The organism is Bacillus sp. FAU20, assembly GCF_056033865.1.
Map to the genome: position 1 here is coordinate 748,790 of NZ_JBVYHY010000021.1, position 115,343 is coordinate 864,132.

Annotated in this window: 122 protein-coding genes, 1 tRNA gene, 4 pseudogenes and 2 riboswitches (2 of these 129 running past the window's edge); of the genes and pseudogenes, 42 read left to right on the plus strand and 85 right to left on the minus strand. The window is 35.0% G+C overall.

The window, feature by feature from the left end; all coding sequences use genetic code 11:
- Positions 1-328: the 5' portion of a GerW family sporulation protein gene (ytfJ, locus tag AC0OM3_RS17625; RefSeq protein ID WP_000204241.1), read on the minus strand. It extends 140 nt beyond the left edge of the window; the window shows 328 of its 468 coding nt (coding positions 1-328); the start codon lies at positions 326-328; the stop codon falls past the left edge of the window.
- Positions 329-609: 281 nt separating this feature from the next.
- On the opposite strand from ytfJ, the gene AC0OM3_RS17630 reads away from it, so the two are divergent.
- Entirely contained in the window at positions 610-975 is a 366-nt protein-coding gene (locus tag AC0OM3_RS17630) for a hypothetical protein (protein WP_000136544.1), read from the plus strand.
- A gap of 36 nt (positions 976-1,011) precedes the next feature.
- Here AC0OM3_RS17630 and AC0OM3_RS17635 read toward each other — a convergent pair whose 3' ends face one another.
- Positions 1,012-2,355 carry a TrkH family potassium uptake protein gene (locus AC0OM3_RS17635; protein ID WP_000355549.1) on the minus strand — a complete coding sequence of 448 codons (1,344 nt, stop codon included), beginning with the start codon at positions 2,353-2,355 and terminating at the stop codon, positions 1,012-1,014.
- A gap of 1,267 nt (positions 2,356-3,622) precedes the next feature.
- On the opposite strand from AC0OM3_RS17635, the gene AC0OM3_RS17640 reads away from it, so the two are divergent.
- On the plus strand, positions 3,623-4,858 hold the full coding sequence (locus tag AC0OM3_RS17640; protein ID WP_000814805.1) for a dicarboxylate/amino acid:cation symporter: 1,236 nt from the start codon (positions 3,623-3,625) through the stop codon (positions 4,856-4,858).
- A gap of 22 nt (positions 4,859-4,880) precedes the next feature.
- On the opposite strand, the gene AC0OM3_RS17645 is transcribed toward AC0OM3_RS17640, so the two are convergent.
- Both AC0OM3_RS17645 and AC0OM3_RS17650 read right to left on the minus strand, forming a co-directional pair.
- Positions 4,881-5,036 (minus strand): hypothetical protein, encoded by a 156-nt coding sequence (locus tag AC0OM3_RS17645; protein WP_000184928.1) that lies wholly within the window; start codon positions 5,034-5,036, stop codon positions 4,881-4,883.
- A 154-nt stretch (positions 5,037-5,190) separates the two neighbouring features.
- Positions 5,191-5,610 (minus strand): MarR family winged helix-turn-helix transcriptional regulator, encoded by a 420-nt coding sequence (locus tag AC0OM3_RS17650; RefSeq protein WP_000081444.1) that lies wholly within the window; start codon positions 5,608-5,610, stop codon positions 5,191-5,193.
- Positions 5,611-5,771: 161 nt separating this feature from the next.
- Between AC0OM3_RS17650 and AC0OM3_RS17655 the strand changes: the two are divergent.
- Together AC0OM3_RS17655 and AC0OM3_RS17660 are read left to right on the plus strand one after the other, a co-directional pair.
- Positions 5,772-6,202 (plus strand): annotated as a pseudogene (locus AC0OM3_RS17655) (YrvL family regulatory protein).
- Between the two features lie 33 nt (positions 6,203-6,235).
- Positions 6,236-6,823 carry a thioredoxin family protein gene (locus AC0OM3_RS17660; protein ID WP_003300531.1) on the plus strand — a complete coding sequence of 196 codons (588 nt, stop codon included), beginning with the start codon at positions 6,236-6,238 and terminating at the stop codon, positions 6,821-6,823.
- A 38-nt stretch (positions 6,824-6,861) separates the two neighbouring features.
- Here the strand turns inward: AC0OM3_RS17660 and AC0OM3_RS17665 are convergent, their stop codons facing one another.
- The gene (locus AC0OM3_RS17665; protein WP_000006434.1) at positions 6,862-7,326 is read right to left on the minus strand and encodes an SRPBCC family protein; all 465 of its coding nucleotides are present in this window, start codon (positions 7,324-7,326) and stop codon (positions 6,862-6,864) included.
- 287 nt (positions 7,327-7,613) lie between these two features.
- Positions 7,614-8,405: a bacitracin resistance undecaprenyl-diphosphatase gene (uppP, locus tag AC0OM3_RS17670; RefSeq protein WP_000796266.1), complete on the minus strand. Its 792-nt coding sequence runs from the start codon at positions 8,403-8,405 to the stop codon at positions 7,614-7,616.
- Positions 8,406-8,591: 186 nt separating this feature from the next.
- On the opposite strand from uppP, the gene AC0OM3_RS17675 reads away from it, so the two are divergent.
- The 3 genes from AC0OM3_RS17675 to AC0OM3_RS17685 all read left to right on the plus strand — a co-directional run bounded on the left by AC0OM3_RS17675 (position 8,592) and on the right by AC0OM3_RS17685 (position 10,368).
- Entirely contained in the window at positions 8,592-9,950 is a 1,359-nt protein-coding gene (locus tag AC0OM3_RS17675) for an MATE family efflux transporter (protein WP_074594821.1), read from the plus strand.
- 76 nt (positions 9,951-10,026) lie between these two features.
- The gene (locus tag AC0OM3_RS17680) at positions 10,027-10,200 is read left to right on the plus strand and encodes a hypothetical protein (protein ID WP_000343558.1); all 174 of its coding nucleotides are present in this window, start codon (positions 10,027-10,029) and stop codon (positions 10,198-10,200) included.
- Between the two features lie 18 nt (positions 10,201-10,218).
- On the plus strand, positions 10,219-10,368 hold the full coding sequence (locus AC0OM3_RS17685) for a hypothetical protein (RefSeq protein WP_000743735.1): 150 nt from the start codon (positions 10,219-10,221) through the stop codon (positions 10,366-10,368).
- A gap of 81 nt (positions 10,369-10,449) precedes the next feature.
- On the opposite strand, the gene AC0OM3_RS17690 is transcribed toward AC0OM3_RS17685, so the two are convergent.
- The gene (locus AC0OM3_RS17690) at positions 10,450-10,968 is read right to left on the minus strand and encodes a biotin transporter BioY (RefSeq protein ID WP_089149032.1); all 519 of its coding nucleotides are present in this window, start codon (positions 10,966-10,968) and stop codon (positions 10,450-10,452) included.
- 83 nt (positions 10,969-11,051) lie between these two features.
- Between AC0OM3_RS17690 and AC0OM3_RS17695 the strand changes: the two genes are divergently transcribed.
- Complete coding sequence (locus AC0OM3_RS17695; RefSeq protein ID WP_000378987.1) at positions 11,052-11,954, plus strand: aminoglycoside phosphotransferase family protein; 903 nt, start codon at positions 11,052-11,054, stop codon at positions 11,952-11,954.
- 2 nt (positions 11,955-11,956) lie between these two features.
- Here the strand turns inward: AC0OM3_RS17695 and AC0OM3_RS17700 are convergent, their stop codons facing one another.
- From AC0OM3_RS17700 to amaA, 5 genes are all read right to left on the minus strand, one after another.
- A complete protein-coding gene (locus AC0OM3_RS17700; RefSeq protein WP_000651086.1) occupies positions 11,957-12,118 on the minus strand; it encodes a hypothetical protein in 162 nt (53 codons plus the stop codon).
- A 184-nt stretch (positions 12,119-12,302) separates the two neighbouring features.
- Positions 12,303-13,076 carry a hypothetical protein gene (locus tag AC0OM3_RS17705; protein ID WP_474212522.1) on the minus strand — a complete coding sequence of 258 codons (774 nt, stop codon included), beginning with the start codon at positions 13,074-13,076 and terminating at the stop codon, positions 12,303-12,305.
- Between the two features lie 24 nt (positions 13,077-13,100).
- Positions 13,101-13,547, minus strand: a complete 447-nt coding sequence (locus tag AC0OM3_RS17710) for a flavodoxin (protein WP_000041153.1) — start codon at positions 13,545-13,547, stop codon at positions 13,101-13,103.
- A complete protein-coding gene (locus tag AC0OM3_RS17715; protein WP_474212607.1) occupies positions 13,540-13,776 on the minus strand; it encodes a hypothetical protein in 237 nt (78 codons plus the stop codon). Before AC0OM3_RS17715 ends, AC0OM3_RS17710 begins: the two co-directional genes overlap by 8 nt.
- Positions 13,777-13,940: 164 nt before the next feature.
- Entirely contained in the window at positions 13,941-15,110 is a 1,170-nt protein-coding gene (gene amaA / locus AC0OM3_RS17720; protein ID WP_001082782.1) for an N-acyl-aliphatic-L-amino acid amidohydrolase, read from the minus strand.
- 337 nt (positions 15,111-15,447) lie between these two features.
- On the opposite strand from amaA, the gene AC0OM3_RS17725 reads away from it, so the two are divergent.
- The 5 genes from AC0OM3_RS17725 (at position 15,448) to dltD (ending at position 19,772) form a co-directional block, all read left to right on the plus strand.
- Positions 15,448-15,594 carry a teichoic acid D-Ala incorporation-associated protein DltX gene (locus tag AC0OM3_RS17725; protein ID WP_000440293.1) on the plus strand — a complete coding sequence of 49 codons (147 nt, stop codon included), beginning with the start codon at positions 15,448-15,450 and terminating at the stop codon, positions 15,592-15,594.
- A gap of 12 nt (positions 15,595-15,606) precedes the next feature.
- On the plus strand, positions 15,607-17,121 hold the full coding sequence (dltA, locus tag AC0OM3_RS17730) for a D-alanine--poly(phosphoribitol) ligase subunit DltA (protein WP_000770505.1): 1,515 nt from the start codon (positions 15,607-15,609) through the stop codon (positions 17,119-17,121).
- Positions 17,118-18,293 (plus strand): D-alanyl-lipoteichoic acid biosynthesis protein DltB, encoded by a 1,176-nt coding sequence (gene dltB / locus AC0OM3_RS17735; RefSeq protein ID WP_000127930.1) that lies wholly within the window; start codon positions 17,118-17,120, stop codon positions 18,291-18,293. The genes dltA and dltB overlap by 4 nt, the downstream gene beginning before the upstream one ends.
- Positions 18,294-18,360: 67 nt before the next feature.
- Positions 18,361-18,600: a D-alanine--poly(phosphoribitol) ligase subunit DltC gene (gene dltC, locus AC0OM3_RS17740; protein ID WP_000807310.1), complete on the plus strand. Its 240-nt coding sequence runs from the start codon at positions 18,361-18,363 to the stop codon at positions 18,598-18,600.
- Positions 18,597-19,772 (plus strand): D-alanyl-lipoteichoic acid biosynthesis protein DltD, encoded by a 1,176-nt coding sequence (dltD, locus tag AC0OM3_RS17745; RefSeq protein WP_001030268.1) that lies wholly within the window; start codon positions 18,597-18,599, stop codon positions 19,770-19,772. Before dltC ends, dltD begins: the two co-directional genes overlap by 4 nt.
- 21 nt (positions 19,773-19,793) lie before the next feature.
- On the opposite strand, the gene AC0OM3_RS17750 is transcribed toward dltD, so the two are convergent.
- Complete coding sequence (locus AC0OM3_RS17750) at positions 19,794-20,882, minus strand: NAD(P)H-dependent flavin oxidoreductase (RefSeq protein WP_000495284.1); 1,089 nt, start codon at positions 20,880-20,882, stop codon at positions 19,794-19,796.
- 115 nt (positions 20,883-20,997) lie between these two features.
- On the opposite strand from AC0OM3_RS17750, the gene AC0OM3_RS17755 reads away from it, so the two are divergent.
- Positions 20,998-21,918: a S66 peptidase family protein gene (locus AC0OM3_RS17755; protein WP_000640069.1), complete on the plus strand. Its 921-nt coding sequence runs from the start codon at positions 20,998-21,000 to the stop codon at positions 21,916-21,918.
- Between the two features lie 27 nt (positions 21,919-21,945).
- Here the strand turns inward: AC0OM3_RS17755 and AC0OM3_RS17760 are convergent, their stop codons facing one another.
- The 3 genes from AC0OM3_RS17760 to AC0OM3_RS17770 all read right to left on the minus strand — a co-directional run bounded on the left by AC0OM3_RS17760 (position 21,946) and on the right by AC0OM3_RS17770 (position 23,405).
- The gene (locus AC0OM3_RS17760) at positions 21,946-22,344 is read right to left on the minus strand and encodes an SseB family protein (protein ID WP_474212526.1); all 399 of its coding nucleotides are present in this window, start codon (positions 22,342-22,344) and stop codon (positions 21,946-21,948) included.
- 86 nt (positions 22,345-22,430) lie between these two features.
- Positions 22,431-22,985: a cysteine hydrolase family protein gene (locus AC0OM3_RS17765; RefSeq protein WP_474212528.1), complete on the minus strand. Its 555-nt coding sequence runs from the start codon at positions 22,983-22,985 to the stop codon at positions 22,431-22,433.
- Positions 22,986-22,994: 9 nt separating this feature from the next.
- Complete coding sequence (locus AC0OM3_RS17770) at positions 22,995-23,405, minus strand: carboxymuconolactone decarboxylase family protein (RefSeq protein ID WP_000439757.1); 411 nt, start codon at positions 23,403-23,405, stop codon at positions 22,995-22,997.
- Between the two features lie 126 nt (positions 23,406-23,531).
- Here AC0OM3_RS17770 and AC0OM3_RS17775 point away from each other — a divergent pair, with 126 nt between their 5' ends.
- Both AC0OM3_RS17775 and AC0OM3_RS17780 read left to right on the plus strand, forming a co-directional pair.
- Complete coding sequence (locus tag AC0OM3_RS17775) at positions 23,532-23,984, plus strand: Lrp/AsnC family transcriptional regulator (protein WP_001175505.1); 453 nt, start codon at positions 23,532-23,534, stop codon at positions 23,982-23,984.
- 100 nt (positions 23,985-24,084) lie between these two features.
- Positions 24,085-24,267 (plus strand): DUF3913 family protein, encoded by a 183-nt coding sequence (locus AC0OM3_RS17780; protein ID WP_000707107.1) that lies wholly within the window; start codon positions 24,085-24,087, stop codon positions 24,265-24,267.
- A gap of 29 nt (positions 24,268-24,296) precedes the next feature.
- Here the strand turns inward: AC0OM3_RS17780 and AC0OM3_RS17785 are convergent, their stop codons facing one another.
- The 11 genes from AC0OM3_RS17785 to AC0OM3_RS17835 all read right to left on the minus strand — a co-directional run bounded on the left by AC0OM3_RS17785 (position 24,297) and on the right by AC0OM3_RS17835 (position 33,890).
- Entirely contained in the window at positions 24,297-25,310 is a 1,014-nt protein-coding gene (locus tag AC0OM3_RS17785; protein WP_000558820.1) for a CPBP family intramembrane glutamic endopeptidase, read from the minus strand.
- A gap of 247 nt (positions 25,311-25,557) precedes the next feature.
- Positions 25,558-26,334 (minus strand): ABC transporter permease, encoded by a 777-nt coding sequence (locus AC0OM3_RS17790; protein WP_000475437.1) that lies wholly within the window; start codon positions 26,332-26,334, stop codon positions 25,558-25,560.
- Positions 26,334-27,236 carry an ABC transporter ATP-binding protein gene (locus AC0OM3_RS17795; protein WP_000528786.1) on the minus strand — a complete coding sequence of 301 codons (903 nt, stop codon included), beginning with the start codon at positions 27,234-27,236 and terminating at the stop codon, positions 26,334-26,336. The genes AC0OM3_RS17790 and AC0OM3_RS17795 overlap by 1 nt, the downstream gene beginning before the upstream one ends.
- A 14-nt stretch (positions 27,237-27,250) precedes the next feature.
- Positions 27,251-28,033, minus strand: coding sequence for an ABC transporter permease (locus tag AC0OM3_RS17800; RefSeq protein WP_474212533.1), 783 nt, complete (start codon positions 28,031-28,033; stop codon positions 27,251-27,253).
- Complete coding sequence (locus AC0OM3_RS17805; RefSeq protein ID WP_000163898.1) at positions 28,030-28,728, minus strand: ABC transporter ATP-binding protein; 699 nt, start codon at positions 28,726-28,728, stop codon at positions 28,030-28,032. The genes AC0OM3_RS17800 and AC0OM3_RS17805 overlap by 4 nt, the downstream gene beginning before the upstream one ends.
- Entirely contained in the window at positions 28,725-29,105 is a 381-nt protein-coding gene (locus AC0OM3_RS17810; RefSeq protein ID WP_000687512.1) for a GntR family transcriptional regulator, read from the minus strand. Before AC0OM3_RS17810 ends, AC0OM3_RS17805 begins: the two co-directional genes overlap by 4 nt.
- Before the next feature lie 214 nt (positions 29,106-29,319).
- Positions 29,320-30,288 carry a class 1b ribonucleoside-diphosphate reductase subunit beta gene (gene nrdF / locus AC0OM3_RS17815; RefSeq protein ID WP_001203025.1) on the minus strand — a complete coding sequence of 323 codons (969 nt, stop codon included), beginning with the start codon at positions 30,286-30,288 and terminating at the stop codon, positions 29,320-29,322.
- A gap of 81 nt (positions 30,289-30,369) precedes the next feature.
- Entirely contained in the window at positions 30,370-32,454 is a 2,085-nt protein-coding gene (gene nrdE / locus AC0OM3_RS17820) for a class 1b ribonucleoside-diphosphate reductase subunit alpha (protein ID WP_001215839.1), read from the minus strand.
- Entirely contained in the window at positions 32,441-32,800 is a 360-nt protein-coding gene (nrdI, locus tag AC0OM3_RS17825; protein WP_000959447.1) for a class Ib ribonucleoside-diphosphate reductase assembly flavoprotein NrdI, read from the minus strand. Before nrdI ends, nrdE begins: the two co-directional genes overlap by 14 nt.
- 478 nt (positions 32,801-33,278) lie before the next feature.
- Entirely contained in the window at positions 33,279-33,596 is a 318-nt protein-coding gene (locus AC0OM3_RS17830; protein ID WP_000502202.1) for a hypothetical protein, read from the minus strand.
- Between the two features lie 99 nt (positions 33,597-33,695).
- Positions 33,696-33,890 (minus strand): hypothetical protein, encoded by a 195-nt coding sequence (locus AC0OM3_RS17835; RefSeq protein ID WP_000356683.1) that lies wholly within the window; start codon positions 33,888-33,890, stop codon positions 33,696-33,698.
- Between the two features lie 245 nt (positions 33,891-34,135).
- On the opposite strand from AC0OM3_RS17835, the gene AC0OM3_RS17840 reads away from it, so the two are divergent.
- A complete protein-coding gene (locus tag AC0OM3_RS17840; protein WP_000619539.1) occupies positions 34,136-34,714 on the plus strand; it encodes a GNAT family N-acetyltransferase in 579 nt (192 codons plus the stop codon).
- A 35-nt stretch (positions 34,715-34,749) separates the two neighbouring features.
- On the opposite strand, the gene AC0OM3_RS17845 is transcribed toward AC0OM3_RS17840, so the two are convergent.
- On the minus strand, positions 34,750-35,352 hold the full coding sequence (locus AC0OM3_RS17845) for a histidine phosphatase family protein (protein ID WP_000703095.1): 603 nt from the start codon (positions 35,350-35,352) through the stop codon (positions 34,750-34,752).
- An 88-nt stretch (positions 35,353-35,440) separates the two neighbouring features.
- The gene (locus tag AC0OM3_RS17850; protein WP_002004691.1) at positions 35,441-35,623 is read right to left on the minus strand and encodes a hypothetical protein; all 183 of its coding nucleotides are present in this window, start codon (positions 35,621-35,623) and stop codon (positions 35,441-35,443) included.
- A gap of 233 nt (positions 35,624-35,856) precedes the next feature.
- On the opposite strand from AC0OM3_RS17850, the gene AC0OM3_RS17855 reads away from it, so the two are divergent.
- Positions 35,857-36,042 carry a YkvS family protein gene (locus tag AC0OM3_RS17855; protein WP_001165082.1) on the plus strand — a complete coding sequence of 62 codons (186 nt, stop codon included), beginning with the start codon at positions 35,857-35,859 and terminating at the stop codon, positions 36,040-36,042.
- Between the two features lie 48 nt (positions 36,043-36,090).
- Here the strand turns inward: AC0OM3_RS17855 and queF are convergent, their stop codons facing one another.
- Genes queF through queC form a run of 4 tightly spaced genes read right to left on the minus strand, consistent with a single transcriptional unit; the run spans position 36,091 to position 38,470 of the window.
- The gene (gene queF / locus AC0OM3_RS17860; RefSeq protein ID WP_002163902.1) at positions 36,091-36,588 is read right to left on the minus strand and encodes a preQ(1) synthase; all 498 of its coding nucleotides are present in this window, start codon (positions 36,586-36,588) and stop codon (positions 36,091-36,093) included.
- 19 nt (positions 36,589-36,607) lie between these two features.
- On the minus strand, positions 36,608-37,324 hold the full coding sequence (gene queE / locus AC0OM3_RS17865; protein ID WP_000036275.1) for a 7-carboxy-7-deazaguanine synthase QueE: 717 nt from the start codon (positions 37,322-37,324) through the stop codon (positions 36,608-36,610).
- Positions 37,317-37,808, minus strand: a complete 492-nt coding sequence (gene queD, locus AC0OM3_RS17870; RefSeq protein ID WP_000368409.1) for a 6-carboxytetrahydropterin synthase QueD — start codon at positions 37,806-37,808, stop codon at positions 37,317-37,319. Before queD ends, queE begins: the two co-directional genes overlap by 8 nt.
- A complete protein-coding gene (gene queC, locus AC0OM3_RS17875) occupies positions 37,808-38,470 on the minus strand; it encodes a 7-cyano-7-deazaguanine synthase QueC (RefSeq protein ID WP_000711595.1) in 663 nt (220 codons plus the stop codon). The genes queD and queC overlap by 1 nt, the downstream gene beginning before the upstream one ends.
- A gap of 93 nt (positions 38,471-38,563) precedes the next feature.
- Positions 38,564-38,607, minus strand: a riboswitch (PreQ1 riboswitch).
- 206 nt (positions 38,608-38,813) lie between these two features.
- On the opposite strand from queC, the gene kinB reads away from it, so the two are divergent.
- The gene (kinB, locus tag AC0OM3_RS17880) at positions 38,814-40,022 is read left to right on the plus strand and encodes a sporulation sensor histidine kinase KinB (protein ID WP_002163901.1); all 1,209 of its coding nucleotides are present in this window, start codon (positions 38,814-38,816) and stop codon (positions 40,020-40,022) included.
- An 11-nt stretch (positions 40,023-40,033) separates the two neighbouring features.
- Here kinB and AC0OM3_RS17885 read toward each other — a convergent pair whose 3' ends face one another.
- The 4 genes from AC0OM3_RS17885 to AC0OM3_RS17900 form a co-directional block, all read right to left on the minus strand.
- Complete coding sequence (locus AC0OM3_RS17885) at positions 40,034-40,150, minus strand: DUF6254 family protein (RefSeq protein WP_000038355.1); 117 nt, start codon at positions 40,148-40,150, stop codon at positions 40,034-40,036.
- Positions 40,151-40,251: 101 nt separating this feature from the next.
- Positions 40,252-40,785 carry a DinB family protein gene (locus AC0OM3_RS17890; RefSeq protein ID WP_000941971.1) on the minus strand — a complete coding sequence of 178 codons (534 nt, stop codon included), beginning with the start codon at positions 40,783-40,785 and terminating at the stop codon, positions 40,252-40,254.
- A gap of 137 nt (positions 40,786-40,922) precedes the next feature.
- Entirely contained in the window at positions 40,923-42,617 is a 1,695-nt protein-coding gene (locus AC0OM3_RS17895; protein WP_000008580.1) for a M3 family oligoendopeptidase, read from the minus strand.
- 156 nt (positions 42,618-42,773) lie between these two features.
- Positions 42,774-43,220 (minus strand): MarR family winged helix-turn-helix transcriptional regulator, encoded by a 447-nt coding sequence (locus tag AC0OM3_RS17900; protein WP_000203347.1) that lies wholly within the window; start codon positions 43,218-43,220, stop codon positions 42,774-42,776.
- A gap of 195 nt (positions 43,221-43,415) precedes the next feature.
- Between AC0OM3_RS17900 and AC0OM3_RS17905 the strand changes: the two genes are divergently transcribed.
- On the plus strand, positions 43,416-44,912 hold the full coding sequence (locus AC0OM3_RS17905) for a DUF3149 domain-containing protein (RefSeq protein ID WP_000865055.1): 1,497 nt from the start codon (positions 43,416-43,418) through the stop codon (positions 44,910-44,912).
- A gap of 29 nt (positions 44,913-44,941) precedes the next feature.
- Here AC0OM3_RS17905 and AC0OM3_RS17910 read toward each other — a convergent pair whose 3' ends face one another.
- Positions 44,942-45,223 (minus strand): aspartyl-phosphate phosphatase Spo0E family protein, encoded by a 282-nt coding sequence (locus AC0OM3_RS17910; RefSeq protein ID WP_000495534.1) that lies wholly within the window; start codon positions 45,221-45,223, stop codon positions 44,942-44,944.
- A 474-nt stretch (positions 45,224-45,697) separates the two neighbouring features.
- On the opposite strand from AC0OM3_RS17910, the gene AC0OM3_RS17915 reads away from it, so the two are divergent.
- Positions 45,698-46,468, plus strand: coding sequence for a divergent polysaccharide deacetylase family protein (locus AC0OM3_RS17915; RefSeq protein WP_001234108.1), 771 nt, complete (start codon positions 45,698-45,700; stop codon positions 46,466-46,468).
- A gap of 184 nt (positions 46,469-46,652) precedes the next feature.
- Here the strand turns inward: AC0OM3_RS17915 and cbpA are convergent, their stop codons facing one another.
- From cbpA to AC0OM3_RS17970, 11 genes are all read right to left on the minus strand, one after another.
- Positions 46,653-47,276 (minus strand): cyclic di-AMP binding protein CbpA, encoded by a 624-nt coding sequence (gene cbpA, locus AC0OM3_RS17920; RefSeq protein ID WP_001264205.1) that lies wholly within the window; start codon positions 47,274-47,276, stop codon positions 46,653-46,655.
- Between the two features lie 125 nt (positions 47,277-47,401).
- The gene (locus AC0OM3_RS17925; RefSeq protein WP_000896006.1) at positions 47,402-48,031 is read right to left on the minus strand and encodes a class II aldolase/adducin family protein; all 630 of its coding nucleotides are present in this window, start codon (positions 48,029-48,031) and stop codon (positions 47,402-47,404) included.
- 246 nt (positions 48,032-48,277) lie between these two features.
- The gene (locus tag AC0OM3_RS17930; protein WP_474212548.1) at positions 48,278-50,560 is read right to left on the minus strand and encodes an NEAT domain-containing leucine-rich repeat protein; all 2,283 of its coding nucleotides are present in this window, start codon (positions 50,558-50,560) and stop codon (positions 48,278-48,280) included.
- A gap of 439 nt (positions 50,561-50,999) precedes the next feature.
- Positions 51,000-51,782 (minus strand): DeoR/GlpR family DNA-binding transcription regulator, encoded by a 783-nt coding sequence (locus tag AC0OM3_RS17935; RefSeq protein WP_000117668.1) that lies wholly within the window; start codon positions 51,780-51,782, stop codon positions 51,000-51,002.
- 40 nt (positions 51,783-51,822) lie between these two features.
- Complete coding sequence (locus AC0OM3_RS17940) at positions 51,823-53,007, minus strand: saccharopine dehydrogenase family protein (RefSeq protein ID WP_000862177.1); 1,185 nt, start codon at positions 53,005-53,007, stop codon at positions 51,823-51,825.
- A complete protein-coding gene (gene phnW / locus AC0OM3_RS17945; protein ID WP_001004777.1) occupies positions 53,004-54,101 on the minus strand; it encodes a 2-aminoethylphosphonate--pyruvate transaminase in 1,098 nt (365 codons plus the stop codon). The genes AC0OM3_RS17940 and phnW overlap by 4 nt, the downstream gene beginning before the upstream one ends.
- A 15-nt stretch (positions 54,102-54,116) precedes the next feature.
- The gene (gene phnX / locus AC0OM3_RS17950; protein WP_000687400.1) at positions 54,117-54,911 is read right to left on the minus strand and encodes a phosphonoacetaldehyde hydrolase; all 795 of its coding nucleotides are present in this window, start codon (positions 54,909-54,911) and stop codon (positions 54,117-54,119) included.
- Between the two features lie 21 nt (positions 54,912-54,932).
- A complete protein-coding gene (locus AC0OM3_RS17955) occupies positions 54,933-56,690 on the minus strand; it encodes a putative 2-aminoethylphosphonate ABC transporter permease subunit (protein WP_163050915.1) in 1,758 nt (585 codons plus the stop codon).
- Complete coding sequence (locus AC0OM3_RS17960) at positions 56,691-57,692, minus strand: putative 2-aminoethylphosphonate ABC transporter ATP-binding protein (protein ID WP_074593923.1); 1,002 nt, start codon at positions 57,690-57,692, stop codon at positions 56,691-56,693.
- Between the two features lie 20 nt (positions 57,693-57,712).
- Positions 57,713-58,789 (minus strand): putative 2-aminoethylphosphonate ABC transporter substrate-binding protein, encoded by a 1,077-nt coding sequence (locus AC0OM3_RS17965; RefSeq protein WP_474212551.1) that lies wholly within the window; start codon positions 58,787-58,789, stop codon positions 57,713-57,715.
- Positions 58,790-59,023: 234 nt separating this feature from the next.
- Positions 59,024-59,155, minus strand: a complete 132-nt coding sequence (locus AC0OM3_RS17970; RefSeq protein WP_474212610.1) for a hypothetical protein — start codon at positions 59,153-59,155, stop codon at positions 59,024-59,026.
- A gap of 163 nt (positions 59,156-59,318) precedes the next feature.
- Here AC0OM3_RS17970 and AC0OM3_RS17975 point away from each other — a divergent pair, with 163 nt between their 5' ends.
- Positions 59,319-59,654: a DUF3905 domain-containing protein gene (locus AC0OM3_RS17975; RefSeq protein WP_000743724.1), complete on the plus strand. Its 336-nt coding sequence runs from the start codon at positions 59,319-59,321 to the stop codon at positions 59,652-59,654.
- A 38-nt stretch (positions 59,655-59,692) separates the two neighbouring features.
- On the opposite strand, the gene AC0OM3_RS17980 is transcribed toward AC0OM3_RS17975, so the two are convergent.
- The 5 genes from AC0OM3_RS17980 to phaR all read right to left on the minus strand — a co-directional run bounded on the left by AC0OM3_RS17980 (position 59,693) and on the right by phaR (position 64,900).
- A complete protein-coding gene (locus tag AC0OM3_RS17980) occupies positions 59,693-61,042 on the minus strand; it encodes a TrkH family potassium uptake protein (RefSeq protein ID WP_001204713.1) in 1,350 nt (449 codons plus the stop codon).
- A gap of 23 nt (positions 61,043-61,065) precedes the next feature.
- Complete coding sequence (locus tag AC0OM3_RS17985) at positions 61,066-62,259, minus strand: NAD(P)/FAD-dependent oxidoreductase (protein ID WP_000772561.1); 1,194 nt, start codon at positions 62,257-62,259, stop codon at positions 61,066-61,068.
- Positions 62,260-62,354: 95 nt separating this feature from the next.
- Positions 62,355-63,440, minus strand: coding sequence for a class III poly(R)-hydroxyalkanoic acid synthase subunit PhaC (phaC, locus tag AC0OM3_RS17990; RefSeq protein WP_000206336.1), 1,086 nt, complete (start codon positions 63,438-63,440; stop codon positions 62,355-62,357).
- Between the two features lie 83 nt (positions 63,441-63,523).
- Positions 63,524-64,267, minus strand: a complete 744-nt coding sequence (locus tag AC0OM3_RS17995) for an acetoacetyl-CoA reductase (RefSeq protein ID WP_000250407.1) — start codon at positions 64,265-64,267, stop codon at positions 63,524-63,526.
- 150 nt (positions 64,268-64,417) lie between these two features.
- The gene (phaR, locus tag AC0OM3_RS18000; RefSeq protein ID WP_000566944.1) at positions 64,418-64,900 is read right to left on the minus strand and encodes a polyhydroxyalkanoic acid synthase subunit PhaR; all 483 of its coding nucleotides are present in this window, start codon (positions 64,898-64,900) and stop codon (positions 64,418-64,420) included.
- A gap of 197 nt (positions 64,901-65,097) precedes the next feature.
- On the opposite strand from phaR, the gene phaQ reads away from it, so the two are divergent.
- The 7 genes from phaQ (at position 65,098) to AC0OM3_RS18035 (ending at position 70,573) form a co-directional block, all read left to right on the plus strand.
- The gene (gene phaQ / locus AC0OM3_RS18005; protein WP_000939955.1) at positions 65,098-65,550 is read left to right on the plus strand and encodes a poly-beta-hydroxybutyrate-responsive repressor; all 453 of its coding nucleotides are present in this window, start codon (positions 65,098-65,100) and stop codon (positions 65,548-65,550) included.
- Positions 65,551-65,592: 42 nt separating this feature from the next.
- Positions 65,593-66,117: a polyhydroxyalkanoic acid inclusion protein PhaP gene (gene phaP / locus AC0OM3_RS18010; protein ID WP_000448594.1), complete on the plus strand. Its 525-nt coding sequence runs from the start codon at positions 65,593-65,595 to the stop codon at positions 66,115-66,117.
- 101 nt (positions 66,118-66,218) lie between these two features.
- Complete coding sequence (locus AC0OM3_RS18015; protein WP_001067916.1) at positions 66,219-66,662, plus strand: MaoC family dehydratase; 444 nt, start codon at positions 66,219-66,221, stop codon at positions 66,660-66,662.
- Positions 66,663-66,809: 147 nt separating this feature from the next.
- The gene (locus tag AC0OM3_RS18020; protein WP_000241212.1) at positions 66,810-66,995 is read left to right on the plus strand and encodes an alpha/beta-type small acid-soluble spore protein; all 186 of its coding nucleotides are present in this window, start codon (positions 66,810-66,812) and stop codon (positions 66,993-66,995) included.
- A 114-nt stretch (positions 66,996-67,109) separates the two neighbouring features.
- A complete protein-coding gene (locus AC0OM3_RS18025; RefSeq protein WP_000822325.1) occupies positions 67,110-68,429 on the plus strand; it encodes a TrkH family potassium uptake protein in 1,320 nt (439 codons plus the stop codon).
- Positions 68,430-68,467: 38 nt separating this feature from the next.
- Positions 68,468-68,642, plus strand: a riboswitch (yybP-ykoY riboswitch).
- Positions 68,643-68,724: 82 nt separating this feature from the next.
- Positions 68,725-69,519, plus strand: a complete 795-nt coding sequence (locus AC0OM3_RS18030; protein ID WP_000383326.1) for a TerC family protein — start codon at positions 68,725-68,727, stop codon at positions 69,517-69,519.
- A 202-nt stretch (positions 69,520-69,721) separates the two neighbouring features.
- Positions 69,722-70,573, plus strand: coding sequence for a formate/nitrite transporter family protein (locus AC0OM3_RS18035; RefSeq protein WP_000893022.1), 852 nt, complete (start codon positions 69,722-69,724; stop codon positions 70,571-70,573).
- A 27-nt stretch (positions 70,574-70,600) separates the two neighbouring features.
- Here the strand turns inward: AC0OM3_RS18035 and AC0OM3_RS18040 are convergent, their stop codons facing one another.
- From AC0OM3_RS18040 to AC0OM3_RS18080, 9 genes and pseudogenes are all read right to left on the minus strand, one after another.
- Positions 70,601-70,912 carry a cyclic-phosphate processing receiver domain-containing protein gene (locus tag AC0OM3_RS18040; protein ID WP_001103769.1) on the minus strand — a complete coding sequence of 104 codons (312 nt, stop codon included), beginning with the start codon at positions 70,910-70,912 and terminating at the stop codon, positions 70,601-70,603.
- A 14-nt stretch (positions 70,913-70,926) separates the two neighbouring features.
- Positions 70,927-71,649 (minus strand): annotated as a pseudogene (locus AC0OM3_RS18045) (prepilin peptidase).
- 113 nt (positions 71,650-71,762) lie between these two features.
- Entirely contained in the window at positions 71,763-72,473 is a 711-nt protein-coding gene (locus AC0OM3_RS18050; protein WP_000147193.1) for a LutC/YkgG family protein, read from the minus strand.
- Positions 72,473-73,894 carry a LutB/LldF family L-lactate oxidation iron-sulfur protein gene (locus tag AC0OM3_RS18055; RefSeq protein WP_000061927.1) on the minus strand — a complete coding sequence of 474 codons (1,422 nt, stop codon included), beginning with the start codon at positions 73,892-73,894 and terminating at the stop codon, positions 72,473-72,475. The genes AC0OM3_RS18050 and AC0OM3_RS18055 overlap by 1 nt, the downstream gene beginning before the upstream one ends.
- Before the next feature lie 16 nt (positions 73,895-73,910).
- A complete protein-coding gene (locus AC0OM3_RS18060; protein WP_000869148.1) occupies positions 73,911-74,630 on the minus strand; it encodes a (Fe-S)-binding protein in 720 nt (239 codons plus the stop codon).
- A gap of 168 nt (positions 74,631-74,798) precedes the next feature.
- Complete coding sequence (locus AC0OM3_RS18065) at positions 74,799-75,488, minus strand: FadR/GntR family transcriptional regulator (RefSeq protein WP_254904515.1); 690 nt, start codon at positions 75,486-75,488, stop codon at positions 74,799-74,801.
- Positions 75,489-75,715: 227 nt separating this feature from the next.
- Entirely contained in the window at positions 75,716-77,116 is a 1,401-nt protein-coding gene (locus AC0OM3_RS18070; RefSeq protein ID WP_474212558.1) for a sensor histidine kinase, read from the minus strand.
- Positions 77,117-77,119: 3 nt separating this feature from the next.
- Positions 77,120-77,791 carry a response regulator transcription factor gene (locus AC0OM3_RS18075; RefSeq protein ID WP_001046395.1) on the minus strand — a complete coding sequence of 224 codons (672 nt, stop codon included), beginning with the start codon at positions 77,789-77,791 and terminating at the stop codon, positions 77,120-77,122.
- Positions 77,784-78,758, minus strand: a complete 975-nt coding sequence (locus AC0OM3_RS18080) for a YncE family protein (protein WP_001234149.1) — start codon at positions 78,756-78,758, stop codon at positions 77,784-77,786. Before AC0OM3_RS18080 ends, AC0OM3_RS18075 begins: the two co-directional genes overlap by 8 nt.
- Positions 78,759-78,894: 136 nt before the next feature.
- Here AC0OM3_RS18080 and AC0OM3_RS18085 point away from each other — a divergent pair, with 136 nt between their 5' ends.
- From AC0OM3_RS18085 to AC0OM3_RS18100, 4 genes are all read left to right on the plus strand, one after another.
- Positions 78,895-80,010 (plus strand): CdaR family transcriptional regulator, encoded by a 1,116-nt coding sequence (locus tag AC0OM3_RS18085; protein ID WP_089149015.1) that lies wholly within the window; start codon positions 78,895-78,897, stop codon positions 80,008-80,010.
- Between the two features lie 117 nt (positions 80,011-80,127).
- Positions 80,128-81,540, plus strand: coding sequence for a glycolate oxidase subunit GlcD (glcD, locus tag AC0OM3_RS18090; RefSeq protein WP_474212561.1), 1,413 nt, complete (start codon positions 80,128-80,130; stop codon positions 81,538-81,540).
- A complete protein-coding gene (locus AC0OM3_RS18095; RefSeq protein WP_046945120.1) occupies positions 81,537-82,865 on the plus strand; it encodes a (Fe-S)-binding protein in 1,329 nt (442 codons plus the stop codon). The genes glcD and AC0OM3_RS18095 overlap by 4 nt, the downstream gene beginning before the upstream one ends.
- A gap of 465 nt (positions 82,866-83,330) precedes the next feature.
- A complete protein-coding gene (locus tag AC0OM3_RS18100; RefSeq protein ID WP_474212563.1) occupies positions 83,331-84,158 on the plus strand; it encodes a CAP domain-containing protein in 828 nt (275 codons plus the stop codon).
- Between the two features lie 40 nt (positions 84,159-84,198).
- On the opposite strand, the gene AC0OM3_RS18105 is transcribed toward AC0OM3_RS18100, so the two are convergent.
- The 11 genes from AC0OM3_RS18105 to inhA1 form a co-directional block, all read right to left on the minus strand.
- Positions 84,199-84,804, minus strand: a complete 606-nt coding sequence (locus AC0OM3_RS18105; protein ID WP_474212564.1) for a DUF1648 domain-containing protein — start codon at positions 84,802-84,804, stop codon at positions 84,199-84,201.
- Between the two features lie 91 nt (positions 84,805-84,895).
- A complete protein-coding gene (locus tag AC0OM3_RS18110; RefSeq protein WP_046945121.1) occupies positions 84,896-85,819 on the minus strand; it encodes an RluA family pseudouridine synthase in 924 nt (307 codons plus the stop codon).
- A 100-nt stretch (positions 85,820-85,919) separates the two neighbouring features.
- Complete coding sequence (locus AC0OM3_RS18115; protein WP_474212566.1) at positions 85,920-86,336, minus strand: histidinol dehydrogenase; 417 nt, start codon at positions 86,334-86,336, stop codon at positions 85,920-85,922.
- Positions 86,337-86,437: 101 nt separating this feature from the next.
- Positions 86,438-88,630, minus strand: a complete 2,193-nt coding sequence (locus tag AC0OM3_RS18120; protein WP_046945122.1) for an MMPL family transporter — start codon at positions 88,628-88,630, stop codon at positions 86,438-86,440.
- Positions 88,631-88,740: 110 nt separating this feature from the next.
- Positions 88,741-89,358 (minus strand): phosphatase PAP2 family protein, encoded by a 618-nt coding sequence (locus tag AC0OM3_RS18125; RefSeq protein WP_474212606.1) that lies wholly within the window; start codon positions 89,356-89,358, stop codon positions 88,741-88,743.
- Between the two features lie 86 nt (positions 89,359-89,444).
- Positions 89,445-90,494 carry a spermidine/putrescine ABC transporter substrate-binding protein PotD gene (gene potD / locus AC0OM3_RS18130; RefSeq protein ID WP_000772487.1) on the minus strand — a complete coding sequence of 350 codons (1,050 nt, stop codon included), beginning with the start codon at positions 90,492-90,494 and terminating at the stop codon, positions 89,445-89,447.
- A 38-nt stretch (positions 90,495-90,532) separates the two neighbouring features.
- Positions 90,533-91,333 carry a spermidine/putrescine ABC transporter permease PotC gene (gene potC / locus AC0OM3_RS18135; protein WP_000714192.1) on the minus strand — a complete coding sequence of 267 codons (801 nt, stop codon included), beginning with the start codon at positions 91,331-91,333 and terminating at the stop codon, positions 90,533-90,535.
- 6 nt (positions 91,334-91,339) lie between these two features.
- Positions 91,340-92,188: a spermidine/putrescine ABC transporter permease PotB gene (gene potB / locus AC0OM3_RS18140; protein ID WP_000715490.1), complete on the minus strand. Its 849-nt coding sequence runs from the start codon at positions 92,186-92,188 to the stop codon at positions 91,340-91,342.
- A complete protein-coding gene (potA, locus tag AC0OM3_RS18145) occupies positions 92,185-93,168 on the minus strand; it encodes a spermidine/putrescine ABC transporter ATP-binding protein PotA (protein ID WP_000720333.1) in 984 nt (327 codons plus the stop codon). The genes potB and potA overlap by 4 nt, the downstream gene beginning before the upstream one ends.
- A gap of 239 nt (positions 93,169-93,407) precedes the next feature.
- Positions 93,408-94,775 carry an aldehyde dehydrogenase gene (locus AC0OM3_RS18150; protein ID WP_000028374.1) on the minus strand — a complete coding sequence of 456 codons (1,368 nt, stop codon included), beginning with the start codon at positions 94,773-94,775 and terminating at the stop codon, positions 93,408-93,410.
- A gap of 171 nt (positions 94,776-94,946) precedes the next feature.
- A complete protein-coding gene (inhA1, locus tag AC0OM3_RS18155) occupies positions 94,947-97,337 on the minus strand; it encodes a M6 family metalloprotease immune inhibitor InhA1 (RefSeq protein ID WP_046945123.1) in 2,391 nt (796 codons plus the stop codon).
- Between the two features lie 342 nt (positions 97,338-97,679).
- Here inhA1 and AC0OM3_RS18160 point away from each other — a divergent pair, with 342 nt between their 5' ends.
- Positions 97,680-97,814, plus strand: coding sequence for an anti-repressor SinI family protein (locus AC0OM3_RS18160; RefSeq protein ID WP_000276219.1), 135 nt, complete (start codon positions 97,680-97,682; stop codon positions 97,812-97,814).
- A 79-nt stretch (positions 97,815-97,893) separates the two neighbouring features.
- Positions 97,894-98,217 (plus strand): helix-turn-helix domain-containing protein, encoded by a 324-nt coding sequence (locus tag AC0OM3_RS18165; protein WP_000578885.1) that lies wholly within the window; start codon positions 97,894-97,896, stop codon positions 98,215-98,217.
- 74 nt (positions 98,218-98,291) lie between these two features.
- Here the strand turns inward: AC0OM3_RS18165 and calY are convergent, their stop codons facing one another.
- From calY to AC0OM3_RS18195, 6 genes are all read right to left on the minus strand, one after another.
- A complete protein-coding gene (gene calY / locus AC0OM3_RS18170; protein WP_000053710.1) occupies positions 98,292-98,885 on the minus strand; it encodes a biofilm matrix protein CalY in 594 nt (197 codons plus the stop codon).
- A gap of 386 nt (positions 98,886-99,271) precedes the next feature.
- Entirely contained in the window at positions 99,272-100,096 is an 825-nt protein-coding gene (locus tag AC0OM3_RS18175; RefSeq protein ID WP_474212570.1) for a DUF4047 domain-containing protein, read from the minus strand.
- Between the two features lie 134 nt (positions 100,097-100,230).
- Complete coding sequence (locus AC0OM3_RS18180) at positions 100,231-100,818, minus strand: CalY family protein (RefSeq protein WP_000172854.1); 588 nt, start codon at positions 100,816-100,818, stop codon at positions 100,231-100,233.
- 60 nt (positions 100,819-100,878) lie between these two features.
- Positions 100,879-101,448, minus strand: a complete 570-nt coding sequence (gene sipW / locus AC0OM3_RS18185; protein WP_474212571.1) for a signal peptidase I SipW — start codon at positions 101,446-101,448, stop codon at positions 100,879-100,881.
- Between the two features lie 190 nt (positions 101,449-101,638).
- Positions 101,639-102,925: a D-alanyl-D-alanine carboxypeptidase family protein gene (locus tag AC0OM3_RS18190; protein ID WP_061883906.1), complete on the minus strand. Its 1,287-nt coding sequence runs from the start codon at positions 102,923-102,925 to the stop codon at positions 101,639-101,641.
- Positions 102,926-103,076: 151 nt separating this feature from the next.
- A complete protein-coding gene (locus AC0OM3_RS18195) occupies positions 103,077-103,304 on the minus strand; it encodes a hypothetical protein (protein ID WP_000251856.1) in 228 nt (75 codons plus the stop codon).
- 407 nt (positions 103,305-103,711) lie between these two features.
- Between AC0OM3_RS18195 and AC0OM3_RS18200 the strand changes: the two genes are divergently transcribed.
- The 3 genes from AC0OM3_RS18200 (at position 103,712) to AC0OM3_RS18210 (ending at position 105,327) form a co-directional block, all read left to right on the plus strand.
- Entirely contained in the window at positions 103,712-103,933 is a 222-nt protein-coding gene (locus tag AC0OM3_RS18200; protein WP_000196288.1) for a hypothetical protein, read from the plus strand.
- Between the two features lie 589 nt (positions 103,934-104,522).
- Positions 104,523-104,987 carry a hypothetical protein gene (locus AC0OM3_RS18205; protein ID WP_000846650.1) on the plus strand — a complete coding sequence of 155 codons (465 nt, stop codon included), beginning with the start codon at positions 104,523-104,525 and terminating at the stop codon, positions 104,985-104,987.
- A 267-nt stretch (positions 104,988-105,254) separates the two neighbouring features.
- Positions 105,255-105,327, plus strand: a tRNA-Val gene (locus AC0OM3_RS18210).
- 64 nt (positions 105,328-105,391) lie between these two features.
- On the opposite strand, the gene AC0OM3_RS18215 is transcribed toward AC0OM3_RS18210, so the two are convergent.
- From AC0OM3_RS18215 to AC0OM3_RS18235, 5 genes and pseudogenes are all read right to left on the minus strand, one after another.
- Positions 105,392-105,994, minus strand: a complete 603-nt coding sequence (locus AC0OM3_RS18215) for a DUF4878 domain-containing protein (RefSeq protein WP_000116030.1) — start codon at positions 105,992-105,994, stop codon at positions 105,392-105,394.
- Positions 105,995-106,146: 152 nt separating this feature from the next.
- Positions 106,147-106,402: pseudogene (locus AC0OM3_RS18220) on the minus strand (hypothetical protein).
- A 16-nt stretch (positions 106,403-106,418) separates the two neighbouring features.
- Positions 106,419-106,781, minus strand: coding sequence for a hypothetical protein (locus AC0OM3_RS18225; RefSeq protein ID WP_001036573.1), 363 nt, complete (start codon positions 106,779-106,781; stop codon positions 106,419-106,421).
- Positions 106,782-106,912: 131 nt separating this feature from the next.
- Entirely contained in the window at positions 106,913-107,095 is a 183-nt protein-coding gene (locus tag AC0OM3_RS18230) for a DUF3976 domain-containing protein (protein ID WP_001178296.1), read from the minus strand.
- A gap of 28 nt (positions 107,096-107,123) precedes the next feature.
- Positions 107,124-107,201: pseudogene (locus AC0OM3_RS18235) on the minus strand (permease); the annotation flags it as partial.
- Positions 107,202-107,922: 721 nt separating this feature from the next.
- Here AC0OM3_RS18235 and odhA point away from each other — a divergent pair.
- The 4 genes from odhA to AC0OM3_RS18255 all read left to right on the plus strand — a co-directional run.
- The gene (odhA, locus tag AC0OM3_RS18240; protein ID WP_046945129.1) at positions 107,923-110,790 is read left to right on the plus strand and encodes a 2-oxoglutarate dehydrogenase E1 component; all 2,868 of its coding nucleotides are present in this window, start codon (positions 107,923-107,925) and stop codon (positions 110,788-110,790) included.
- Positions 110,791-110,923: 133 nt separating this feature from the next.
- Positions 110,924-112,183: a 2-oxoglutarate dehydrogenase complex dihydrolipoyllysine-residue succinyltransferase gene (odhB, locus tag AC0OM3_RS18245; protein ID WP_000569894.1), complete on the plus strand. Its 1,260-nt coding sequence runs from the start codon at positions 110,924-110,926 to the stop codon at positions 112,181-112,183.
- Between the two features lie 124 nt (positions 112,184-112,307).
- Positions 112,308-114,227 (plus strand): putative thiazole-containing bacteriocin maturation protein, encoded by a 1,920-nt coding sequence (locus AC0OM3_RS18250; protein ID WP_001061558.1) that lies wholly within the window; start codon positions 112,308-112,310, stop codon positions 114,225-114,227.
- Positions 114,224-115,343, plus strand: partial view of a TOMM precursor leader peptide-binding protein gene (locus AC0OM3_RS18255; protein WP_000192987.1) — the 5' portion only. The gene runs 830 nt beyond the window's last position; the window shows 1,120 of its 1,950 coding nt (coding positions 1-1,120); its start codon is at positions 114,224-114,226; the stop codon falls past the right edge of the window. Before AC0OM3_RS18250 ends, AC0OM3_RS18255 begins: the two co-directional genes overlap by 4 nt.

Here is a 115,343-nt window from a genome sequence, read left to right on the forward strand (position 1 = left end):
TGGAAACCCCAGCCCCGCTTCCTCCTCCAAATGGATGCCCTTGCTTGTTCTCTTTATGCTGATTTTGCCCACCGTTATGTTTTTCAGTAATGAAATCCCCTTTAAAATCACTTCCACCAGCTCCAAAACCAAAAGCCACTTGAGATACTGTTAATACTACATTTCCGTCAGCTGTTGAAACCGGACTCCCAACAATCGTATTTACATCTACCATCTCTTTTAAATTTGTCATTGCCGTTTTCATTAAATTTTCAATTGGATGTTCCATTATGTATTGCACCCTTTCCTCATTATTCCTTTTTATACTTTCCAAAATAGAGGAAGTCATACTAACTTTTCCTATTTCAAGAAAACATTTTCCTCCTTTTAAAAGATACTACTCCCTGTACATGCTCCGGTATAGTGAAACTTTAATCAGTGGGGGGGTGTTTATCCCCCACTGATTATTAGCCCTAACCAATCGGGCTTTTACGGGCACCCCAATCCCCACCTAACTTTTTTTGCTTTCGCTGAATTTTGAGATGGGGTCTTACTACCCGTTAATGCGGGATAAAAAAGAAAAAGAGATACATACTACTATTGAACCTTGTTATGAAAGGAGTCATGACTTTGACTGAGAAATTTGATGATTATAAAAGAAGAGATAGAATAGATAGTGATTATAAGGAAGAGTACGCCGCTGAAGTTGCACCACAACGCATTGATTATAATTACGATGATAAAGACGATAAAGATGCTGTAAAATCTTCCGCTGCTGGATCAACTGCTGGTTTTATTGCTCTTGCGCTATCTATCTTATCACTATTTACATTCCCAACACTATTTGGTCTTGTTTCTGTTTTACTCGGTATTTACGCTTATAACCGCGGAGCTACTGTAACTGGGGGTATCGCTGCAGTTGTTGGTGGGATTGCTGCACTTATTGCAATTTTATTCCGAGTAGCACTAATTGGTTTACTGTTCTCTCTGTTCTAAAAAAAGAAAAAGGTATCTCGCTTAACGTGGGATACCTTATCCTGTAAACACATCTTCCGATGGATATTTTATTTTTTGTTTTGCTGGTCGCGCTAAAGAGAACACAAGTGTTAATGGTCCAATCAATCCGCAAAACATAACAAACATAATAATACATTTTCCGAATGCCGATAGCTTTGCAGTAATTCCCATCGTTAATCCGACTGTGCCAAACGCTGATATCGTCTCAAATAATAATTGAATAAAGCTGAAGTTTTCTGTCAGCATTAATATAAATACCGCTGCAAAAATAAGTATTTGACTGGCAACAGCAATGGCTAATGCTCTCGTTACTGTTGACATTTTTATCGTACGCTGAAATAATACGATTTCCTCTTTTTTTCTAAAGAAAGAAAGGACAGATGTAATTAAGATAACAAACGTCGTTAATTTAATTCCTCCACCTGTCGATACACTTCCTGCACCAATAAACATCAAAATCATCGTAAATAATATAGATGATTCTTCCATTCCCCCGTAGTCAACTGTATTAAATCCAGCAGTACGAGGAGTTATACCTTGGAAGAAAGAAGCCCATAACTTTTCATTTAAAGGTAAATTCCCTAACGTCTTCACATTATTATATTCCAATACAAAAATAACAATCATCGCTATAACATTTAGCACTACTGTTCCAATAATCATGATTTTCGAATGAAGCGATAATTTTCGAAAACTACGGCTATACCACATATCAATTAATACGGTAAAACCGAGTCCCCCTATTACAATTAAAGAGCAAATCCCAATATTAATAATGGGATCCCCTACATATCTTGTTAAATTATCTGGCCATAAAGCAAAGCCTGCATTATTATAAGATGCAATTACATGAAAAATACTATAGTATAAACCTTTTCCAAAACCAAACTCTGGAATAAAGCGAAACGATAAAAAGATGACCCCAATAAGTTCAATACAAATCGAAAATATAAAGACACGCTTTACTAATTTTACAAGACCACCTATATTTGTTTGATTAAATGCTTCTCCAATTAACAAACGATGACGTAATCCGATTTTTTTACCTAGTACCCAAACAATTAAAATGGCAATTGTCATAAGACCTAGACCACCTGTTTGAATTAAAAACATAATAACAATTTCGCCAAACATCGTAAATGTACTTGCTGTATCCACTACTCCTAAACCAGTTACGGTCGCTGCTGACGTTGCTGTAAAGAAAGCATCTACCCAACTAATATGTACTTTCGTTGCGAATGGTAATTTTAATAACAAACCGCCAACCACAATTAAGCAGAAAAAACCTAATGCTAATATTTGTGGTGGGTTTAATCGTATAAGACGATTATAAAGTCCTTGTTTTTTTGTTATGTCCATATCACTAACTCCCTTATTAAAGTGAAGCTTTCCCCTCATAAATAAAAAGCTTTTTAAAAGCCCTTAAATAACTGGGACAAACCTTATATTCTCATAATATAGTTGAGCATAATCCTTTTTTTTATAGATTACAACTTTTATTTATATTCAGATTCCTTTTTCGTTTTATGCTGGAAAACTATATCCTAGCTCAATATTGCTAGCAATAACAATTTCATATGTACTATTTTTCAAATCCCCATATCTTTCACTCTATGTTCACGCAGAGATCACATCCACCTTTTATAGTATATGTATCGAAGCTGTTCCTCCCTAATTTATAAGACATTCCCCAGTGTCTTTGAATAGCTTCCATCCCTAATTAAATTAACATAAATTGTCCCCTTCCTTGACCATCTTATATGTGATGGTCTTATTTTTTGTTTGCTCTATCTTTTATTCCGCTATTTGTGGGCAATAAACGCCCGATTGGTTAAGGCTAATAATTAACAGGGGATGAACAAAAAACACTCATTAAATTTTCATTTTATTTAAAACTCCCTCTCTCTTTCACCCTATGTTCACACAGAGGTCACATCTACCTTTTATAGTATATGTATCGAAGTTGTTCCTCCCTAATTTATAAGACATTCCCCAGTGTCTTTGAACAGCTTCCATCCCTAATTAAATTGACATAAATTGTCCCCTTCCTTGACCATCTTATAAATGATGGTCTTATTTTTTTGTCTTTCTATCTTTTATTTAAAACTCCCTCTCTCTTTCACCCTATGTTCACACAGAGGTCACATCTACCTTTTATAGTATATGTATCGAAGTTGTTCCTCCCTAATTTATAAGACATTCCCCAGTGTCTTTGAACAGCTTCCATCCCTAATTAAATTGACATAAATTGTCCCCTTCCTTGACCATCTTATAAATGATGGTCTTATTTTTTGTCTTTCTATCTTTTATTTAAAACTCCCTCTCTCTTTCACCCTATGTTCACATGAGAGTCACACCTATCTTTTATAGTATATGTATCGAAGTTGTTCCTCCCTAATTTATAAGACATTCCCCAGTGTCTTAAAGCAACTTCCATCCCTAATTAAATTGACATAAATTGTCCCCTTCCCTTGACCATCCTATGTGATGGTCTATTTTATTTTCCAAACACAAAATAAGTCTATCTACACTTAAACAAAAAATTCAGAAAATATTGTAAAATTAAGTATTTTTTCGGTATAATTACTTTAGAAAGAAATTTCGCAAAAACAAAAGGGGGATTTTATTGAAACAAACAAAAGCAATCTTAATCGCATTATTTCTAGGTCTAGTTGTTGGACTCACTCTAAATTTAGCTGCTCCATCTATCTTTGAGCCACTAAATCAATATGTGTTCAACCCAATTGGTCAATTGTTTATTCGACTTATTAAAATGCTAGTTGTTCCCGTTGTGTTCATTTCTATCGTACTTGGTGCTGCCGGTCTTGGAGATCCGAAACAACTTGGAAGAATCGGTTTAAAATCAATTTCATTCTTCCTCGTAACAACTGCGGTTGCCATCTCTATAGCGGTTACATTTGCACTTATTATAAAACCAGGAGCTGGCGGTAATTTTAAAACAGAAGGTCTTAAGTATGAAGGTGCAAAAACTGAAACATCTTTCGTCGACACATTGCTAAATATCGTACCAGATAACCCAGCAAAAGCGATGGCTGACGGAAACATGTTACAAATCATTGCCTTTGCCGTATTGATTGGACTCGGTATAGCTATTTTAGGAAAACGAGTTCAAGGTATCCATTCATTACTTGAACAGGGCAACGAATTAATGATGTATCTTGTTAATATCGTTATGAAATTAGCCCCAATTGGAACATTCGGTTTGCTCGCTTCATCCGTTGGTAAAATGGGTCTTACAGGCGTCGCTGCGATGTTCAAGTATATGATTGTCGTTATGTTAGTACTCATTATTCACGGGGTCTTTGTATATGGCGGCTTATTAAAGGTATTAGCAAAAGAAAGTATTGTTCGTTTCTTTAAACATTTCGGACCAGTAATGGCAATTGGATTTAGTACATCTAGCTCTAATGCATCGCTTCCATTTGCAATGAAAACAGCACAAGATAAACTTGGCGTTCCAAAAGCGATAAGCTCATTTGTACAACCACTAGGGGCAACTATTAATATGGATGGTACTGCCATTATGCAAGGGGTAGCCACTGTATTTATCGCTCAAGTATACGGTGTTGAACTTACATTACCCCAATTAGCTATGGTTGTATTAACTGCTGTACTAGCTAGTATCGGTACTGCTGGTGTACCTGGTGTTGGACTTGTAATGCTTACAATGGTTTTAAATCAAGTAAATCTGCCAGTAGAAGGCATCGCTTTAATTATCGGTATTGACCGTATTCTAGATATGTCTAGAACAGCTGTAAACATTTCTGGCGATGCAATTTGCGCAATGATTGTCGCAAAATCAGAAGAAAAATATAATACGGATCAATCGGCAGCATCTTAAATCAAAAAAGGAGTGAATTATTTCACTCCTTTTTTGATTTACTCCCTTTTTTAGAACGATATTCTTTTCCTTTATTATCATTACCAGTTTCAAATTCAGTGCTAAATTCCTGATTAAATTGGCCGGACTTTGGTGACCCTTGATTACCGCTCCCTTTACTACCGTTACGATTCGTCATACTTCTCCCTCCTTCCTTGTATTAGTAGTATGGCGCTCTATCTTTTTTCATACACATTTTATTTATTAACATCTATTACACACGAAAGAAGATCTCCCATATATAAGGAAGATCTTCTATTTCATCACGTAAACGTTTTCTTGTTTATAATCACTTAAATAAGTTTTTGGGAAATTGAAATCATTACATTCATTTCATCTTCTGAAAGTGCAGAGAATCTTTCTTGTAAATATTGTTTTTTCGCATCTTCCATTTTCGAAACTAAATCTTTCCCTTGTTCTGTAATCTCTAAATACACAACTCGGCGATCTGATGTAGAACGTGAACGAGTTACAAAACCTTTATTAATTAATTTTTCTGTAACAGCTGTAATATGACTATTCGACACATTTAATTCATTTGCTACACGCGATACCATTTCTTTATTCGTACGATTTAATATTCTCAGAACGATGAATTCATTCCACGGTATGTAACCACCGAATATTTTTCCAATATCATTACGCAACGTGCGAAACATAGCAAACACATTTGTCGATAGTTCTTCCATTAATTGCTCTCGATTTTGAGACAACTTTGACAGCTCCTTTTATTTCATTTAGTTAAATAAAAACCTTATTAATAATTTTACATGAAATCTTACTTTTTGTCACCTTATTTTCCCATAATTCGTAGTTTTTTAATATGTATTTCATGATAAAACGAAGTCACCTTTCAGAAAAAGGGGGTATTTTAATGCATGAGAAGGAGAGGTTCTCAAATCTCAGCCTAAAAGATAAAACAATTATCATTAGTATTATTGCTCTTTTTCTTATTATAGTTTTTGCATTTATATTTTTTGTATATGTAGGAATCTTTCAAATTACAGGTATAGCGTATAGTTCACGTACTACTTTACTTCTCTTTTTTTATTAATCACTTTCTTAGATAGTATTACATTATTTATTTTCAGTTTCTTCAAAGCGCTGCTATATCCATTGACTCAAAACATGCCAAATTTGATTTCTATCACTCTTTTCTCATTCATTGAAATTACACTAGATTGGTTCGTCATTCATACTGCTGATGATTGGATAGAAAGCGTACAAATGTCTAACTTAACTGAATTATGTGTCGTACTATTCTTTTTTCTATTAAATAAATTATTAAGTGACAAGAAAGAGTAAGAATACAAGCTTTTCTATATAAAAATTGGTACAATGAAAGCAAATCTTACTAAAGAGGTGTTAATTATGAACTTACAACAATGGGCTGATAAAGGTATGTCCTTTGATACATATGTGAATGAAATGAAAGTAAACCAATACGAACTACTACACATTTACAATAACTTTTTAATTCCAAATGAATTACTTCCTGTATTAGAAGAACGTCAAAATGATGGCTGGCGTGTTATCGTATTAACTGCTGATTGGTGTGGCGATGCTCTTTTATGCGTACCTGTTATGAAACGCATTTCTGAAGTTGCAAATATTGATATGAGTTTATTAATTCGCGATGAAAACTTAGAATTAATGGATCAATATTTAACAAATGGAACAGCACGTGCGATTCCAATCTTTATTTTCATTGATAAAGACGGAAATGAACAAGCTGTTTGGGGACCACGCGCTCCAAAAGTACAAGAATTAGTAACTTCAATGCGCGCTACATTACCTGAAAAAGAAGATCCAACATTCGAAGAAAAACAAAAAGAAATGTATGCTAATTTCCGTGCTACATTAGCTGATGATACTTCTCTTTGGGAACATGTAATGGAAAACATGATGGAAAAAGTAGTAAAATAAAAACCTGCCGAGCTCGGCAGGTTTTTTATTTTACAAAATTATAATCCTTTTTTCTGAGAATATGCGGCATCTACGCACTCTGCTAGACGCTCTATCTCCCCCATATAGACTCCACGAGTCATCCACCCAGTCAACTTATACATAATCTTATATAAAAAATTATTCGGTTCAAATTCTATAATTAAAGTAAGTGATGTGCCTTCTTCATCCTCTTCTAACATATAAGTTGCGACTGTATAGCCTTGCTTCATTTCACATCCAATTGATACGATATAAGGTGCTTCACACTCTAAAATTTCTGCCTCAAACTCATATATTTTCTTACCCATCTTTTGCACAGATATATATTTATCCCCTTCACGAGGATTGTTTATATCTACATTTGGAGGATACCTGTTTTCTACCATAAAGGTACTCCATTCCAATATCTTCTCATCATTATTTACATAATCAAAAACGACATCAATTGGTGCTGGAATTACTATTTCTATTGCAAAACTCACTAAACTGCTCCTCTCAAATACCCTATAAATTTTATTTATCCCGCTATTTGCCGGGCAGTAAGACCCCCACCTCAAAATTCAGCGTAAGCAAAGAAGTTAGGTGGGGGGCGGGCTGCCCGTAAAAGCCCGATTGGTTTAACTAATAAAATCATTATGTCATATTTTACATAGTGAAATACAAGTAAATGAGAGCGAAAATTTTATTTTCTCCTCCTATAAAAGAAATCCCCTATAGAATAGACTTTTTTCAAGTGTCTATTCTATAGGGGATTACCGATAATTTATTCTTACATAATGAAGAAATAGAATACCGCAGCTAAAATGAAACGATAATAAGCGAACGGTGTTAGTTTTACACGAGATAATAATTTCAAGAATGAAACAATTGCAAGCATCGCAACAACGAATGCAGTTACAAATCCTGTTACAAATAGCGTTATATCTGCTGAGCTTAATACATCCCAGCTTTTAATTAAATCTAAGCCACTTGCAGCTACCATCATCGGTACCGCTAAAATGAACGTATATTCAGCTGCCGCTGTATGCGACACGCGAGCTAATAAACCACCACTTATTGTAGAACCAGAACGAGAAAATCCTGGCCAAAGAGCTAAACATTGGAACATTCCAATTGTAAATGCCTGTTTATATGTGATTTCATCTAACGTTCTTGCTGTACTTGGTTTCGAAAACTTCTCAGCAACAATCATTAAAATACCACCGGCTACTAAGCTAATAACAACTGGTCCTGGACCAAATAAAACCTCTTTAATAGTGCTATGGAATAATACGCCAAGTACCCCGGCAGGAATCATCCCGATAATAATATGTAATAAATTTAACGATGGTCCGTCTGTTACTTTACCTATTCCAACTAACGACCATAGACGCTTCCAAAATATAACAACAACTGCTAAAATCGATCCCAATTGGATAACAACTTCAAAAACTTTCGCTCTCTCATCGTTAAATCCAATTAAATGTCCTGTTAAAATCATATGTCCTGTTGATGATACTGGTAGAAACTCTGTTAACCCTTCAACAGCACCCATGATTAAACCAATTAACCAATCAGCCACAAGTAGTGCCTCCTTAATAACAAATAATATGTAATTTTTTCACACCTTATCATAATACCTTATCCCTTTTCAAAGTGCATCCTTTTTTTATTGGCTTCATATGTTGTAGGCGCGTATTTCTTTTCTAATCTTTGATTAAATTGTATGATAGTAAGAGTTTGTTTTTTTATACGGAAAGGGGATTTTATGAAAGAAACTACTTCATTCTCACAAAAGTTAAAGCAATTTGTATTACTATTTTTTCCGATTTTCGTAACGCAAATGTCATTATTTGCGATGAGTTTTTTTGATACAACAATGTCAGGACATGCAAGTCCAACTGATTTAGCAGGTGTTGCAATTGGAACAAGTATATGGATTCCAGTTAGTACGGGGTTAACAGGAATTTTAATGGCTACTACTCCCATTGTTGCACAGCTCGTTGGATCCAAGAAAAAAGAGGACGTTCCCCACGTTGTCATACAAGCAGTTTATTTAGCAATTTGTGCTAGCTTCGTTGTTATCCTCATCGGTTTCTTCGTCGTTTCACCTATTTTAAATGGCATGCGCTTAGAAGAACCTGTGGAACGTATTGCAGCGCAATTTTTAAGTATTATCGCAATAGGAATTATACCTTTATTCACTTACACTGTTTTACGTGGATTTATTGATGCATTAGGAAATACTCGAACAACGATGATTATTACATTACTATCATTACCAATTAACGTAATATTGAATTACCTATTAATTTTTGGTAACTTCGGTTTCCCAAAGCTTGGTGGTGTCGGAGCAGCAATTGCTTCCACTGCAACATATTGGTGCATTTTAATTATTACAGTCATTATTATTCAGACGAAAGAGCCTTTTGCCTCTTTCAACATTTTCAAACAATTATACCGACCTTCTCTTTCGAGTTGGACAGCATTCTTAAAACTTGGCGTCCCTATCGGATTTGCTATCTTTTTTGAAACAAGTATTTTCGCTGCGGTAACGCTCATGATGAGTAATTTTAGTACGACAACTATTGCAGCTCACCAAGCAGCTATGAACTTTGCTTCCTTGTTATATATGACTCCGCTAAGTTTAGCAATGGCAATGACTATTGCGGTTGGATTCGAAGTTGGAGCAAAACGTTACAATAATGCAAAACAATACGGACTGATTGGAATTGGATTAGCCCTTGCCTTTGCTTTATTATATTCGATTCTTCTCTACTTTTTTGATGATCAAATTGCTTCTATTTATACGACAGATGCAAAAGTTCATCATTTAGCAAAAGAATTTCTTATCTTTGCAATTTTATTTCAAATTTCAGATGCAATTGCAACCCCTGTACAAGGAGCTTTGCGTGGTTATAAAGATGTAAATGTTGCTCTAATTATGACTTTAATTGCTTATTGGATAATTGGTCTACCACTAGGTTACATATTAGCAACGTATACAGAATGGGCCGCGAAAGGCTATTGGATCGGTCTTATTATCGGTCTAGCATTTGGCGCTGCCTTCCTACTTATCCGTCTTTTTCAAGTACAACGAAAATATATAACACAAAACAGCCGCTAATAATAAAGCGGCTGTTTTCTTTATGCATATTTTTTCTTGTAACGTATACGATAATGAAAAAGAAAGGTGGATACATATGGACGAAAAAGAAAAAAAGCAATCATTCGATGAAGAATTTGCCCCTGAAATTTCACCTGGGTATCGGCAAGATGTACATAAGCCACCTAAATATAAAAACACTTCGTTTTTAATGGGCATTACCATTTTCGCTGCTGTATTACTCATACTTATCATTTTCGTTTATTTTTGATGAAAGGTGGCTTATTATATGAAGAAACAAGATTCCAATCGTTCAAAAAGAACTGTTAAAGCACAAAAAGAATATGCAGGAGATTCTGTTCATACCCTTAAACAAGTCGAGCAAGGAAATTTATATATTGCTCAAAAAGAACTTGGTCAACAAAATGAAAATCTTTAAAGGCCCTTGATTCCTTGAGGGCTTTTTTATTCCGCATTAAGTAGTACATCTCCAAATGTTCTATTCAGCAATGAATTTCCTTTATTGTATGCGCTGCTTTTGTTCTAGCACCATAAATATATTATTAACCTTTACAATTTTCACTTCATAATTCAATTTCATTTCGCTTCTCTTACCATTTTCAGTACCCACAACATACGCTACAGCTTGATAGAGAAAACTCTCATCTGTCTCTTCACGTATCTCCTCGTTTGTAAATTTATACTCTAAATCTTGAAAACGATTTGGATCATAATTTCCCATTAATTGTTCATACCCTCTATTTAAAAATATTTCTTCACCTTTTCGTTTTACATCTTCTTTATTAGTAAACTCAAATACTGATAGTTGCTCGGTCACAAAATACTCTCCTACCTTTTGCATTTCATTATGAGTTAAATTTTCTATACTTTTGTTCTTTAACTCCTTATTTAATTCGTACTGATCAATCGGTTTAAAGGTAGCAAAAACCTCCTCTTTATATGACCAAAACAATACAAAAGCGATACATAGAGAAATGATTAACAGTCTTTTTTTCGTAATACTCCCGCCCTTCTTCATAATGATAGCTATATTTTAACATATAGAAAGAAAATTCTGATATCATAAAGTAGAATAACTTAACTCAGAAACGAGGAACAATTATGGACTCTTACAAACATTATATAAAAGAAGCTTTGCCTAATCTTTCTATACATTCATATAAACAAAATGAAGAAGGATGGGATAATGTAGCAGTTATAGTAAATGATGAGCTACTGTTTCGTTTCCCGCGAAAACAGGAATATGCAATGCGAATTCCACTAGAAAAAGAACTATGCACAATTCTCACTCAATCACTACAAGAAATCGAAGTTCCACAATATCAGCTAATTTATAAAAATGAATCTGATGAGGTTCCTCTTTGTAGTTACTATACTCTCATTCATGGTGAACCATTAAAAACAGAAACCGTTGCCAAACTGGAGGATACGGAGCTTCAAGCAATTATTACACAATTAGCTACTTTCCTTGCGGTACTACATAGTATTCCTTCACACCAAGTTACAACGCTATGTTTCTCTATTGAAAAAACATGTACCTACTGGAAAGAGCTACAAACAAAATTAAACCAATATCTCACTACTAACCTTACTTCATTACAGAAACTAGCCTTAAATCGCTTATTTGAAAATTTCTTTGCATGTTTAGATACGTCCACTTTTCAAAACACAATCATTCACGCTGATTTTACACATCATCACATTTTATTTAACAAGCAGAACAAAAGCATTTCAGGTGTTATCGATTTTGGTGATGCGCAAATTGGCGATCCTGCTTTTGATTTCGCAGGACTATATTATGATTTCGGACATGAATTTACTACATCTGTATATGAACAGTACAGTACACTTATTTCTCATCATGACCCATTACTCATTCATCGCATTACTATCTTTTATCAATACAGTCCTTTACTACATAATATTATTTATAACTTTGAGTCAGAGAATGAACTCGAATTCATTACAGGTACAGAACAGCTAAAAACGATATTACAGGGATGAGATTACATTCTCTCCCTATATACTCTCTCCTCATACATCATTAACTTTTTATCCATTTCAACAATAACTTTATACAATTGAAATGCCTGTAAAATTTGCAGTTGAATTTCAAAAGGAGCATTTTGTTCTTTTAACCATTGAAATACTTTTGTTTCATCTTTCATTGATTATTCCTCCCTTTATCCCGCTATTTGTGGGTAGCCCGATTAGTGAGGACTGATAATCAGTGGGTGATGGACACCCCCCCACTGATTAAAGTTTCACTTTATTAAAGTCTGCTACAAATATACCGTAAATGATGAAAAGCTTTTCATGTCAATAACAAAAAAGGATGCAAAGTTGCATCCTTTAATGAACTATATTTTTCTTCTGTTTCGCTTCTTTCTTTACTTCTTCGCCTTGACATTCACTACGAAACGCACAACTTATACACTCAGAACGAAAATGACGCTCTGTATAATGCTCCGGTTGTTGCAACATTTCTTTCATTCTAGATAAATCAGCCATTCCAGATATAATATCTTCCTGTTTCGGAATGTACTCATACTTAGTTCCTTCTATTAAATTAATAACTTCAATTTTTCCTGGAAGAACGCCGAAAGCTTTATAACTGAATACTGTCATTAGCTTCTGACAAAGAGCAAGCATTTCCTCATCTGCATCGACAACATACTTTTTAATTACAAACGACTCAGCACTCCACTCACCAACTTCAAATGTCAATGACATGTGGACACCTAACTCTTCCATATATGTTTGAAACTTCTCGTATAAAAACAATGGTGGTGTCTGACTATCATCCTTTTCAACAAACTGTAATAAGTGATCCGTTAGCTTCGCTAATACAATATAGTAATCCGTCTTCGAAGCAAACATAGTAATCCTTACTTTTTTCCAATACTTTTCTATTAATATTAAAAGTACAATTTTCGTTTGTTGACCCGCAGGTAGCGTGTAATACTCGTTAATAATTTGATTGACAATCATTTGTGCTATTTGTTGCCATTCAAATGAAGAAGGTTCTCTTCTTTTTATATGACGAAAATAAAATTTATGCGGACAACGCATAAATTCATACAAATGATAATCTGTCATCGTTTTGATTGAGATTTTCTCATGCACTTGCTCTTCATCTCCCTTCTGCCATTAAGAAAGGTGTTTTACAAATTCAGCTCCAAACTGTAAACATTTTTCTACATCTTCATCTTCTGGCGTTAATTCTACTTTTAGTCCTTCTAACACAACTGCTGCCCCGCGCTCTTGTAGCTTTTCTATTAAAATGTCAACTGCCACTCCGTATTTCGGATAAGCCGAATCACACGATCCGAATACTGCTGCTTTTTTCCCAGTTAAATCAATAGAATCCATTGCATCATAAAAATCTAAGAAATCATCAGGAAGATCACCATCTCCCCAAGTGTATGCACCTAAAATAATTCCATCATACTGTTCTAATATAGAAGCTTCTGGTGAATCCATAATATCAATAACTTCAATTTCATTTTCTGTTTCACGAATTACGCCGGCAATATGGTCAGCCATTTCCTCTGTATTTCCACTCATACTTGCAAAAATCATTACTAACTTACTCAACTGAACCTCTCCCTTTACTTTGTATCTCTTTTTCTGTTTGAATGCTCTTCTTCTCATCTACATATTCAGACCAAATTACATTTCTTTGCCATTCCATATGCTGATCAACATCTTTATTTTTATCTTTTAATCCCCTCCGCAGAAGGTGAAAATTTTTTCTCATTAACATGTCGCATCCATCCCATTGATAATAATTATCAATTTCAACTACATTTAGATTAATTGACATTGATTATCAATGTCAACAACTATTTTTAAAAAAATGATTAAAATGTACAAGCTTGTCCGTTAGCTATTCATATACTATGAATGAGCATAGTTCTTTCTCAGCCCTCTCTGACGGAAAGAAATAAAAGCAACTGCAATAGAGTGCAGTTGCCTTTTTTTGTTTTTCTATGATTTTAGTAATCTTATAGTCGTCTCTAAAAATAGCTCCACTCCACAAATTAATGCTGATTCATCCACGTCAAATTTCGGATGATGATGTGGATAACAAGTATATATATTTTCATTACCTGTTCCTAATTTAATGAAACAACCGGGTGCTTTTCTTAAATATGCTGAAAAATCTTCCCCACCCATAGAAGGTTCAAGCTTCACAACACGCTCATTCCCAAACAAATGTAGTGCACTTTCTTCTACTATTTTCGTAATATATTCATCATTAATAACCGGATCATATCCATATCGATACGTATATGTATACGATCCTCCATGTGCTTCTGTAATTCCTTTCACAATTTTCTCGATTTTCCCTTCTGCTTCCCCCCTCAATGCTTGATTAAATGAACGAACGGTTCCCATTAAAGTTGCTGTACTAGGAATAATATTGTCAGCCGTTCCCCCATGAAATTGTGTAACTGAAATAACCCTTTGCATAAAAGCACTCGTATTTCTTGATACGATATGTTGTAAATTTGTAATAATCTGTGCTCCGATAGCAATAGGGTCTATCGTTTCTTCTGGCCGCGCCGCATGTCCTCCTTTGCCTTGAATTTCAACTGTAAATACGTCTGGTGCCGCCATCATCGGCCCATACGCAATTCCTATCTTTCCGCTTTCTAATCCAGACATAACATGTAAACCTATTACATAATCAACACCGTCCATTACACCTGCCTCAACCATTTCTTGTCCCCCACCGGGATACACCTCTTCTGCGTGCTGAAAGAATAGACGAATCTCACCTGCAAAATCTTCCTTTATATTTGATAGCACCTCTGCTGTGCTTAATAAAATAGCTGCGTGAGCATCGTGCCCACATGCATGCATCATTCCTTTATTCACAGATGTATAAGATTTACTTGTCTCCTCTTGAATTGGCAAAGCATCTATATCAGCTCGAATCGCAATTACTTTCCCTTGCTTCACACCTCTTTTAATTGCTAGTACACTATACTTCGTCGGTCTCGTTACTTCAAAAGAAGAAAATGAGCATAATGTATCATATATAAATTGCGAAGTTTCTTTTTCATGAAATGATAATTCCGGATACTTATGGAAGTGCCTTCTCCATTTCACGATATTTTCTTCCGAAATTAGATTCTTCCACACTCTATTCATGATAATTTCCTCCTTTTCAAAATAACTAGAAATTTAAAAGTTTACTCCATCTTGAATGATTAATAAAAACAAATACTGTATTTTTACGTATTCTTATAGTCCACTTTTATGTATTCACAAAATCTCCTTTCTATTTACATGTCAAACCCATTACAAATTCATGCTGAATGTAATATAATTGCTAAGTTAGGGATTTTCTTTTTTAGTATTTAGTGCTAATATCAAAAAAGAGCCTTTTGACTTATTTTTACCTAAAATGTGGGATTTTGTTTTTTTCACAATAATGTAGGACATGATACCTACAAAGAGCTATTATTTCATTAAGAGAGGGAAAGACATGGAAAGATTAAAAGAGATATGGTCTCGACCACTCACACAATGGGTTGCAAAGACGGTTTATTATCTTGCAATTTTATTTGCATTACTTTGGTTGTATGGATTCCATGATACAAACACAAGTACATTTATTTACAATGAATTCTAGGGTGGGAACGTTATGAAGTTATTAGAACAAATTGAAAAGTGGGCTGCAGAAACGCCTGATCAAACCGCTTTTGTTTGGCGAGATGCGAAAATTACGTACAAACAATTAAAGGAAGATTCTGATGCGTTAGCACATTGGATTTCTTCTGAGTATCCAGACGATCGTTCACCAATTATGGTGTATGGCCATATGCAACCTGAAATGATTATTAACTTTTTAGGATGTGTAAAAGCTGGACATGCTTACATTCCTGTAGATTTATCTATCCCAGCTGATCGTGTACAACGTATTGCTGAAAATTCTGGTGCGAAATTACTTTTATCGGCAACAGCAGTAACTGTAACTGATTTACCAGTTCGCATCGTAAGTGAAGACAACTTAAAAGATATTTTCTTTACTCATAAAGGGAACACTCCAAATCCTGAACATGCGGTAAAAGGTGATGAGAACTTCTACATTATTTACACATCAGGAAGCACAGGTAATCCGAAAGGGGTTCAGATTACTTATAACTGCCTTGTTAGCTTTACAAAATGGGCTGTAGAAGATTTCAACTTACAAACAGGGCAGGTATTCTTAAATCAAGCACCTTTCTCATTCGATTTATCTGTAATGGATATTTACCCATCATTAGTAACAGGTGGTACACTTTGGGCAATCGATAAAGATATGATTGCGCGTCCAAAAGACTTGTTTGCTTCTTTAGAGCAATCGGATATTCAAGTATGGACTTCCACACCTTCTTTCGCTGAAATGTGTTTAATGGAAGCATCTTTCTCTGAGAGTATGCTACCGAACATGAAAACATTCTTATTCTGCGGTGAAGTGTTACCAAATGAAGTGGCTAGAAAATTAATTGAGCGTTTCCCAAAAGCAACAATTATGAATACTTACGGTCCAACAGAAGCTACTGTCGCTGTAACAGGTATTCACGTTACAGAAGAAGTGCTTGATCAATACAAATCACTTCCAGTTGGCTACTGTAAATCAGACTGCCGCCTTCTTATTATGAAAGAAGATGGAACGATTGCACCTGATGGTGAAAAAGGTGAAATCGTAATTGTCGGTCCAAGCGTAAGCGTTGGATATTTAGGAAGCCCTGAATTAACAGAAAAAGCATTTACTATGATTGACGGTGAGCGCGCCTATAAAACAGGCGATGCTGGCTATGTTGAAAATGGTCTTCTATTCTATAATGGTCGTCTTGATTTCCAAATTAAGCTGCATGGTTATCGAATGGAATTAGAAGAAATTGAGCATCACCTTCGTGCGTGTTCTTACGTAGAAGGTGCAGTTATCGTTCCAATTAAAAAAGGTGAAAAATACGATTATTTATTAGCGGTTGTTGTTCCTGGAGAACATTCATTTGAAAAAGAATTCAAATTAACATCTGCAATCAAAAAAGAACTCAATGAGCGATTACCAAACTACATGATTCCACGTAAATTCATGTATCAATCTTCTATTCCAATGACACCAAATGGAAAGGTAGATCGCAAAAAATTATTGAGTGAGGTTACAGCATGACCGCATATGGATCATTTTATTTTTTCGCTATAGTGGGCATTTTATTAATACCTACTATCATAGCTGGATTAAAAGGTAAAATGTTGCGTAAATATAATGCAGTATTAACATTAGTCATGATTGCTATTATCTTCTCAGATAAACCGAAGCAAGCGATTATGTTAGCCGCATTTATTATTTGGCAATATGCCCTAATTAAAGGCTATTTACTTTTAAGAAAACAAAATAATAGTACATTCACATTTTGCATAGCTGTTATTTTATCGATTTTGCCTCTTATTTTGGCAAAAATCGCACCGTTTGCATCGTTTTTACCTGAGTTAAAACTTGTTGTTTTTCTAGGTATATCTTACGTAACATTCAGAGCAGTTCAGATGGTATTTGAAGTTCGTGATGGTTTAATTAAAGAGCTTTCTTTCTTTAACTTCTGGGAATTCGTTTTATTCTTCCCTGCGATTTCAACAGGACCTATCGATCGTTACCGAAGATTCCAAAAAGATATTCAAAAGCCACCTAGCGCTGAAGAATATCAAAATTTACTATATACAGGACTAAATCGTATTTTCCAAGGTTTCTTGTATAAATTTATTATTGCTTACTTAATAAAGCAATATTGTATGGACCCAGCATTCGCTCAACACGATACAATATTTTCAAATATGATTTACATGTATAGCTATAGCTTATATCTATTCTTTGATTTTGCTGGTTATAGCTCTTTTGTAATTGGTGTAAGTTATATGATGGGAATTAAAACGCCAGAAAACTTCAATAAGCCATTCCTTAGTCGTAATATTAAAGACTTCTGGAACCGCTGGCACATGAGTTTATCATTCTGGTTCCGTGATTTTATTTACATGCGTTTCGTCTTTTTTGCAACGAAGAAAAAGTTAATTAAGAACCGTTACACAATTTCGTATATCGGTGCATTTTTAAACTTCTTCATTATGGGAATTTGGCATATCCAAGGAAGCGCTGTTGCGCAGTATATTATTTATGGTCTATACCATGCCGCACTGTTTATTTTATTCGATATTTTCGAACGAAAAAACAAAAAGCATAAGTTTTGGCCAAACAATAAATTTACACGCATCCTTGCGATTGTAATTACGTTCCACGTTGTATGTTTCGGTTTCCTAATCTTCTCTGGACACCTTAACAGATACTTTTAATGCACCCTTCTTATTCCATTAAGAAGTTGCACATATAATAATTTCGGATATAAAGGAGATTTTAAAAATGGCAGAATTCAAAGAGCAAGTCTTAGATATTTTAGAAGAAGTATGTGAAAACGATATTGTGAAAGAAAACTTAGATGTTCAATTATTTGAAGAAGGTATCCTTGATTCTTTCGCTGTAGTATCTTTATTAGTTGAATTCCAAGAGCGTTTAGATATTGAAGTTTCTATTTCTGATTTTGACCGTGACGAGTGGGCTACACCAAACATGGTTATTAAAAAGTTGGAAGAAATCCGATGAACAAAGCAAAATTTGGTCCGATGCTTTTAGCATTGGCCCTTTTTGCTGTATTCTTACTTATTCCAACGCGCTTCCTACTTCCACTTTTAAGTGATGAAAAAGTAGAACAAGCTGCTACTTCTTTAAAAGAAGAAAAAATTCAAAGTATGATTTTACAGCAAAAGATGTTAGCAGATCCAAAATATCTTCCGATGTACGGTTCATCGGAATTCGCACGTATGGATGCTTTCCATCCATCTAATTATTTTAAAGTAAAGCCTGAAGGATTTACGCCATTCCTTCTTGGACGCGGCGGAACACAAGACCTTGTACATGTGTTAAACTTCGCATCTACAATGGATCAATTGAAAGATAAGAAAATGGTATTCGTTCTTTCTCCGCAATGGTTTGTACCACAAGGTATTGACGAAACGCACTTTGCACCTAACTTTTCAAAACAACAAGGTTACCACTTCATTTTCAACAATGATTTAAAACCTGAAATGAAAAAACAAATTGCAAAGCGTTTATTAAACTTTGAGATTGTAAAAAAAGAAACTTTATTAAAAATTTCGCTTGAAGGTATCGCTTATGATGATACGAAGTATAAAGTAAAAGCACTTGCTGCTAAACCTTTCGCTTATATTTACCGTAACATTTTAGATCGTAAAGATTTATTTACAGCTATGTTTAATATTAAACCGCACAAAGAGAAGCTTGACCCTTCATTAAAACAAATGAACTGGGAAGAGGCTCGTAAACATGCAGATCAAACAGGTGCAGCAGAATCTGGATCTAATGAATATGGTATCGAAGATGGTTACTTCAATAGCAAAATTAAGAAAAAATTAAAACAACGTGAAGGTTACTTAAAAAATGATGCTTATGACCAATCGCCAGAATATGAAGATTTACAAATTGTACTTGATTTATTAAAACAATCTGGTGCAAAACCACTCTTCATTTCTGTTCCTGTCAAAGGTCCTTGGTACGACTACGCTGGCTTCCCAAAAGAACGCCGCGAAGCATACTATAAGAAAGTTCATGAGCAAATTGAAAAAGCTGGGTATCCAATTGCCGACTTCTCAAATCATGAATACGATAAATACTTCTTAAAAGATCATATGCACTTAGGTTGGAAAGGCTGGGTTTACATCGACGAAGCCATCCAACAGTTTTATAAAGCAAACTAATGAAAAGACCGCTTGAATTACTCAAGTGGTCTTTTTGTATATATTTTGTAATTGTTCGATTGCATTCTCTGCTTCTTTCATAACTCGCTCCACTACATGCTGAGCTGATTCGATTCGAGCTAATGATGCTGCCTGTCCTGCCCAAAGCGACATATATCCTTCCTTATTTTGCTTCGCTGCCTCTTTGCGTATTTTAGAAGTTAATACGTTTTGCACTGGATACATGGGAAGCCCTTCTTCTTTTCCTTCATGTCTCTCTATAAATTCATTCCGAATACCGCGTGCATATTTCCCGGAAAACGCACGAGTTACAGTTGTGCTCGTATCTGTACTATGTAAAACCGCTTCTTTATACACATCGTGCGTAATACTCTCTTCACTTGTTAAAAAGGCTGATCCCATTTGAACACCTTCTGCTCCTAGTGCCAATGCCGCAACAAGCCCTTGTCCGTTCATTACACCACCTGCTGCGACAATTGGGGTATGCGGAACAGCCCCTACTAACTGAGGTATTAACGCAAACGTACCAATCATAGCATCTCGTTCTTTCCCAATAAACGTTCCTCTATGCCCTCCTGCTTCGCTACCTTGCCCAATAATAATATCTACTCCTAGCTCAGCAAGTACTTTCGCTTCCTTCACATGGGTAGCTGTTCCGATGACTTTTATTCCACTTCTTTTTAAATCATTTATTTCTTCTTTTTCTAACGTTTGAAATGCAAAGCTAACGACCGGTACTTTTTCATCTAATAGCACTTGTAATTGTTCCTTATAGCTTTTTGGAAGCTTTAACGTTCCTTCTACTTCTATACCTAATTCTCTATTCACTCCGCTTAGTAATACTTTCGCCTCATTTACCTTCTCTTCTTCTATTTGTATCTCTTTCGTTACAAGTAAATTAACACCGAAAGGCTTATCTGTTAGTTCTCTTATTCTATAAATCGCTTCACGAATTTGTTCTGGGCTCATATAGCCCGCTCCAAGCGTCCCTAATCCTCCGCTATTACTTACTGCTGCAACAAGTTCTGGCGTCGTAATCGCGCCTGCCATACCGGCTTGAACAACGGGATACTCAATTTTTAATATGTCTGTTACTCGACTTGTAAACATCATTTTCCCTCCTATTTCCCTTATATCTTCTTTATTTGATAAGCTTTCCCCTGCTTTTGCAAGGGTTGAACTTCATATGAAGCGAATATATTGAAAGAGAAGGAGGCTGAGCTTAATGATTTATCCAAATGCATTAAAACAAGGTGATACAGTAATGATCATTGCACCATCTGGTCCACCTACAATCGAAAATGTATTAAAAGGTGTGAATGTATTACAAGAGATGGGGTTATCCGTAATAATCGGGAAGAGCGTTTACGAGAAATATGGATTTTTAGCCGGAAGTGATCAAGTTCGGCTTGACGATATACATGAAGCATTTACAAATAATGAAGTGAAGGCCGTTTTCTGTGCACGAGGTGGTTACGGAAGTGCTCGTCTCCTCCCTCACATTCAATATGAAATCATTCGGCAAAACCCTAAAATCTTTTGGGGATATAGCGATATTACAGCTTTACATACTGCTGTTTCACGTTATGCAAAGCTTATAACATTTCATGGTCCGATGATTGAAGAACTAGGAAAAGGTATTGATTCCCTATCTTTATCCTCTTTCAATCAGCTATTCCATCCGTATTCAACCATTTTATCTGCATCAGAATGTATCGTACCTAGCTCTCACAGTACAGTTACAGGTACGTTAGTTGGAGGAAATTTAGCTGTGTTAACAAGTATAATTGGCTCGCCCTACGAGATAAATACGGACAATACACTTTTATTACTTGAAGACATTGGTGAAGAACCGTACCGCATTGACCGTATGTTAAATCAGCTACTTTTATCTGGAAAGTTTAATGAATGCAGGGGCGTTATTTTTACAAGTTGTCACGACTGCACTCCTTCAAAGCCATCTCAATCATTGCAAGCAATATTATATGAATATTTCGCACCATATCATATACCGGTCCTATTCGGTTTACCAATTGGACATATAAGTCCAAACATTGGGATTCCTCTTGGAGCTACAGCTACAATAAGTACACATAATAAAACACTCTCTATTGCTTCCGGCGTAGCCACCCCGTGTTCAAATTAAAAAGGAAAAGCGATTACGCTTTTCCTTTTATTTATAATAGTTAAAAATTCGTCCAGATGCGATATCTGCAATTTCTTCTGGAATAAATGTTTTACTTATATCAGTGCCAACATTTAATACAGCTGTAGCATCTTTCTCAATGCTACCAAATAACTCTTTCCCACGTATCTTAATAAGGGGCGTTCCTTCTGGCAACACATCTTTTACAAATTCCATTTGTGTAAAGAACGGAACGATCCATCTACCTTCTCCTTGGAAATAACGCAAACGAAGTATTCCTTCTGTTGCCCCGTCCTCTGCTTCTAGTGAACCAGCAACATAAAACTCAGTAGATAAGAGCAATTCATAAAATTCCTTTTGCTTCTGTTTATCATCACCTGCTACAACAAGTACCTCTTCTAATTTCTTTACTGAAATTTGCTCCATATGATGCCACCCCTATTTTCAAAATGATTGTACTTAGATTATACGAAATATTCTTATTTTTTTCTACATAATTCGCAATTATTTTCTTAAAATAATTTTAATACTTCTTTTGTCGTCACAATCGTAGCAAACTCTTCATGTAAATTTACAAGTGTCATATTGTAAATATCTTCTGCACTATACTCCTTACCATCTAAACCTTTACGGTTAAAAGTAGCCGTTGCATCACTCACTAAATACGTTGTAAATCCTAAATTCCCTGCCATTCGTGTCGTAGTTTCCACGCAATGATTTGTCGTTAATCCTACAACCACTACTGCATTACATTTGTTCTTTCTTAATTGCTCTTCTAAATTTGTCCCAATGAACGCGCTGTTAACGAATTTCTGAATAACCACTTCACCAAGTAGTGGTTGCACTTCTTCTTTAAAGTTTACCGTTTCCGCTCTCTCATAAAACATTGACTGAGCATTTTCTTTATTTACATGTTGAATATGAAAAACTGGTCGTTTCCTTTTTCTCCATTCTTCTAATAAAATTCTCATGTTTTCTTCAGCAAAAATATTATTTCTCTCGCCCCAATCTGGTAATTGAAACGCCTTTTGTACATCGATTATGATAAGTGCTATTTGATTTGTCATCATTTCCCCTTAATTTGGCTGTAATTGAAATAGAAAACCAAGTTGTTGTGACGCAGTAATAAAGCAAACATAGGCGCAAAGCTCTACAATTTCTTTTTCTGTCCAATATTGTTTTAATACGTGAAACATAGTATCATCTATTGCTTTTCGGTCATGAACAAATGTATGCGCAAAAGTAACGGCTACGCCAATCTCCTCTGCCTTTTGCACATCATCAGGTCTTCCCTTTGCCATACAGTACGGACATTCATTCCCATACGCTAATGTTCTTCTCACTTGCTCCTTCAACTCTGCTGAAAGAGTTCCTTTATTGTACAGTGTATCTTCTAACGTACTCCACGAATGTAATATATCCGAATTATGCCCTAATAACTTTTGAAACTTTGTATCTCCTACATTTGATAATGAAATTCTCTCCATCATTTCCCCTCCTATTTCCTTCTGTTTTATTGTAAAATAAATAACGTTCACTTTACATTTCATATGAATCTTAATTTATATTTTTCCTTTACAAAAATCATTATTTTACTGGAGGTATATTTACAAATGCAATTAGACCGTGTTGATCGAAAAATTTTAAATGAATTATATAATGATAGTCGCCTTTCGATGCGTGAATTGGCGAAACGAGTAAACTTATCTGCTCCGTCTACTTCAGAACGTGTTCGTAAGCTCGAAAGCGAAGGTGTTATTCAAAAATACACAATCGATATTGATTATAAAAAGGCTGGACTCGTTTTAGATTGTATTTTAGAAATTACTTTAAAAAATGGTGATACAACACGTATGCAACAATTTATTCAGTCTTATCCATCTGCAAGTTTTTGTTACCGAGTAACAGGAAGCTTATGCTACATTGTAAAAATTTCTGTTCCTTCACTCGTTGAACTTGAAGAATTTATCAATGATGTTTCTTCATATGCAACGACCGTTTCTCATATCGTATTATCAGAAGTATCTCTTACTCCTGATATTGAACATATCTTCCCAGAAGATTAATTTATTTTTATTCATAAAATATAAAAAAACCCCTTACAATAAGAATAAAAATAATATATTATGTATTAAAATACATAAAGTTCGAGAAAGGGGCTTTACATTGAAAATCTGGTTTTATGAAAAAACGGCACAATTAGATGACTTGCTTGGTATTTGGGACAATGTTCCAACCATCCCGCGAATTGGTGAAAAAGTGGAGATTTTAAAGACGGTCCGCACTGTTACAGATATTAAATATGTAAAGAACGGTAATAATTTTCGAGTGGAAATTATTACAAATTAAAAAGTAGCTCCTTAGGAGCTACTTTTTAATTATCTACTATGTGCTTTCTTTATAACGATTTTATCTTCTTCTACAGATACTGTTACATAATCATTTTCTTCTAACCTAAGCTTATTTACAGCCTCATCTGGTAACTCTATGGCCATCAATCTATCGGTTACGATCACTTGACTATACACTTCATTCTCTTGTGATGCATTCACTACTTTTTGCTCATTTATAAAACGTACTGGTGGCACGCCAACTTCTTTTACTGTACGCCATTGTTTCCCAATATAAGGAATTAACCAAAGTAATCCGACAAGCGTAAGACCGATACCAATCCATAAATTACTTTGCGCTTGTAATTCAGTAATTGAGATTGTACCACTTTCTTCTCCACTGAAAAATTGTATACTTGTTGCAATCAAATTATTTAGAGCGTGCACAGCTATATTCGTCCATATATTTTTTGTCTTTATGTATAAAAGACACATAACCATACCAAACATGAACGCACCAATAACATCAAAATGTCCTAGGCCAAAAATAATTGAAGATATAATTACAGCTTTTTTAATTCCCCATTTATAAGCCATTCGCTGTAAGAAAAATCCCCTAAAAATAACCTCTTCCATAATAGGTGCTAACACACATGCTGAAATGAAAGTAAATATCGTCATATATACGTTACTCGTATTAATAACATTTCCGTCTTCTAGCATAGTAACTAAGAAATTCGGTAACGTATGTGCTAATATGTAAAATTGAATCTGAGATATGCCAACTGAAAAAATCATCCCCATTATCGTTGCTAATACAATTAATCCCCAAGGTAAACGTCCTGGCTTATCAAAAAAACTGTTGAATACAACATTATTTTTATTTGTTTTTACGTATAGCCAAAGTAACGGAAATACAAAAAATACAGTTATTTGTGAAATAACCTCCATCGTATTCTCAGAAACATTTGCTAGACCTAATGGGATCATTATAAGGAGCACCCCTATAATCATCCATCCAAAAAAGCTACGTAGCCTTATACGTGAAAATGCATAGTGCATATAAAACACCCCCAAAGATAGTAAAAATACAATAAAACTTTAATCAGTACTTTATAGGCAATCCTTTCCCTATAAATAGCAGGATAACTAAATTATAATATGAATATAGTTGAAACTCTTCCTATTTTTCTCAAATCATTTCAAACAGCATATCTCTTAAAATACCATATCGCTGTTCTTCAAGTTTCAATCTAAGTGAATTTTATGTAATAAAAATCCCCGTTTTTACAAGCGGGGATTTCTTTTATTATAATACGTCACGTTTTTGGAATAATGCACTTGATGCTACAAGTAATACAACAAAGTATGCAGCTATAAGTAATAATGAAGTTGTAAATGTAAATTCTGTAAATGTAGGTTCTACTCCCCCACTAATTAATTTATTGCTGTCGTAAGCTCTTAAATCCAAATGGCTGAATACTACAAACTTCGCTACACCTTTTGCAAACATCATTAATACCATGTTAATTGTACCTTGTAAGAATAATAGAAACATCGTAATAATTATTGGTAATACAGACTTTCTAAACACATTTGCTAAGAAAAATGCAAGTGTTGCAAAGAAAAATGGTGATAGCAGCTGATATAATATTGTTTTTAAAACAATTCCTAACGTTAATTCAGTTTTACTACCGTCCATTACAATTACACCAATAATCAAAGCAATTAACGTACTAGCAAATACGATAAATAACATCGTTAATAATACTGTAATATATTTAGAAAATAAAATTGTCATTCGTTTTCTTGGACGAATTAATAATTGCTTAATCGTTCCTTTTTGGAATTCATCTGTAATTGTACGAGAAGCTATTGTAATTCCAAAGATCGTTGTGAATATCATAATTAAGCCGATATTTGAACTCGCAAAATCTAAGTAAGATCCACTTAAGCTACCAGCGTCGCCCCATTTCGCCAATACTACTGTTCCTAAAATCTCCAATAAAGCAATTACACCTATTAAAATATACATACCTTTTTTCGCATGCAACTTTAAAAATTCATTTTGAATTAATTTAAACATTACGCTTTCACTCCCCCAGTAATCGCTAAGAACTCATCCTCTAACGTTTTATTTTGAACAGTAACTCCGTATACAAGCACATCAGCATGAACAAGTTTTTTTACAAGTTGCGGAATGTTGTCTTTTGTTACAGATGCTACAATTACATTCCCTTTTGCTTTGCCTTTAATGATTTCATTCGCTTTCTGAACTTCATCTACTTCAAACGCTACAACGACTGCCTCATCATGTTTCACTTTTTCATGTAAGTTGTACTCTTGAACAAACTCACCTTGTTTAATAATAACGACGCGATCACACATTAATTCAATTTCACTCAATAAGTGACTTGATACGATTACAGCAATATTCTCTTCTTTCGCTAAACGTTGTAAATAATCACGAATTTGGCGAATACCAGCTGGATCTAATCCATTTGTCGGCTCATCTAAAATTAAGATTTTCGGCTGATGAAGTAATGCTTGTGCAATTCCTAAACGTTGTTTCATACCAAGTGAATATGTTTTCACCTTTTTATGAATCGCATGCTCTAATTCAACAAGCTTTATAATCTCAGCAATGCGCTCTTTACTAATTGGTGTAATGGCCATGTTCGCAAAATGCTTTAAGTTTTGCATTCCTGTCATATAATCATATAGTTCAGGATTTTCTACAATCGCTCCAATTTGCTCTAGCGCCTTTTCACGCTCCGAGCGAATACTATGTCCACAAATTGTAATATCGCCCTCTGTCATTGAAATAAGACCTGTCATCATACGGATCGTCGTCGTCTTACCGCTACCGTTCGGCCCAAGGAATCCGTATACTTCTCCTTCACGAACCTCAAATGATAAACCACGAATAATTTCCGTTCCACCAATCTTTTTTCGAACATTCTCTAACTTTACTACTACGTTTCCCAATGCTGATTCCTCCTTTAGACTTCTAGTTTTTTATCGATAATATAAGCAATTACATATATTATTAGAGCACTAACCATTACCATGAAACTTATATTAAAAATGTTAAATCCATTTTCTTGAAACATATTAATAAACAGACTCTTGCTTTCACTATGATATTCTACTCTTCGTAATACTTGGAAAGCTGGAGCTAATTTTCCTAGCAAGGTTGTCGCTAAAGTAATCGCTATATTTATTACTAGAAAAATAATAACAATTAGTATATTTTGCGCCTTTTTCTTTTTCGTAAGTGACTTAACTAGAGTAATTACTAATATAATTTGTAACACACTAAACAAAAACTCAAATAAATCACTTATCATATATATTAAATTATTAATTATGCCTACTTGCATAATCTCTTTTGCCTCTACATATACAGAAGTCGTAGGAAAAGCTAATACATAACTTACGTAGAAAAGAATTCCACATATCCCATACCATATAGCCATTGCAATAAATGAGAAAATAAGCATAGAAATTACATATTGTTTCCCAGATATTGCTGTAAGTCGTAACATTGGATTAGTCAGTAAGCGTGAATATGATTTCATTGTTTGTATAAACATATAAACAATATAAAAGAAAAATATAATCATAATGATTCCAAATATGCCCTCTTGTCTACTGACAGCCGCATCACTTTTTCTTACAATCATTTGTGAAAATAACACAGCTTCAATTAGCACAAAGAGTAAAAAAGTAACAATATATCTTTTCTTATTTACATTCCATAAATAGGAAAGTACTGACTTCACTTACTAAACACCTCCTTAAAAAATTCATGAACTGCTTTTCCTCTCTGAAAACGAATTTCTTCTACATTTTCATATAGAACCATTTCTCCATCTTTTAAAAAGATCACTTCATCAAAAATATTTTCAATTTCATTTATTAAGTGAGTGGAAATTAATATCGTACAATCTTCCCTATAGAACTGTAGAATTAGATCCAATACATGTTCTCTAGAAAGAGGATCAATCCCGCCCAATGGCTCATCCAGTACATATAGCTTCGCTTCTCGAGAAAACGTTAAAATAATCTGCAGCTTCTCAACCATACCTTTTGACAATGCTGTAATTTTTTCTTCTAACGGTATTTTAAATTCTGCAATCGTATCTACTGCTTTTTGAATATCGAAGTCTTTATAAAAATCTCGGTAAAAAAATAAAGCATCTTTTACAGTCATCCAATCATCAAAGACTGGCTTATCGGACATAAATGAAACGATTTCTTTCGACTGTAACCCTACCTTTTTACCATCTATTGTAATCCTACCTTCAGAAGGATATTGCAAGCCTGCAATCATTTTCAATAACGTCGTTTTCCCGCTCCCGTTATCTCCAACAAGCCCAACGATTTTCCCTTCCGTAATCTCTATGTTTAATTCACGGATCACTGCTTTTAATCCATATCTCTTCCATAAGTTTTCTATTTTTAATAGCTTTGTCATTGGCTCTCCTCCCTCTTATCATGTAATGAAGAACGAAGAATTGTAAGAATTTCTTCTTCTGAAAAACCTAAATTGTCCATTCCATCTATAAAAGAATGAAGTAATTCTTTCGCCATCTCTTTTCGCAGCTCCATAATTTTCTCCCCTTCATTCGTTACATACCGTCCCATTCCTCTACGTGTTACAACAACTCCATCCCGTTCTAGCTCTTGAAATGTACGCTGAATCGTATTTGGATTCACTTGTAATTCACTCGCTAATTCACGGACAGAGGGAATTTTATCACCAGGCAATAAATGTCCTGTTACGATCTCTTTTTTTATGTATTCCATTACCTGAATGTAAATTGGTGTATTTGGAGAAAACTCTATTTTCATTTCTTCCCTCCTTTCGTATCGGTGTACTAGTTAAATAATACACCGATACAAAAGGTTTGTAAATACCCATTTAATTACAAAAAAGTTCTATCCGTTAAACGAATAGAACTTCCCAATATAAATCGCTATACAAAATAATAGTGTTATGTAAACAAAATTATAAAGAAAAACTGTCTTATCAATGAATAAGACAGTTTTTCTTTATAATCCTATATTAAAAGTTAAACACGAAGTCATCGTCAGCTAACTTTTCAACGTTCGTTGCTTTTACGTAACCATTTCCTTTTACAGAGAAGAAATCATGGTTTTTCGTATCTGTACGTAAACCATTTAAAACGATTGGGTTAATTTCTTCTTCTTCAAACTTCGGCTCAAGTCCTAAGTTCATAAGCCCTTTATTTGCATTGTAACGAACGAAACGATTTACATCTTCTACAAGACCGATAGAAGTGTAAATTTCTTCTGTATAGGCCATTTCAATTTCATATAGTTCCATTAATAACTCTTGTGTTTCTTTTTGCACTTCTTGTTGCTCTTCTGCAGAAAGTTCTGCGAAGATTTGTTGTGCTAAAATACCGACGAATACGCCGTGAATTGACTCATCACGAATTATCAAGTTGATAATCTCACCACTTGCTGTTAGTTTTCCTTGACCAGCTAAGTAAAGTGGATAGAAGAATCCGCTATAGAATAAGTAACTTTCTAAGAACACACTTGCTACCATTGCCATGTATAACTCTTTTTTTGTTACTTCAGGCTTTAATAAACGACGATAGTAACCAGTAATAATACCAGCTTTTTTCTCAAGTAACGGATGATTGTCTACCCAGTCAAAAATATCATCAATCTCTTCTTCTGTAGCTAACGTTGTGAAAATGTGACTATAACTTTTCGCATGTACTTCTTCCATAGCTCCCATGAAAGCTAATACACTTTTCGCTTGTAAATTTTCAAGATGAACAAGTACAAGTGGCATTCCTTCGCCACCTTGTTTCGTATCTAAAAGTGTTAAACCACCTAATACACGCTTATAAGCAATTTGCTCTTCTTTCGATAATTGCACCCAAGTATTTTTGTCAGACGAAACCGCAATTTCTTCTTCTGTCCAAAACTGAGCGATGTTTTGCTTCCAAAACATTAAACTAAAATCATCTTCTTTTTTGTTCCAGTTTACCGCACGCATTAAATCGCCCCTTCTCTAAATATGATAACTAAGCATGAGCAGGGTTCAGAAAACCCTGCTCATCATGTCTCACTTTTTATATTAAACGGTACAAGCCACACACTCTTCCACGCTTAATTTACGTGTTCTCGTATAATACAGACTCTTTAAGCCTTTTTTATGTGCATAGATGTAGTAACGTGCTAATTCACGTGTTGAAATATCACTATTAACGTAAAGAATTGTACTAATTCCTTGGTCAATATGTTCTTGAATTTCTGCGATTAAATCAATTAATTTAAACTGATTCATATCGTAAGAAGATTTATAGTACCAGAACGTATCTTTTGATAAATACGGCATTGGATAATATGTTGTCGCGTTCGCATATGTTCTTGATTCGATTTGACTTACGATCGGCATTACGCTTGAAGTTGCATTTTGAACGTAACTGATTGATTGTGTTGGAGCAATGGCAAGACGATATGAGTTGTATAAACCATTCTTTTGCACTTGCTCTTTTAAACTTGTCCAATCTTCTTTTGTTGGAATATGAATTCCTTCAAATAGTTGCTGAACTTTTTCAGTTACTGGGCTGTAATCTGTCGTTTCATACTTTTCAAAGTATGTGCCATTCGCATAATCAGATTTATCGAAGTCTTTAAATGTCTCGCCTTTTTCTGTAGCGATTTCCATACTTTTCTCAATAGAATAGTAATTTAACATCATAAAGAATGTACGAGCGAATTCTTTCGCTTCTGCACTTTCATAAGCGATTTTATTTTTTGCTAAATATCCGTGTAAGTTCATTGCTCCAAGTCCAACTGAATGAAGCTCGTCATTCGCTTTTTTCACAGTTGGTGCATTCGGAATAATCGTCATATCAGAAACAGCTGTTAAAGCTTCCATTCCCGCATGAACTGCTTCACGAATTTCTTTATTTTCCATTACGTTTACGATATTTAACGATCCTAAGTTACAGTTAATATCACGACGGATAATGTCATCTGTACCGTAATCATTTATTTCTGAAGTTTCTTGAAGCTGGAAGATTTCTGTACATAAGTTCGACATCTTCACAGTTCCAATATCCTTCAATGGATGTTGATTATTTGCATTTGATTTAAACATTAAGTATGGGTAACCAGACTCAAGCTGAATCATGGCGATTTTAATAAGCATATCACGTGCACTAATATCTAGTGGCTTCTTCTTCACTTTCGGATTGCTCATTAATTCATCGTACATTTCATCAATGTCAATATCATCTAAATGCTTGCCATATTCTTTATAAACCGTATAAGGCGCGAAAACGTGGAAAGGTTCGTTTTTCTCAGCAAGCTCAAAGAACTTACTTGGAACGATAATTCCGATTGATAGAGACTGAATACGGCTCTTCTCATCGGCATTTATTTTTTTTGTATCAAGGAATTCAATAATATCCCAATGGAAAATGTTTAAATATACTGCACCGGCACCTTTTCGTTGGCCAAGCTGATTCGCATATGAAAACGAATCTTCAAGCAATTTCATAACAGGTACTACACCACTTGCAGCGTTGTCGATACCTTTAATTTGCTCACCACGTGCGCGTAGCTTAGATAAGTTTAAAGCTACTCCCCCGCCGATTTTTGATAATTGCATCGCAGTATTAATGTTAAAGCCGATTGAATTTAAGCTATCGTCCATCTCTAACAAGAAACAAGACACCATTTCTCCTCTTCTGCTTCTTCCCGCATTTAAAAAGGTTGGTGTCGCTGGTTGGTAGTTTTGTTTTACAATCATGCTTGCGAATTGTCTTGCTTTCGAAACATCACCGCGTCCTAAGTATAATGAAACAATTGCTACACGATCTTCATAGCTTTCTAAGTATTGTTTTTGATCATTCGTTTTTAACGCATAATCTTTGTAGAACTTAGATGCTGCCATATAAGATTGGAACTCGAAGTTTTCACCATAAGCGATGTTATATACTTCCTCTACTTCCTCCAAGCTATACTCGTCCAGAACGTTGTAATAGTAATCATGTTCTTTCATATACTCCATTCGCTCTGCCACGCTATTAAAAGGAACGGTATTCTCTCTAGCTTCTTCCATAAAGACTTCTAATGCCTCTTTATCTTTATGAAGCTGATAAAAACCGTCCTGCATTTGCGTGATTTCATTATTCAGTTCAATGTGTCGCAATCTCCCGCACCCTTTCCTTAAAATATTCTACATCGTTATTTGTTCCAGATAACTCAAATTTTGATACAATAGGCACTTCATATTTAGTAGAAATCTTGTCAGCACTTGCACCGAACATGTCTCCCCAGTTACGATTGCCGCTTGCAGATACGCCTTTTAATTTTTCATTATTGCGCTCTAAAAAGTCTAAAACACGTTCTGGTACATTGCCAAAACCTGTTGTATACGTAATAAGAATAAAGTCTTCATCTATTACTAGATCTTCATCAATTTGAACGGCCGGCATATTTAATTTGTGAATGAAACGCTTCACGTTTCCTGTCATAGAATCATATGCAACTAACATTTCCGACCCTCCCTCTCAAATCTATATTCTCTATATGTTGTTCTTGATTTCTCTATATATTGTATTACGTTTCAAAATAAGACACAAGATATATGTATAAATTCTTTCTTTTTTTAACTTTTACTTTTCGACATGATAGCCGTTTTTTTTCAATACAATGACTATGAAACAACATTCTAAAACTCATGTCAATAAAGTGCTTTTCAAAAAAGTTGTCAACGAATTTAACCTTATTTTTAAAAAAGTTAACAATATATTTTGTCATAAAACGGTAGATGCTGAAGAAATATATTTCTCCAGCATCACGCAAAAAAGAACAGATATGAAACTATAATCTGCTCTAAAAAAAAGATTACATTTATCAAATTTACCTTATTAAATATATTATACATATACTTTCGTTTCTCGTTACATACTAAAAGATAACTATTATAGAAAAAGATTATTATTATGGAACTTCAATTTATTTATGAAAAGTTTATTCAGATTGCTCAATGCGCAAAATATCTTTTACAAATATATGATGCGGATTTTCATCTTTATCAATCATTGTACATACAGGAGCCTCTTCATCAAAGTATACAATCATTCCTTCTACGTACTGATATGTATGTTGAACTTGTACAGTTACTTTAATTTCTACTGCTTCTTCATATGCTCTTTTTATTTTCTGAAGCATTTTTGCTGAACATTTTCTTTTCTCTGGATACATAACCATTCCCATAAATCGATTGCCGGCTCTATCTTTCCACATATAATCCCAATGTGGTAAAATGCCTTGTTTAAAATCGCCCATAATTCCCCTCTCCTTTATCTTTTATTTATCCCGCATTAAACGTCCGATTGGTGAAGGCTACTAATCAGTGAGAGATGCCCTGCTGATCAAAATTCCTCTTTATGAACGTGGCGTTTCTGAATATGTATAAATCACTTGCCCGCCTCGCTGTGCGTTACCAATGAAATGTTTAAAGTCTTCTCGATTTACTAAAACTTCTCTGAACGTATAAAATACATCTTTCGTAACAACATACTCCTTTATTTCACCATTTTTCAGCTGATCCAAAATTGTATTTGCTAATTCTTTATCCATGTATTTCACCTCTATGCAATATTTTATTTTATCTTATATTCTATAGGTCAACAACTGTAAAATTATCCAGATGCTATACCTTCATTTCATTTTCATTATTTTTCAAAAGATATCTCTTTAGTATATGTCCACTAAATATCATATACTAACATAGCTACTTCTCTATATCAAACATTTCGACATTCAATTATGCAAAGTTTCACACCGCTATGCTACAATATATGAATAGAACTAGGAGGGATACTATGATTCGGAAAGCAAAAAAGACAGATGCGAAACTGGTAGCACCTTTATTGTATAACGCTCTGCACGAAATTGCTGAAAAAATCACAGGTAGCACAGTTGAGACAGAAGTATTACTAGGACTTGAAACATGGTTCTCAAAAAAGAAAAATCGACTGAGCTATGAAAACTGTTTTGTATATGAGCAAGACGGGGGTGCAGTTGGAGTTATTGTCGCTTATCACGGTAGTGAAGCAACACAGCTTGACGCACCAATTGTACATCACTTAAGAGAATTACATAAAGATGAATCAATTACGTTAGAAAAAGAAGCTGAGCTTGATGAGTATTACATTGATACATTATCAGTTTCAAGTGCACACGGCGGAAAAGGTATCGGTTCTAAATTAATTGAAGCTGCCGAAATCTATGCAACTGAAAAAGGGCATGAAAAAATCGCTTTACTTGTTAATTTAGAAAACACACGCGCCTATTCATTATACGAAAAGTTAGGTTATAAAAAAGATGAAATTGTTATGCTAGTAGGCGAACCTTATGCTCATCTCGTAAAACCATTAAACGTCAAAATTTCTATATCTTAAAAAGAAAGCACACGATTTATATAAATCGTGTGCTTTTATGTTAAATTCGTATTTAATATATTTCCATCCATCGCCTCGTGAAACGTATATGTTGTACATCCCCATGGCTTTCTATGCAAAATAGGAGAACCAGACCATCCCATTGCCCTCAGCTCCGCTCCAATCATCGAATTAAAATAATTATGACCTACAAGAGCAATACTTCCATGTACGAGAGCATAACGATGTAACAGGTAAGCCGCTTGCCTTGCCCTCTCTCTTACTTCCTTATAGGACTCAACACCTTTATGGTAGCCAAGTATCCATAATGTTCGTCCAATGAACATCCATACCTTAATTTTGCATTTCAACCACTTCGGAGCAAAAAAGCATGAAGGGACTTCAGCTTCTCTAAAAAGAGAATTTTGCATAAAAGATAAAGAATCCGTTAATTCAGCTGCTGATTGTACAGCACGCCTTTGATCACTTGTTAAGACAAATTTCGCTGCTTCAATTGCCTCTATTGTTTCTATCGGCATTTTAGCTTTTTGTATCATTGACTCGGAATCATACTGTTTCATCCATTCGTGAAATGAAGTAATTGTCATCGGTTCTCTTATACGACCTAAACAACCATGACGAATAAAAGAAATCTTCATTCTCTTCACTCTCCATTCATCACTTACGAACTTTATTATGCACTAGTTCTAAACATCATACCACGCAAGAAAATAAAGTTATATACCTTTACATCTCCCCACCACTATCATGTGTTATCGAAGCATGGATACCATCCATCCCATCAAAATATGTACTCGTATCATATTGACGAATCTTTTTTAAATGCATATAAGAAAATAAAAATAAAATTAAAGCTATAACACTCCCCACAAATTCAAACATCATTTTACCGCCTCTAATTTCTCCCACTTCAGTAGGTTATTCTACTTTTTCATTATACCTCGATATAAAGATTCCCGCATTTTCGCTATTTTTTTCAAATAGCATGGATTTTTTACATATTTTCTTACAAAAAGTGAATATTTTTCGATTTTTTACTTTGGAAACATTTACAAAGTAGGAAATATGGTTCAAAATAGGAGGAAATAAAAAAACCCAAATTTATTCTTTTTTTGGGAAAACTGTAACAAGGAGAGTTGCTTATGCAGATCGCAGAAACTGGAGATATAATCGAATTTAAAGGTGGAATGCAAGGCCGTGTTCAAAAAGTAAATCAAAACTCTGTTATTGTTGATATAACAATTATGAAGAATTTTAGAGAACTAGATATGGAACCTCTTACAGTTGTAAGTCATAAAAACTATACTGTCATTAATCAAAATGCATAATATAATAGAAAGAAAGGGCCTGTATAGTATACAGGCCCTTTCTTTCTATTAACGATTATCAATTGTTTCCGGATATAGATCGTGGTTCATCATGCGGTAGTCAGCCATTTGTTCATACTTCGTCCCTGGGCGACCGTAGTTGCAGTATGGATCAATTGAAATGCCACCACGTGGTGTAAATTTCCCCCATACCTCAATGTAACGTGGATCCATTAATTTAATTAAGTCGTTCATAATAACGTTCATGCAATCTTCGTGGAAATCACCATGATTGCGGAAACTAAATAAATACAACTTTAAAGATTTACTCTCTACCATTTTTTGCTCTGGAATATAGCTAATATAAATTGTTGCAAAATCTGGTTGTCCTGTTTTCGGGCATAAACTTGTAAATTCAGGACAATTGAATTTTACAAAATAATCACGATTTGGATGATTATTATCAAATACCTCTAATATTTCTGGGCTATATTCAAATAAATATTTTGTATTTTGATTTCCTAATAATGTTACATCTTTTAAATCTTCATCTAATCTTCCTGCCATTTTTAAACATCCCTTCTCATTATACACCGCGTTTATTTCCCCATACTAACGCATGAAGCTGAGGCAATACTTTTGCATCATTCATCTCTTTACAATTTACAGCTTTATCAATCAGCCACTCATACTTATCTAATAATTTTTTAATAAGCATCGCATCATCCACTGTTTTTGTATCATCGTTTCCTACTTGCAAGAAAAATGGTACCTTTGGATAACGTTCGTGCATCTTAACTGCATATTCAAAATCATAATCATCGAATACTACTACTTTTAAACTAATATCTTTTCCTGCTAGTTTCTGAATCATAGCATCTAACTTCTGAAAATCTGTTTTCATCGTCGAACTTGGTGGTTTTGGCGAAATTGTTACCTCATCAATTTCAAGTAACCAATCTTGCCACTTACTCCCTTGTGTTTCAATTGCCGTTCGCATTCCATTTTCTTTTAATATAGAAAGAAGAAACTCAATATTTTTCAGTAATGCCGGATTTCCACCTGAAATCGTAACATGAGAAAAATTTTCTCCTCCAATTGCAACAAGCTCACTCCAAATATCTTCTGCTGTCATCTGTCTAATTTGATCTTTAGCTGATCCATCCCACGTAAAAGCAGAATCACACCAAGCGCAGCTATAATCACAACCAGCTGTACGGATAAACATTGTCTTTTGCCCTACAACCATTCCTTCACCTTGAATAGTCGGACCGAATATTTCTAAGACAGGGATTTTACTCATCGAGCATCCACTCCCGTCTTACTTCCGCATAACTAGTCGGTGTCTCAAATAGACGAACGAATTCAACGCGAGCTCCCTTATATTCGTTCACACGATTCTCTTTTGTTAGTGCTTCTGCCATCTTTTCATAAATCCAAACGACCATATTTTCAGCAGTCGTATTCATTGCTGGTAACGTTTCGTTTAAATAACGATGATCTAAATGAATTTCTATTTCATTTTTCCAAATTTCTTTTATATCTCCAAAGTCAATTGCAAGACCTATTTCATTTACATATCCACTAATTCCAAATACAACTTTATATGTGTGACCATGTAAGTTTTTACATTTCCCTTCATAACAGTGTAAATGGTGTGCTGCATCAAATGTAAATTCCTTACTGACCATTACTCTTTTATTATGATATTTGAGTTGTTTACGCTGAATATCCTTGTCCATTTTTTGCAAATTCTCTACGATGCGAAATCCAAAAAAGTTATCCATTAGTTGTTCGCTCCTTCGCGTTCTTGCAGATACGTATCTAATCCTGCTTTACGAAGTTGACATGCTGGACATTCACCGCAACCATCACCAATGATTCCGTTATAACATGTTAATGTTTTTTCTCGAACAAACTCAAATGCTCCAAGTTCATCTGATAATTTCCATGTTTCAGCTTTATCAATCCACATAAGTGGCGTGTGAATGACAAACGGATAATCCATAGATAAATTTAATGTAACATTTAACGATTTCACAAACACGTCACGGCAGTCTGGATAACCGCTGAAATCAGTTTCACATACACCCGTTACAATATGACGTGCTCCCACTTGTTTTGCTAATACAGCAGCAAATGATAAGAAGAGTAAATTTCGTCCATCTACAAATGTCGATGGCAATTCACCTTCTTCATGTGTAATCTCCATATCCGTTCTCGTTAACGCATTTGGAGCAAGTTGATTTAATAGACTCATATCTAGTACCGTATGCTTTATTCCTAGCTCTTTCGCAATTTCCGCTGCACAATCAATTTCTAGCTTATGACGTTGATTGTAATTAAACGTTACAGCTTCTACCTCTGCAAACTGCTCTATTGCCCAAAATAAACATGTTGTACTATCTTGTCCTCCACTAAAAACAACAACTGCTTTTTCTTTTTTCATTACACTCATTCTCCTTCTCTACTATAAATAAGAAGAAAGAACGTTCTTGAACTGTCACAATAAAAAAACAAAACAATACCTAAGGATATTGTTGTTTCCATAGTTTTTTATAGAGGGAGTTCGCGAACCTCTCCCGCGCGGTGCACGGAATTTCTTCTTTCATTGACACAGCTTATTGTAACATATTGTATACTAGCGTAAAAATTTCTGATTTTTCGGTTATTTTTCATTTCATTTCTTTCATTTTATAGTATGATTAATTTAATATAAGAAGAGAGGGGGCATCCCACTGAAATCCTTTATTATTTATCTCTTTTTAAATATATTATTCATCCTGATTACAATGCTCGTATATCATTTATTTTGGAATCAAAAAGGGAAACGCTCTCCTAAATTAAATTCAGCTATATTTATTGTACTCTGTTGCCTCGCTACCGTACTCTGTATTACATTTGCAGCAAAAATAAATAATGGTTTTCAATTTGATATGCGCCATATTGTATTAATTGTCGGTACATTAACGGGAGGGCCTATTGCTGGTGGTTCTATCTTAGTTGTATTAAACATATATCGCTTATTATTAGGTGGGGTAGGTGTTTTCCCATCTCTTATCGGTTCTGTTCTTCTATTTATTGTTCTACTATTAACATATAAATTTTTCAATCGAACTTCTAATCGTATAAAAATAACACTTGCTATTATCTACAGTCTCACATACGGATTTAGTTGGATACCCTTCTTCCTTTCCAAGGTTACAAATAAGACTGATTATATACCGCATATTATTGTGTATGAGTTATGTTCAATGCTTGGTACAATCCTAATTTTATATTTACTACACATATTACAAACTCAAGTTCGTCTCCAAAACGAACTTATAAATGCTGAAAAGTTTCATTTAATTGGTGAAATGGCAGCATCTATCTCTCATGAAATTCGCAATCCATTAACTTCAACGAAAGGGTTTTTACAACTGTTACAATCAGATACATGCACTGAGCAGGAACGAAAATTATATATTGACATTGCCATTAACGGCATCGAACAAGCAAATCATGTTCTTACAGATTATTTAACCTTTGCCAAACCTAGCATTGAAAAAGAGCAAACATTACAGTTAGAAGAAGAATTACTACATGCATTGTCGTTAATTACACCGCTTGCTAATTTAACAAATGTACGTACTCATTATATAAAGCAAAGCACTTCTTTTTTTATCGCTGGAGAAAAGCAAAAACTAAATCAATGTTTATTAAATATTTTAAAAAATTGCATTGAGGCTATGCCAAAAGGCGGTGATCTTTATTTCACATTAGTTCCTGATCATAAGCATATTCAGTTATATATAAAAGATACAGGAGTCGGTATGGATTCGGAACAAGTAAAACGTCTTGGCTCTCCTTTTTATTCAACGAAAGAAAAAGGCACTGGACTTGGAATGATGGTCGTATTCAGTGTTGTTCAAGCTATGAATGGAAAAATTGATATTATAAGTGAAAAAGGAATCGGTACAACCTTTTTATTAACGTTTCCACTCATACAAAAAACGTGATGAAATACTCATCACGTTTTTTCTGTTCCTTCAACTAATTCAGCAAAAGCTTTCACTTTTCCGTGTGGTTGTTGATTTTCTTTACGTGCTTTCCAGGCGCGCTCTTCTTCTCGCTTCTTCTTAGACATGTTTTTTCAACTCCTTCTTTTCTTTCTCCATGTAGTATTCCAAAATAAGAAAGAAAACTATGCACGTATCAAAAAAGAAGTGGTTTCCCACTTCTTCCACTTTAGCGCTGCAAAATTGCATGTTTCGCCTCTTTTAACTGCGTAAGATGTCTTTGTTCATGCAAATCAAGAAATTGAACCCATTGATACAAATTCAGATCATTAAAAACAGGATGCTTTAATCCATTTTCAAATAGATCTTTTTCATCTATAACACTATGAAGTGCGTGTAATAGTTCTTGTCGTGAATGTTCTAGCAATTGAATTCCTTGCTGTTTTTTCATTAAAGTTTCTGTTGGTTGCATTTGCTGAGGAGCTTCTCGTTTATGTGTGCGATCAAGCGTAAGTTGGAGGTCTTTAAATGGAGTCATGTTTCTTTCATTTTTTTGTAAAGCATATACAAGGGCAGACGTGACAGATTGTTCAACTAAATGCAAGTGGTGTAAAATTTGAATAATACTCCATTTATCACGGCGTGGCTTTACATTCACTTCGGTGTCATTTAACATTTCAATTTCTGATAATAGCGTGCTTCGAGTAGACTGTAATGAGTTTACTAAACTTTCTAAACTTACATCCATATTAGATTGAAGCATACTTGTTCCCCCCTTTTGTTGGTCAAAAGAGGTGCTCCTTATTAGAAACACCTCTTTAGTATTCTGAATTTTCTTTTATTATCTCATCATTTTCCCATTATGTCGATGTTAAACATGTGAAAAAAAGTGCATGTTTTTTACAATTTTGTGTCGTCAATCGCATGTAACCATGCTTCAATTTCTGTAATAACACTTTTCACACAGCCTTCGGCAAATGGTGATGTTAAATTTGCAACTTCTACTAATTCTAAGAACGATTTACTTCCACCTTGTTGGCACAGATTCACATAATCTTCCCACGCCTCTTGTCTATTATCTCTTGCACGTTTCCAAAATTGTAGCGCACAAATTTGAGCAAGCGTGTAATCAATATAATAGAACGGTGAGCTATAAATATGCCCTTGACGTTGCCAAAAACCACCGCGCTCTAAATAATCATTATCCTCATAATCACGATGTGGTAAATATTTCTTCTCTATGTTACGCCATGCTGTCTTACGCTCTTCAGGTGATGCTTCAGGATTTTCATATACATAATGTTGATATTCATCAACAGATACACCATAAGGTAAAAACAGAAGTGCTGAACTTAAGTGAGAGAAGTAATATTTATCTGCATCTTCTTCAAAGAATAGCTTCATCCATGGCCATGTAAAGAATTCCATACTCATAGAGTGAATTTCACATGCCTCATATGTTGGCCAATTATATTCTGGAATTTCAAATTTACGACTTTCATATACTTGAAAAGCATGACCCGCTTCATGTGTTAATACATCAATGTCACCAGATGTTCCATTGAAGTTTGAGAAAATAAATGGCGCTTTATAATTCTCAATATATGTACAATATCCGCCACCAGCTTTTCCTTTTTTCGCAACTAAATCTAATAAATCATTATCTAGCATGAAATTGAAAAATTCATCTGTTTCAGCCGATAACTCTTTATACATTGTCTTTCCATGATCAACAATCCAATCCGCATCTCCTTTTGGAGTTGGGTTACCTGTAGCAAACTCATAGTTTTCGTCGTAATAAGCTAACTTCTCTACACCGATACGTGCTTGTTGTCGCTTTCTTAATTCCGTTGTAACGGGAACGATATAATCCAGCACTTGCTGACGGTAATTAGCCACCATCTCCGCATTATAATCTGTACGGTACATTCTTGCATATCCAAGTTCAACAAAGTTTTTGAAACCTAAAGATTTTGCGATTTTCGTTCTCACTTTAACAAGTTCATCATAAATACGATCTAGTTCTTCCTCATTTCCAGCTAAAAATCCGTAGTATGCTTCACTTGCTGCTTTACGTTCGCTTCTTTCTTTTCCTTGCATAAACGGAATCAGTTGCGATAACGTTCTTTCTTCTCCAGCAAAGTCAATTTTTGCAGATGCTAATAACTGTGTATATTGCGATGATAATTTATTTTCTAATTGTAAATCTTTCACGACTTCATCTGAATATGTTTTTAAATCACATTCTGCTAGAGCAAATAATTGTTTTCCATAATACGCCTCTAATTCTTCACGAAATGGAGAATTAATGAGTGCCTTATAATATTTTGTACCATATCCTTGTACAACTGGAGAGAATTCATCAAAGAAATCCTGCTCCTCCTTATAAAAAGTATCCGTCGTATCAACAGAATGGCGAATGTAACAAAGGTTTCCCATTGTACCGAAATCGTTGCGAATTTCATTAATTGAATGAATGACTTGTTTTTGTTCTTCTACAGTTTTTGCGTTATCAAACTTCTCTAAAGCAACAGTAAATTTCTCTTTTAACTCTTCAATATTTGGGCGTTTATATTCATAGTCTTTAAATGACATGAACGAGCCTCCTCTCCATTACATACCTTTATTATAATTCAATACGTATTCTCGAATTCCCTCTTAATTTTCAACAAAATTCGGCAGTGACTGCCCTGAGTTCATTGCAAATAAAAAAGCCTTGGATTTACTTATCCAAAGCTCCTTTGGAACATATTATTTTTCATACTTCCCAATTTTTTTTAATAAATCAAGTAATTCATCTTTTTCATCTTTCGTTAACATTTCAAAAGACTGATGTATAACTTTCTCATGCCCCGGAAAAATAGAAGCAATAAAGGTCTCGCCAGACTCAGTTAATTGCGCGTAAATAACACGTCTGTCATTCGGACATGGGATTCTCTTTACTAATCCCTTTTTCTCCAGCTTATCTACAACATATGTAATGCTGCCACTAGCTATTAAAATGCGCTCACCAATTTGCTGAAGTGGTTGACCGCCTTTATGATATAGCAGTTCTAATACAGCAAATTCAGTTGGATTTAACCCGTTACTTTGTATAGATTTATTTGTAGTATCCATAACAGAACGATGTACACGAGATAATGCAATAAATACTTTTAAAGATTGAGAAATATCTTCTCGTTCATTATTTGATGTCATACAACTTTCAACCCTTCACTTAAATTCTCAGCAATAAAAAGAAAATGCCACTTCATACTTCATGTGAATTCCGAATGAACATTCACTCATTCATTTCCTCTCCCCTAATATATTAAGAATCATTCTTGAATAAAAACATGACAATTTTAACATAGTTTATATATAATGATAATAAAAAAAGAAGGAGTACCACATTTGAAAGTCAAATTCCAAAGCATAATTATATATATATTGCTTGTTATCCTACCGACAATAGGGATTGGTGCTACATTTTATTCGTATCATACATATAAAATGAAACAGGAAAACAAATTATCCGCTCATACAGTTCTCTTTTTATATAGAGATTATTTGGATCATCATCTTGGTGAAGCAATTTCTGCTTTAGACATGCTTGCAAAAGTTGTAGGCACCGAGACTGGTAATATAAATGGCATTAAACAAATTGTACATGATACAGATGGAAACGATGCACGCTTTTCTGGTCTATATTACGCTACACCAGAAGGAGTCATTACAATCGCATCTGAAGATGAATCAAAGCCTATAGATGTTTCAGACCGTAAATATATTCAAGACGTGCTCCAAACTAAAAAAACCACTGTATCATCAGTCATTACTGATCGCGTTCTTGGACATAAAGCTATTATGATTGCTGCTCCCATATTTAATAAACAGAAGGAGCTCTCAGGATTATTATTAGCTAGTTTACGCTTTGATTACATTTCATCTTCTTTAAATGCCATTAAACCACAATACCATTTTGAGGTAACTGATAAACATGATGTAGTTTTTCTAACCGATGATAATAACGACACAAGTGATACGCATTCTAATATGCTTACTACCCCACTCCAAAGATTAAATTGGAAGGTCTCTGTTTCTCCATTACCTATTCATCAAAAAACCTTATACCAGTGGGTTACAATAGAGTGTATCGCTACTTTATTTTTAATGTCTATTTTATTTTTACTTGTTCAATACATGTTGTTAAAACGTCAAACAAAACTTGAAAGACAACAAAATGAACTACAGAAAATTGAATTAGTTGGAACTTTTGCAGCGAGTACAGCACACGAAATCCGTAATCCTCTTACTGGAATTAAAGGACTCGTCGCTCTATTAAAAGAGAAATATAAAGATGAGCAAGATCAGTTCTACTTTTCCGTAATTGAACAAGAAATAGAGCGAATCAATGAAATTGTAAGTGAATTTCTTATTCTCGGAAAGCCAACCGCCATCATCGAACAAACATATGATGTAAGAACAATTCTAAATGAGATAGCATTAATTATTCAATCTGAGGCGAATTTACATAACATTGTATTCCATTTACATTTGCCAGACCATCCTGTTCATATCCGTTGTTCGAAAGACCATATGAAACAAGTGGTTTTAAACATTACAAAAAATGCAATTGAGGCCATGACTTCTAGTGATACACTAACCATTGTAGTAAAAAACAATGAAACACACGCACAATTGCAGATTACAGATACTGGAAAAGGGATTCCGCAACATATTCAAAAACACCTCTTTCATCCGTTCTTTACTAATAAAGATACTGGAACAGGTCTTGGACTTGTCATATGTAAACGAATTGTAGAGATGTATAATGGGCATATTTTTATTGACAGTACAGAAAACGAAGGAACGACAGTTCATATCGAAATTCCGTTACACATAGTATAATTATCCTTATCCTATAAGGGTAATTATACTTATTTCATAAAACCAGCCACAAGCATTCGCCAAAAATTATTTGATTTTCCTTCATACCCGATTTGGAAAATAGGTATTTTTATAATTGAAAACCATTTCGGTGTTTGTTTGTCTTTATAACATTGATATTGTAAAATAAGCTTGTCCAATTCTTGACTAACTTGAATTGTCTCCCTACTATTTAACCCACTTGTTAATCCTAGTTGAATCATTTCTTCACGTTTCATATGAATATCACGTGAAAGCTTTTCTAATGTGTACTTCCTTTTTACAGTAAACATCCATATCCCCCTTATTATACTTCCATGCTCTTAACTTCACTTCTCCATTGACTTTTTTAACTACTTAATCATATGCAAATTTGAAGAATCAGAAATTTTAACATTTTCTCCCTGTAATTTACAAATCTTTACCCTCACTTTGAGAATTATTACAAATTATTCTATCTTTGTAAATACATTCGCAATAATAGACATTTTTTTCATCTTGTTTTTTTATAAATTCTACGTAAACCGGGGATTCTTAATTTTCCACCTACTTTTCTTCGACATTTTTTGTTTAATTTATATAAAAAAGCAAAACATAATGATGATTGATAAAGTGAAACTTTAATCAGTGTTTTTTGTTCAGCCCCCACTGATTATTAGCATTCACCAATCGGGTAGGCAGTGAATCTCCCACCTATCCAGCCCAATGTTGAGGTGGGAGTCTTACTACCACAAATAGCGGGATAACAATAGAAAGGAAATATTTATATGCGAAAATATACGATTGCATTATTCATCATTGTTTTGTTTTTACCGTCCTTCTTATTTCCTATTCAAGCAAATGCTCATACGAATAAAGTTGCTATTGTCATTGATGATTTCGGTAATAATATGAAGGGGACTAATCAAATGTTATCACTTCCCATTCCACTCACTGTTGCTGTTATGCCTTTTCTTCCTTCCACAAAAGAAGATGCAATAGCTGCCCATAAGAAAGGCCATGAAGTTATTATACATATGCCAATGGAACCTATAAAAGGCAAAAAAGAATGGCTTGGGCCGAAAGCAATTACAACTGATTTAAGTGATGAAGAAATAAACAACCGACTTGAACAAGCGATTCAAGAAGTACCGCATGCAATTGGAATGAACAATCATATGGGCTCAAAAGTAACAGCGGATGAAAGAATTGTTCGCCTTATACTTGCTGCTTGTAAAAAACACGGTTTATTTTACTTAGATAGTAAAACTAACCCTAATAGTGTCGTCCCAAAAATCGGAAAAGAATTAGGAGTTCCTATTATTGAAAACCAACTATTTTTTGATGATGTGTATACAGCAAGGCATATTTCAAAACAAGCCCAATTACTCATCAAAAAAATTCAAGAAAAACCTATTATGGTAGCTATCGGGCATGTGGGTCCTCCAGGTGAAATTACATCACGCGTTATTGAAACTTCTATCCCTAAAATTCGTGAGCATGCAGACTTTATTTTCTTATCTGATCTAGCATTATCCCCGCCTCCTGTTTCAAAATAAAGTTCATTACTCACATAAAGTGAAACTTTAATTAGCCCTCACCAATCGGGCTTTTACGGGCAACACCCGCCCACCTAACTTCTTTGCTTTCACCAAATTTTGAGACATGGATTTTACTGCCCACAAATAGCGGGACAAAAAAGTACCTATCTATATATAACAGATAGGTACTTTTCTTTTTAACTTAAATATAATCTACGTGACTCACTCTGAATCCTTTTTTCTCTATTTTTCCGATTAATTGCTTTAATTTTGTTTCATCTAACTCATCTGATATATTTACAATAACGCGGCGGATATATTGATCACCGTTATCTAGCGTAAATAGGCCACCAATATTATATGCTTTTAACAATGTACCAAGCTCTTTAATCGTTCCTTTACAATCTTGTGTTGCAATTGTTAATATATAACCACCTGTTCGCATACCAAATGAATCTTCAATAACATCAAATATATTCGAATGCGTTAACATACCAACAAATTCATTATAATCATTTAGCACGGCTAAAAACGGAAGCCGACGAATTACATAAAAAGCTCTGAAGAAGGAATCCTTTTCAAAAATAAATGCATTAGAATCAGCGAGCATATCTCCTGCACTTACATGCTCTAATCCGCTATTGCATTTTTTTTCTAATAAATCTACTTTATAAATAATCCCCGTGAATTTCTTCTCATCTTCTGCTAATACTGGGATGGCTCGAAATCCCGTTTCGTTCATCATTTGCAGTGCCTCTTCACCAGAATCATTTATCTTGCAAAATGTTACTTGCTGTTTTGGCAGAAAATGATATTTAACTCGCAAAATATGTTCCTCCTTACATGTCAACATGTAATCTATATATAATAAGGAGACCTATATTTTATGAGTGAAATTATTTTTAAAACGCTTTCATTTATTATTAACTTGTAGCCATGTCACATCCATTTTTATATAACAGAGCTCCTTGCACCCTTAATCATTAATAACTTTACATGATAGTTCATTAAATATTCTATACCCTCTAACCATTTTTTCGCTTCTTCTGGCGTTTTTCCCCACACAATCATGCCATAATTATGAACAAGAACTACCCCTCCACCTTCAATGAAATTCGGAACATTGCTTTCTAATAAATCAGCGAATTTTTTTTCATCTTCTACAATTGGAATTGTCATTTCTGTTATACCTTCTTTTCCGAAAACACGCTCCACACTGCGTTTATCGAACGTTACTTCTCCTTCTTCCCCATATAACTCTGATATTAAATGACTATCTACAGTCTGCACTTGTAAAATACATCCTGCACTACTTTTTTTATAAATATCCGCATGCATAAATGACTCTGCAGCTGGTTTTTCTTCATTTTCAAATACTGACTCGCACATGCAATTTACGACAATAAAATCTTCTTCCGAAAATAGCCCTTTATCTCTTCCCTCAACGTTTACTAAAAATGTTAACGGCTCTTTTGACGTACATAGCGATAAGCTAATTTTGGTACCATAAAACCAATCACGAAGTGCCAATTCAGATTTCACATCTTTTAATTCATTCCATTTCTTCAGAAAAAATAACATTTCGTCACCCCCGGCATAATATTCATATAAGGTTCGAATCCTTTCTATGTAAAAGGAGTATTTTTTGATTATTCTAAAAATTTAATTGAATTATCACATGAGAACGCTTTTTTGTCAATATAGTTTCGTCGTTCTTCTTTAAAATAGGCTATTCATATGTCTATACTCCTATCTATTTCCTATTTCATTTTGTACATAAAAAATGCGCTATTCTTTAATTAAAGAATAGCGCATTCTCCTCATTTTTTATTTCTTTATTGCATTATATAAAAATTGCGCATATTGTTCACGTGTTACGAAATTATCTCCTAAAAAATTCCCTTCCCCGTCACCTTTTGATATTTTATTATCTACTAAAGCTTTCACATACCCTTTCGCCCAATGGTCATTTGGTATATCTTGAAAATTCTCTGTACTATTTTCATTTTCTTTTAACTGAAATACTCTTTGTAGTACTACTGACATTTCATATCGAGTTAATACTCCATCCGGACGGAACATACCATTTCCATATCCTGTCATAATTCCAGCTTGAACCACTGCATCAATAGCCGTTTCATACATATTTCCTTTCGTATCTGTAAATGCCGTTTTTGGTTCTAGATTATTTTCTAATTTTAAATACCTTTGTATTAGAAGTGCTACTTGTCCACGAGTAATGTTATCACCAAATCCAAATTCACCATTTCCATAGCCTATAAATAATTTTTCTTTCGCTAAGTAATTAATTGCTTCTTCTGACCAATGTCCCTTTGGTACATCTTTAAATTCTACCACTTCTGTTTTCTCATCTTCTTTAGATGTATTACCGTCTTTACTTTCTACTACATTTTGAATAACAGATCCTGTAAAGAAGATTCCTGTATCCGCGAATGGATCTTTCACACCAAATTCATATACTTTCTCACCTGGTGTACTCCATTTCACTACACCATTACTATACGTACCATTATCGCTCTTCAGACGGATTTTCGTAGAAACCTCACCATCTTTTTCATATACAGGTACTTTTACTTCTTTATTTACTTCTGTTTCCTCTAAAAATACTTTTTGATTTTGGACATTAATATAAGCCGTCTTACTTAGTTCTATAACTGGTCGGACATCACGGATTTCATTTGCAACAAAACTTAGAAATATTAATTTTTTCAAATTGCTAACTGGTGATAAGTCTGAAATATAATTCGCTTCTAAATCAAGCTTTTGTAAGTTTACTAAACTTGATAATGGAGTAATATCTTTTAATTCATTATTAGGTAAATCTAATTCTGTAAGCTGAGTCATTTTAGTAAGTGGTGTCACATCTTTAATTTGATTTTTCCCGACAAATAATTTATTTAATTGCTTCATTTCATCAATACCCGATAAATCTTTAACATTATTACGCGTTAATACTAAGTCTTTTAAAGGTAATGAATATAACGGTTTAATATCTTCAATTTGATTACCTGCTAAAGTTAAGTATGTTACATTTTTCAAAGCGCTTAATGGAGCAACGTTCTTAATTTTATTATTTGCTAAATTCAAGTAATCTAGTTGTTCCATTTTCGCTAATGCTGTTACATTTTCTATTTGGTTGCCTGATAGATATAAACTTTTTACATTTTTCATTTCAGTTAGTGGTGCAACGTTTGTAATTTTATTATTACTTAAATCAAGGGATTCTAAATTATCCATCTTAACAAGTGGCGTTACATCTGCAAATTCATTACCACGCAAAGCTAAATGATTTAATTGCTTTAAGTTCGCAAAGAACGACGGATCTTTTATCTTCGCATTCGCAACTGTTAAAGATTTTAAATTTGGCATATATTTTAATGCACTATAATCAAGTATCTCATTTGTATTTAAAAACAAATCCTTTACTTGTAATAACTCATCTTTCGTAATTGGTGTATTTAAATCTTTTCTATTAAATACTTTTTTATTAACAAGCTCTCTTAATTTGTTATCTGTTATCATATTTTGATTATCAACTGGATTATCCGTTTCCGTATTGCCTGAATTAGAGTTATCATCTGGTTTCTCTGTTTCTTTGTTACCTACAGTTGGATCTTTAATTTCAAATTGAACTTGATATTTGTGATCATATCCAATAGCCGGAATAAGTATATGCATTTGCATATTGTTCTTCTTCTCAAACTCGCCAATTTCAAATTGAACTACTTTCGTTCCATTCTTCCTCTTATCTTCTGACAAAACTTTCACATCATGAAATACACCTGGCTGGTTTCTATCTTCTATTCTAAGATATTGAAAATAATCGCTATCTTGCATTGTTACAGTGACAACTTTTTTGCCAGCTGCAATCGTTACTTTAGGATCTTTTATATATTGAGAAACCATAGATGGCTCGTCTTTTTGGTCCTTATATATTTTAATCTCAGTATCATACGTGCGATCACTCGCTGCTGCTACCGATTGATTTGCTTCAACTTTTAATGCCGCTAATGCTGGAGTAGAGTACGTAGCAAATGGAATTGCTAATGTTGTCGCTACTACTAGCGCCTTCATATAATTTTTTTTCAAAATAATATCCCCTATCATATATAATTTTCTTAATTGATAATACTTATCAATTACTCACAAATAAATGATAATGAATATCATTATCATTGTCAATGAGAATATTACATTAAATTTATATTTTTAAAGATAAAAATAAAAAAAACCCTTTATTCAAAGGGATTTTTTACCTATCGTATGAAGAATTTCACTTTTTTCCTTCTCATTGATGACACCGATTTTTTGCAAAATATTCGCGTACAATACAAGTTTATTATATATTCGTTCTGACATGTTCTCCCTTCTTTCCTTCGACCAACTTTTTTTGTATTGGTAAATTATATGAAAGAGGTGAGAAAATGTGTCCACTTTTTGCATAAATGCAAATCTTTTATTTTACGATTTGCAGACAATAAAACTCCTTCCTAAAAATTAGGCGGGTGTTTATGTGCTTTCACTGTATTTAACAAACTGTCCACTGAATATTATGCTTCATAAGTTCTTCTTCAAAGCTATATGGCATTTTTTTATCACAAATTACGTGTTGAATACGCGAAATTGCTGCTATACGATAATTCCCTTTCACGCCTACCTTCGTATGATCACATAAAATATATGTTTTCTCAGCTAATTTCATCATCGCCTCTGACAGTTTCGCCTTTTCCAATTCAAAACTAGAAACTCCAAAACTAGGTAATAATCCATCAATCGAAACAAATGCTTTATGAAAATGGAATTGCTGGATGACTTGCTGCGAAATAGATCCTGATACGCGTGAATGCTTTGGAGATACTTTCCCACCAATAAATAAAACTTCACCGTGAAACATCTTTTTATTAATAGAAGAAATTAATTGTGTCGCTACTGGAAATGAACTTGTTACAATCGTTAAATTTTTACGATGTACAAGATATGGCACCATTTGAAGTGGTGTACTTCCGTCATCAATTGCAATCACATCTCCATCTTCCACAAACGTTGCTGCTTTATACCCAATTCTCTTCTTCTCTTCTATATGCAGCATCTCTCGTTCTAACATTGGTGCCTCTACTCCAGCGCCTGGAAGTTGAACAGCTCCACCATACACTTTTTTCAGCTTCTTTTCACGATCTAATTCTTCTAAATATCGACGAATCGTTTCTGTTGATACAGCAAATTCTCTCGCTAATTCTGAAACCTTTACTTTCCCTTTAAATTCTACCTTTTCAAGAATGGTTCGCTTTCTTTCTTCTCCTACTACAGACATAGCTTCACCCCATTTATATCTCCCTCATAAACTTCCTTACTTATACAAAGTTATAATTTTCTTTGTAAGTAGCAACTTCTTCATGAATATGAATACCACGCTTTGCTAGCTCATCAAAAATCAATTGTGGATTTTCAAAGGCTTCTTCAGGCGTAACAACACCCACCCTATTTACATTTCCATTTGCAATTAACTCTGCAGCAATCCCAAATGGAATACCGACGTTTCTCGTATACGCTCTTAATTTTTCCCATCCTACAACAGAACCATCAGATAACGGGTGTGTATGATATAACACATGTCTTTGCTTCTCATTATTTTTCATACCTATTACTTCTACATGAAGTGCATATCCATAAAGCTCTGTTTCTTGTCCTTCTTTCGATTGTAATAAATACTGCGAAATACAATCCATAATACCTATTTCTTTCCCGTTTATTTCAATCTGATCATTACGCAATATGCCGTAATCATATAAAGCACGTACAAGTTGCATATTTTGCTTTGGCCAAGTTCCTCTCGTCTCTATCAGTTTGACACCTTTATTTTCTAGTGCCTTTGCTAACGTAATCGTTTCAGAATGCGGAATGATATACTGCGTTGCCTTACCATAAGGCGCTGGCAATTCTATTTCTCTCGGACGCGCAAACGGAAGTACTTGCTTAAATTCACCATCTTCATACACTATACGCGATGGTAAATGTGGATCATATTCATATGTCGTTGTCTCTGTAATTGAAGCAGAAAAAGCAATCGGACGATACGAACCGTGACTTACACGGACGGACTCTACAGTATCCAGTTGATTTGCTGCATGCATTGCCATCATTTGCGTTACACCTGGCGTCATGCCAAATCCAGGTAAACATGTTTTTTCATTTTGAACAAATATAGCATGCGATTCATTTTCTTCACCAAATCCATTTAAGTTCACACCGTGACAGCCTGCTTCTGCAATACAGCGAGTCGACAATCCGTTTAGTTTTATCGTCGTACCGTCCATTACAATGTCATAACCAATCATTTTTGCAACCGTATCCTCGTGATTCGTTACATCTACTTTTACAAAATCAACACGAGGGTCGTTGAGCCATTCTACTACTTTACGGCCCTCTACCTCGTTAAAATCAGCTACAGTAATCGTCTCAAAAGATGAAAATTGAACTAAATCCAAAATAGCTTCGCGACAAATTTTACCTGCTCCACCTAAGCAAAATACTTTCACCCAATAACAGCTCCTTTAGCAATACTATCAACTAAGCGATTAATATCTTCTTCATGTACATCACCGATATTTCCAATGCGAAACGTATCTACTTTCGAAATTTTTCCAGGGTAAATAACAAATCCATAACGCTTTAATTCGTTATATAACTGTTGAAACTCAAACCCCTCTTTTGGATAAATGAAAGATGTAATAATAGGAGATTGATATTCCTCATCTACTAGTGGCTTAAATCCGATTTCTCCCATTCTATTTACTAGTAGTTTTTGATTGTTGTAATATCGATTGTAACGCGCTCTTACTCCTCCCTCTTTTTCTAGTTCAAGTAGTGCTTGATAAAAAGCATGTACAACATGTGTAGGTGAAGTAAAACGCCATTTCCCATTTTGTTTTTCCATCGTTTCCCATTGATCATATAAATCAAGAGATAAAGAGCGTCCTTGCCCTTTACACTTCAATAATTCATCACGTTTTGCGATTACAAATCCGAATCCAGGAACCCCTTGAATACACTTATTCGCACTACTAATTAAAAAATCAATTTGTAAATCAGCAATGTCTATTTCAATCCCGCCGAAACTACTCATCGCATCAACAATTGTAACCTTTCCATACTGTTGTCCTAATTTACATACATCTACAATTGGATTTATAATTCCTGTCGTCGTTTCACAATGAACAACTGCAATATGTGTAATCTCTTTATCTTCTTGCAATAACTTTTCTACTTCTACAATATTAGTAGGTTCCCACTCTTCTGTTTGACTGATCACTACATCAATCTGTAACATCTCTGCCATTTGAACAATGCGCTTACCGTACGCACCATTTGTACAAACGAGGAGCTTCCCATTTCCCGGAATAACAGAACCAATTACTGCTTCAACTGAAAACGTACCGCTTCCTTGCATTAACACTGTTGTATATTTCTCTTCCTCCTTCGTCGCTAACGATACAAGTTTAGCTCTTACTTCTTGCACCATCGTATTATATTCATCATCCCACGTACACCAATCGTATAGCATAACTTCTTTTACTGATTTTGTTGTCGTTAATGGTCCTGGTGTTAATAATAAGTAGTGATTTTCATTCATGATCCCGTGCCCCTTTTATGAAATAATAAGTTCTTGTTTCTCGATATGTTCCATTACGTTTTCGAGCTCCTGCATCGTTTCAATCGTAAAATGAGCCCCATTTTCAACAAACCGATTACGAACTATTTCAATTTTTTCACGAAGCTCTACCGAATCCATACTCTCCACTTCCTCTTCCGTTAAACCGAGCTCACTACTTCCAAGAATTACACCAACTGTCCACATTCCAGCATTTCTACCTTCTTTCATATCTGATACTGTGTCCCCTACTTTTATCATATGGTTCATCGGATACACACCAAGTTCCATTGCATTTTTATAGCACATCCATGGATATGGACGGCCTGCTGGAACATCATCTGGCGTAACAAGAAAATCAGGTTTATATCCTTGTAACGCTGCTTCCTTTGCTACAATTTCCATCATTTCTCTCGTATAGCCCGTTGTTGAACCGATTTTAATGCCTCTCTCACGTAAAGAAGCGATTACTTCTTTTACCCCATCAATCGGCGTAGCATAACTTGGTAAAATAGAAAAGAGAATTTCTTCAAACTCTTCATACATCTCATGAATGTCTGCTTCTGTTGGTAATTGACCGAAGACACGCTTCCACTCATCAGCAATACGAGGCATTTCTGTTAGTGCCCTTACATGATCTATTTTTAATAATCCCATTGGCTTACGTGCTTCTTCTGCTGTAATTTCAACGCCGCGTTTTTGAAAAATCTTCATGAATACTTCTAGTGGTGCAAAACATCCGTAATCAACCGTCGTACCTGCCCAATCAAAAATAACTGCTTCAATTTTCATTCTGTCCATCACCTTTCTTACTTATCTTTTTTGCCATTGTGAAGTTCGGTTACGAAGTGCTTTCGTTCCCCGTTCATATACAACTCTCACTACAATATTTGTAACAACAATAAGTACACTCATTGCAGCTGCTGGCGCTACATTTCCTGCATCATCCATATTTACGATTGATACGGCAGCTAGTTTAAAATCAGCTGCATATAGGAATACAACTGCCGATACAGTTACCATTGAATTTACGAAGTAGTACATTACCATTTCTAAAATTGCTGGTAAACACATTGGTACTGTTACTCGGAAGAATGTTTTATAAAACGGAATACCCATCGACTGCGAAACAAGCTCAAACTCTCGGTCTAATTTCTTTAAGGCAGTCGTTGCCGTGACAAATGTTACAGAATAAAAATGAATGATATTTACTAGTACTAACACAGCAATTGTTCCGTATAAAGAATGAAACGGATTCGTTACTGATAGTCCCAGAATTTGAATCGTTGGTTGACTAAAGAAAAAGACATATCCTAATCCGAGTACTAAACCTGGTATCGCTAAAGGAACGATAGAGAAAAAGTAACCTGTTTTTCTGAAAAATTGTAGCTGGTCTATTTTCTCAATTGCATATGCGAATACAAATGTGAAAATCGCCCCAATAACTGCTGTAACTGCTGAAACAATTACGCTATTTTTAAATGCTTCAAGTCCATCTCCTGTTAAACTCGAAAAATTAAAATGCTCAAATGTAAAACTCATATTATATGGCCATACTTTCACACTTGCAGCAATACCAACTGCAACAAATAATAGAATGATCATAAGTGTAATCACACTACAATATATGAATGAGATGACATCTCTTTTCTTATTAGCTATTATTCTGTATGGTACTGCTTTTGAAGATAAGAAATTTGCCTGCTTTCTTTGCGTAATACGATCAACTACAAATGCGAATATAGCTGGGATTAATAAAATCATTCCGACAGTTGCACCCATCGGCATATTTTGCTGTCCAATTACTTGCTTATATACGTCAGTAGCAAGCACATTATATTGACCACCAACAATTTTTGGTGCCCCAAAATCAGTAAAACTAAGTGTAAACACAACAAACATTGCACTAATTAATCCGTACTTTACACTAGGTAAAGTAACCGTGAAAAATTGCTTTGTTTTACTCGCCCCTAACATATTAGAAGCTTCATATAAACGATAATCAGATCCTTGGAAGGCAATTAGCAATATAAGAAAGGCTTGCGGAAATGTATACATAACTTCAGCTATTACAATTCCTACTGGGCCATATAAAGGGATTTGTATACCTTCAAATAAACCAAACATTCCTTTCGTTACTAGCCCTTGATTACCAAATAAATATGTAAGTGCTATACCGTGCATCATCGTTGGTGCGAACAATGGTAATAACGCTACATACTGAAATACACGCTTTCCAAAAACATTCGTACGGGCAATTGCATATGCGTAAACGAATGCGATTGCAACTGAAATAATTGTTGTTGCGCCCGAAATCCATACTGTATTTTGTAAAGACTGAACTAAAGTTGGTGTTGTGAAATATTTACTGAAATTCGCTAAACCAATGAAAACTCCATCTTTATTATAAAAAGCTTGTGTAAATAGTTGTAATAGCGGTAATACAAGTATGATAAGGAAAGAAAGAATCATACCGATAATTACGAACCTTTGGATCCATTCCTCTTTCCCTATACTTCTCTTAATCTTTTTTTTCGTACTTTCTACCTTATAGTTTTCTAACATCTCCATCTATACAATGACCTTCTTTCCATATGACAACATATGATTTTCTGAGAAAGAGATTTGAATCGGCTTTCCTTTTCTAATAGCCGTTGCTTCTACTTCTGACGCTAATATATCCACTACAATTTTCTCATTATAAAGGTGTGTGTTTTCTTGTAAGACTCGCACTTCCGTCCGATATACAGATCCGCGAAATTCCATACTTTCCACAACTGTTTTAATACCGTCCTTTTGTACAATTGTTACATGTTCAGGACGAATTGCATGTTCTTCATTATTTTTCGAAAAGAAATTAATAGAACCAATAAAATCTGCCACAAACGGATTGGCTGGTCTTTGATAAATCTCCTCTGGTGTTCCAATCTGCATAATTTCCGCATGATTCATTACAACAATTTTATCAGCCATCGTTAATGCCTCTTCTTGATCATGCGTGACCATAATAGTTGTTACTCCTACTTTTTCTTGCAAATCACGCATTTCTCTACGCAACTTTTCTCGCACTTTTGCATCTAAAGCAGATAACGGCTCATCGAGTAACAAAATATCCGGAGACAGAGCGAGCGCACGTCCAAGTGCTACTCGCTGCTGTTGTCCACCAGACATTTGAGCAGGATATTTATCTTTTACATTCAGTAAATCAACTAGTTCTAACGCCGATAGCGCCTTCTCTTTTACTTCTGCTTTTCCATACTTTTTTGTCTTTAAGCCGTATTCAATGTTTTCAAGTGCTGTTAAATTCGGAAATAATGCATATGATTGAAACACCATTCCGAAATTCCTCTTTCCAGGAGGTAATGCTGTAATATCTTTTCCATTCACAGCTATACTACCTGTTGTCGCCTCTTCTAGCCCTGCTAAAATTCGAAGCAATGTTGTTTTCCCACAGCCACTTGGGCCTAATAAACATACAAACTCATTTTTTTTCACAGTAAAAGAAATATCCTTTAACGCTGTAAATGCATCAAACTGTTTTTGAATGTGTTGAATTGATAAATATTCGCTCATTTTTTCTCTCTCCCACTCACTTACTTTTTCGGTTCTGCTTTTTGGCCAAACTCTTTTTCCCATTTTTCTAAAATTTTGTCGCGATTTTCTGCTGCCCACTTAAAGTCATTCTTTTTATATAATTTTTCCGTCACATCTTTCGGGAATCCATCTGGAAGTTTATAATCATTTTTAATTGTTGCAAATCCATTTTTCTCGAAGTATAACTTCATTACATCATCAGTAATTGCCCAATCTAAAAATGCTTGCGCTAATTTTTCATTTTTTGCATTATCTTTTTTAATAAGTGCGTTCGCTTCTACTTCCCAACCTAATCCTTCTTTCGGCAATACAACTTCAACTGGTGCACCTTTTTGTTTCTCCTTTAAAGCACTATAAACCATCGATACGCCAACTGGATATTCACCTGCACCTGCTAATTTCGCTGGTTTTGAGCCTGAATGCGTATAAGTTGCTATATTATCATGAAGTTTCTTCATGTAATCCCAGCCTTTATCTTCACCCATAATTTGTAGCCATGCAGAAACTGTTAAAAATCCTGTTCCAGAAGAAGCCGGATGTGGCATAACAAGCGTTCCTTTATATTCTGGTTTCGTTAAGTCTTCGTATGATTCTGGCATCGGTAAATTTTTCTTCTTTAATTCTTCTTTATTTATAACAACCCCCGTCATAAATGCAGTATTTCCTACCCATTTTTCAGGTTGTTTGTCATCTTTAAATTGCGAAAGAACGCGGTCCGCTCCTTTTGGAGAGTACCCTTTTAACATATCTTTTTTATCTAAAGCTAATAGACTTGATGCTGCAGTTCCCCATACAACATCTGCTTGTGTATTTTTTCCTTCAGCTAACAATTTCGCAGTAATAACTCCTGTTGAATCACGTACAATGTTCAATTTCACATCAGGATATTTCTTTTTAAAGGAATCAAGATAAATTGGTACAAGCTCTTCTTCAATCGCTGTGTAAACAGTTAATGATCCAGATAATTTGTCATCTTTCACTTTCGCTCCAGCACTTTCTTCCTTCTTTGCACCACACCCCATTAATAACGAAAATACCATTCCAGTCGCTACAGCTTTAAAGATTGTTTTTTTCACTGTTTCTCTCTCCTTTTACAAATCTTATGTACAACTCAAATATAAACAACTAGTGTAAAAGCAGTATTAAACCAACATTAATCTTTTGTTTGTTGTTTGTTTTTGTGTAATACGTTGCTACTTCTATGTTTTTTCGCATTTTTCTGCTGATAGAAAACACTAAATTTACAAATAATTAAAAATTCCTTTATAATCCCACAAAAAAATGAGGCGTTTGTAAAAAACGCCTCATTTTTATTTCCCTTTTTTTGAATTACGATTTGCATACTTCGCGCTATTTTCTCCTTCATACTCTAATGCAAATTCTGCATCTGGTAAGCTTTCTTTCGGAGTTTTATTATTGTTAATTGCCGCATTTTGTTTCACTTTTCTTTTTACCAATACATTCACCTGCTCTCAAGAAATCACTTTCTACTCTAGTTTGAAGCAAGCTGAAATAATTATTACTGGCAAGTGTTAACAAGTACATAAGAGGCGTTAGATGGAAATACTACATATGAAGAAATCATTATAAAAAGGAGCTCGTATTTTGAAGAAGCAAGATAAAATTCAGTCACCCATTTTAGATGAAACGCTCCCGCATCAAATGAATTTTCCATCTTTTAAAGGAACAGGAAAAACGATGCAACAACCTTTTTTGAATCAATATGATGTTGTAATTGGAGACAGTAAATATAATTCCGAGAACAGTCCGCTTAACAATTGGAGTGATGAAGTAGATCCTGCCATTATGGCTGGAGAAGAATGGATCCATCCTACAAATGATATTGGGTGGATTTCAGAAGAAAATCAAGAGTTGCTAAAAAAAGAAGTAGATAATAAAAAGGATGCTTTTATGCATCCGCAATTTGGCATTAACGACTAAAAAACCATTCTACCTAACATAGGTAGAATGGTTTCATACTATCCAATAATAATCCGCTCTTTCGGATATTTATAGCGAGGTGGCTGTTCTCTTCCGCCACTAGCTAGTATAAATGTTAAAATACCAACGCGACCGATAAACATAAGCACAATGAGTACAATTTTACCAACAGTTGTTAAATCTGGCGTAATACCCGTCGATAGTCCTGTCGTTCCGAAAGCAGAACAGACTTCAACAATTAGACTCATAAGCGGTACATCTTCCGTAATAGATAAAATAAACAATGCTGTAGCACATAATAAAATACCCATTGTCATAACGACAGATGCTTTCAGCACATCTTCTTCATGTAGCTGACGTTTGAAGACTCTAACCGTTCTCCCGCCTCTCGCAAAAGTGTATAGCGATAATATACTAACAGCAAATGTTGTTGTACGTATTCCGCCCCCAACCGAACTTGGAGATGCCCCTATAAACATTAATATACTCATAAATAAAAGCGTCGGTTGTGACAATTCACGTATATCCATCGTAGCAAGTCCACCACTTCGCGTCGTCACAGATTGGAATAATGTATAAAATACAGTTTCATGCCATGACTTTCCTACTAAAAAATGATTTCTCTCCAGTAAAAAAATCATAATTGTACCAACAACAACAAGTGCAAAAAATGTTGTTGTCGTCAATTTTGTAAATAATGAAAAACGAAATAATTGTTGTCGCCTTTTACTAAGAAATTGCTTTACTTCCATTAGCACAGGGAAACCAATCGCGCCTAAAATAATTAGTAACATATGAATCATTTGAACAATATAATCTTTTTTATATGGAATTAATGATTGTCCTGTTAAATCAAATCCGCCGTTCGTAGTCGCACTAACAGCTGCAAAGAAACCGTGAAAATAAGCTTCTTGCCAAGTCGGAAAGTAAAGTAAAAATCTTGTACCTAATAGGATTGCTCCAATAAGTTCTATCGAAATAATTACAATTAAAATAGAACGCATCAATTCTACAAGACCCGATAAATTTCCTTGATTATGATCTGCCATAATTAATCTTCTTCTTTGCAAACCAATCTTTTTTCCCGTAATGATCCAAACAAATGTACCAAGCGCCATAATTCCTAAGCCGCCTAATTGTAGAATAAGGGCTAAAACAATAATTCCTGCTGTAGTAAACGTATCTGAAATCGTAATAACAGACAGTCCCGTAACACTTACCGCACTAACCGATGTAAAAAGCGAATCTATAAATGTCCATTTCACACCAGGCTTCGTAACAAACGGTAAACTAAGCAATATCACCGATACAACTACCGCTAATAAATAAAACAAAACGATGAGTTGTACAGGACGTAATTTTTGTAAAAACTTTTTTATATCTCTCATTCCATCACTTCGCTACCTTTTTTCTATCGATTAAATAAAGAAAAATCTTTACTTTCTTTATTTGTAAATAACTGCTCAAATAATTTGGCAAATACCATTCCATACACAGTTCCATTACCTCCGTGCAATAATGCGTAAAATAAATTATGTATCTTCTTATCTTCTTTTAAAATAGGTAGACCATCATGACTACTACCAAATGCTGCTGCCCAATAATACTCTGCTTGTATATTCTTATACTGTGGGAACATCTCTCTTACAATGTTAATAAGGATATCACGCTTACGCAATAGTTTCGTATCACCAATCGGTTGAATTTGCATCGCTTCATCTAATCCGCCTACCATAATGCGGTTTTGAAACGTCCGAAAATATAAGTAGGGACGTGCTGTTTCCCAAATTAACGATCGCTCATGCCAGCCATCAAACTGATCTATTTCATTTGTCACAACTGCATAAGATGCCTCTACTGTTGTATTTTTTTCTTTCTTTCCAAAAAGCGCTTCATAGCCCGTCGCCATAATAATATTCTTTGCTACAATTTGATTTCCTGTTTTCGTGTAACAAATTAAATCATTTTGCCGTTTTTTTATATGTATTGCCTCTGTATGTTCATATATATTAGCTCCCATTTGGTTTGCTTTATGCAAAAGACTATGCGCTAGTAAATACGGATTCACCTCAGCATCACCGTGTGTATACAATGCCGCTTGTTTTATAAAAGGATAACGTTCCTTAATATCAGATTCTGTAAAATACTCAACAGGAAATCCATAATTCTGTAACGTATTGTACTCCTCTTGTAAAAATGAGACATCCTCACTTTTACTTGCATAATATAAACTACTTCTTGGCATAAAATAGGGATCAATATCGAGAGTAGGTACCACTTTCTCCATTGTTCGTAACGCTTCGTAACACAGTTTATATGCTCGTACCCCTTTTTCTTCACCAAATGTATGGATAAGTGAGGTTAACGATTTATCATGAAGAAACTGTAATAAACCTACATTTGCAAATGTACTACCACATGCTATTTCTCTTTTTTCAATAAGCATTACACTCATACCGATTTTCGCTAAAGAATACGCTATATGAGCACCGGCTTCGCCACTTCCGACTACGAGCACATCACATATCATATCATTTTCTAACAGTGGATAACAAGGTACAGAAACTCCTGTATTCCAAAACAACTTACCCGTCATAAGTTTCATAATTATACTCCTAAAATATAAATTTCTCCTTTCTATGTTTTGTTATTTTTCATAAAAAAATCCAACTAACATAGGCTAGTTGGATTTTTTTATTTTTAATTAGAACGCTCTTCAAGCCAATTTCCAATCGTCGGATATGTTTGTTTTACAGCTGTTCCACCGTAAACGATAGACATATGCCCTGTTGGTAAACATACATATTGTTTATCTGTGCTAGAAATATGATCTAGTAATGCTTCTACTTGACATGGCAAAGCGATATGATCACGTTTCCCGGAAATATTTAAGACATTCGCCTTAATATTTGCAAGGTCTACCTTTTGTCCGCGAATAACGAGTTCACCCTTAACCAATTTATTATTTTGATAAAAATCACGAATCCACTGTCTGTATGATTCACCTGGGAACGGAATACCATCACCAACCCACTTTTGAACCAATCTCCAGCTTTCGACGAAGCGCTCATTCTCTGAACGATCTACTAAAGCAACATATGGACCAACAAAGTTCGTAATTGGCTTTAACATTTTGTTTCCGAAATCAATCATTTCTGGCGGAATATTTCCAAATGTATCAACGGCTTTATCTAAATTGAAATATTTCTCATCTAATAAAGGACCATACAATCCTGTTTCAGAGAAATCAAAAGGACTTGTCATGAAAATCAAATTACGAATTGGCATGTGCGGATGAAGTGCTGCATAAATAGAAGTTAGCGTTCCACCCATGCAATAACCAAGTAAAGAAATCTCGTCCGATTTTGCAGTTCGCATTACTTTTTTTACTGCTTTTGCAATATAATCAAACACGAAATCATCAAATTTCAAATGACTATCTTCTAAACCAAATGTGCCCCAATCAAGCATATACACATCAAAACCACGATCCACTAGATATTCCACTAAACTATTTCCAGGAGTTAAATCCATAATATATGGTTTATTAATAAGAGCATATATTAATAGAATTGGAACTCTTTGTGTTTTTTCTTGTTTTGGAATGTAGCGATAAAGCTTCGTCTTATTCTTCGTCCAAATAACCTCTTTCGGCGTTAATCCTACTTGCGGCTCTGGTTCACGTAATAAAATTTCACTCGCCCTTTTCACTCGGCGGTACGCTTTTCGGTACTCTTCTGGGTATAGCTCTAATTGCTTTTCCCATTCTGTTGCGAATGTAGTCATTTTTTTATCTCCTTTTTGGTCGATTTTCTTCTTAAAAAAAGAAGTGCATTCCTGCTATGGATATGCACTTTTTTCTTACTTCATTACATATATAATCCGCCGTTAATGTTTAATTGTTGACCTGTGATATACGCACCATCACGGCATAGGTATACTACACCTTTTGCAATTTCATCAGCTTGACCAAAACGTTTTTTCGGGATTTTTGCAACAATTTTTTGACGTACTTCTTCTGGTACTTCTGCTACCATTTCAGTATCAATAAATCCTGGGCAAATAGCGTTTACAGTGACATTTGTTTTTGCAAGTTCTAACGCTAATGATTTTGTAAATCCTAACATACCCGCTTTTGCTGCTGAGTAGTTTGTTTGGCCAAATCCACCTGCTTGACCAATAATAGAAGAAATGCTAATAATTCTTCCTTCTTCCGCTTCCGTTATGTATGGAAGAACCGCGCTTGTCGTATTAAATACGCTGCTTAAATTCACGTCAATTACGCGCTCCCAATCTTCACGATTTAACTTTTTGAATGTACGATCTCTTGTAATACCAGCATTATTAACAAGAATATCAACTTTACCAAAATGATTCACAGCTTCTTCTACAAGTCGGTTTGCATCTTCTACTTTAGAAACATCCGCTTGCACTGCATAAACGTCATGCCCGTCTTTTCCTAATTCATTTACTAAATTTTCAGCTGCTTCTTTACTGCTATTATAGTTAATAACTACTTTCGCTCCCTCTTGTGCTAATGCTACTGTAATTGCTTTTCCAATTCCTTTTGCTCCACCTGTTACGATTGCTACTTTTCCATTTAATTGAACCATTTCTTTTCCCCCTTAAATGAATTTGTGAACGATTGTTATGAATCATTTTGGTACTCATACTATAGAGTCCATATATAATTATGTTTCGCTGTTTATACGTGAAAAGAGATTCTCCCTCTCTCTTTTACCTGTTATAAACAAGCGTTTTTATCATTTTTTATTTTCTGGTTTATTCGCAGGCTTTACCTCTTCTTTTACAGGTACTTGTAGTTTAGCTAGTACTGCATTTTGCTTTTCTAGCAATTCTACAATTTGATCTACTTTTGTTTCAAGCGTACGAATATCTTGTTTTACTTTCGTCACATCACGCTTTAATGTAGGAGCTTGTCCTAAAGAATCTACTTTCTCTTCTAGAAACTCCTCAATGTTATCTACTTTATTTTCTAAGTTAATAACAAGCGTAGCCACTCTTGCGATATCTTCTTTCGTCGGCACATTTACTTGTTCTAAATAGTTTTTTGTCGTATCATTTAATGCTTTTTGATAAAACAAATTCAAATCTAGAACGCTGCCCATCCAAGCAGAATATTCTTCTGTTTTAATTGTTTCATTGAGCGCTTTTCCCCAAAATGTTTCGGTTTGTTCATAAGCATTTTTCCATGCTTGTAGTGGATCGAATTTTTGATCAATCACTTTACCTACACTCCCTTTTTCGTTTTTGAAACAATTCAACCTATTCACTATTTTCTAATATTCTGAATAAAACTTCAAGTCTATATTTTATTTTTTCTATTTTCTAACAAATGTGTTGACTTTAAAAACAGATAGGTGTAAATTGCACTTATAAGCAAAAAATTCCATCTAACTGATTCATGAGGTGATGCACAATCATGCTACAAAATGAACCAGAACAACGCGAAAGTTTGGAGAGCAACCAAGCGAAACAACCAAACTCCATGCCAAAAAACTTCTTAGTTCCCTTCTTACTTCTCTGTCTAAAAGACTGGAGTCTTCATGGTTACAAACTTATTCAAATGCTAATGGATATCGGCTTTTCTTCTGTTGACCAAGGTAATGTTTATAGAACACTACGCAAATTAGAAAAAGAAAACCTTATTTCTTCTACTTGGGATACAAGCGATGGAGGGCCGGCAAAAAGAATTTATTCTCTAACTGAATATGGAGAGCAATATTTAACAACATGTGCGACTTCTTTTGAACATTATCAAAATATGTTGCGAACGTTTTTCACGTTATACACCAATGCATTCTTTCCATTTTCTACTTCTCCAGAAAAGGATGAAAAGGATTCTTCATCTTCACCTGGTGGTACAGCAGAGTAATCTGCGTTCACAATATGCAAAAAAACATTTGGGGGTCAAACAATGGAAACTAAACCATACGAATTAGTCGATGCATTTTGGAAAAACTGGTCTCAATCACTTTCCCTTTTCTCTTCAGCTGGAAAACAGTTAGAGCAACTTACTTTAGAAACATTAAAACAACAACAAGACGCTTTGCATAAATTAACATCAGGAGTAGATGAACTAGAAAAAGAACTGCAACAACTCACTGCTCAGTTCAATAATCAATATACAGATTACGTGAAACAATTAACTGGAAACTCCTTAAATGATCAAATTAACGAATGGCAAGACAAGTGGAAGGAACTTTCTGCTCATATGCATCAGCTTACCGTTTCTCCTACAAAAACTTCTTTGTCAATTCTTACACAAACAAGCGGTCAATTTGAAGAAACAACAAAACAATTTATTGAGCAACAACAATTACAACGTGAAGAGGCTCAAAAACAGTTAGAGGGTTTTTTGGAAGAGTTCAAGTCAAAACAGTTGGAACTCGCAAAAAAGTTCGAGGAAAACTCAAAAAATCTATTTACTTCCATCAAGTAAGAAAAATGTGGGAGCTAACCGCAGCACAAACAAAACTCTTTCTTCCTCCTACTACATCAAGGTGGCTAACATTTTTCGATATGGAAAAGAAGGAGGACAAAATGAATCCATTTCAAGAAGCACAAACTGTTCCGGAGCTTCGCTATGATGAGATTCAAGTCGGTGATCAAGCATCCCTTACAAAAACAATTACAGATGAAGATGTTATCAATTTTGCAAAATTGACTGGAGATGTGAATCCTATTCACATTTTAGATTCTTTTGCAAAAACGACAATGTTTAAAGAACGTATTGCTCACGGAATGCTCGTCTCGAGTTTTATTTCTACCATCCTTGGAACGAAACTCCCAGGCAAAAATACGATTTATTTATCCCAAAATGTTTCATTCCGTGCCCCTGTCAAAATCGGTGATACACTTCGCGTTGTGGCAGAGGTTATCAAGAAGCGTGACGATAAAAAAATCATTACGTTGCAAACAAACATATATAATCAATCAGATGATATTGTCGTGGAAGGAACAGCGACAATACTAAAAAAAGAGTAGCAAATTTGCTACTCTTTTTTCTATCCAAGAACTTCTAATCGCACCGATTACTTCCGCGTATGAGTACGTCGTTTCCACATAAAATAACGTTACCAGTTTAGATAAGAACTTAGCTGAACTGGACTACTCATAAGGATGTGTATCAACATGGTAAAAACAAACAAATTATTAGTTCCAGGTGCAGAACAAGCGCTTGAACAATTTAAATATGAAATTGCACAAGAATTTGGTGTAAGCTTAGGATCTAATACAGCATCTCGTTCTAACGGTTCAGTTGGCGGTGAAGTAACAAAACGTCTTGTTGCTTTAGCTCAACAACAACTACGTGGATAATAATATAACATATGGCTTAGAGGCAGATATTCTCTGCCTCTTTCTATTTTTAACATACATAATCGTACTTTTTCACATACTAGTAAAAGCAAACTGAAAGGAACGATATGTAACATGAAACGGATTAATATTCGCATGAGTCCTCCCCGTGTTCTTACATTGGCTTTTATTATGTTATCACTTATCGGTACATGCTTATTAAAGTTGCCAATTGCTACAACAACGTCTATCTCATGGCTAGATGCTTTATTTACAACCGTTTCTGCTTGTACGGTTACAGGGCTTGGTGTGGTAGACACTGGGAAGGTATTTACCTTATTTGGCCAATGTGTCATTTTAACACTTATACAAGTAGGCGGACTGGGCATTATGAGCTTTGCTGTCTTAATTGCGATTATGCTCGGAAGAAAAATCGGTCTTCAAAATCGGATTTTACTGCAACAAGCATTAAATCAAACGAATATCGGCGGCGTCATCCGTCTTGCCAAAGCATTATTTTTATTCTCTTTTACAGTCGAATGTATCGCTACTATAATTCTTTCTTTTGAATGGGTACCCAAATACGGGGTTACGAAAGGGATCTATTATAGTTTTTTCCATTCAATCTCAGCCTTTAACAATGCTGGCTTTTCTGTGTGGAGCGATAATTTAATGTCCCATTCTCATAGTATTCTTGTCAATCTCGTCATTTCCTCTCTCATCATTTTAGGTGGAATTGGTTTTACAGTAATCGTAGACATAAAAAGAAAGAAAAACTTTAAAAACCTTACACTACATTCAAAACTTATGCTCTCTTCTACTCTAATCGTCAACATTATTGCTACCCTTTTTATTTTTATATTCGAGTTCCATAACTCCCTTTCTATGAGAGGTTTTACCCCATTTGAAGAAGGATTGGCCTCTTATTTTCAAGCAATTTCAACGCGAACTGCCGGGTTTAATACAGTTGATATTTCTACATTATCAAAACCTTCCCTCCTATTAATGATGCTCCTTATGTTTATTGGTGCTGGTAGCGCTTCAACTGGTGGTGGGATTAAGTTAACAACATTTTTAATCATATTTTTTGGCGTATTTAAATTTTTACAACAACAAGAGGATATTGTCGTATTTAAAAAATCCATTAAAGATACTCTCATTGTCAAATCATTAACCATTACTATTATTTCCATTTCATTTATCTTTTTTGCTATTTTAATTTTAAGTATTACTGAGCGAGTTCCTCTATTGATGAGTGCTTTCGAAGTATTTTCAGCATTTGGGACTGTTGGCCTCAGTATGAATTTAACACCCCACTTAACTATAATCGGAAAAGCTATTATTATCTTTATGATGTTTTTTGGGAAAATGGGTCCTTTAACATTGGCTTTTTCATTTGCTCGTAAAAAGAACCCGAAAATAAAATATCCGAATGAAGATATTTTAACAGGTTGACAACCGTATAAATTATCCATATAATGAGAATACAATAACATATCTCCAAAGGGGAGTAGCGTCCAAGAATATTTCTTGGAAACAAAGTCGTCATTACGTAGAACTTAGTTCTTCCGGCTTTGTTGGCATTTTTTATTACATATGTCTAGCAAGACCTTTGCCTATTAACGGCAGAGGTCTTTTTTGTATTCATTTCCAGATTCTTCCAAAGTTAATAGGCAGGAGTATGGGGAAACTAAATAGTGGGGAAATTCTTCACTTATTTAGAACTTATAGAAATGAGAGGAGAATGTACATGGATGTATCATTATTATTGGAGTATGGTTGGGTATTACTCATCCTAATTGCACTTGAAGGGATTTTAGCGGCTGATAACGCTCTTGTTCTTGCAATTATGGTAAAACATTTACCAGAAGAAAAACGAAAGAAAGCACTATTTTATGGATTAGCGGGGGCATTTGTTTTCCGATTTGGATCGTTATTTATGATTTCGTTCTTAGTCGATGTATGGCAAGTGCAAGCAATCGGTGCCATCTACCTTATGTTTATCGCTGGTAATCACTTATTTAAAACATATGTTAAAAAGAATACAGATGAAGAAACAGAAGAAAAAGAAGCAAAGAAAAAACAAGAGAACTTTTGGTGGACTGTATTTAAAGTTGAGGTTGCTGATATCGCCTTCGCAGTTGATTCAATTTTAGCTGCTGTTGCACTAGCAATGACTTTACCAAAAACAGGATTAGGTACAATTGGTAGTCTTGATACTGGGCAATTCGTTGTTATCTTTGTAGGTGGACTTATCGGATTAATCATTATGCGATTTGCAGCAACTGCTTTCGTACAGATTTTAAAACGTAAACCAGGACTTGAAACTGCAGCATTCTTAATTGTAGGTTGGGTTGGTGTGAAGCTAGCAGTTTATACATTAGCACACCCTGCATTAAATGTAATACCACATTCATTCCCAGAATCCACTCCGTGGAAGCTTACATTCTGGATTGTATTAGTCGGAATCGCAGTTGGTGGTTGGTTCTTCTCAAAAGAAGTAGAAGTAAAAGTAGAAAAGAATTTAGACGAAAAAGCGCTGTAATTACAGCGCTTTTTCTTTTTCCGTTCTTCCTCTCAATGTCCAGAAAAAATTCCATTATACTACCTTTTGTAAACGTTTTCTTAATGTATGTATGTCCTTTTTGTGAAACATTGCACAAACTTATTGAAAGTGAGAACAATTCCATGTACTTTATTCATATAAGGAGTATTTATAGAAGATTTACTAAAGGAGCGTATTACTCATGCTAGAACAAGGACTAGATTATGTTGTCAAACTGGCTAAAAACAAAAAGAAAATACTAGATACAAACCCAATGCAATATTTCATTCGTGCTGCACTTGCGGGTATTTATATCGGTTTTATTATTGTACTATGTTTTAAATTAGGTAACTTTTTTCACATTGCAGATTCACCAGCAACGTATTTAGCTGCTTCTATGTTTTTCGGGATTGCTCTCGTACTTATTATATATGGCGGTGCTGAATTGTTTACTGGAAACACAATGTACTTTACTGTAGCAACTTTAAGAAAAGAAACAACGATTTCTGATACACTTCGTAACTGGGTTGCTTGTTATGCAGGTAACTTAGCCGGCGCGTTATTCTTTGCCTTACTATTTTACGCAACTGGAATTTTCGAAGCAATTGATCACGGTCACTTAATGAGTAAAGTCGTTGAAGGAAAGATGAACACACCTACGATGCAGTTATTCTTTAAAGCTATTTTATGTAACTGGCTCGTATGTCTTGCTTGTTTCTTACCTTCTCAGGTTAAAGGTGACACAGCAAAAATAATGGTCATGATGCTACTTGTTTTCACATTCTTCTTATCTGGCTACGAACATAGTATTGCAAACTTATCACTCTTTGCTTTATCTTTAGTTTCACCGCATCCTGAGACAATTTCTTTTTCAGGTGCTATTCATAACTTAATTCCTGTTACAATCGGTAACATTATTGGTGGATCAGTATTTGTCGGTATGGTATACCACTACTTAACAAAGAAAACACCTGACGTTCAACAGGAAAAAACTGAAATCGCAACAGCTCAACAAGAAGAGATTATTCCTTTACAAGCACATATGAAACATTAAAAACTCCAAAGTTTTACTTTGGAGTTTTTAGCTTCCCACGTATTTAACTAAAAGGTGAGGATTAATTTCTCCTTCTTCCTTTCCCTTATCCATTCTCTGTTTCATCTTATGCATACCGATGACATCATTCGTATGAAGGTGAATTTCATTTACATATAATCCCTCTGTACAAAAAGCTTCTACAAAATCTAGTCCATTTTTTGCTCCCCAGCCCATATTATAATCAAGGGAAAGAATATTCACATCATAATCCCGAACCATTTGCAAGGCACATTCTACTGTAGTTGCGGACACATACCCGAACGGGCAACTTCTTTGATCATCCATATATACGTTCATTTTCGATTCACTCTCTAATTTGAATAAGCGGCTAATACATAACACATTGCCCCAAGACTAATAAAAGGACCAAATGGAATTGGCTTTCGTACTTCTATACGTTTTAATCCGATACCAATCCCCAAAAAACAAAGACTAAAACAAGATGCTAAAAATAAAACGATAAAAACTCCCTTCACTCCTACTATAAAACCAAGTAACGAAAGCAGTTTTATATCTCCTCCGCCAAGCCCTTCTGGATATATCTTTTGCATGCAATATAACAAAATAAATATAACACCACTACCAGCTATACTATCTGTCCAAGTAACTAATTGTACAAAAACACTTTCGAGAATGAGTAAAACGGCAAACGAAATTAAAATACAATCAGGAATTAACATATATAAGTAATCTGTAACTGAAATAATAAGAAGTAGCTAAAAAAGGGATAAAATGATAATAAGCTCTCGTTCTATTCCAATCATATAAACTGTAAGAAGAAATATACCTCCTGTTATATATTCAAATGTTACATACATAATTGGAATTTTCCTCTTACAATTCGTACAATAGCCTCTTTGTATATAAAATGAAATGATGGGGATTAGTTCTTTTGTCCTTAGCACATATTTGCAATAATCACAATGTGAACGCGGGGTAATAATAGAAACACCTAATGGAACCCTCATCGCAACTAGCATAAAAAAAGAACCAAACACCATCCCTGCTAACAGTGCATATAAATAAGTGAACATCCCTTCCTCTCCTTTCCCAAAAAACATAGCAAAAAAAGGAGAGAACTTCTACTTCATATTATCCTTTATTCTACTAAAAAAGCAGGCCATTTTCTGGCCTGCTTTCCCCTCTTTTATACGATGAAATATACTGCTTTTAATGGTCCATGTACTCCGACAACAAGATTCATCTCAATGTCAGCCGAGTTACTTGGTCCTGTAATAAAGTTAATACAAGATGCCGCTGTCTCCCCATTTTCTACGCGTGAATTCATATCCTGAACTGCTTGTGTAATACGAGGCACAAGTGTTTCACGTGGAATAATAGCAAAATATACAGTCGGTAAAAAGTGTAAAGAACGTCCTTGCCCTTTATGACTTTGTACAACAATTGTACCAGATTCAGCTAATGTATAATCACTAAATGCAATACCAATATTCGCTTTTTCAGCTAAACGCATATTTTCGTCTTTTCTCTCTGGATCCCATACGTTCACTTCAACGTCTCGCTTTGGAAGTTCTTCTTGAAATAAAGATGTTAAACCATATGCATCAAAACGCTCATCTGCTGATAATAAAATAGGTCCCCCGCCGTTTTCCATAATTACTTTTTGAAGGTCTTCACCTAAACTGTCATTTGTCGTTTCTACTACAGTTGTATGAATGTTTGTACATTGCTTTTTAAACACTTCTAGTAATTCTTCTTGTGAATAATCTTTTAACGTTTCTATATTCACATTACTTTTCCATACTGGACGCTCTACACCTTCTGTTTTACGAGCGCGCCCAAGTTCTTTTGCAATGTTATCTAGAAAGGCATCACGGTTTTGAATTAATCCTGTCATTATTTGTCCCCACCTTTCTTATGATCTTTATACCAATCACGGAATCGTTCTTTACTTGGAGCTGGGAATTCACGAATATCTGTCCAGTTTTTAAGTGGCCCAACACCTTTTGATACACGGTTACCAGATGTAAATGGACTCATTGCTGCTGGCGCCATTTTTGATCCCATTTTATATAAAGCTGCTGAAGATGCACCCATACTAAACATTTTCATTGCTAATTTTTCTGCAAGTGGAGCACGTCCTTCTTGCTCAACGATAACTTGACGATGTTTTAATAATAAATCATGCAATGGAATTTTTACTGGACAAGCTTCTGTACATGCTCCGCATAAACTAGAGGCATAAGGAAGCTCTTTGTAATCATCATATCCACCTAAAAGTGGTGTTAATACCGCACCAATTGGTCCTGAGTATATAGAACCATATGAATGTCCACCAACATGACGATATACAGGGCATACGTTAACACAAGCAGCACAACGAATACATTGCAATACTTGGCGGAATTCAGATCCAAGAATTTGAGAACGACCATTATCGACCACAACTAAGTGGAATTCTTCTGGGCCATCTACTTCCTCTTCTTGAATTGGTCCCGCTACCGTTACATAACTTGTTAACTTTTGACCTACTGCACTACGACATAGTAAACCAACTAAAACATCTAATTCTTCCATTGTAGGAACCATACGTTCCATACCCATTACTGCAATTTGTGTTTTCGGAATCGACATGACAAGATCGGCATTACCTTCATTCGTTACTAAACAAAGAGAGCCAGTATTTGCAACAGCAAAGTTACAACCAGTTACACCAATTTCTGCATCCATAAATTTCTCACGAAGTTGTTTACGAACAAACTTTGTCATTTCATACGGGTCATCAGAATTTTCATAGCCTAACTTTTCTTTAAATACATCGCGAATTTGCGTTCTATTTTTATGAAGTGCAGGTGCAATAATATGTGAAGGTGGATCGTTATCTACTTGCAAGATATACTCTCCTAAGTCACTCTCTAACACTTCACAGCCAATCTCTTCAAGCGCATGGTTCATACTGATTTCTTCTGTTACCATCGACTTTGATTTTACTACTTTTTTCGCTTGTTTCTTTTTGGCAACATCTTGAATATACTTTGCAGCTTCCTCTTTCGTCTTCGCAAAGTACACGTGTCCGCCTCTTTTTGATACATTTTCACTTAACTGCATTAAGTAATAATCCAGATTTTCTAACGTATGTTGACGAATTTGTTCACCTAATTCACGCCACTCTTCCCAGTTTCCTAATTCATCTGCAGCTTTTAAGCGATTCGTATATAAACGCGTTTGTGCAGAAGATACTGCTCCGCGCATAAACGAATCTTGAATTCCATCACCAACGCGATCATTAAATTTTTTCTCACTGATTTTCATAGACATAGCTTATGTTCCCCCTTCATGAGCGACTATTCAGTACCTCAGCAATATGCATTACTTTTACTTCTTTTCCTAAACGCTCAATACGTCCGCCAATGTTTAACAAACACCCACAATCTGCACCGATTAAATAATCTGCACCTGTTTCCATGACACTATCTACTTTTTCGTCTACCATTTGCTCAGAAATTGGAGTCATCTTAACTGAAAACGTTCCCCCAAACCCGCAACAATTTTGCACGTTTGGCAAATCTCTCACAGTTAATCCTTTTACATTTGATAATAAAATTCCTGGTGCTTCTTTTACTCCAAGCATACGCGTCATATGACATGATTTATGAATAGTAGCTATCCCTGGTAAACTTGCACCAACATCTGTAACTTTTAAAACATCTACAATAAACTGTGTAAATTCATAAGTTTTATCAGCAACTTTTTGTGCACGTTTAGCCCACTTTGGATCATCTTTGAAAACATGCGGATACTCATGAAACATTGTCGCACAAGAACCAGATGGCGTAACAATATATTCTGCATCTTCGAAAGTTTCAATCATATGTTTCATCGCTTCTTTTGCTGCTTCTACATGGCCGCTATTATAAGCAGGCTGCCCACAACAAACTTGTGCTTCTGGAAATTCAATTTCACAACCTAAACGCTCCAACACTTCAACTGTTGCTTTGCCGACATTTGTTTCAAACATATCGACTAAACAAGTAACAAATAAAGTAACTTTCATAACTATTACTCCCCCTTTTTACAACTTCACCAACAAACATATGGTCATCAGATGACTTAGTAGAGAAGAAATAGGCTCAACCATGGCCTATCCTCTCCCTCTTCTAAAGAAAACGCTTACTTAATCTTTCTCTATTTTATCAGAAAATTAAATTTTTAAAAGATTAAATTACGAATTTATATCGTTTTTACCTGTGACAATATGTTCTACATTTGTTAAATGATCTAGCATTGCTTGCTGCGCTAATTCTACATCTTGTTTTAACACCGCATCATATATAACTTGATGCTCTTCTATAAGTCGTTCTGATGTCGTTTGTTCACCATATAAAATAATGCGTCTTGATTCACCAATTGTTTCAGCAATCATCTCTGAAACATGATTCATGAGTTCAAGCAAAATGTTATTATGCGAAGACTCTGCAATTCCCATATGAAATTGAAAATCGGCTTTTTCGCCAGCCTTTTCATCTCCAATGCTCTTTGCCATTTCATCTAACCAATGTTTCATATTTTGTAAATTATCTTCCGTACGTTTTGCCGCCGCTACTCGAACTGCCCCCACTTCAAGCACCTTTCGTACTTCTAATAAATTCAAAATATCTTCTTTCTTCATTAATAATCTATTGTTTAATGATTTCGTTAATGAAGAAGAATCGAAGTTCTTCACATATGTACCTTCTCCTTGTTTCATCTCAATTAAGCCCATCGCTCTTAGCGCACTTAGCGCTTCACGAACAGCAGATCTGCCAACTTGAAACTGCTCAGCTAATTGATGCACAGGGAGTAGTTTGTCACCAGGTTTTAACGTACCATTTTTAATCATTGTTAAAATAGCTTCAGATACTTCTTCGTAAATTTTTTTCGGTTTAATAGATTTGTACTCCAGTTAAATCACCTCAGTATCTTCCAAACAACAATTGAAACGATTTATAAAAACTTTGCATCATAACTATTTTAGACCGAATTGATAAGAAGTACAAATGTTTTGTTCATAAAATAGTCAAATTTTCGATATTTATTACATATTAATTTATATTTTTATGTATAAATATTTCCTTCAATATAAAGAACATGTCCTAAAAATTAGAACATGCCCCCCTCATCCTGTACATTCAGTTTAATACTAACCGTTGTTCCCTTATCTTTTTCACTTTCAATTTGCCACTGTCCACCATGTATATGAACAATTTGTTTCACAATAGCAAGGCCTAAACCTGTTCCACCGTGTTGACGACTTCTCGCTTTATCAACTCGGTAAAAGCGTTTCCCAAGGTTTTCCAAATGTTCTATATCAATGCCAATTCCTGTATCTTGTATTTTTAATTCACAGTAATCATAGATTTGCTCTAAAGTTATAACGATATTTCCTTTTTGATTTGTATACCGTATCGCATTATCTAACACATTATGAAGCACTTGTTGCATACGATCCTCATCAATCATGACAATGACCTCTGGATTTAAATTGGTTGAAATATGAATTTCCTTTTCTATAAACTTAATCTCATACGTATCTAATACGTCTTCAATCAGCTGTGAAAAAACGATAGGTTGCTTCTTTAACGGAAAGTGCTCGCCTTCTAATTGTGCTAAGTCTAACAAGTCATGAACGAGACGCTGCATACGACCTGCTTCTTTATGAATTAGCTGCGTTACTTTTTCCTGCTGCGGTCCCTTTGCAACACCATCTAAAATAGCCTCGCTATACCCTTTTATATAACTAAGTGGTGTTCTAAGTTCATGCGAAACATTTGCTAAAAATTCCTTACGCTTTACATCTTCTGTTTCTAATGAATTTGCCATTTTATTAAATGCTTTTCCTAATCGTCCAATTTCATCCTCTGAAGAAACTGTAATCCGCTCCGAGAAATCTCCCGTAGCCAAATGATTTGCAACCCGCTCCATTTGCGAAAGTGGCTTCGTAATTGCAATTATAATTTTTCTTCCAACCCATATCGTAATTAAAATCATAGCAATTGCTAACGGTGCTAAAATAAGACCCATATCATAGATTAAATCTTTTATACTTTTTAAAGGAATATACGAATAGACAATTCCGACTAATTTTTTATTTTCCAATACAGGAATGACAACCCCCATAATATTACGGTCAAAATGTTCTTCATATCCTATTTTTGTCACAGTTTTCCCATCTAATAGCGTTTGCCTATCTCCTTCACTTATAAGAGAATGGTGATGCACATCAAAAGGCAAACATGCGCTTAAGTCACGCGGATTAGACACAAAAATAACGTCTGAACTAGATATTTGATCAAACGATCTTACTTTCTCTTCAAAAGTTGATATTCCTTCACGCCTATCATATTGAGCAGCAAGACTTTTTCCTTCCATTACTAACGAAGCTTTTAAATTATCAACGTATAATTTTTCATACGAGTATAAAGATACGAAATAAAGAAAGGACACTGTTACACATACTGCACATACTACTGTAAGCCAAAGTTTTTGTACCATCGTAAACATACGTTACACCTCGAATTTATAGCCTACACCCCAAACAGTTTGAATGTAGTTTCCACTTTCTCCAAGCTTCAAGCGCATCGTTTTCACATGCGTATCTACTGTTCTTGTACTTCCGGCATAATCATATCCCCATACCTTTTCAAGTAATTGCTCCCGGCTAAACACTTGTCCTGTATGCTGGCAAAGAAAATATAGTAAATCAAACTCTTTTACAGTAAGAGAAATCAATTCACCATCCGCCTCGATTCGTCTACTTTTTTCATTGATAAGAATTGGTCCAAATTGAATCTCTTCTTGCTGTTCTTGCTTTGTATATCTTCTTAGCACAGCTTCCATACGGGCAACCAATTCACCAGGACTAAACGGTTTTACAATATAGTCATCTGCTCCCATACGTAAGCCGTTCACCCTATTCCACTCTTCACCTTTTGCAGTTAAAAATATAATCGGCACATCTGACGTTTTTCTAATTTCTTTACAAACTGAAAGTCCATCCATTTCTGGCATCATTATATCTAATACAACGAAATCATAATGATCCGTTTCTAGCTTTTTAAGAGCCTCTTTTCCATTTTCAGCTTCTCCCCACTCATATCCAAAGTTATCCAAATACATTCCAACAAGCTGCCTCATATCACTTTCATCATCTACAACTAGCACTCTATATTTATTCATTGTCCTTCCCTTCCCTCTCTATGAGTTGAAACGGTCCTTTTCCGACTTTAATTGTTTGTTTTATTTTCAAATTCTTCATATCCATAACGCACACTTCATCACTATCATAACTGGCTACATACCCTTCTGCTCCGCTCTCCAAAAATGCAAATGGATTCGACCCTACTTCTACAGAAGCTATTTCTTTATATGTGCTAACATCAAACTTTCTAAGTGTATTCGACCCATGACTGAGTGCATATACGTACTTACTATCCTTCGTTATATTCACAGGCATAAATGGAGCGTGTAAAGAACGCACCATTTCTCCACTCTGTAAAGAATACACTAACACTTTCTCATTTACTTGATTTCCATCACCATGTCCGCCAATCCATATTTCTTTCCCATCAGGACTAATCGTCGCTCCTGTTGATGCTGGCGGAATCATAAAGGATTGAACAACTTCTTTTTTCTTCGTATCAATTGTCGTTAGTTTCGTATCATAAAAGTTTAGTACAGATAACCGATTCTGATACTCTACCATCGTTATAGGCCCTTTTCCTGTTGAAACATTTCCTGTCTCTTTCCCATTTATCGTAAAGAATCTTACCTTTTGAACATTTTGATCAGCAGCAAATAATTGTTTTTTATCTGCTGATACGACCACATTTACAATGCCCTTTCCAGTTTTATATTTTTCCACTTGCCTTCCTTCCGCTAGTGAATATACATACATATATTCTAATTGCTTACCGTATACAAGTATTTCATCGCCATTTGGAAGCAGTGTGATTCCGGCCATTGGCTCATTTAGTTCCCATGTCGTAATTAACTTTTTATCCTTTTTATCAATAAAACTAATACTGCCTTCTTTTATATTCGTAGTTATAATAACATTTTTATCTTTAGCAATTGGTGTATATGAACTTCCTTGACACCCTACTAATAGAAATAAAAAACAGAGAAGAAAAACATACTTTCTCAAAAGATTCCCTCCATCTTCAGATGATTTCGTTATAATTGTAAAATAACAAATAAATGTGTGGAAAGTGTGAAATTTCCCTTTCTTACTCAATTTACATATATAATGTACAACAAATAGAATTTGAGGTGTGTCAATTATGCTATTTCCTGATTTAGCGAATAAAATTGTACGAGAAGTACGCAGACTAATTACAGAAAATATAATTATCATTAATATAGAAGGCGTTATTATCGCAAGTACAGATACAGAAAGAATTGGACAATTTCATGAAGGTGCACTCCGCTGCGCCAAACAAAAGAAAACCGTCATCATTACAAAAGAAGATGAAAGGCGATTGCAAGGTGTAAAGGCTGGGATGAATCTTCCTTTATTATTTCATGATGAAGTAATTGGTGTCATTGGGATTACAGGAGAACCTGAAAACATTTCACGCTACGGAGAAATATTGCGTAAGATGACCGAATTATTAATTCATGAAAACTACTTTTTAGAGCAACTAGAACTTGAGCACCGTTCTTATGAAGCTTTTGTCTTTGATTGGCTTCAAAATACAGAGTGGTCCCCGAGTTTTCTTGATCGCGCAAAAACACTTGGCATTGATTTATATAAGAAAAAACAACTTATTTTGTTTTCTATTGGCAAAAATGACACGATGCTCCAGCGTAAAATATGGCAACACATACGTAATATTTTAACAAAAGAGCATCTATTTGTTCGCTGGGGAAATGATCGTTTTATTTTATTTACAGCAATGAGCTCCAAAGAGCAAACTTATCAATTTTTAAAACGATTAAAACAAGACTGCGAAACTTTATTTTCTATTCCTTTATATATAGGGATTGGACAAACAGTTACCTCAAACAATATGAGCATATGTTACGAACAAGCATTACGCGCTCTTTCTGTATCATTGGAAACGAAAAAAATTGTATTTAATGAAGATTTACGTTTAGAAATGTGTTTACAAGATATTTCTGCCGAAACGCGTGAACAATTTCTAGAGCGTACCATCGAAAACTTATTATCATTTCCTGAGCTTATGCACACTTTACGCTTATTTATCGATTATAACCAATCTTATAAACAGACGGCTAAACAATTACATATACACATTAACACATTACATTACAGGCTAAAAAAGATTGAAGAACATACAGGACTTGATCCAAAACAATTCAAAGACTTAAACGTTTTATACTTCGCACTTCTCCTATTAGATAATCATATAAAAAAGAACGATAAAATAGATTAATCTTTAGATGATTATACATAGAAAGAATCCCTCAACTTTTTTATCATTATAATGAAAGCACTGTTACCACGTTGTTTATTATAACTAAACACGTTAACAGTTTGAGGGGGATTTCCAATGTTAGAAAAACAAATTATTCATTCATTCGTATCTATTGTTGGCGAAGATAATGTAGATACATCCAATATGGGGCGTTTAACTTATAGTTATGATGCTACTCCAAACTTCCAAGCAATGCCTGATGCAGTCATTGCTCCTCGTAATACAAATGAAGTAGCTGAAGTGTTAAAAGTATGTAACACTCACAAAATTCCTGTGTATGTGCGCGGGTCTGGAACAAATCTTTGCGCAGGAACATGTCCACTTGAAGGCGGTATCGTCCTTATTTTCCGCCATATGAACAATATTTTAGAAATTGATGAAGAAAACTTAACAATTACTGTACAAGCTGGTGTCATTACACTTGATATTATTAAAGCGGTAGAAGAAAAAGGTTTATTTTATCCACCAGATCCAAGCTCGATGAAAATTTCTACAATCGGCGGTAATATTAATGAAAACTCAGGTGGATTACGCGGTTTGAAATATGGCGTAACACGTGATTATGTAATGGGGCTTGAACTTGTCTTACCAAATGGTGATATTATTCGCACTGGTGGTAAATTAGCAAAAGATGTAGCTGGTTACGATTTAACTCGTTTATTTATCGGTTCTGAAGGAACACTTGGCGTGGTAACAGAAGCTATATTAAAACTTGTTCCTATGCCTGAAACAAAGAAAACAATGCTTGCATTATATGAAGATATTAATGAAGCTGCACGTGCTGTTTCTTCTATTATTGCAAATAAAATCATTCCAGCAACACTGGAGTTTTTAGACCAACCGACAATTGAAGTAGTAGAAGAGTTTGCACAAATCGGTTTACCTACAGATGTAAAAGCAATTTTATTAATCGAACAAGACGGTCCGCCCGAAGTAGTCAATCGAGATATTGAAAACATGGTTAATGTTTGCCGCTCTATGAATGCAGTTGATGTTCGCGTTGCAAAAGATGAAACAGAAGCAGATGCGCTTCGTACCGCTCGCCGTAGTGCTCTATCAGCGCTCGCACGACTAAAACCTACTACAATATTAGAAGATGCAACTGTACCACGTTCACAAATCGCTCCTATGGTTGAAGCTATTAATGCCATTGCAAAAAAATATAATATTCCTATTTGTACGTTTGGACACGCTGGTGATGGTAATTTACATCCAACTTGTATGACAGACGCTCGTAATGCAGAAGAAATGCACCGAGCTGAGCAAGCTTTTGCTGAAATATTTGCGAAAGCAATTGAACTTGGTGGCACAATTACTGGTGAACATGGTGTTGGTGCAATGAAAGCTCCATATTTAGAAATGAAATTAGGTAAAGAAGGTATTGCAGCTATGCAAGGAATAAAGCAAGCTTTCGATCCAAATAACATTATGAATCCTGGAAAAATGTTCGCGAAAGACACTCGAAAAAGAGTGGTGGTTGAGCGATGACCACATTAAATAAAGAAAATATTCAAAAAGAATTTAAAGAACGATTAAGTGAAGATGAATTACTAAACTGTATGCGATGCGGTTTTTGTTTACCTACTTGTCCTACCTACATTCAATCCGGATATAAAGAGTCACATTCACCGCGCGGACGTATCGCATTAATGAAAGCAGTCGTTGATGGTTTAATCGAACCAGATGAAGATGTTGAAAATACATTAAACGTTTGTCTTGGTTGCCGTGCTTGTGAGCCTGTTTGTCCATCTGGTGTAAATTATGGACATTTATTAGAAGAAGCTCGTGATATTATTAATCAAAATAAAAAATTCTCAGTGCCAGTGAAAGCTGTTCGAAAAGTCGTTTTTGAAGGATTATTCCCCCATCAAAATCGAATGAGAACATTAACTGGACTAATCGGATTTTATCAACGTTCTGGTTTACAAACGCTAACACATAAAACAGGGATTATGAAGTTATTCCCTGAAACACTTGCAACGATGGATCTCGTTTTACCCAAAGTCCCTAAAATGAAAGCGATGAAAGATCGTCCTTCATTTTTACCTGCAGAAAGTACAAAGAAAAAACAAGTTGCATTCTTCACAGGCTGCTTAATGGATACGATGTTTTTAGAAACAAATAACGCAACGATGAAACTTCTTCAATTAGCTGGTTGTGATATCGTTATTCCGAAAACACAAAGTTGCTGCGGTGCATTGCATGGGCATGCTGGTGAAAAGAGTGGAGCAAAAGAATTAGCAAAGCGAAATATAAAAGCATTCGAAGATTTAAACATCGACTATATTATTACGAATGCAGGTGGTTGCGGAGCTTATCTCGTAGACTATGATTATCTTTTAAAGGATGATCCGGATTGGGCTGAACGTGCTAAGCAGTTTATTTCTAAAATTAAAGATATTACTGCTATTCTAGTAGAACTAGATTTCCATAAACGTAATGACTTACGACTCACGCCGCAAGTTATTACGTATCAAGACTCTTGTCATTTACGCAATGTTATGCGCACATCTTCTGAACCTCGTATGTTACTAGAGGCTATCCAAGGTGCAACATACCGTGAAATGAAAGATGCCGACCGTTGCTGTGGTTCTGCTGGTATTTACAATATTGTTCATTCAGAGTTATCAATGGCATTTCTAGATTACAAAATGGACCGTGTGCATGAAACAGACGCAGCAACCATTGTTACTGCAAATCCAGGTTGTTTATTACAAATGAAATTGGGCATTGAGCGAGAAGGGCTTTCTCATAAAATGAGAGGAATTCACATTGTGGATTTATTATTAGAAGCAATTGAAACTAACTCGTAATAACTCGTAACATACGTAATAATAGGAAAACGGCTATCTCCTTCGTCTATGTAAAGAGATAGCCGCTTTTTTGTCTGCTACAACATTAAAAATATGTTACTTTATTATAAAAAAGAACAACAGAAACATTACAGTTTTGTAAAAATCAATCCATTATATTCCTCAAAAAATCGCTCAAACCATTGATACAATAGGATTCTTCATTTTCTATTTAGGTAACTTTATCCAAAAATACCCTCTTAAAACCAAGTATAAAAACACTATAAATTCCTTTTATACTCTATATTTCTCTTATTTTTGTTCCCTTCTTCTCTTAGGATAAATTAGGTAATTTTAAAGTCTATGAATTTTTTTCCATCTTTTTTCTCGCAAATTGTATGCTACGATGAATTTGTCAGTCAGACAGGCTGTCAAAAACAAATCGTGTGAAAACAAATTAAAACTTTATATAGGGGGACACACATCATGAAAAAGCGTGTTTTATTATCTGTAGCTGCTGCAACAGCTCTTACTTTAGGAGTATCTTCTCTAGATGCACAAGCTGCAACAGTACAACCATCTAACTTAAAGGTTCAAAATATTCAGCATTCAAAAGTGATGATGAAACAAATGAGCCAACAAGAATTACAAGCATTCTTACAATCTATGGGCGTTGAATCATTAGCACAATGGCAACAAGGAAACTTCCAACCAAACTGCTTCATTCCTGGTCAACAACCTACTGAAAATGTTGTAACTGAGCAACCAACTGCTAAGCCAGAAACTCAAAAGCCTGCTGAACAAAAACCAGTTGAGCAAAAGCCTGCTGAAGAAGTTCAAAAACCAGAAGCTCAAAAACCTGCTGAAAACAACAATACTCAAAAACCTACTGAACAAAAACCTGCTGAGCAAAAGCCTGCTGAAGAAGCAAAATCTTTAAGCGAGTTTGAACAACGTGTTGTTGAATTAACAAATGCTGAGCGTGCAAAACAAGGCTTACCAGCACTAAAAATCGATACTGAATTAAGCAAAGTAGCACGTATTAAGTCTGAAGATATGCAAAAAAACAACTACTTTGATCATAACAGCCCTACATACGGGTCTCCGTTTGACATGATGAAGAAATTTGGCATTTCTTATACATCTGCAGGTGAAAACATCGCTCAAGGCCAACGTACACCTGAAGAAGTAGTACAAGCTTGGATGAACAGCGCTGGACACCGTGCAAACATCTTAAATAACGGCTTCACTCATATCGGTGTTGGTTATGTAGAAAGCGGCAACTACTGGACACAACAATTTCTTACGAAGTAAATAGATTAAAAGAGTCTTCTCATAATGAGAAGACTCTTTTTTAAGTTTCATAGCTTTCTATTATGTATGAATAGAAAATATATAACATAAACAACATAGATCCACAGCTTATTACACTAAGCAATACATAAAATCCCCACTCTAAGTTCAAAAACAATGAAAACAATATGCCACATGCCATCACTTGAAAAATCCGTCTACTCACTAAACGAATTTTTTGTAATTTAATTGGGTCTTTTTCTTTGCCTTTTATTTTCTTAAATTCTTTACTCAGCATAAAAAGAAACATACTAATCCCAATCGTTAATCCTGTTTGAAAGGATATCAAATCCCCAAAATTAATAAAGAGGATAAGCATATGAATAAACAACATAAATAACGTAATTTTCTTTATAAATCCGCCTATAATACCATGCTCTCTTTCATTAAACTTAAATATATTATGTGAAATAATATACAAAAATCCATATAAAAAAATAATAAAACAGGGAATAAATGCTACAACAACTTGTTTACTCATAAACTCGTTTGGCTCACCATTTACATTCCAATGTACTGCCATACGATTTGGTAAATAGGGATAAAGACATAGAGTAAGTAAAAGACAAGCGAAAAATATTCCAAGTACATACTTATATTTGATCAAGTGATTCTCACCTCTCTTTTCTCTTAACGGCTTCGCTTCTTGTAGAGAAATCCCTGCAAAAATCTACTTTTTTCAAGTTAAAACTTATACTTTACGCATTTTCTTTTTGAAATTCTTTTATTTTATTATTTAACTTTGCAGGAAACGGCACATCAACTTCAATCGCTTCTTTCGTAATTGGATGCAAGAAATTTATCTTCATCGCATGTAATGCTTGACTGGACATATATTTTGTTTGTCCACCATATAATACATCCCCAACTAGTGGATTACCATTATGACTCATATGAACACGAATTTGATGTGTTCTACCCGTTTCTAATTGTAACGTTACAAAAGTCGTGTTTTGCTTCTTAAAATACTTTTCTACTTTATAATATGTGATAGCTTGGTCACCTTTTGGAGAAATACGACGCCTTGTAGCATGATGGCGATCCCTTCCGATAGCAGCATCAATCTTTCCTTGTTTCTTCTTTACTTTCCCTTCAACGAGCGCAGCATACGTTCTTTTAATTTTTCTTTCCATTAATAGACGATCCATAATTGCACCAGCAATTCTATGCTTAGCAAACACGACACCACCTGTCGTATCTTTATCTAAACGATGAATATGACGCACCCTCGTCTCTAAACCTTGCATTTGAAAATGAAAAGCAACAAGATTTGCAAGCGTCCCGGTTCCACCTTTTTCAGCAGGGTGTGTGTCCATTTGCTCTGGTTTATTTACGATAAGTACGTGATTATCTTCGTATACTACATGTAATTCACCATATTCTGGATCTACACCGTACTCTTCCTCCGCAAACATATGGACTTGTAACTTATCGTTCTCTTTTAAAAGCTCATTCCATCTTCTTTGTTCCCCGTTAACCGTAACACCTTTTTCCATACGAAGCTGATGTAATAGCTTTTTCGGTATTTCCCATTCTACTTTTAATACCGATTCAATACTTATACCATTCCATTTAGCTGGAACGGTAATTTCACACCATTCGCCCTTTTTCTTTGTTTCCATACTGTTTATCACCTTATTTCTATTGATTCTCTCATTGTAACGGAAAACACACTTTGATGCACCGTCAAAAATAGAGGACAGTCTTATAATAGACTGCCCCTCAAGCTCTAAGTCTTTTCATTTCTAACAATACTTCTTCAGCTTTTTGTTCATACGATAAATCCTTAAAGAAATCCGCCAACCTTTTATAATCATTGTAAGCATCTAATAAATTGTCCATCTTTTCTATTTTCATCACTTGTTGTTTTTGTTTCATTTTTACTGGATAGCGATAACCTGATACTTCTTGTATTTTGTAATACTCATCCTCTACTTGAACGACCTTTACAAGTTCTTCCTCTTCTGCATCCATCGTATACCCGTCAAATTCTCTAAGTAGTTCATAAATGATATGAGTCCATTCATCTTTTGGATAAAATCCTTTTTCTAACCGATAACCGACAATGCGATACATATGCCCATCGTTCTCGGCAAACTGTACTGTATCATTTAACTTAAACTTAAAATAACGAAACATTGCCTTCACCTACTTATTATGTAATGTTCTTATCACATACTATTTGCAAAATGTAGGCTTTGCTATTCATAAAAAATGCTCATCAATATGATGAGCATTTTTTACAATGATTTTTCTCGTTTTTTTCGAAATGGTAACCACCAGTTCCAGTCTCCAAATAACTTCATTAAGCTTGGTACGAGCATAAGACGAATAATTGTTGCATCAAGAAATATTGCTAACGCAACGCCAAGACCCATCTGCTTTACTGGTAAAATATCAGTAAATGCGAATGCACCAGTTACAACAATCATTATTAAAGCAGCTGATGTAATGATTCTACTTGTTGAAACGAGCCCTTCTAACGTTGCTTGATCGTTATCTCCTGTTTCTTCATAGAGCTCATGAATACGTGAAATAAGAAATACTTCATAATCCATACTAAGCCCAAATACGAGGCCAAAAATGAAGATTGGTAAGACAAACAGAACCGGACTCGTTTCTAAACCGAAATGACCACCTTCAAATAACCAAACAACAATTCCAATAGTTGCACTTAAACTAAGTATATTCATAACAATTGCCTTAATTGGAATGAGTATAGATCGGAATGCAAATAATAATATAACAAAGGTCGATCCAAATATAACAGACATACCAATTACTACTTTATCTTTAATTTCATCTTCTAATTCTTGTTGAAATGTCGTCATTCCGCCTAGATAATAAGTAACATCCGTTTCTTTATAGTTCTTTTTAAAGTCACGCACCCACTGTTTTGCAGTCTCTGTACGTGGTTTTGTTTTCAAAAAGATTTCTATCGTCGTCTTATTCCCTTGCGTGTATGCTTCAAATACAGGAGTTAGTTTCGCTGATTCTGGCGACTGTAATATTCCAACAACTTGATCTACTTTCATTCCAGTTAACCCGTCGTATAAACTTCTTACTTCATGTACTTTCTTATCATCTTTTAACTTTTGAACGACTTCTTCTATCTTTTGTAGACTTTCTTTTTCTTTCATATCTTTTTTCGTCTCTACAACTAACGTAACATCAGCGTGTGTTTTGACAGTTTCATTAAATGCTTCTTCATACTTTTCATATGCAATTCTTGTATCACTCTTTTCAGGTAAAGCTTCAACACCAGGGAACTGCAAATTAGCTGTACGTAACGGTAATAAGCAAATAACAATAAATGTTGTAACAACAATAATCATTGCAATTGGATGTTTCATCACAAATTGTGCAAATTTACGCCATGCTTTTGCCGGCGTATGTGCTACTTGATTCTTTTTTAATATTCTTTTACCTATTAACGATAATAGTGCTGGAAGAAGTGTGAGTGAGAATAAAATGCTCATAATGACAACAATCATTCCGCTAATCGCTACAGATTGAATATAATCTATCTTAAAGAAAAACAAACCGGATAACCCAACAAATACACATAATCCTGAAAATACAATCGCACGTCCTGCCGTTTGATATGTAATTGCTATCGCTTCTTTTACCGTTCGTTTAGCAACTTCCTCTCGAAAACGGTTCACAAATAATAGCGCAAAATCAATAGATAATGCAAGTCCAATCATCGGTGCAACGTTTAACACGAAAATAGATAGTTCTTTATCAACACCGATGAAATACAATATCCCCATCGTACTAATAACACTAAGCGCCCCATTCAAAATCGGTAAAATTGATGCCAAAAGACTCCCAAACGAAAATAGTAATACAAGAAACGCAATTGGTAATCCAATCATTTCTGCTACTTTTAAATCATTTTGCGTTCTTTCATTAATCTCTTGATTAATTTTCGGAAATCCTGTAGGTGTTAATTTTAATGCTACATTACTTTCTTTCTCAATCTCATCAGCAAATTGTAATGTCTTTTCCATTCTTTCTTTATTTGTTTTCCCGGAAAATAAAATTGTCGCATAACCGATGTCATCTTGTAGCATTTCTTTATTTTGGATTGGGTGATGGAAAGATTCATAGTTCTCTTTCTCTTGAACATTCTTTACAATTTCATCTATTCGTTTTTTAAATTCCTCATGCGAAACATCTTTATTTTTCTCAAAAACGAGCAGAAGCGTATCTTGAGACTTCTTAAAATCTTTATCTAAAATTTCTTTTGTTTTTTGATAGTCGCCTTCCGTTTGGAAGCCATCGCCACCTAATACTCCCGGTAGCTTTGGAGCAAAAATCCCAAGTGCGATTGCGAGCAACAGTAGCGCTACAATTACTGTATAACGAGACTGATACAAAAAGGCTCCTAACTTCCCCCACTTATCAACTTTATGTACATTTGTCTTCACACATTTTCACCTACTTTAAATGATTCAATTGTCACTTATACTGTATCACATCTTGATATAAACAAAAAACGTCTGGAAAAACTATAATGATAGTTTTTCCAGACGTCTTTCTATCTCTCTTTATTAAGCCCTAATCTCTCAGTAAGTAAACGATGGTAGTAAATCGCGATAATTAACAAAATACCACCTACGCAGTAACCAGCTAAAATATCAGTTGGGTAATGTACATTTAAAATGACTCTACTTAATCCAATCGATAGAATTACTATACCCATCAAAATTATTGTGACACATTTCCCAGCTACGCTTTTCAAATTAGCAGCAATGATATAAGTAAGAAATCCAAATGTCATAATCGATAGCATTGCATGTCCACTAGGAAAACTATATCCAAGTGCATCTAGCGCTTCATTTAATGACGGACGTTCTCTCTTTACAATCTCTTTTATCCCTTTATTCACAAGATGTGTTATTAAAATTCCCATTGGATATACAATCATCGCAGCATAATAACGCTTCTTCCAAAAAACAAGCAAACTTATAACGAGCGTAGTGACTATCCCAATTGCTGATCCCAATTTTGTAAAGTACGAGAAAAATGTAAGAGAACTTTCCGTTTGCAGCCCTCTTACTAATCCACGGACATATGTATCCATCACTGTAACGCCACCTGCATGTACGCGCCAAGCAACAATACCAAATACAGCAAATAACAAACCGATACACATTACCTCATACTGATGTAACTTCTTCAAACGATTTCCTCCTACTATGAAAAAATGCGATTTCTACTTTAGAAACCGCATTTCCTTACTTATTTACCTTTTGTTTTTAGCTCTGTCCAGTAACGATCATAATCTTTTAACTTATCGTCCACATCAACAAGCCATTCTGTACGATCTAACTCTTCTTTCGTTAAGAAGATCATGTGATTATCACGGTATTCTTTACTATGAAGAGGATGAGCTTTTTCATTTGGATTACTGTAACCAATTGACTCGTAGTTTTTCACACTTACTTTTTCATCTAGTAAGTAGTTCATAAATTTCTCAGCAAGCTCTTTATGTTTTGCACCTTTTGGAATTGCTAACGTATCAGCCCAAATTGTGCCGCCTTCTTTTGGTACAACATATTCTACATCTTTATTATCTTTTGCGATAAATGCTGCATCTCCAGACCAAACTGTTCCAATCCAAGCATCTTCTGTAATGAATTTTTGTTTAATGTTATCTGTATCAAATGCTAATAAGTTTGGAAGCAGCTTCTTTAAATCATCTGCTGCTGTCTTTAATTGTGCATCGTCTTTCGTACTGTTTGAGAACCCGTGCTTCTTAAGACCCATTCCTAACACTTCACGAGAATCGTTTAGTAACGTTACACGTCCTTTATATTTCTCATTCCATAAGTCAGCCCAGCTTGTAGGTGCTTCTTTCACATACTTTTTATTGTATGCAATCCCTGTTACACCCCAAGTGTACACTAAAGAATATTTATTCTCTGGATCAAACGCAGGTGTTTTGAAATTAGAAACCATGTTTTCGATATTTGGGATATTCTTTTTATCTAACGGCGCTAATAAGTCCATTTTCGCCATTGTTTTAACCATGTAATCAGACGGCTGGATTAAGTCATACTTTGCACCACCAGCTTGTAATTTTGCAAGCATTTCTTCATTACTTGCGTACTTGTCATAGTTAATTTTCACATTATACTTTTTTTCAAAATCTTTTAGCACTTGCTCATCAAAATTGTCAGCCCAGCTATAAATATTTAATTCTTCTTTCTTTTCACCACAACCAGCAAGCACACCAGCAACAAGGCTAAAGCTAATTGCTGCGCCAGCTATTCTTTTCATTAATTTCATCGATTTATTACCCCCTTGTACTTTCTATATCGTTCGTATTATAAAGGAAGGTGTCCTCCAGAGTTTTCTTCACCATCTGCACCTTTGTTCCGGAAGATTTCAGATAGAACCATTAATCCTACGATAGCAACAATTAAAATTGTAGAAAGAGCATTAATTTCTGGTGATACTCCGCGCTTAACCATACTGTAAATGTATAGTGGCAATGTTGTTGATCCTGGTCCTGATACGAAGAAACTAATTACAAAATCATCAATTGATAATGTGAATGTTAATAATGCTGCTGAAATAACTCCCGGTGCAATTGCTGGGAACGTTACATAACGAAACGTTTGCCAGGGGGTTGCTCCTAAATCATTTGCAGCTTCTTCTAAGTCACGTCCCATACTTGAAAGACGCGCAGCTAAAATAACAACAACAAACGAAATACTAAATGTAATATGTGCAATAATAATCGTTGTTTGTCCAAGTTCCATTCCTAACTGACTGAAAAGAATTAGTAAAGATAATCCCATTAAAATATCCGGAATTAAAATTGGTAAATATACAAGGCCATTAATAGCCCCTTCGAAACGATATTTATAACGATGTAAAGCAATTGCAAAGAATACACCAAGTACCGTTGTCACAATCGTTGTTATAACTGCAATCGTAATACTATTTACAAATGCATCAATAACATCTTGTTTTTGAAATAAATCTGTATACCAATGGAATGTAAAACCTTCCCACTCCGCATTAATGCGAGAGTCGTTGAAAGAATAGACCATTAAAACCATCATTGGAAAATACAAGAATAACAAAATTAACCAAGAATAAGAAACTAAAAACTTCTTCATCTTTGCCTATTCCCCTCCATTCTCATTATATTTATATACTTTCGTTGCACGATAATATAAGTAAATTAACAGAACAGAGAATAGAACAACGATAATCGATAACGCAGATCCAAACGGCCAGTCACGTGCACCTAAGAATTGGTTTTGAATAACGTTTCCGATTAATGCTACTTTCGATCCGCCCATCACGTCTGATACAACAAACATTCCGATAGAAGAAACGAATACTAAAATAGAACCAGTCGCAATTCCTGACATCGTCATCGGCACTGTTATATTCCAAAATGCCTTTATTGGTGTTGCTCCTAAATCATAAGCCGCTTCTAGCTTACGCTTATCCAGCTGCTCAATTGCTGCATACACTGGTAAAATCATAAATGGTAATAAAGAATAGACCATTCCGAGTATTACAGAAGGAGTATTATATAATAAATTTAACGGTTCACTAATAATGCCAAGCTTTAATAACAACGTATTCACAAGACCTTGTGAACGTAAAATAACAATCCATGCGTATGAACGAACAAGAAAGTTAATCCAAAACGGGATCGTTGCCAATAATAAAAGAATAGAGCGGTATTTGCGGTCAACAATTGTAATTGTATAAGCAAACGGATAACCAATTAATAAACATATTACTGTCGTAATAACTGCGATTTTAACAGTTTCCCATAACGTTCCTAAGTACAATGGGTCAAACACACGGGATATATTCTCCAGCGTAAATTGCATTTCTACTGTCCCGTAAGCTCCGCGCTGCATGAAGGCGAATCCTAATACGAATATGAGCGGGATTAGGAAGAAAATTAACAGCCACGCGACTGTAGGTAGTGCGAGTAATTTCCCTTTTTTCAATTTAAGGTCACCTCGTCCTCTTGCTCCCAGCCTACATATACATTATCTCCAATGCTCCACTGCGCTGCCTCTTCAGCAGTTTGATATGCCATTAGTAATTCTGATGTTTTCTCATCACGTACATAAAGCTTCTCCATATTTCCGACAAACTCAATATCTTCAATATGTCCAAGATGGTATTCTTTTAAAATTGGTTCTTCAACCGAACGTACTTTTACATTTTCAGGGCGAATTGCTACATAGCCTTCCCCGTTTTTCACAATATTATTTTCACCGATGAATGTCGCAACGAACAATGTTTTTGGCTTATTATAAATTTCTTTCGGTGTTCCGATTTGTTCGATATGTCCTTTATTCATAACGACGATACGATCGCTCATGCTCATTGCTTCTTCTTGATCGTGCGTTACGTATATGAACGTAATTCCTAAATTACGTTGTAAGTTTTTCAATTCACGTTGCAAGTCTTTTCGTAACTTAAAGTCAAGCGCTCCAAGTGGCTCATCTAATAGTAATACACGCGGATTATTTACAATCGCTCTTGCAATTGCAACACGCTGCTGTTGTCCACCAGAAAGCTTCGCAGGTTTACGATTACGGAACTCAAGTAACTGCGTTAAACGCATTGCCTCTTCAGCACGCTCTTTCTGCTCTGCTGCTGATACTTTCTGCATTTTCATACCAAAACAAATATTCTTCTCTACTGTCATATGTGGGAATAGTGCGTAATGTTGGAACACTAGGTTCATATGACGTTTATATGGCGGCAAATCGTTAATTCTTTCATCATCTAATAAAAGATTCCCTTTAGTTGGAGTTTCAAATCCTGCGATCATACGAAGTAAAGTCGTTTTCCCGCAGCCACTCGGCCCTAAAATTGTTAAAAACTCTCCCTCTTTAATATCTAAAGAAAGAGGTGGGATAATCACTTGATTTCCAAAATGTTTTTCAACTGCTTCAACTTTAATAATCTTTTTCATTTTCCCGTCCTATCTACCTTAAATTTTAAATTTTTATATTCATGAATAAATATTTATGTTCTATAGACTATTTTTTGTTTCGATCCAAACAAAAATGGTTATTTAGCAAGCGTTCGTTTCTATTCTTTATGTAGTATGTTTGATTCATTTTCGCATGATACATAACGTCGAACAGAAAAACCCCTTCCATTGCGAAGGGGCTTTTATCATACGGCTACGCCTACTGATAAACACCATCATCATTTTAACAACTTTCGTATGAATTTTAAAGCACTTTTTGTAGAAGAGTAACGAATTTTCATGTCGAATGCTGTAGATTGGGCTAAAATGCTTTTATAATGTGAAAAAGTCCGAAAACTTTCTTTCCCATGATAACCCCCTAATCCACTACTTCCAACACCCCCAAAAGGTAAATATGGCGTGGCAAGATGATAGACAACATCATTAATACAGCCTCCACCATATGAAATATTACTCGTCACTTTCTTTTGTACTTCTTTATCTTCAGAAAATACATATAACGCTAACGGCTTCGGATGTTGCTGGATTGTGCCAATTACATCTTCTATATTGTCGTACTCTATGATTGGTAAAATCGGACCAAAAATTTCATCTTCCATAACAGCATCTTGCCATGTAATATCCGCTAGCACTGTCGGTTCAATATGTAATGTATCTTTCTCATAGTTTCCACCAATTACGACTTGACCATCTTGTAAAAATCCACATAATCGTTCAAAATGACGCTCACTTACAATACGCACATAATTTTCATTTTTCAAAGGTTCTTTACTATACTGCTCTGTAATTTCATGTCGCAGTGCCTCAATTAGCTTTTCTTTCACGGAAGAATGCACGTACATATAATCAGGCGCTACACACGTCTGCCCTGCATTTAAAAACTTACCCCAAACAATTCTTCTTGCTGTCATCTCTATCTTTGCATCTTTATGTACAATACAAGGACTTTTCCCGCCAAGTTCTAAAGTGAGCGGCGTCAACTGTTTCGCTGCTGCTTCCATTACAACTTTTCCAACGCTAACACTACCAGTAAAGAAAATATAATCAAACGGTTCCTTCAGCAAAGATGTACTCTCTTCAACGCCACCTTCTACTACCGCTACAAGCTCTTCTGGAAATAATTCATCTAGCATTCTCTTAAGCACTTTTGAAACGCTTGGCGTTAACTCTGACGGCTTTAAAACGATTGTATTTCCAGCTGCCAATGCTCCTACAAGTGGTGCAATTGCTAATTGAAAAGGATAGTTCCACGGTGCAATAATAAGCGTCACACCATACGGTTCTGGCACTACTTTTCCTTTTGATCCAAAATGAGTCAGTGCTGTTCGAACTCGCTTCGGTTTACTCCACGATGACATATGTTTCAATTGAAAGGAAATTTCTTTTAATACATATCCAACTTCCGTTGTAAACGACTCGTGAACTGACTTATTTAAATCTAATTTCAATGCCTGAAATATTTCTTCTTCAAAATGCTGAATGCCTTCATAAAGCTTCTTTAAATTATTCTTTCTCATTTCAATGCTTCTCGTATGACCTTTTAAAAAATATTCCTTTTGCCTACTTACAATAGAGGAAATACTCATTCACTCACCTTCTCCCACTATTTTTATCCAATTCTTTCATTATTTATATAGACTTCATATATAACAAATTTCTATTCTTAAAGTTACATTATATATGACTTTTTCAGCTATATAAAATTCATTGCTCACAAAAAAACTACCAAAAGAAAATCTCTCGGTAGTTTCACAGTATTAACGATATAAACGAACAGCACCTGCAGAATTATCATCAGCTTGTCCTACTACTTCAAACTTCAGACCAAGCTTCGGTAAAATACGTCCTGCATCTGGAATCTGTTGATTAATATACGTTTTAGAATCATCAAACTTCGGTACACCCGCTAAACCATCATACGTATACGTTCCACGCGTTGGAGATACAACTTTCCAAGCTGGCGTTTTATCGAATGAGAACGCCGCATCAGCGATTTGGAATCGTGTACTACTTTCCACTGTCGGTTTACCATTTAAAGTTCCTACAATTGCTTCTGGATGAGAATCAACTACACCTAGGAATCCGTGTCCTGGATGTACACCTACCCAGTTATCTGTGTAAGCTGAATCTGCATACCATACGACCATACCACTGTTATACTCTGGACCACGAGCAAATTTTAACGCGTTATCTGAACCAGCATAGTTTCTCCACTCAACATAATAGTTATGGCTCTTCTTCTCTGTTCCGTTAGAAACAGCAAAACCATCTAATTTGAATTGTGATGTACCTTCTGCATCATCAGAGAATACTACGTTACCATCTACTGTTAATGAAGCATTATCAAGTAGGAAACCATTTAATGCTAAACCACCATCAGTAATGTAATCAAATGTTAATTTTACTTTCTTACCTTTGAATTGGCTTAAATCATATGATTTGTCAATCCATTTGCCATTTGTCGAATCTGCATTTCCACTATTAGCTTTCTCACCAAGTCTTTCAATTAACGTTTGTTGACCATCTTCTGTTACAGCGTGTACTTCAAGGAAGTCATACTCTGCTTCAATTTCATATAATGATTTGAAGTCAAATTGTGCAGTCGTTGCATTTGTTAAATCGAACAGCGGTGTTTCCATCTTCGTATGAAGATCATCACCTTTTGTGCTGTAGTAATACTGTTTTCCGAATGCCGGCTCAATTGTTTTTATATCTTTATCTGGTAAGTTAACACGAATCATACCCGGACGGTTAGATTTCGTAACACTTTGGTCTAAATATGTTGCTAGGCCGATACCTTTATTTAATTTCTCATAATCTACTTCTACGATATTTGCCCAATTACCACCGATTGTTTTTTGGAAAAACTCTTTATTTTGTGGTGAGAAACTTGTTGGCGTCGTTCCAGCAATTTTACCTGCCCAGCTTCCGCCACTCATAATAGACCAAGCTTGAACTGGTTCACCATCTCCGCTATATTGTGTATCATACTCATCTGGTAAACCTAAATCATGACCATATTCATGTGCGAATACACCAACAGCCCCATCTTCTGGTTCAATTGTGTAGTCGAACGCTGCCATCTTTCCACCCCAATATGGAACTTTCGCTTGTGTACCTTCAATTGCAAATGGTTTTGGTCCAACTGTCCAGCGATGTGACCAAATTGCATCATCACCTAACTTACCACCACCTGCTTCTTGTCCAACACCTGCATGAATAATCATTAAGTGATCAATTAAACCGTCTGGTTGATTTTTATTTCCATCACCATTTACATCATATTGATCAAATTGATCAAACTCTGATAGATCAAGACCGCTATCTACAGCTGCTTTTAATGCATCTTTTACTAAATCACGTGGTCCTTTTGGTCCTTTATTATCATGACCACCGCTAGCAGCATCCGCACCGTAATCAGCAGCTTTACCAGGAACTGTTAACCATTTTGTAACTGTTCCATCTACAGTGTAACTACCACCAGATTGCTCTTCATAATATTGTTTAAATGTTTCAATTTTACTTCCATCATCTAACGTGAATGGCTCGTCACCGAATAACATTTTTTCATAGTGTTCTTTATTAAAGTCTTCCGAATACATATAGCCAGGCTCTTTATCAATATTGTTATGTTTAAAGTCAGCGTACTCTACAAGTAAAACGAGTACTTTATCTTTACGCACATCACCGTTATACGCTTTTTGCTTTGCTGGAGATGTTGGTACTTTACCATTTAATCCGCCTTTAACTGGTCCTGTCGCTGCAGGTGTTCCTGTTGCAGGGTTATCTAATTTTTCTTTCGTGTCTGCTTTCGCATCTTTCACTTTCTTTAAAAAGTCAGATGCTTCTTTCGTAAGTTGATCCCCATTCGGTACTTCTTTCCCAGGATTTTCACCCTTTTTGTTCTCTACATACTTTTCGACAGCTTTCTTTGTTTCTTTCTCTGAAGCTGACGAATCAATTACCCCACGTTTTTTTAGCGCATCTGCTAAACGTTCTTCCGGAATTAAGTGATCATCAACTGGGCTCGTAGCTGTTTTATTCGCAGGCGTTTCAGCATATGCAGATTGAGTGCCAGCTCCGAATGAAAGGCCTAATACAGCTGTTAAAGCGATTGATGACAAAACTTTGAACGGTTTCTTGTTCATCCCATATTTCCTCCCCTAATAAATAATATGTATTACAAATTGAATTTTATTAAAAATTCAATATTTTTTCAATATTTAGTAATATTATGTAATATTTTTAATATATTTGTAAAAATTTCATAGTTAGCATACGAATATATCACAATTCAACAATGTTTTCTGAAAATATTGAAAGTTTTTATCGAACAATTTATAATTTCCATAGAGGGAGTTTAATGGGGATTTTATCTTTGTTTCATCTACACAATATTTGATAATTCACTATATAAAACACAAAATCCGATTGCATTATCATGTATTCTGTAGCAGCAATTATGACCGATAATTAGGGAGGAATTACATTTGTACAAAGATAAGACAGACGCACTGGATCAAGAATGGATTGATTTAATACTTGAAGCTCTAGATGCTGGTATCGCCATGCAAGACATCGAGCAATTTTTCCAACGTATGAAGCCATCCAGTCAGGCTCAATAGGTTTGTTCTTTTTAACGAAGTTTATGTTATAATAATGACATCATAAGACAACTACATATTGATAGAAAGGTGCGCAAATATGATTGGAGAACGTATAAAACGCCTTCGTTTACAAAAAGGTATTTCATTAACTGAACTTGCCGAAAAAGCTGGCGTTGCTAAATCTTACATTAGTTCTATAGAACGAAATTTACAAAAAAACCCTTCCATTCAGTTTCTTGAAAAGATCGCAGCAGTTCTACAAATTCCAGTTGATACTTTACTTCATGATGAAACAACAAAGGAAACTAACCTAGACTCCGAATGGACACAACTCGTTAAAGATGCAATGAACTCTGGTGTCTCCAAAGAACAATTTCGTGAATTTCTTGAATTTACAAAGTGGAAGCAAAATCAAAAATAATAATAGAAAGAAGTGCTTACAACCAGCACTTCTTTTTCTTTATAAAAAAAAGCGGGGGATACCCGCCTTTTTTATTATCTTTCTTCCCCAGCTTCTTGGTTAGCATTGAATGTCCATTCTAAATTCAATGTATCACCTTGGAAGATATTTTGGTCTTTTCCATCATCTACAAATTCAAATTGTACCCATAGATAATCCTCTGTACCAGCTTCTAATCCACCTTTTTCTCCCCACTCAGGAGCGAAGATATCTTTAGCTAAAAGATCTGGATCAGCTTTTTGTAAGTCTGCTAAAGTTGTTTCGTATACAGGCTCACTTTGTTTGTCCCAGTTCCAAAGGAATTTTACTTTAACGTGCTTACCAAAGTCTTCACCTGCATTATCACCTTTTGCATCTTTAACAGTATACTTTGTTGCTAATTTAACGTCTTTAATAGTTAACGAACCGCTGTTTTGTAATAAGAACTCTTTCTTAACAGAATCCCCTGGTTTTAAATCTTTAATATCTACAAGCGTCTTAGGGTTTAATGTAAGGTCTAACGTCCCAGCTGCAAATGTATTGTTTGATACTTCTTTATCACTAAAGAATGCAAATGTTCCTCCACCAATTAAAGCTAACCCCAATGCTGCTGATGCAACTCCCATACCTAATTTCTTTTTCAGACTCACAATCAATTCCCCCTAGCTTTTTTTATATTTTTATCACTTATTTTTCAATAAGAGATGTAAAGAAAACTATATTAGCTTAGCCAATATGTGTTCTTTTTTAAAAACCTTATGTTCATTATAACGAACAAACCTATATAAACACAACACATATTTATTAATATTTTCAGTTATTTTTATTTCTCAATATTATTTAGACTTTTCAGAAAAAAATAATGATAATTTATAACTTTTTTCACACTCAAATCATTTAATACTATAAGAAAAAAGAAAAACAAAGAGGTGAGGGCTAACGTTCCCTCACACTCGTATAAATATTACTAGTCTTGCTTATTCGTTCGCTCTCTCTTACACCACATTCTTATTTTCTGGCTGTTTCACTAAAGCAGTTACTCCGCTTTCTTCTGCTCTTCTAGCTTTTTCTGTTCTTCCACTTTCTTTTGCTCTTCTACTTTTTTCTGTTCTTCCAATTTCTTTTGCTCTTCTACTTTTTTCTGTTCTTCCACTTTCTTTTTCTCTTCTACTTTCTTCTGTTCTTCTACTTTCTTTTGTTCTTCTACTTTCTTTTGTTCCTCTACTTTCTTTTGTTCTTCTACTTTCTTTTGTTCTTCTATTTTCTTTTGTTCTTCTATTTTCTTTTGTTCTTCGGCTTTCTTTTGTCCTTCCGCTTCAATTGCAACGTTTAATTGTTGCTGAAGAGCCTGGATTTGCTCATCAATAGCTTTCAAGCTAATTTCTTTCTCAATATAGTCACGCTTCTCTTTGATACTGCGGAAGCCTTCATTTACATATATGGACACTTGCTGCATCGACTCATCTTTATTTACCTTTAATTCTTCTTGTATTTGATTGTAAGGAGCTTCTATTTCAGTATATACATTTTGCAGGGCTTCCTTCTCAGCAACAATTTTCTCACGCCCTTGTTGCCATACAGAAATCGCCTGTTTTATTTCTTCAATAGAAGTTGCTTTCGATTTCCCCTTCATCGTTCCATACTCACGCTCAATAAACTGTTTATGTTTTTCAGATTGCTCTTTTAACGTATTAACTGTTTTCGGAAATATAATTGCTGTAGAAAGCGTCGCTTCTACTTTCGTTTCATGAATGAACGCCGCTTCTGTATGCGTCATAATTTGAGATCCTAAATAAAACGTAATAGAACACATACACGGCAATATAAGCATCTTTTTAAAATTACGCGGTCTTTTCAGCATCTTAATCTCTCCCATCGAACGTTACGTTCTTTATACAGAACATTACCTATATTATAGTAAAGAACTATTAAAATTGATAGACAAATACTAGAAAAATAGAAAAAGGGCTATCCATGTGATAGCCCTTTTTATTATTATCTTTCTTCACCTGCTGTTTGTTGTGCATCAAACGTCCAATTTAATTGTAACTTATCACCTTGGAATTGATTTTGATCTTTTCCATTATCAACGAACTCAAATTTCACTTTGAATTTATCGGATTTACCTGCTGAAATACCTTTTTCATCCCAGAACCAAGCCGATAAATCATTATCTACAGCTGTAAGTGTGTCACCTTTTAATTTATCTAAAGTAGTTTGTTTCACAATTGTCTCATGTTTATCTACATTTTTTAAGAATGTTACTTTAATATGTTTACCAAAATCATCTTTATTATCTTTCTTTACATCTTCTACATTATAATCTGTTTTCAGTAGAACCTTTTTAATATTTAAAGAGCCTTTATTTTCTAGTTTAAATTCTTTTTCAATTGTATCCCCAGGTTTTAAATTCGATACGTTAACAACCGTTGATGGATTTAATGCTAAATCCAGTGTTCCAGCCGCAAATGTATTGTTTGACACTTCTTTATCACTGAAAAATGCAAATGTTCCTCCACCAACTAAAGCTGCTCCTAATACCGCTGATGTAATACCCATTCCTAATTTTTTCTTTAAAGTCATGTCCATATCCCCTTAATATATATTTGTTAACTTCCTAAACGGAAAGTATAACCAAACGAACTAGACGGATTGTTCTACTTTTTTATCTTTCTTTTCTCCGTCAATGCTACGAATAGCACCAAAAATAGAAATCGCGGAATAACCAAGTAAAAAGACTCCTGGAATAATAAGAAGTAATGCTGCTCCCGCTTTTGTATTCGCATAATTCAGTAAATAACCAACATACGGAACTGTAATATCTGCATACTTTCCAACTACATTTTCTGCAAGTACTGGCTCTAAATCTGGTCCGTTGTTGTTATCCCCTTTTGTTTCATACATTACTTTTCCATTTGTATCTTTCACACCGATAATACGGTGAGTGATAATTTTTTGATCTTTCTCTTTAAAGGTAATAACATCACCTTTTTGATATTTAGAACCATCTTTGTTTGGTTCTATTGCAATGATTGATCCTGTTAAAAACGTCGGCTCCATTGATCCTGAAAGAACGCTCTTAAATTGATATCCCATCACTGTCGGATCACCACCGCTTGCTTTTGAAGAAATAACTACAAAAGCTAAAAAAACCATCAATGCAAATAAAACAAATGAGATCGCGTTGCTAATTATCTTCCATATTAATTTCATCGTCTCTCTCCCTCTCCGTTGTTTTATATTATTTGAAGTATGCAATATCCACTTTGTTCTTTAACAAGAACACAAGTAAATGATATAACGAACTTTAAGTTATTGCAATAAGAAAATTTACAATTATTAGTTATTTTAAGTATAGAAAAAAGACTATGCCAAAATTTTACACAGTCTTTTTATTAGTAATTTATTTACCTTCTGATTTCATTCCTTTTGTATTTCGGCGCAACACTACATATAAAATTGCTCCAAATAATACAATCGCACCTATCCCAACACTTATTACTTTCACATTTGAGTCTTTTACTTCAGGCATAGTTGTATCTTTTTTAGGCATCGTAAAAGTGACATCTTCTGTTGAAAGAACATTTACCGTCGCAATTGTTTGATTATTTTTCGTAATATCAACTGCACCAACTACCTCACCACGATGTATTCCTTTATGATATAAAGATTCTTTATCTAATGAAGCCGCCCGGAAAATAGTTTTCACATTTTTCCCTTCATCTTTCTTAAGCATAAGCTCCGCACTTTGTTCCAACTCAGAATTAACATTTTTATTTAAATATGTTGTTTTTTGATGCCAATTATGTTTATCAAGCACCATTTGCTTCGTAAATTGACCGAAAGAATATTCCGCCATCTGCTTCAAATCTTCATAAATTTCAGGTCTTTGAGAAGCCATTACTACGCTTATAATACGATTTCCATCTTTCTCATTTAATAAAACAAGTGTATTACGTGCTTCATTCGTAAACCCTGTCTTACCGCCAATGCTATATGGATTTTCAAAAAAATTAGATTTATTAAAAATAGACACCGTCTGCCTAGACGTCGTAACTGTCGTTCTTTTCGTATTCATCGCTTGTAAAATTTCAGGATACTTTTGCACACCCTTCGTAATCATAGCCATATCATACGGCGTCGTATAATGGTTCGGATCATGCAATCCATTCGGTGTTACAAAGTGGCTATCTTTCGCCCCCAATTGCTTCGCTTTCTCATTCATCATATTAGCGAAATTCTCAACACTCCCGCCAATCCGCTCCGCAATCGCATACGACACATCATTCGCACTCAGCACCATTAAAATCATAAGCGCAGTATTTCTATTAATTGTCTCTCCAGGTTGAAACTCAATTTGATAATTACTCTTCTCTTGATCTAATGCTAATTGTGAAAATGTAAATTGATCCTCTGGCTTTGTATGCTCCATGAGTAAAATCGCTGTTAACACCTTCGTCGTACTAGCAGGAAATGCGCGGTGATATGCGTTTTTGTCATACAAAACATCTCCTGTTTTTGCATCAATTGTCGTTGCAAACTGACTAAAAACATTCGGTCCTTCCGCAGGTGGTGGTGCAACTTGTTCTGGATTTACTCCAATATTCGTCTCAGCACGCAATGTCATAGGTGTCAAAAAAAACGAACAAATAACTGTAATAAAAACCAAAATTTTCTTAAAATTTACCATATGACTCTCCCTTTTCCATTTACTCCTTAACAAAATAATAAATCTACCAATCATATGTAATTTGTATTATATTGGAAGAATTTTCACTATTTTTTACTATATCATACTTTTACGATAAAGAACATAAATATACAATAAAAATAAGAAGGAATTACTCTTTCTTATCCTTCTCATCAATCAACGAATCTATTAACTTTTGACTAGCTTCCTCGGGCGTAATCTCATCTGTTATTCCCATAAACGACCAACCTTTAGAATCAACCCACTCAACAAACTCTTGTAAAAATTCATCATGTGTAACATCCACATCAAGAATCGATCCATTAATCGAAATCGTTCTATTTTTAGACACGCGCATCTTGAACGTTTTTCTTACCATTACAACTTTTCTCCCTCTACTTCTGAATATTTATAAAGTGAAACTTTCATCAACCCTCACCAATCGGACTTTTACGGCCATCCAGACTCCAACCTTACTTCTTTACTTTTGCTGAATTTCGAGGTAAGGGATCTTACTGCCTGCAAATAGCGAGATAAAATAATCATGTATCTCTGTTATACATGATTTTCAGTAAATTGTAAAAAGGATATATTGGCCAATTGGCATATTGAAACTGAAAATCTATCATTCTGCAAAAATATCAAATGATATGTAATTGATCATAAATGACTAAATAGATTCACATAAAAATAAAATAACTTACATTTTACCACACCAAATACAAATGACTTTCTTACAATGGAATGGAGTATACTAGAAGAAAACTTAAAATGAGGAGGAACCTCATGACGCGTTGTACGTATTGTAAAACGAAGTGGACAATAAAAGATGTATGGGCAATACTCGTGACATTTGAAAAGGATTGTCCGTATTGTTTTATGAGACAATATCTATCAAAGAAAACGGTGAACGCTATGCCAGAACTTATAAGCTTACCTTTACATTTCTTACTCCCTTTTCTTGTTGATTTGAGTGCTGAAGGTCCTTTGGATTGGTATCGTAAATAATATAACCACTACATCCAAAGACTACTTTCTACTAAATTCGCTTCTCATCATTATTCCTTCATACATTACTAGCATAATCGCTTATACTTTCCCTTTTGAAGATTCTCTAACTCAGCAGGAAGAGCGTCCCCTGAACAAGGTTTATCAATTATGACTTTAATAAACGATGATATATGCATACTGTTAAGCATAAAAAATTAGCATTAAGTTCCACTCAAATATTAATTGAAACCCAACACTCCATTTAATCTGTAATCTAGAATACAAGCAGTGTTTTTTATTATGCATTTTTGCATACAGTATTATTTTCTCTTGTAAATAGATAATAATGTTATATAATAAAACCAACATTTTACCAATAAAAGGTAATAATGAGTGGTGGAATAAGTAAATAACCAAAGCGTATTAACAGATTTGTTCTATGTAAATCATGATACATATATAGAATCAAAACTATGAAATTTTATCTTGTGATTAGATTACTACAAGATGAAAGATTCATAGCGAATACACTTAAGGAAAAAACGTTCCATTAGATTAATATGATATCTATCGAACGAATTGAGAATATACTTAGGGGGAATTTCAAGTGAAAACATTTGGTAAAGTATTATTAACAGGAGCTTTAGCTTTAGGCGGTTTAACAGCTATGAACATTGATACACCAAAGGCACATGCTGACGGAGCAAGCGAGTTCTGTCGTTATATTTGTGGTCCTAGCGAAACGTTGAATGGCTTCACAATTCAATTACACGCTACAGAGTACAGCTACGGCCAAAATATGATTGCAAAAATCACAAATGATAGAGCTGAAGATGTGCGCTATCGTGTAACTATTGAAAAGAAATGGGCAAGTGGCTGGGGTTACTATGAAACTGACTTCAATTTTGGCTCCGAATTACCAGCTGGAACAAACGAAGAATTTTACAATACAACTGGTTTTGGGGGACAACTTCCAGAAAACGGGGAATATCGTTACAAAGTTAAAATTACAAATGCTGACGGTTCTGTAGATACAATTTATACAGCTTCAATGACACTTACAGGAAGATAGCTCATGAACGAGCTCCATTATTTATACTTGTATTTTTGATGATATCATTGATAATTGCGGTGATATTATTATTATTGAAATAAGCTCTTCTGGGCTTATTTTTTATATACAAATTGGAATAATAATATTCAGAAAATTACATCTTTACACTATTGAAGTTTGTTGCTATTATAAGAATACGTCAAATGTTACAATATTCAACAAATTATATAAATCCTCCGATTACACGAATGAAAACACATTGCTGGTCGTAATATTTATAGTTGGGATCCCGTAGCTCAGCAGGGAGAGCGCCACCTTGACAGGGTGGAGGTCGTGAGTTCGAGCCTCTCCGGGGTCATATAAAAAAGAGACACCATATCAACCTTCTACGTGATATGGCGTCTCTTTTTTATCTCATTCAATTACTTCCCACCAAACATCTTCTCCAAAGACTTCGCATTTGCAAACAATACTTCTTTCAAGTTATCGTCAGCAACGATTTTATAGTCGCCATCTTTGTCTTTCTTTAAGTTCAATGTAACTTCGCGAGTTGCCATTGCTGCATCTTTATCCGTTAAGTTTTTGATGATAGTTGAGGTCATTGTTTTTTCGATTGCTTTTTCAGATTGTTCTTTGTCTTCACTAAATGCGCTAGCGAAGGCCATTGGCACAACTTCTCCCACTGCTTTTGTTACAGCAACGGATAGATCAGCAGATGTAATTTTCACTTTCACTTCTGCTTTGTCATCCTTTTTCGATACTTCTTCTAGCTTTTCAAATTTAAAGTTCTTTGTAATTGCACTTAGCATTGCTTTTGCCTGAGCATCATCTGTTTTTTCATTTAGTTTATTAAATTCCTTGTCACTCTCAACAAATGTACGAGCTTTTTCTACATCACCTTTTTGTATCGCTGTTAAAAATTCTTCTGTAGTATCTTTCGGATTTGCACACCCTGCTAAAACACCTGCTGTTAATCCTACTACCATCATTAATAGCAATAATCTCTTTATCTTTTGTACGCTCATTCTCCTCTTATCTTTTCTAGTAAGTCAGCATCATACAATATTATGAAACTTACATTACAAATATTTTTTAGTATAGCATTTATATGATTCGTTTTCTATTAATTCCCAAAAGATAAAGGACCTTGCAGCATTCCTACAAGGTCCCTCTTCTATCAATCTATATCCGTAGCACAAATGAACCACATTTTCTGCTCCCTACTACCCGCCACCATCCACATACTCCAATCAAAAATCATAAGCAATAACCAAAGTGATATATTAATAGCAGTAAATAATAAATATAAAATGAATTCTCTCTTTTGTAGTGCCCCACTATTCATTACAATGTAAATTGCACCGATAGGAGACAAAATAAAGCAAAGGAAAAAGTTTTTCTTACAACCATGGATACCCAGTTGCTTTCTGCATATGAATCCCCTTTTCATCATAATACTTGCTTCAACATCGGCCTCACTACCCTATATTCATCACTATAAGCTTCCTTTATGATTAAAGGCGGGTAATCACTTTTTTCTTCCTCAATCATTATGAATACTTCTGTTTTCTCTTGTAATGTATTAGATTCACTATTTTTAGTAGGTTTTCTACTTGTTTTAATTTTCTTTGTTACTTCGCCAAGTTTTTGCCCAACTTCTTCTACTTTGGCAGGTTCATTCGTAACATAGTATTCTTGTTCGTCCCATACTAATATAGGTGGCACTTGTTCTCTTTTGTTACATATTATATAAGTAGTACTAGCTATAAGTAGTATACAAGTTAATAAATAGAAGATAGTTTTTTTATTCATATACTACACTCCTTATCTATCATTTCATTGGATTATATAATATAAGTCATTTATATTAAATGGATTTAGTGGTAATTTTTAGGTTGAACAATAAAGAAAAACCTTACCGAAGTAAGGTTCCGTTTTACATTCTATAGCGACTGATTAATTACTACGATCATTACAATAATCGCTATAAGCATAACAACTAAACAGCCGATTAATTTATAAAATCCTCGCTTCGTTAACGTCCCGCCTTGAACGTCTTTACGAATAAATAAGAATACGGCTAAAAATAATACAAGCCCAATGCCAAAAGCATACATCATTTGCATATGTTAATCTTCCTTTCTCTCTTCCATCTTAATATCTTTTTGCCAAAACAACAAATGAGATAAAGACGGTACTCATTGTAAGTGCCATAAGTATATTCAATAATATAGAAGAAACTTTTTTCAATTTCAGCACGTCTATTTTGAAGCGAAACACGGAACACTGTAAATAACTGTTACTATATCTCCTCACTTCTTTTTTTAAAATTTAATATCTCCATATTTGTTTTATCCTTTTAAAATATTTCATTTATTTCTTTATTCCAAGAAATGCGTTATTTGTTTTACGGTGTTTTTCGTCATATTTATAGAAACTAACTGTTTATGAAGCATTTTTTATGTTTAGCAACTTTTTTTGTAGAAATCCTTCACTTTCCTTTCAATATTTAACACTATCTAAATAAAGTTTACGATAAATTCATAATTTTTTATTTTTTATACTATATTCCGTTATATTGTTGTATAATATCTATGAAAGCGCTTATTATTTCAATATACATAATTCAAACTATTTTTATCGAAACATTCTAACTATTATACCTATATTTAAATGCAACAATTATAGCTATTAGTATAGGCATACCAAATATATCCACCCCATTTTTCTGTAAAATTACTTTATAACATGAAAGATTAACTTGGGTGATAAGTTATTGTGAATGTTTTTTTACAAAACAGATAAGTAATAGTGTTTGGTATTATGTAAATTATTGTAATAACATAAGAGTAAAGAAAACATTTACATTGATTACTGATTCATTACTTATTGAAAAAGAGCAAAATGCACCTTTGTATGGAAAAGGATTATATGCATTGGGAGGTTTAAACAAATGACGAGGAAGAATACAACGACAAACCCTTGGGCCAAGTTCCACGGTCCGAACCTTGGTTATGTTATTGAGCAGTATGATCTTTACGTAACTGGAGCAGGTTCTGTTGATCCGGAATTACAAGAGCTTTTTGAAATTTTTGGAGCTCCTTCGTTTCAAGATGATGTCGTAACAGGGGACAACACAGCAACACATTTTTCTCCTCAAAACACAGGTAACATTGAAAAAATTCTTAAAGTCGTTCAACTTGTTGAGCAGATTCGTTCTTTCGGGCACACGTTGGCTCACATCAACCCGATGGAAGATGCTGCAAATGGACAATCTCTTCTTGAGAAAGCAATGAACGAACTGAGCGATGCTGACTTGAAAGCGATTCCAGCGAAAACAGTATGGCCAGATGCACCAGAAGGTATTCACACTGCACTTGATGTAATTCATAGATTAAAAGACGTTTATACAAAATCTTTAGCTTATGAATTTTCTCATATACAAGATAGTGAAGAACGCGCGTGGTTGCATCAAATGGTGGAATCAAATTCATTGCGTCAACCACTATCAAATAAAAAACGAACTGCTCTTTTAAAACGTTTAACAGCTGTTGAAGGTTTCGAGCAATTCTTGCATAAAACATTCGTTGGGCAAAAACGTTTCTCTATCGAGGGCGTTGATATGCTTGTACCTGTTTTAGATGAAATTGTTCTAGAAGGTGCTAAAAACGGCGTAGAGGATGTCATGATTGGTATGGCTCACCGCGGTCGTCTAAGCGTACTTGCTCACGTATTAGAAAAACCATATAGTCACATGTTTGCTGAGTTCAAACATGCAAAAATAGAAGGCGCAGTAGCCAATTCTGGCTGGACTGGCGACGTGAAATACCACCTAGGTAGAGAACAAGTCGTTAGTAACGAAGAAGTTAGCACTCGCGTTACATTAGCAAATAACCCGAGTCATCTTGAGTTCGTGAATCCTGTAGTAGAAGGTTTCGCACGTGCTGCTCAAGAGAATCGTAAAAAATCTGGTCTTCCAGATCAAGATACTTCAAAATCATTCGTAATTTTAGTTCATGGTGATGCTGCATTCCCTGGTCAAGGTATTGTATCTGAGACACTCAACTTAAGCAGATTGAACGCGTATCAAACAGGCGGAACGATTCATGTTATCGCAAACAATGCAGTTGGTTTTACGACTGATAGCTATGATTCTCGTTCTACGAAATATTCAAGTGACCTTGCAAAAGGTTTCGATATTCCGATTGTTCACGTGAACGCTGATGATCCGGAAGCTTGTCTTGCAGCTGCTAACCTTGCGATTCAATATCGCATGTTGTTCAAAAAAGATTTCTTAATCGATTTAATTGGTTACCGCCGCTACGGTCATAACGAAATGGATGATCCAGCAGTTACGCAACCACAAGTGTACAAAAAAATTAAAAACCATCCAACTGTAAGAGCAATTTATGCAGATCAATTACAAGCTGCTGGTGTTCTAAATGCAGATGAGGTTGAAACAATTACACAGTTTACACAAGAGCAATTAAAATCCGACTATGCACAAGTACCACCAGCTGATACGAGCGACGCAACAATTCACGTTAAAGTACCAGATGTTGTTGCAAAAGGTATTCAGTCAATTGATACTGGTGTTGAGATTGACTCACTTCGTGCAATTAATGAAGGTCTACTATCTTGGCCAGAAGGCTTTAACGTATATCCGAAAGTGAAGAAAATTCTTGAGCGCCGTAAAGATGCTCTTGAAGAGAACGGTAAAATTGAATGGGCACTTGCTGAATCATTAGCATTCGCTTCTATTTTACAAGAAGGTACGCCAATTCGTTTAACTGGTCAAGATTCACAGCGTGGTACATTCGCACACCGTCATATCGTATTACACGATACTGATACAAATGAAACATATTCACCGTTACATCGCTTACCAAACATTAATGCTTCGTTCTCTGTTCATAACAGTCCGTTATCAGAGGCTGCTGTTGTTGGTTACGAATATGGTTATAACGTATTCGCTCCAGAAACTCTTGTTATGTGGGAAGCGCAATATGGTGACTTCTCCAATACTGCGCAAGCATTATTTGATCAATATGTTTCAGCTGGAAGAGCAAAATGGGGTCAAAAATCTGGTTTAGTTCTTCTATTACCACACGGTTATGAAGGTCAAGGACCAGAGCACTCTAGTGCACGTCCAGAGCGTTTCTTACAGTTAGCTGCTGAGAATAACTGGACAGTTGCAAACTTAACGAGCGCGGCTCAATACTTCCATATCCTGCGTCGTCAAGCATCTATCTTAGGAACAGAAGCTGTTCGACCATTAGTATTGATGACGCCGAAGAGTTTATTACGTCACCCACTTACGCTTTCAACTGCTAGTCAGTTAAGCGAAGGACGTTTCCAACCTGCTTTAGAACAAGAAAACCTTGGCATGAAACCAAATAAAGTAAAACGTCTTGTTTTAAGCACAGGTAAAATGGCAATTGACTTAGCAGCAGAAATCGAGTCTGGTAAACATGAGTACAACTTAGACGAAGTTCATGTCGTTCGTATTGAGCAATTGTACCCATTCCCTGCTGAGAAAGTTCAATCTATTATTAAACGCTTTAAAAACTTAGAAGAAATCATTTGGGTTCAAGAAGAACCTCGTAATATGGGCGCATGGCATTACATGGCTCCAATTCTGTTCGAACTTGCTGGAGATAAAGTGAAAACAGGTTACATTGGACGTCCTGATCGCTCTAGTCCATCTGGCGGCGATCCATTCGCTCACAAAGCTGAGCAAGAACTAATTGTTGCACATGCTTTAGATGTGAAGTATAACTTCCGTCAAGATAAACAAGAAATTGAAGTTTACAGCAACTAAAAAGTAACAATGAAGGTTTCTAGCTTGTTCCTTGGGCAGAATATCTGCCCAAGGCCAGGCTAACAAATGGAGATTACCGAAGACAAAAGAAGAAAAAACACACCGTTAGGCAAATAAGGGGAGGACATTTAAAATGATCGAAATTAAAGTACCTGAGCTTGCAGAATCTATTACTGAAGGAACTATTTCACAATGGCTTATCAACGTAGGCGACAAAGTTGAGAAAGGTGGCAGCGTTGTTGAGCTTGAAACTGATAAAGTCAATGTAGAAATCATTGCAGAAGATTCAGGTATTGTATCGAAGTTACTAGGCGAACCTGGGGATACAGTTGAAGTTGGAGCAACTATCGCAATTTTAGATGCTAATGGAGCACCAGTTGCAGTAAGTACACCTGCACCGGCTGCTGAGCAACCAAAACAAGAAACGGCTGAAGCACCGAAAGCTGCGGCACCAAATGGTGAGCAAACTGCAACACTACAAGGTTTACCAAATACAAACCGTCCTATCGCATCACCAGCTGCTAGAAAAATGGCTCGTGAATTAGGAATCGACTTAAACGACGTACGTAGTACAGATCCACTTGGACGCGTGAGACCACATGATGTACAAGCTCATGCTGCAGCACCAAAAGAAGCACCAGCTGCTCCAAAGAGTCCAGCTCCTGCTCCAGTTGCAAAAACGGAATTCGAAAAACCAGTTGAGCGCGTGAAAATGTCCCGCCGCCGTCAAACAATTGCAAAACGTCTTGTAGAAGTTCAACAAACATCTGCAATGTTAACAACATTTAACGAAGTTGATATGAGTGCGATCATGGAATTACGTAAAGAACGCAAAGATGCTTTCGAGAAAAAACATGATGTACGTCTTGGCTTCATGTCATTCTTCACAAAAGCAGTTGTTGCAGCATTAAAACAATTCCCACTATTAAATGCTGAAATTCAAGGTGACGAGCTTATCATTAAAAAATTCTATGATATCGGTATTGCAGTAGCAGCTCCAGATGGATTAGTTGTTCCAGTTGTACGCGATGCTAACCAATTAAACTTCGCTGAAATCGAAAGCGAGATTCGTGAATTAGGTAAAAAAGCACGCGATAACAAACTTTCATTAAAAGAACTACAAGGTGGTACATTTACAATTACAAACGGTGGTGTATTCGGTTCTCTAATGTCAACACCGATCCTAAATAGCCCTCAAGTTGGTATTTTAGGAATGCATAAAATTCAAGTACGCCCAGTTGCAATTGATAACGAGCGTATGGAAAACCGCCCAATGATGTACATTGCTTTATCTTACGATCACCGTATTGTAGATGGTAAAGAAGCAGTTAGCTTCCTTGTTGCTGTTAAAGATATGCTTGAAGATCCAAAGTCATTATTATTAGAAGGTTGATAGATTAAAAATCTATTAAAGGCTGTAGAATGATTCATTCTACAGCCTTTTTTTATTGTGTTCATACGGGACAAATTTCATGACATAAGGTAATAATGTATGCCTAAACGTAAGGAGGATTAAAATGAATAACCTTCCAATTCATGCAAAACTTAAAGTAAATAAGGATACTTTCTTCCTCCCCGATTCAAACGGGGGTGTCTATTTTCGAAATAACGCCAGTTCATTTCGCATGGACGGTGATGGAATTTATGACTGGATTGAAAAATTAATGCCAATGTTTAACGGGAATTATTCTTTAGCAGAAATAACCGATGGCCTCCCTCTCCCCTATCAAAATCGAGTATTTGAAATTGGAGAGATTTTATATGAAAATGGTTTCGTTCGCGATGCAAATCAAGATGCACCTCATGAATTAAACAGTACATTACTCGACAGATATGCTTCACAAATTGAATTTTTAGAAGCTGATTCTCATTCAGGTGCTTTAAAATTTGAAACATACCGCGGAGCAAATGTCCTTGTACTTGGCTCCGGAGATATGCTTACTTCTTTAGTTTCTTCTTTATTAGAATCTGGTTTACCTACATTTCATTACCTCGTTACAGATCGAGATGAAACAAACTATGACAGAATACATGAGCTAATAGAACGTGCATATGAAGTTGATAATAGTGTACTCCTTCAAGAAATCGATACTACAATTGACCGTCCCTTGCATGAAGTATTCGAACCTTTTGATTGGATTTTATATGTTTCTCAAAATGGAGACATTGACGGTTTAAAAACAGTTCACACTATTTGTAGAGAAACGAAAAAGAATTTTATACCAGCTATTTGTTTATCAACACTCGGTATAGCTGGACCTGTCGTAACGGAAAATCGTGATGAATGCTGGGAATCCGCATGGCATCGGCTACATGAAACGACTTTGCAAAATGAAAATTCATCGGATTCCTTCTCACCAATTACATCTGCCATGTTAGCAAATGTAATCGTTTTTGAATTGTTTAAACATGTCGCGGATGATTCATATCGTGAAAAAGAATCACAATTCTTTTTATTAAACTATGAAACACTTGAAGGAACGTGGCATCCTTTTATAAAACACCCTCTTGCAACTGATGAAAGTTTTACAATTGATACGATAGAAAATCTTTCTGAAAAACTTGAGCATCGGTCGAACCAACATACTTCAACTGATGTATTCCGATTTTTTGACTCATTAACTTCTAAAGAATCCGGTATATTCCATGTATGGGATGAACAAGATTCATATCAATTACCGTTATCACAGTGCTATATTCAAGTAGCCAATCCACTATCAGATGGCCCAGCTCCCCTTCTGCCTCTTATGACTCGCAGTGGATTGACTCATAATGAAGCACGCCGAGAAGCTGGTTTAACAGGAATTGAAACATATGTAGCAGAAATCATTCACCGCCTTATTCCTGAACATAACGATATCGGTATCGGGGCTGGAGAAACGATGACAGAAGGATTTTACCGGGCACTACAACAACATTTAAACAATAAATTGTATGAGCGGCAATCACATATGCTAGAAGAACTTACAACGATTGATTTAACTGATATTCACGATAAACATTGTAGATTTTATTACGATGCCCTTGCTACAATTCATGAAACACCTAAAATCGCAATGAGCGAAGAGATTCTTAGTTTTCCAGTCGTTTGGGTTGGTATAAATGATAGATGGTACGGTGCATCTAATATTAATATGACGTTAGCGTTACGGAACGCACTACAACTATCACTGCTCCACATTCAAAGTGAAGAGACTCCTTACAGAGCTAATATCTTGCCTGAATCGTCTATTATTTTATATGACACGGATTCTTTTAGAGTGGAAATACAAGCGGAAGAAGACATTCCAAGCGTACAATCTTTACAACTCGCCTTACAACATTTAGAAGAACATAATTTTTACCCATTCGTATTTGATTTAGCAATTGAACCATTTTTGAAAGAAAGCTTAGACGGTGTATACGGAGTATTAATTGCAAAGGAGGACGGTCTATGACTCAAAATATATTGCTTATAGGGGATGGCCTTCTTGCAGACTATGTACATGATCAATTATGCAAACAATATTCCATCATTCGCCAGCATACCCTTACAGAAGAACTTCCTGAAAATATTCATCTCGCTCTCGTATTACATGATGGATCTCCTTCTACTATTCATCATGATGCTGAGCTAATTTTTCGGTCAAAACATATCCCGTGGCTACGTGGTTTTACTTCATTTGGCGAAGGTATTATCGGTCCTTACATTCATCCTCTTGCGCCCGGATGTTCCCATTGTTCTGATGGACGCCGTTTTATCGCTGGCTTTGATCAAAAAGAAATGTGGGAACTACAGCGGAAATATGCCTTTAAAGCAGATAATGTAACGAGGCGTGATGTACGTGCCACCCAAAATGGAATGTTGCAAATGTGCCATATTATTTGCGCAGAAACAGAAAAAATATTAACTCATAACCATTCCTCTTTAGAAAATGAACTTATTTTACTAAACTTACAAACATTACAATGTACGCGGCATTCTTTTCTTCCAGATCCTCTCTGTCCTGTATGTAGTAATTTACCTGATGATACTGCGGATGCGGCGGAAGTTTCTTTACAACCGAGTTTAAAAGTAAGCACCGAAACGTATCGCTGCCGTTCCATTCATGAATTAAACACATTTTTAACAAGAGACTATTTAGATTATCGGGTCGGTATGTTGAACGGCAAAATACAGCATTCTTTATTACCATTCGCTGACGTCATTATAAACATGCCATTAATGTTTGGAAATGAAGGTGTTGCAGGCCGAACTCATTCATTTGCAGTGAGTGAAGCAACTGCCATTTTAGAAGGTTTAGAACGATATTGCGGTATGTCGCCTCGTGGAAAAAAAACAAATGTGCATGGTAGTTTTCATGATTTAGAGGAACATGCACTAAATCCCCTCACACTCGGTGTACATACAAATGAACATTACAATCGTAATAATTTTCCATTTAAACCGTTTGATCCTGATTATGAGCAAAACTGGGTATGGGGATATTCTTTATCACAAAACAGACCGCTTTTAGTTCCTGAATCAATTGCTTATTACAGCCTCGGTCATCGAGATGCTTTCGTGTATGAAA

Excerpts from the sequence above, each read along its gene's own strand:
- AC0OM3_RS17635 (WP_000355549.1), bottom strand. The coding sequence starts at position 2,355 with ATGGACATAACAAAAAAACAAGGACTTTATAATCGTCTTATACGATTA.
- AC0OM3_RS17645 (WP_000184928.1), bottom strand. The coding sequence starts at position 5,036 with ATGACGAATCGTAACGGTAGTAAAGGGAGCGGTAATCAAGGGTCACCA.
- AC0OM3_RS17660 (WP_003300531.1), top strand. The coding sequence starts at position 6,236 with ATGAAAGCAAATCTTACTAAAGAGGTGTTAATTATGAACTTACAACAA.
- AC0OM3_RS17675 (WP_074594821.1), top strand. The coding sequence starts at position 8,592 with ATGAAAGAAACTACTTCATTCTCACAAAAGTTAAAGCAATTTGTATTA.
- AC0OM3_RS17680 (WP_000343558.1), top strand. The coding sequence starts at position 10,027 with ATGGACGAAAAAGAAAAAAAGCAATCATTCGATGAAGAATTTGCCCCT.
- AC0OM3_RS17685 (WP_000743735.1), top strand. The coding sequence starts at position 10,219 with ATGAAGAAACAAGATTCCAATCGTTCAAAAAGAACTGTTAAAGCACAA.
- AC0OM3_RS17690 (WP_089149032.1), bottom strand. The coding sequence starts at position 10,968 with ATGAAGAAGGGCGGGAGTATTACGAAAAAAAGACTGTTAATCATTTCT.
- AC0OM3_RS17695 (WP_000378987.1), top strand. The coding sequence starts at position 11,052 with ATGGACTCTTACAAACATTATATAAAAGAAGCTTTGCCTAATCTTTCT.
- AC0OM3_RS17700 (WP_000651086.1), bottom strand. The coding sequence starts at position 12,118 with ATGAAAGATGAAACAAAAGTATTTCAATGGTTAAAAGAACAAAATGCT.
- AC0OM3_RS17715 (WP_474212607.1), bottom strand. The coding sequence starts at position 13,776 with ATGTCAATTAATCTAAATGTAGTTGAAATTGATAATTATTATCAATGG.
- amaA (WP_001082782.1), bottom strand. The coding sequence starts at position 15,110 with ATGAATAGAGTGTGGAAGAATCTAATTTCGGAAGAAAATATCGTGAAA.
- AC0OM3_RS17725 (WP_000440293.1), top strand. The coding sequence starts at position 15,448 with ATGGAAAGATTAAAAGAGATATGGTCTCGACCACTCACACAATGGGTT.
- dltA (WP_000770505.1), top strand. The coding sequence starts at position 15,607 with ATGAAGTTATTAGAACAAATTGAAAAGTGGGCTGCAGAAACGCCTGAT.
- dltB (WP_000127930.1), top strand. The coding sequence starts at position 17,118 with ATGACCGCATATGGATCATTTTATTTTTTCGCTATAGTGGGCATTTTA.
- dltC (WP_000807310.1), top strand. The coding sequence starts at position 18,361 with ATGGCAGAATTCAAAGAGCAAGTCTTAGATATTTTAGAAGAAGTATGT.
- dltD (WP_001030268.1), top strand. The coding sequence starts at position 18,597 with ATGAACAAAGCAAAATTTGGTCCGATGCTTTTAGCATTGGCCCTTTTT.
- AC0OM3_RS17750 (WP_000495284.1), bottom strand. The coding sequence starts at position 20,882 with ATGTTTACAAGTCGAGTAACAGACATATTAAAAATTGAGTATCCCGTT.
- AC0OM3_RS17755 (WP_000640069.1), top strand. The coding sequence starts at position 20,998 with ATGATTTATCCAAATGCATTAAAACAAGGTGATACAGTAATGATCATT.
- AC0OM3_RS17760 (WP_474212526.1), bottom strand. The coding sequence starts at position 22,344 with ATGGAGCAAATTTCAGTAAAGAAATTAGAAGAGGTACTTGTTGTAGCA.
- AC0OM3_RS17765 (WP_474212528.1), bottom strand. The coding sequence starts at position 22,985 with ATGACAAATCAAATAGCACTTATCATAATCGATGTACAAAAGGCGTTT.
- AC0OM3_RS17770 (WP_000439757.1), bottom strand. The coding sequence starts at position 23,405 with ATGGAGAGAATTTCATTATCAAATGTAGGAGATACAAAGTTTCAAAAG.
- AC0OM3_RS17775 (WP_001175505.1), top strand. The coding sequence starts at position 23,532 with ATGCAATTAGACCGTGTTGATCGAAAAATTTTAAATGAATTATATAAT.
- AC0OM3_RS17785 (WP_000558820.1), bottom strand. The coding sequence starts at position 25,310 with ATGCACTATGCATTTTCACGTATAAGGCTACGTAGCTTTTTTGGATGG.
- AC0OM3_RS17790 (WP_000475437.1), bottom strand. The coding sequence starts at position 26,334 with ATGTTTAAATTAATTCAAAATGAATTTTTAAAGTTGCATGCGAAAAAA.
- AC0OM3_RS17805 (WP_000163898.1), bottom strand. The coding sequence starts at position 28,728 with ATGACAAAGCTATTAAAAATAGAAAACTTATGGAAGAGATATGGATTA.
- AC0OM3_RS17810 (WP_000687512.1), bottom strand. The coding sequence starts at position 29,105 with ATGAAAATAGAGTTTTCTCCAAATACACCAATTTACATTCAGGTAATG.
- nrdF (WP_001203025.1), bottom strand. The coding sequence starts at position 30,288 with ATGCGTGCGGTAAACTGGAACAAAAAAGAAGATGATTTTAGTTTAATG.
- nrdI (WP_000959447.1), bottom strand. The coding sequence starts at position 32,800 with ATGTTAGTTGCATATGATTCTATGACAGGAAACGTGAAGCGTTTCATT.
- AC0OM3_RS17830 (WP_000502202.1), bottom strand. The coding sequence starts at position 33,596 with ATGGGCGATTTTAAACAAGGCATTTTACCACATTGGGATTATATGTGG.
- AC0OM3_RS17835 (WP_000356683.1), bottom strand. The coding sequence starts at position 33,890 with ATGGATAAAGAATTAGCAAATACAATTTTGGATCAGCTGAAAAATGGT.
- AC0OM3_RS17840 (WP_000619539.1), top strand. The coding sequence starts at position 34,136 with ATGATTCGGAAAGCAAAAAAGACAGATGCGAAACTGGTAGCACCTTTA.
- AC0OM3_RS17845 (WP_000703095.1), bottom strand. The coding sequence starts at position 35,352 with ATGAAGATTTCTTTTATTCGTCATGGTTGTTTAGGTCGTATAAGAGAA.
- AC0OM3_RS17855 (WP_001165082.1), top strand. The coding sequence starts at position 35,857 with ATGCAGATCGCAGAAACTGGAGATATAATCGAATTTAAAGGTGGAATG.
- queF (WP_002163902.1), bottom strand. The coding sequence starts at position 36,588 with ATGGCAGGAAGATTAGATGAAGATTTAAAAGATGTAACATTATTAGGA.
- queE (WP_000036275.1), bottom strand. The coding sequence starts at position 37,324 with ATGAGTAAAATCCCTGTCTTAGAAATATTCGGTCCGACTATTCAAGGT.
- queD (WP_000368409.1), bottom strand. The coding sequence starts at position 37,808 with ATGGATAACTTTTTTGGATTTCGCATCGTAGAGAATTTGCAAAAAATG.
- queC (WP_000711595.1), bottom strand. The coding sequence starts at position 38,470 with ATGAAAAAAGAAAAAGCAGTTGTTGTTTTTAGTGGAGGACAAGATAGT.
- kinB (WP_002163901.1), top strand. The coding sequence starts at position 38,814 with ATGCTCGTATATCATTTATTTTGGAATCAAAAAGGGAAACGCTCTCCT.
- AC0OM3_RS17885 (WP_000038355.1), bottom strand. The coding sequence starts at position 40,150 with ATGTCTAAGAAGAAGCGAGAAGAAGAGCGCGCCTGGAAAGCACGTAAA.
- AC0OM3_RS17890 (WP_000941971.1), bottom strand. The coding sequence starts at position 40,785 with ATGCTTCAATCTAATATGGATGTAAGTTTAGAAAGTTTAGTAAACTCA.
- AC0OM3_RS17895 (WP_000008580.1), bottom strand. The coding sequence starts at position 42,617 with ATGTCATTTAAAGACTATGAATATAAACGCCCAAATATTGAAGAGTTA.
- AC0OM3_RS17900 (WP_000203347.1), bottom strand. The coding sequence starts at position 43,220 with ATGACATCAAATAATGAACGAGAAGATATTTCTCAATCTTTAAAAGTA.
- AC0OM3_RS17910 (WP_000495534.1), bottom strand. The coding sequence starts at position 45,223 with ATGTTTACTGTAAAAAGGAAGTACACATTAGAAAAGCTTTCACGTGAT.
- AC0OM3_RS17915 (WP_001234108.1), top strand. The coding sequence starts at position 45,698 with ATGCGAAAATATACGATTGCATTATTCATCATTGTTTTGTTTTTACCG.
- AC0OM3_RS17925 (WP_000896006.1), bottom strand. The coding sequence starts at position 48,031 with ATGTTATTTTTTCTGAAGAAATGGAATGAATTAAAAGATGTGAAATCT.
- AC0OM3_RS17935 (WP_000117668.1), bottom strand. The coding sequence starts at position 51,782 with ATGTCTGTAGTAGGAGAAGAAAGAAAGCGAACCATTCTTGAAAAGGTA.
- phnW (WP_001004777.1), bottom strand. The coding sequence starts at position 54,101 with ATGAATGAAAATCACTACTTATTATTAACACCAGGACCATTAACGACA.
- phnX (WP_000687400.1), bottom strand. The coding sequence starts at position 54,911 with ATGAAAATTGAAGCAGTTATTTTTGATTGGGCAGGTACGACGGTTGAT.
- AC0OM3_RS17955 (WP_163050915.1), bottom strand. The coding sequence starts at position 56,690 with ATGGAGATGTTAGAAAACTATAAGGTAGAAAGTACGAAAAAAAAGATT.
- AC0OM3_RS17960 (WP_074593923.1), bottom strand. The coding sequence starts at position 57,692 with ATGAGCGAATATTTATCAATTCAACACATTCAAAAACAGTTTGATGCA.
- AC0OM3_RS17980 (WP_001204713.1), bottom strand. The coding sequence starts at position 61,042 with ATGAGAGATATAAAAAAGTTTTTACAAAAATTACGTCCTGTACAACTC.
- AC0OM3_RS17985 (WP_000772561.1), bottom strand. The coding sequence starts at position 62,259 with ATGAAACTTATGACGGGTAAGTTGTTTTGGAATACAGGAGTTTCTGTA.
- phaC (WP_000206336.1), bottom strand. The coding sequence starts at position 63,440 with ATGACTACATTCGCAACAGAATGGGAAAAGCAATTAGAGCTATACCCA.
- AC0OM3_RS17995 (WP_000250407.1), bottom strand. The coding sequence starts at position 64,267 with ATGGTTCAATTAAATGGAAAAGTAGCAATCGTAACAGGTGGAGCAAAA.
- phaQ (WP_000939955.1), top strand. The coding sequence starts at position 65,098 with ATGCTACAAAATGAACCAGAACAACGCGAAAGTTTGGAGAGCAACCAA.
- phaP (WP_000448594.1), top strand. The coding sequence starts at position 65,593 with ATGGAAACTAAACCATACGAATTAGTCGATGCATTTTGGAAAAACTGG.
- AC0OM3_RS18015 (WP_001067916.1), top strand. The coding sequence starts at position 66,219 with ATGAATCCATTTCAAGAAGCACAAACTGTTCCGGAGCTTCGCTATGAT.
- AC0OM3_RS18020 (WP_000241212.1), top strand. The coding sequence starts at position 66,810 with ATGGTAAAAACAAACAAATTATTAGTTCCAGGTGCAGAACAAGCGCTT.
- AC0OM3_RS18025 (WP_000822325.1), top strand. The coding sequence starts at position 67,110 with ATGAAACGGATTAATATTCGCATGAGTCCTCCCCGTGTTCTTACATTG.
- AC0OM3_RS18030 (WP_000383326.1), top strand. The coding sequence starts at position 68,725 with ATGGATGTATCATTATTATTGGAGTATGGTTGGGTATTACTCATCCTA.
- AC0OM3_RS18035 (WP_000893022.1), top strand. The coding sequence starts at position 69,722 with ATGCTAGAACAAGGACTAGATTATGTTGTCAAACTGGCTAAAAACAAA.
- AC0OM3_RS18040 (WP_001103769.1), bottom strand. The coding sequence starts at position 70,912 with ATGAACGTATATATGGATGATCAAAGAAGTTGCCCGTTCGGGTATGTG.
- AC0OM3_RS18050 (WP_000147193.1), bottom strand. The coding sequence starts at position 72,473 with ATGACAGGATTAATTCAAAACCGTGATGCCTTTCTAGATAACATTGCA.
- AC0OM3_RS18055 (WP_000061927.1), bottom strand. The coding sequence starts at position 73,894 with ATGTCTATGAAAATCAGTGAGAAAAAATTTAATGATCGCGTTGGTGAT.
- AC0OM3_RS18060 (WP_000869148.1), bottom strand. The coding sequence starts at position 74,630 with ATGAAAGTTACTTTATTTGTTACTTGTTTAGTCGATATGTTTGAAACA.
- AC0OM3_RS18070 (WP_474212558.1), bottom strand. The coding sequence starts at position 77,116 with ATGTTTACGATGGTACAAAAACTTTGGCTTACAGTAGTATGTGCAGTA.
- AC0OM3_RS18075 (WP_001046395.1), bottom strand. The coding sequence starts at position 77,791 with ATGAATAAATATAGAGTGCTAGTTGTAGATGATGAAAGTGATATGAGG.
- AC0OM3_RS18085 (WP_089149015.1), top strand. The coding sequence starts at position 78,895 with ATGCTATTTCCTGATTTAGCGAATAAAATTGTACGAGAAGTACGCAGA.
- glcD (WP_474212561.1), top strand. The coding sequence starts at position 80,128 with ATGTTAGAAAAACAAATTATTCATTCATTCGTATCTATTGTTGGCGAA.
- AC0OM3_RS18095 (WP_046945120.1), top strand. The coding sequence starts at position 81,537 with ATGACCACATTAAATAAAGAAAATATTCAAAAAGAATTTAAAGAACGA.
- AC0OM3_RS18100 (WP_474212563.1), top strand. The coding sequence starts at position 83,331 with ATGAAAAAGCGTGTTTTATTATCTGTAGCTGCTGCAACAGCTCTTACT.
- AC0OM3_RS18110 (WP_046945121.1), bottom strand. The coding sequence starts at position 85,819 with ATGGAAACAAAGAAAAAGGGCGAATGGTGTGAAATTACCGTTCCAGCT.
- AC0OM3_RS18115 (WP_474212566.1), bottom strand. The coding sequence starts at position 86,336 with ATGTTTCGTTATTTTAAGTTTAAGTTAAATGATACAGTACAGTTTGCC.
- AC0OM3_RS18125 (WP_474212606.1), bottom strand. The coding sequence starts at position 89,358 with ATGTGTATCGGTTTGTTATTTGCTGTATTTGGTATTGTTGCTTGGCGC.
- potD (WP_000772487.1), bottom strand. The coding sequence starts at position 90,494 with ATGAAATTAATGAAAAGAATAGCTGGCGCAGCAATTAGCTTTAGCCTT.
- potC (WP_000714192.1), bottom strand. The coding sequence starts at position 91,333 with ATGAAGAAGTTTTTAGTTTCTTATTCTTGGTTAATTTTGTTATTCTTG.
- potA (WP_000720333.1), bottom strand. The coding sequence starts at position 93,168 with ATGAAAAAGATTATTAAAGTTGAAGCAGTTGAAAAACATTTTGGAAAT.
- AC0OM3_RS18150 (WP_000028374.1), bottom strand. The coding sequence starts at position 94,775 with ATGAGTATTTCCTCTATTGTAAGTAGGCAAAAGGAATATTTTTTAAAA.
- inhA1 (WP_046945123.1), bottom strand. The coding sequence starts at position 97,337 with ATGAACAAGAAACCGTTCAAAGTTTTGTCATCAATCGCTTTAACAGCT.
- AC0OM3_RS18165 (WP_000578885.1), top strand. The coding sequence starts at position 97,894 with ATGATTGGAGAACGTATAAAACGCCTTCGTTTACAAAAAGGTATTTCA.
- AC0OM3_RS18175 (WP_474212570.1), bottom strand. The coding sequence starts at position 100,096 with ATGCTGAAAAGACCGCGTAATTTTAAAAAGATGCTTATATTGCCGTGT.
- AC0OM3_RS18180 (WP_000172854.1), bottom strand. The coding sequence starts at position 100,818 with ATGACTTTAAAGAAAAAATTAGGAATGGGTATTACATCAGCGGTATTA.
- sipW (WP_474212571.1), bottom strand. The coding sequence starts at position 101,448 with ATGAAATTAATATGGAAGATAATTAGCAACGCGATCTCATTTGTTTTA.
- AC0OM3_RS18190 (WP_061883906.1), bottom strand. The coding sequence starts at position 102,925 with ATGGTAAATTTTAAGAAAATTTTGGTTTTTATTACAGTTATTTGTTCG.
- AC0OM3_RS18195 (WP_000251856.1), bottom strand. The coding sequence starts at position 103,304 with ATGGTAAGAAAAACGTTCAAGATGCGCGTGTCTAAAAATAGAACGATT.
- AC0OM3_RS18200 (WP_000196288.1), top strand. The coding sequence starts at position 103,712 with ATGACGCGTTGTACGTATTGTAAAACGAAGTGGACAATAAAAGATGTA.
- AC0OM3_RS18215 (WP_000116030.1), bottom strand. The coding sequence starts at position 105,994 with ATGAGCGTACAAAAGATAAAGAGATTATTGCTATTAATGATGGTAGTA.
- AC0OM3_RS18225 (WP_001036573.1), bottom strand. The coding sequence starts at position 106,781 with ATGAATAAAAAAACTATCTTCTATTTATTAACTTGTATACTACTTATA.
- AC0OM3_RS18230 (WP_001178296.1), bottom strand. The coding sequence starts at position 107,095 with ATGCAAATGATGTATGCTTTTGGCATTGGGCTTGTATTATTTTTAGCC.
- odhA (WP_046945129.1), top strand. The coding sequence starts at position 107,923 with ATGACGAGGAAGAATACAACGACAAACCCTTGGGCCAAGTTCCACGGT.
- odhB (WP_000569894.1), top strand. The coding sequence starts at position 110,924 with ATGATCGAAATTAAAGTACCTGAGCTTGCAGAATCTATTACTGAAGGA.
- AC0OM3_RS18250 (WP_001061558.1), top strand. The coding sequence starts at position 112,308 with ATGAATAACCTTCCAATTCATGCAAAACTTAAAGTAAATAAGGATACT.